Raw genomic sequence first — 92,849 nt, forward strand, 5'->3', positions numbered from 1 at the left:
GGTAAATGCTGCCGAAAGGCGCTCGATCAAGGCTTCATCTGCCGGTGCAAGTGGATCGAACCCATCCCCTAGCGCCAGCCAATCTTGAGCCAGCGTCAGGCGTTTTCCCTTCAGTAACTGCGCTTGCTGACGAGACCAGGTGAGGTAATCCAGGTTCAGTAAGGGTAAATCCAGTAACCACTCTCCCGGATAATCAACAATATCAAGATATAAGGTTGCCGTTTCCTGCAGTAACTTCATCGGCCCCTTTTGCGGTTTATACCTGAGAGCCAAACGGGTCTGACTGACATCTCGAGTAGGCTCCGGCCAGCTCGGGGGGGAAGACAGTAACGCATTCATTCCTTCATCATAAGCGAACTTCGGCACATGCATATCAAGCTGTGGAACACGCTTAGATCCCAACAAGTTACCATCACGAACCGCTGAGAAAAGAGGGAGACGGGGGTTAGTACTTACATGCAGAAGCTGATTAACAAGAGAAGTAATAAACGCCGTTTTACCGGCTCGGGATAACCCTGTTACCGCCAGACGGACATGACGGTCTAAACTCCGGTTCACTAATTTGTTCAGCTCACGACTAATTCGATTCATACTCTTTCCTGCGTTATTCAACGACTGCTCTTAACCACTTTATACCGCAACCAATATGAACGGGTAATGAATATCTGACTCAGTTCTTTCTACTAAACTGAAAACCCAATCAAAGACCAAAAAGCAGGCCGAGAGCCTGCTTCTGTTTTTCATTCTTGCTCGACCACGTTGCCCAACCGTACGCACTAAAGATTTTTAAATTCACGTGCCACTTTAAAAGCCGATGACGTCACATACGCTTCCATTTTGCGCAAGTTTATCTCCATACTATTCAACTCAGCTTCCACGCTCTCCAGTACTTGCTCTGGTGGTCTTCCTGCCTGCCACGGCTTTTGTTTCACATTATGTTCTTTGTAAATATTTTGCTGCTGGAGGCGCTCTTCAGGCATTTTATCTAAGATCAGACAAGCGGCAATATAAGCCAACGTTACAAAAAAACCGCCGCCGAACAAAAAGGCGGATACCGTTAATATCCGCACCAGCCAAATCTCAACACCGAAATATTCGGCAATACCTGCACACACCCCACCCAGTTTGCCGTTCTTCGGATCGCGGTATAGGATTTTACTCATGGTTTTTGCCTCCACTGCGGCGCTTCAGCATCAAGAATACGCTCGAGCGTCACGATACGCTCCTGCATCTGTTCTGCGCGAGAGACTAACGCCTGTAACTTTTCTTGATCTTCACCTGACAAACCCTGTCCCACATTCCGCTTACTGCGGTAGTGAAGAATAAGCCACAGCGGTGCAACAAATATTAAAAACACCATTATTGGACCAACAATAAAACCCATCGACATTGTTCTCTCCTTTTCTCCGCAGAATCAGTTTGTTATTCGCTGTGATTTTTCTTGTAGCCGTTTAACTCACCGCTATTATTCTTTATCTTTAATGTTCGCTTTCATACGAGCCAGTTCTTTTTCGATCTCATCCTGAGCTTGGAGATTGGCAAACTCATCTTCCAAGTTTTGACCACGGCCCAGGCTGTAACTGTCAGCTTCGGCTTCCACTTCATCAATACGACGTTCATATTGCTCAAATTTCGACAATGCTTCATCCACTTTGCCGGTATCAAGCTGACGACGTACATCACGACGGTTACCTGCCGCTTTATGACGCATCACCAACGCTTGTTGACGGGCACGTGTTTCTTGCAACTTAGTTTCAAGCTCGGCAACTTCACCGCTAAGCTTATCAATAGTTTCTTCAACTAACTTATATTCCTCATTCAGTGTTAGCGCCACATCACTGATTTTTTGCTTTTCAATCAAGGCAGCACGAGCCAGATCTTCACGGCCTTTCTGCAGTGCCAGGCTCGCTTTTTGCTGCCAGTCATCGGTTTGTGCTTCGATTGCATTGATACGGCGTTGCAGTTCCTTCTTATCAGCCAAAGCCCGGGCTGATGTGGTGCGAACTTCAACGAGTGTATCTTCCATTTCCTGAATGATCAGACGGATCATCTTCTGCGGATCTTCAGCTTTATCAAGCAATGAGTTTACATTTGCATTTACAATGTCTGCAAAGCGAGAAAAAATACCCATAATAAAACTCCTTAGTTAAACCCGCCGCTGCTTAAGCTTCTGGCTGATTTTTTGTTGACTAACTTAATAACACACCATAAATATATCAAGTACTGTGCCAGTTTATTGTTGAATATAAATCATGTACTTAGCTTTACATCTCCGTAAACAGGCTGTTATTGTGTGGATACACACGCCAATATTTAGCGAGATTGACCATGCGTAAGGCAGATAATTTAATCGGTGAATCAGAAGCGTTTCTTTCCGTACTTGATCAGACCTCCCGGCTTGCTCCTCTAGACCGTCCTATTCTTATTCTTGGCGAAAGAGGAACGGGGAAAGAGCTGATTGCACAGCGCATCCACTATTTATCACGCCGCTGGGATCAACCGTTGATCACCTTAAATTGCGCAGCACTGAGCGAAGGGCTCATCGACTCAGAGCTTTTCGGCCATGAAGCCGGCGCATTTACCGGCGCAAAAGGTCGTCATCAGGGACGTTTTGAACGGGCTGAAGACGGAACACTCTTTCTTGATGAATTAGCTACCGCTCCGCTTGGCGTGCAAGAAAAACTATTAAGAGTGATCGAATATGGTGAATATGAACGCGTGGGAGGCAGTAAAACCTGTCAGGCTAACGTCCGTTTAATTTGCGCAACCAACGCGGATTTACAGCAGTTGGCCCGAGACGGTACGTTTCGCGCCGACCTTCTCGATCGCTTGGCCTTTGATATTATTCATCTTCCGCCATTGCGTGAACGCCAGGAAGATATCTTTCCGCTGGCTGAATATTATGCCGTACGTATGTGCCGAGAATTAGGTTTTGGTTATTTCGCAGGCTTCTCACCGGAAGCCAAAAGTGAATTACTCCACTACCGCTGGCCCGGGAATATTCGGGAGCTGAAGAACGTGGTCGAACGTTCGGTGTTTCGCCACAGTAGTGAAGATGAACCAGTCAGCGAAATCATTGTTGACCCTTTTCATGCCCCCTGGCACACCAAGCCGGCGGAAAGTGAACAGAGCGATATCGAGGTAGCGGGTCGCTCAGCTACCGATATCAGCTTCCCGGTTGATCTGCGCCAGTGGCAACAAGATCAAGAGATCAAAATTATACATAACGCATTGGTTCACGCTAAATTTAATCAGCGAAAAGCCGCTGAACTGTTGGGATTAAGCTACCATCAACTAAGAGGTTTACTGCGTAAATACCAGTTAGTCGGTGGCAGTCTTGATAATTAATACTAATTATTAGCAACAAAACCTTAGAAATAAACAGTTATTAAGGATGATAGCTTGGTGACAGTGATGGAAAATGTTAAATTTACCCACTTGTTTTCAATAAATTCCTTTTCAATATGAGTGCCTATTCGCGTCTGCTCCTTACTTGTTTCAGCCTTCTCGGCCTACTGGGGTGCAGTGAACCTCAACAAGATAGCAATACTCGTAGCCGCGGCTTTGTCTATTGTGGGCAAGATACGCCGAAGACGTTCAATCCACAATTAACTGATGGCGGGCTTACTGTCGATACCCTAGCAGCACAAATCTTCGACCGACTGTTAATGCTAGATCCCGTCAGCCACCAGCCATTACCAAGTGTCGCTCGTAGCTGGTCCGTCAGTGATGACGGGCTTGAGTATACATTCTCTCTGCGTACAGGCATTGAATTTCAGTCTACAGACTGGTTTACGCCAAGCCGCCAGCTCAACGCCCAAGATGTCATATTCAGTTTCAAGCGGGTGATTGAGCCCAACCACCCTTTCCACAAAGTGTCCGGAGGCCGTTATCCCTGGTTTGAAAGCCTCGATTTTAGTCATCTGATTGAAGATATTCAGGCGCTGGATCCACACACCGTGAAGTTCACTCTGCTCCGGCCGGATAATTCCTTCCTGTCAAACCTTGCAACCAGTTATGCCGTCATATATTCGCAGGAATATGGTGAGCAGCTGTTTAAAGCAGGTCAGCTCAATCAACTTGATATGAAGCCGATTGGTACCGGACCTTTTTATCTTGATCAATACATCCCGAGTGACTTGATCCGCCTTAAGCGCCACTGGGGATACTGGCAAGGTGCCGCGCCGATGGAACAGGTGGTATTTGATATTTCCTCTCGCGGCACTGGGACGTTAGCCAAACTATTAAGCCACGAGTGCGATGTTCTGTCTTCCCCGCTTGCCAGCCAGCTACCGGTTATTACTGATAACCCGGATTTTGAATTAATGGCTCAGACAGGGATGAATGTGGCTTTCCTTGCTATCAATAACAACAAGCCTGTACTGCAAGACTTAAGAGTACGAAAAGCCATCAGCTTGGCGATAAACCGAGAAAACCTGCTGAACTCGGTATATTACGGTACCGGTACCAAAGCCAAAAGCCTGTTACCTCCGTTGTCGTGGGCCTATAACCACAATAGCCAGGCGCTGGATTTTTCACCGGAGCGCGCGGTCGCCCTATTAAAAGAAGCTGGCTATGATAAAAATCTGTACTTAACCATGATGGTGCCTCTTGAGGCTCGACCTTATAACCCCAGCCCGAATAAGACCGCCGAACTGATCCAGGCTGATCTCAATGCCGTCGGTATTGAGGTCAGCGTCTCGCATCAGGAAAAGCGGGATCGCATCAGTATCGATGACTCGACGGGTTTCGATCTAATTTTAACGGGCTGGATTGCCGATAACGGTGATCCCGATAACTTCCTTCGTCCGTTGCTCTCATGTAACGCCAAACAAGCAGGATTAAATGTCGCAAATTGGTGTAACCTGAGATTTGATAACCTGCTTGAACTTGCCTTACGTACCACTAAAATCGGTCAGCGTTTGAATTATTACCAACTTGCCCAGGATGTGCTGGATGAACAAGTACCAATCATTCCACTCGCACATGGTGTGCACTTTCAGGTTCACCACAAGTCATTAGGTGGATTGCAGATGAGTCCTTTTGGCACTCGCTCTTTCTCAAGCGTTTACCGAAGCGAGTAGAACATGTTTATTTATACCATTCGTCGCCTGAATCTCTTTATCATTACGCTCGCCATACTAACGATGATCGGGTTCAGTATCTTACGCCTAGACCAGAACTCATTATGGAGTAGCCAGCCATTATGGAGTGGCTGGCTACTCTATGTAGAGAATTTGGCGTCGGGTAACCTGGGCTTGAATCTCAATGGAGAACCGATCACTCAGGAAGTCTTAACCGTCTTCCCAGCAACCTTGGAGCTGTGCTTCTTTGCTTTCCTGCTGTCATTACTGATTGGTATTCCGGTTGGCACACTGGCAGGCGTACGCCGAGGTCGTATCGTTGATACCGTTATCTCCTCCATAACCTTGCTGGGATATTCTATTCCCCTGTTTTGGCTTGCAATGCTGCTGATTTTTTTGTTTTCTCTAAATTTAGGCTGGCTACCTGTCGCAGGCAGATACAGCTTACTGTATGAGATTGATCATGTTACCGGGGTTGCTATTATTGATGTGATGCTGTCAGACAAACCTTATCGTGCCGAAGCGCTTTTTGATGTTATTCAGCACCTGATTCTGCCAACGCTGGTATTGGCCATGGCCCCGACAACCGAAGTTATTCGTTTAGCCCGTTCATCATTCTCGGAAGTCATGACCCAAAACTTCATTAAAGTGGCACAAACTAAAGGTTTGTCGATGTTTGAAATTGTAATGCGCCACGGCATGAAAAACGCCATTCCCCCCATTATTCCAAAACTCGGGATGCAGTTTTCAACCATGATGACCTTCGCCATGCTGACTGAATCTATCTTCAACTGGCCGGGAATAGGCCGCTGGCTGCTGAATGCTATTTCTGAGCAAAACTACGTTGCCATTCAGGCTGGAGTCATTACCGTGGCGAGCTTTACACTGCTTGCCAATATCCTCTCGGATCTTGCGGGTGCAGTGGTTAACCCACTGGTAAGGAAGGAATGGTATGCTATCAAGTAACGTTTACCAGGAGCAGAAAATTCCGACCCAGTGGGAGCGCTCCTGGCTGAATTTCCGCGCTAATTCGCTTGCAATGTTCGGCCTGTGGCTCTTGCTGTTTCTGCTTTTAATCACCATCACGGCCCAATGGCTGGTACCGTATCAACCCCACCAGCAAGTTGGCGAACTGTTGATGCCGCCATCGTGGGATCCGGCCGGCTATGTGTCCTTCTTCTTTGGGACCGATGATTTAGGCCGCGATATGTTAACGCGCTTACTGCTAGGGTCTCAGCTTACTTTTGGCTACGCGCTGCTTATCGCTTTCGCATCCGCTGTAATCGGCTTTACTATCGGTGTCCTGGCCGGTATGACCCGAGGCCTCAAATCCAGTATCCTTAATCATGCATTGGACACGGTACTCTCTATTCCCTCGCTGCTTCTCGCCATTATTGTGGTGGCATATATGGGACCTGGGGAAAACAATATTCTGTTAGCGATCTGGCTGGCGTTGATCCCTCGCTTTATCCGCGCGATTTATACCGCCGTACATAACGAGGTCGAAAAAGACTACATAATCGCGGCGCGCTTAGACGGTGCCAATAATTATTATCTGCTGTATAACTCGATCTTGCCCAATATTTTAACGGTCGTCACCACCGAGTTAACCCGGGCAATTTCTATCGCTATCTTAGATATTGCCGCTTTAGGCTTTCTGGGATTAGGAGCACAAGCGCCTTCTTCAGAATGGGGAGCGATGCTCGGCGATTCAATTGAATTGATTTACCTGGCACCATGGACAGTCACATTGCCAGGATTGGCAATCACGTTCAGTGTATTAGTCGTAAACTTAGTAGGAGACGGACTCCGCCAAGCTTTAAATGCGGGAATAGATTAATGCCATTACTCGATATTCGAAACCTGACCATCGAAATAGATACTCCTCAAGGAATGGTAAAGGCCGTCGATCGCATGAGCCTGACCATTAACGAGAGCGAAATTCGCGGATTAGTGGGTGAATCTGGGTCCGGTAAAAGCTTGGTCGCCAAAGCAATCGCCGGTGTAACCAAAGATAACTGGCGAATCAGCGCTGACCGTATGCGGTTAGGTGATATCGATTTGCTCACACTTTCGCCACGCCAACGCCGGAAAATTGTCGGACGTGAAATTGCAATGATCTTTCAGGAAGCCTCATCGTGTCTTGACCCGTCAGAAAAGGCGGGTGAACAGCTTGAAGAAGCAATTCCGTCATCATCCTTTTCCGGTAAATGGTGGCACCGGTTACGCTGGCGTCAAAAACAAGCCATTGCCCTATTGCACAAAGTGGGGATCAAAGATCATAAGCGGGTCATGAATAGTTACTCGTATGAACTGACCGATGGTGAATGCCAGAAAGTAATGATTGCGATGGCTATCGCCAACCGTCCGCGCCTGCTCATTGCCGATGAGCCGACCAATGATCTGGATCCAATCACTCAGGCTCAGATCTTTCGCTTGCTAAGTCGCATGAATCAGCTGAGTAATACGACCATTCTCTTAGTCAGCCATGATTTAACCACGGTTACCCAATGGGCAGACCGGATAACGGTAATGTATTGCGGACAATCGGTCGAGTCTGGCAGCCGTAAGCAATTACTTGAATCGCCCCACCATCCGTACACTGAAGCATTATTGCGCGCAATGCCTGATTTTAGCTTGAATATCGCCCACAAAAGTAAGCTGGAAACCTTACCGGGATCAATTCCTCCACTGCAGCACTTACCCATTGGCTGTCGACTCGGCCCGCGCTGTCCGCATGCGCAGCGTAAATGTGTTGAGGTACCTAAACGACAGAAAATCAAAAGCCATAAGTTTAGCTGCCACTTCCCGCTAAATATGGAGGAAACAAAGAAATGAGTGCACTACTCGAAGTCGAAAATCTGAAAAAAGATTATCATTACCGATCCGGGCTGTTTCGCCGCCGTACGATTGAAGCCGTCAAACCCGTTTCGTTTTCTCTCGATGCGGGTGAAACTATCGCTTTCATGGGTGAAAACGGCTCAGGTAAGTCGACACTGGCCAAAATGCTCGCGGGTGTCATAGAGCCAACTGATGGCATTATCCGAGTCAACGGTGAGGTACTTGAACCAAAAGATTTTAAGACCCGCTGTAAACTCATCCGGATGATTTTTCAAGATCCGAATACTTCGCTAAATCCGCGAATTCAGATCGGCCGTATCCTGGAAGGCCCACTGAAGCGAAACACCAATATGACGCCGCAAGAGCGTGAGCGTCGTATTATGCAAACCCTCAAACGCGTCGGTCTATTACCCGAGCATGCCTACTTTTACCCGCAAATGCTCGCGACAGGCCAGAAACAGCGTGTCTCACTGGCTCGCGCATTAATTCTACAACCTTGTATCATTGTGGCCGATGAAGCCTTAAACGGCCTGGATATGTCAATGCGCTCGCAGATCCTCAACCTGTTGCTTGAGCTGCAAGAAGAGATGGGGCTGTCATATATTTATGTTTCCCAGCATATGGGCGTGATTAAACACTTCAGCGATAAAGTCATGGTGATGCAAGATGGCGAGGTGGTTGAGCGAGGGCTGACAAATGAAGTATTCAGTAATCCGCAACACCCGTTAACGCAGAAGTTGCTCGATAGCCACTTTGCAGCACCGACCCTCGACAGAACCACGCGTATCAGTCGTGCGACGCCGAAGATCAGCCACTAACACAATAGACCTATCAACGTAAATTGACGGATTCTGAGACAAGGAAAGCTTCAAAGCTTACACTCTGCATCTTGAGGTGGCTTTGGGGCATATACCATTCCATTCATTTCCGAGTCTCTGGCTACTACGATGCGAGAAAAACGGCACTGCCACCGAGAATAACCGAGCTGATCACCGGGATCACCACATACCTGCCCAACGCTTTAGACCCGATTGTTAATGCCATACCCATTTTGACCAGACTATTGACCGCTGCGGCAATAAAAATTCCCAAACCTGCCGTTGCAATTAAGAGCTCAGCTTTACTCTGTCGCCCTAATGCCAGAGTGATCGCATCGACATCGGTGATCCCTGACGCCGCCGATAACAACAAAACCCCGGTGCTACCAAACCACTGTTGCAGTGCCTGTGATAGCAGCATAATAAGCAGTAACACTAAACCAAAAAATAAGGCCGATGTCAGCGCCAGCGGGTTTTGGGTTACCTGAGGCTGCTCACAATCCATAACCTTATTGTGACGCCAAATCCACCACGCCGGCAAATAGAAGCCAACCATCATTAATACCATCGGCAGCCACAGTAATTCCACCAGCTGTCTGTTTACGACCGAGCAAACAAACAGAATTCGCGGAAACATGGTACCGCAACTGATCAGTATCCCGCTGGCTAAAAGCCCGCTTAAGTGCGACTGTTGTTTCGACAAATTAGAAAACTGTAACGTTAATGCGGTCGACGAGCTCAATCCGGCAAAAAGGCAGGTAAACAAGATACCTTTTTCAGGCCCGCCAATTTTGATTGCAAAATAACCGACAAATGAAATACCCGCAATCAACACCACCATCCACCAAATCTCATAGGGATTAATCGCCAGCCAGGGGCCGAACCCCTGATTTGGCAATAGCGGCAACATGACGACTGAAATCAGCAGAAAGCGCAAAGACGCGTCCAATTCATATGCCTGCAGCTTTTTCAGTGCGTCATGGAGTTCTTTTTTGTTATCCAGAATAAGTGCGGTGATCACCGCTGCCGAAGCGGCAATCACAGGCTCACCGACAACCGCCAATGAGCCCAGCATAAAGGTGATAAGCATACCAATCAGTCCGGTAATGCTCAGATCAGCTTTCACTTTCTGGCTATAGACATAGGCAACAGCAATAACAACCGCCAACGCGATCAGTGAAAAAGCAAAAATCAATTCAGAAAACGTCAGTGCTAACAGTCCTGAAATCCCCCCCATCAAACCAATCAATGAGTAGGTTCTGATCCCGGCGACCCGCGACCCCGCAGCTTCATTGCGATATACCCAGCCGCGCTGAGTACCAATAATGGCACCTAGCAGCAGCGAGATTATCAGCCCCAAGAAAGGCGAAGAAAGATCAAATGGCTGGTCCATGGCCTATCCCTGATGTCATATACACAAATATAAGTGTATGTGATACAAAAGAAATTACGGTGAAAATCACTAAAAAAACCCCGCTTGTGCGGGGTAAGTCAAACGTTTGCTTTTTTGGCTAAATCATTAGGCGAGTGACTTGTTGATCTCAGCCAGAACTGCCGCAGGATCTACTGCCTGGGTGATTGGACGCCCGATTACCAGATAATCTGACCCGGCCTGAACAGCTTCAACCGGGGTCATGACGCGGCGCTGGTCGCCAGCGGCGCTGCCTGCAGGGCGAATGCCCGGTGTAACCAATTTAAACTCTTTGCCCAGCTCAGTTTTAAGCATACTGGCTTCCTGCGCAGAGCACACAACACCATCAAGGCCACTATTTTTTGTCAGCCTGGCCAGGCTTAATACCTGATCTTGTGGCTGGCGTGAAATACCAATACCCGCCAAGTCTGATGCTTCCATGCTTGTCAGTACCGTCACTGCAATCAGCAATGGCCGGTCTTTGCCGTAAGGTTCGAGAATTTCACGTGAAGCTGTCATCATACGCTCACCGCCACTGGCGTGAACATTCACCATCCAGACACCAAGCTCAGCTGCGGCTGCCACGGCACGCGAACAGGTATTGGGAATATCGTGAAATTTCAAATCAAGAAATACGGAATGCCCCCGTTCATGCAGTTTACGCACAAAATCAGGGCCATATAAAGTAAACATTTCTTTGCCGACTTTAAGCCGACAACTTCCCGGCTCAATACGGTCGACAAAAGCCAACGCTTCATCTTGATTCGGGTAGTCGAGTGCAACAATCACTTTTGGGTCTAACATTCAATCTCCTGCTTAGACTTCGTCTTTCTAATTCATGATGGACAAGACAGCTTAAAGAAAAGGGCTCACCGTAAGCGAAGCCCTCCTTATTATCCAATCCAATAGTCAGTAAAATACCGAACGGCATTACTCACCATCCAAGCCTCGAATCGGCTTCACCGCCCCCCAGCCTTTACATGATGGACATTGCCAGTATAAAGAGTGAGTGGCAAAACCACATTTACGACAGCGGTAATGAGGCTTCATTTTAAGCTGCTCTCCCACCAAGCCTCGTAACGTGGTTAAACTTTCTTTGGCACGGCCTTCTTCGGCTTCATCAAGATGATAGTCCATCAACTGATAGAAACCTTTCATGGTCGGGTTTTTTGACAGCTGCCGAGTCATAAACGTTTGGGCCATAACGGCACCATCTCGTTTATATATTTCATCCGCAAGCATTAGCTCCGCGGTAGATCCTGCTTTCATTTCAACACAATGCTGTAAGTACTTCAGCCATCCTGATTCATTATTTGTTGCTTCATAACATTCAAGAAGAAGCGGCAGGGCCTCGCCGGCAAAATCGATTTCCTGCTCCGCCACGCGCTCCAGCTGTTTCGCGGCGGCTTTATATTCACCATCATTTATCAGGATACGTGCCATGGTTATAGAGGCCCGTACACAGCTTTTATCAGCAGACAAAGCCTTTTTCAAACATTGCTTTGCCTTATCTTGGTTCTGAGCGCCCATCTCAATCATTGCAATTTCACACCAATAATGAGCGATATCATGCTTAAGTTTTGGCTTACCCATTTTCACTAGCTGATTTGCCGTCTCGATGGCTTTTTCCCACTCACGTGTTTGCTGGTAGATAGACAACAATTGCTGCAGCGCAGCTTTACGGTGATCGGGCTCGTCAAGTAACTGTTCAAAAATTTTTTCTGCGCGATCAAGAAAACCAGCAGCCATATAGTCTTTTGCCAGCTGCTGCAACGCGAGGTTACGTTGGTCAATGGTCAGATTCGGACGGGCAATAAGGTTTTGGTGAATGCGAATTGCGCGATCGACTTCACCCCGGCTTCGGAAGAGATTACCCAAAGCAAGGTGAGTATCAATGGTTTCACTATCGACCTGAAGCAACTCAATAAAGAGATCGACTGCTTTATCCGACTGATCTGATAACAGCAGGTTTAAACCCGTTACGTATTGACGTGACAGGTGATGAGACTGCTCTTGACGTTGATTTTGAGCGCTCCTGTTACCCATATACCAGCCATAGGCGGCGGCAATAGGAAGTAACAGGAACAACAGCTCTAGCATTAAATCTTATTCCTTAACAGGCTCGGCACGAAGCTGATCCAATTCTTTTTGCTGTTTTACGACTTTCTTATTCAGGCGGTTACGAGAAAAGCGCGCCTTTAAATATAACATGCCACAAATGAGCCAGCCTATAGCAAAGCCCGAGCCAAATGCAATTCCCAATAAGGTCGACATCTGGAACTCACCTTGAGCAACCAGGTAATTAAAATTAACCAACTCCTGGTTCTGGGCCCCGAGTGCCAGCGTGATCAAAAAGCAAACAACTAGAATAAGAATGCTAATTATCTTCATCGTGGATCCTCTCACTAGATCAAAAATTTGATGGGTTGATTATGCAAGATTTTCACTCGTCAGACCATGATCAATAGACATAAAAAAACGGCATACTACACAGCATGCCGTTTTTTTGTTCTATTCGCTGTTAACCAGCAACCGCTGCGTTAACACGGTCGCGTAATTCCTTACCAGGTTTAAAGTGAGGAACGTACTTGCCGTCCAACTCAACTTTGTCACCTGTTTTAGGGTTACGACCTACACGAGGAGCACGGTAATGTAAAGAGAAGCTACCAAAGCCACGGATTTCAATACGATCACCTTCTGCGAGGGTGCCCGCCATGTGCTCAAGGATTTCCTTGATTGCATCTTCTACCTGTTTGGCAGAAAGATGTGTTTGTTGACTACATAGTCTTTCAATTAGCTCAGACTTTGTCATAAACACTCCGTTTTTTAGTATGTTTCTCAATAGTATAACCGTTAAGGAGGAAAATGCGTCCCCCTGAGCTCAATTATTCGCCTTTAGCCGCTTTGAAAGCGTCAGCCATAGCACTACCGAAAGAAGTATCTTCTTGCTTGTTTAGGCTAGCCATTGCTTCTTGCTCTTCAGCAACATCTTTAGCACGAACTGATAGGTTGATTACGCGGTTCTTACGGTCAACACCTGTGAACTTAGCTTCAACAGAATCGCCTACAGAAAGAACTAAAGTTGCGTCTTCAACACGGTCAACTGATGCTTCAGAAGCACGTAGGTAACCTTCAACACCTTCAGCTAGTTCTACTGTTGCGCCTTTAGCGTCAACTGCAGTAACAGTACCGTTTACAAGAGCGCCTTTCTTAGTCGCTGCAACGTAACCGTTGAATGGGTCTTCTTCGATCTGCTTAACGCCTAGAGAGATGCGCTCACGCTCTGCATCAACAGCTAGAACAACTGCAGAGATTTCGTCGCCTTTCTTGAAGTCACGAACTGCGTCTTCACCAGAAACATTCCAAGAAATGTCAGATAGGTGAACAAGACCGTCGATGCCGCCATCAAGACCGATGAAGATACCAAAGTCAGTGATTGACTTGATCTTACCAGTTACTTGGTCGCCCTTAGCTTGCATTTCTGCAAATGACTGCCATGGGTTAGCTTTACATTGCTTAAGACCTAGGCTGATACGACGACGTTCTTCGTCGATATCAAGAACCATAACTTCAACTTCGTCGCCAACGTTAACAACTTTCGATGGGTGGATGTTTTTGTTAGTCCAATCCATTTCAGAAACGTGTACTAGACCTTCAACGCCTTCTTCGATTTCAACGAAGCAACCGTAGTCAGTTAGGTTAGTTACACGGCCAGTAAGCTTAGTGCTTTCTGGGTAACGCTTAGCAATTGCAACCCATGGATCTTCGCCAAGTTGCTTAAGACCTAGTGATACGCGAGTACGCTCACGGTCGAACTTAAGAACTTTAACGTTGATTTCGTCGCCAACATTAACGATTTCGCTTGGGTGCTTAACGCGTTTCCAAGCCATATCAGTAATGTGTAGCAGACCGTCAACACCGCCAAGATCAACGAATGCACCGTAGTCAGTAAGGTTCTTAACGATACCTTTAACTTCCATGCCTTCTTGTAGAGATGCAAGTAGCTCGTCACGCTCAACGCTGTTTTCAGATTCGATAACTGCGCGGCGAGAAACAACAACGTTGTTGCGCTTCTGATCAAGCTTAATTACTTTGAACTCTAGCTCTTTGTTTTCCAGGTGAGCAGTGTCACGAACTGGACGTACATCAACTAGTGAACCAGGAAGGAACGCACGGATGCCGTTAAGTTCAACTGTGAAGCCGCCCTTAACTTTGCCGTTGATGATACCAACAACTGTTTCAGCTTCTTCGTAAGCTTTTTCAAGCTGGATCCAAGCTTCATGACGCTTAGCTTTCTCACGAGAAAGTTTAGTCTCACCGAAACCATCTTCGATTGCGTCAAGTGCTACGTCGATTTCTTGACCAATTTCGATTTCAAGTTCGCCAGCAGCGTTTTTGAATTCTTCAACTGGAATAGAAGACTCAGACTTAAGGCCCGCATCAACAAGAACATAGCCGTTCTCGATACCGATTACAGTACCTTTAACAATCGCACCCGGGCGAGTTTCGATTTCGTTTAGAGACTCTTCAAAGAGTAAAGCAAAAGATTCAGTCATTTAATTAATCTTCAATATGATAAACAACCATGGGTATCCTACCGCATGGGGTTGAAAGTAATGTCGGTTTTCTTCCATGAAACCGACGGCATCGCTGATCACTCAGCAAATAATGATTTTGTATCTATTTTCTGTTCAATATAAGCCAACGCTTGTGCCGTCACTTGCTCTATTGACATATCAGTAGAGTCTAGCACCAAAGCGTCGTCTGCGGGACGTAACGGAGACACCGAGCGATTACGATCGCGTTCGTCACGTTCCTGAATTTCACTTAAAAGGCTGTCAAAGTTAACATCTAAGCCCTTTTGTTGCAACTGATTCATACGGCGGTTAGCGCGTTCTTCTGCGCTCGCGTCGAGAAAGAATTTCACCTCAGCGCTCGGGAATACCACCGTACCCATGTCACGCCCGTCAGCCACCAGGCCGGGGGGATGACTAAAGGCACGCTGGCGACGAAGCAAGGCTTCTCGTACCCGCGGTAACGCAGCCACTTTTGAGGCGGTATTTCCCACTTCTTCAGTACGAAGCGTGTTAGATACGTCTTCACCTTCCAGGATAACCTTTACCAGTTCACCTTCAGCGATAAACTGGACATCTAAATGCGCCGCAAGCGGAACCAAGGCGTCTTCTGACGCAATATCAACACCGTGATGAATGGCCGCCAGTGCCAATACGCGGTAAATTGCACCAGAATCGAGTAAATTCCAGCCCAGCTTTTCTGCTAACAGCATACATAGCGTACCTTTACCGGCACCACTGGGACCGTCAACAGTGATAACTGGAGCGTAATTAGACATAGGTTTCTCCGAAATTGTTACAACAATCATTTCGTTAAGCAGAATAACTGCCTATCAAACGGGGGCATATTATACGTGAGAAATAACAAATTTACACCTAAAAACACAGATGCCCATTCTGTTGCTGTTTGAAATAAACCCTTGCAAACAAAAAAGCCCGTACTCATGGTGACGGGCTTTTTCTGCAAGCTAAAGGCTTTCAGCCATTATGCTGGCTGACTCAACATGGCTAACTTCTCGAAATAGTCTGGGAAGGTCTTTGAGGTACATTTAGGATCGTTGATAGTCACAGGCGTATCGCTCAGGGCCACTAATGAAAAACACATCGCCATGCGATGATCATCATAGGTATCAATGGCGGCATGTTTAAGCTGAGTCGGAGGCGTAATCGTAATGTAGTCATCGCCCTCTTCAACGTCAGCCCCCACTTTACGTAACTCTGTTGCCATTGCGGCTAATCGATCCGTCTCTTTCACACGCCAGTTATAAACGTTGCGAATAGAGGTGGTACCCTCAGCAAAAAGGGCCGCGGTGGCAATCGTCATTGCCGCATCAGGAATATGGTTAAAGTCCATATCAATGGCTTTCAATTCACCTCGACGGGCAATCACGAAGTCATCACCCCATTCAATCTCAGCGCCCATGGCGGCAAGCGCATCAGCGAACTGTACATCACCCTGAATGCTTTTCTTGCCTATGCCGGTTACTTTAATTTCGCCGCCTTTTATCGCCGCTGCGGCTAAGAAATATGATGCCGATGACGCATCCCCTTCGACCAGAAATTCGCCAGGAGCCTGATAAGTCTGACCGGCGGGAACAACAAACTCCTGATAATTCCGGTTTTCGACGGTGACACCGAACTGCGCCATAATATGCAACGTAATGTCAATATAAGGTTTTGAAACCAAATCACCTTTAATACGAATAACGGTCTCTGATTTAGCCAATGGTGCTGCCATCAAAAATGCGGTTAAAAACTGGCTAGAAATCGAGCCATCTATGTCAACCTCACCACCTTGCAATCCTGTCCCTTTAATTTTCAGCGGCGGGTAGTTTTCACTCTCCAGATAAGTCACATCTGCGCCCGCAGTACGTAATGCATCAACAAGATGTCCGATTGGCCGCTCTTTCATGCGGGGCTCACCCGTCAGTACAAACTCACCATCCGCTAAGCATAACGCCGCAGCTAGCGGACGCATGGCCGTTCCGGCATTGCCTAAATATAACTCGAGCGCTTTTTCCGCTTGAAATGCTGAGCCCAATCCTTCCACTTCACATACGGTCTTGTCAGCCGATAATTGATAATTCACACCCAGCTGTTTTAGTGCATTCAGCATATGGCGGATATCATCGCTGTCTAACAAGTTAGTGAGGCGAGTATTACCTTGCGCTAACGCTGCCAATAATAGTGCGCGATTAGAAACACTCTTCGAACCCGGTAAATTCACTTCCCCATTGACCATCTTTATCGGCTGTAACGTTAAACTTTCCATCTGTTATTTATTCAATCCTGTATTTTGGGCGTTCCTGCAGATTAGCGAATAATGATTCAGTTCGCTAGTACCTTTGCCGAAAAGGCCCGGATTCTCACTGAACACTGAATAATGAAGTGGCTTGGGTTATATCCCTATAGATTTTGGCCAAACCTGAAGGTAACCTAACCGGATCAATCTTATGAATTATTACAGGCAATACCTGTACTAAGTTTCAATCATAAAAAAAGGGATCAAACGTGAGTTTTGTGACACCCAAGGTCGGCATTGGCATCATCGTTGTCAATGACAGCGGTGAGATCCTTATCGGCAAACGAAAGAACAGCCATGCACCGTACTATTCAATACCGGGCGGCCACCTGGAAATTGGCGAAACCTTCTCTGAATGTGCCATTCGGGAGATGATGGAAGAAACAGGACTAACCATTTATAACCCAGAAGTTATTGCAGTGACCAATAACCTCGCGACTTACCGGGAATCAGGCAAGCATTACATCAGTGTCGCCCTGCTTGTGACCGACTTCAGCGGTGAGCCGGAATTAAAAGAGCCCGACAAATGTGAGGGCTGGCAGTGGGTCGAACCTAACCGTCTACCCTACCCGCATTTTGATGCCAGCGAACAATCGATTCGCTGTTATCTCACAAAAAAATTCTGCATAAATAAATAAAAAAAACCGCCAAATGGCGGTTTCCCATATTCAAGTAAGATCACGCATTTTCTTGCTCAAACTGCAACATGAAATCAACCAGGGCCTGTACGCCTTCAATCGGCATCGCATTGTAAATCGATGCCCGCATACCGCCAACAACACGGTGACCTTGCAGCGCTTTCAAGCCCGCAGCATCAGCTTGCTCCAAGAATTTTCCGTCAAGTTCCGGAGCCTTTAACTGGAACGGTGCATTCATTAATGAACGGTTATCCGGATGTACTTTATTCTCATAGAAGTCTGAGCTATCAATAAAGTCATAAAGCAAATTCGCTTTTGCTTCATTCCTTTTTTGCATCGCTTCCAAGCCACCGAGATCTTTCAGCCACTTAAACACTTCACCAGCCAGATACCAGGCAAATGTCGGCGGTGTATTGAACATCGACTCTTTATCGAACAGTACTTTATAGTCAAGGATACTAGGGATCTCTTGCTTCGCTTTACCCAGTAAATCATCGCGAACTATGACGATGGTTAACCCAGCAGGACCCACATTTTTCTGTGCTCCCGCATAAATGACACCATACTTTGACACATCGATAGGACGAGACAAAATCGTTGATGACATATCTGCAACGATGGGTTTGTCCGTCTCCGGTAAATCACGGATTTCAATGCCGTCAATCGTCTCATTAGGGCAGAAATGGACAAAAGGTGCATCATCAGAAAGTGACCATTCACTGGCTGGCAGAATCGCTTTTTTACCATCACGCACACAAGTGATATCCACCGCATTGGGCTCACAATATTTTTTCGCTTCAGCAATCGCACTGTGTGCCCAATAACCACCATCCATATAGTCGGCCGTTTGAGCCTCACCCAATAAATTCATTGGTACTGCAGCAAACTGACCACGTGCACCGCCATGACAAAAAAGAACATGATAGTTGGCAGGAATTGCTAATAGCTCACGCAGATCTTTTTCTGATTGCTGTGCAACCGCAAGAAACTCTTTACTGCGGTGGCTGATTTCCATCACCGATGTTCCTAAACCATTCCAGTTAACGAGCTCTTCCTGAACCTTTTTTAAAACTTCCGCTGGGATCATCGCTGGGCCAGCGCAAAAGTTATAGACTTTTTCCATGATGAAAAACGTGCTCCTGCAGTGCAATTGGGGGGATATTTATATTTCTTATCACAAGCCTTTAGGGCAACAGGCTGTGACAAGGATCAACTTATCATTTTTTACACCTTTATCGCGGATCTGAAAACCCCTGGAGGCAACTATTTGTCGAAAAAAGGTCGACTCGGCTGTGATCATTGCCATCATCGGCAGTTTCCGCTTTTTCAGGTATAAAAAAACGCAACCCGTAGGCTGCGTTTTTATCAGCATAGCAAACTAACGATTAGTCTTCGTCAGTTGATGCGTCTTGCTCTGAATCCGCTTCAGGTTGTTGCGTCGCTTCCGTATCAATCGCCTGCTCACCGTCGACTGCGATTTCACCATCTTCGATAGCGTCTTCATCCAGTTCAACTTCTTCTGGCTCATCAATACGCTGAAGACCAACAACAAGTTCTTCTTCAGCAGTACGAATCAGCGTTACACCTTGAGTGTTACGACCAACACGGCTTACTTCAGAAACACGAGTTCGTACTAATGTACCACCATTGGTGATCATCATGAACTCATCGCCATCTTCAGCCTGAATTGCACCAACAACTTTCCCGTTACGATCAGAAACCTTGATAGATACAACACCTTGTGTCGCACGGCTCTTCGCTGGGTATTCTTCTAGTGAAGTACGTTTACCGTAACCATTTTCAGTTACTGTCAATACGTCACCTTCGTTGTGTGGAACAATCAGTGAGACAACTTTGTCACCTTCAGCCAGCTTAATACCACGAACACCCGCTGCAGTACGGCCCATGCCACGAACACCGCCTTTTGCATTGCCGTCTTCGTCAATGACAGGGCTTTCGTAGAATCGGACCACTTTACCGTAAGAAGAGAACAACATGATATCGCGTGTGCCATCAGTGACATCGACACCAATCAGCGAATCTCCTTCACGCAGGTTCACTGCAATGATACCAGCGCTGCGAGGGCGGCTGAAATCAGTCAGAGGTGTCTTCTTCACAGTACCGTCAGCGGTTGCCATGAAGACAAACTTATCTTCTTCGTACTCACGTACAGGCAGTATCGCGGTAATGCGCTCACCTTCTTCCAACGGAAGAATGTTCACGATTGGCTTACCACGAGCAGTACGGCTCGCTAATGGTAACTGGTACACTTTCAGCCAGTACATACGACCACGGCTAGAGAAGCACAAAATAGTATCGTGAGTATTGGCTACCAGCAGACGCTCGATGAAGTCTTCTTCCTTCATGCGCGTAGCCGCTTTACCTTTACCGCCACGACGCTGAGCTTCGTAGTCACTCAGAATCTGGTACTTCACATAGCCTTCGTGAGAAAGCGTAACAACCACATCTTCTTGAGTAATTAGATCCTCAAGATCGATATCATGGCTCGCTGCCGTAATTTCAGTACGACGTTCATCGTTAAACTGCTCTTTAACGGCAAAGAGTTCTTCGCGAATGACTTCCATCAGGCGCTCAGGGCTACCAAGGATGAATAGTAATTCTTCGATGACATCAAGAAGACCTTTGTATTCTTCAAGGATCTTCTCGTGTTCCAGACCGGTTAAGCGGTGCAGACGCAGCTCAAGAATGGCTTGTGCTTGTGGCTCTGTCAGGAAGTACTGACCGCCATGAATACCAAACTCAGGCGCTAACCATTCAGGACGTGCAGCATCAACACCAGCACGCTCAAGCATGGCAGCAACATCACCTAACTGCCACGGACGAGCAAGAAGCCCTTCACGCGCAACTTGTGGTGTTGGAGCATTACGGATCAACTCGATAATTTGATCGATGTTAACCAGTGCAATGGCCAGACCTTCAAGGAGGTGTGCACGCTCACGCGCTTTACGTAATTCGAAGATTGTACGACGCGTTACCACTTCACGGCGGTGATTCACGAAGCACTTCAGCATCTCTTTTAAGTTAAAGAGCTTCGGCTGGCCATGGTCAAGTGCAACCATGTTAATACCGAATGTCGTTTGCAGCTGAGTCTGTGAATAAAGGTTATTGAGAATAACTTCACCAACCGCATCACGCTTACATTCAACAACAATACGCATACCGTCTTTATCAGACTCGTCACGTAATGCACTGATGCCTTCAACTTTCTTATCTTTAACCAGCTCGGCGATCTTTTCGATCAAACGGGCTTTATTCACCTGATATGGGATCTCAGTGACAATAATGGTTTCACGACCATTTTTCTCAACTTCAATATCAGCTTTGGCACGCATGTAAACTTTACCGCGACCAGTATGGTAGGCATCAATGATACCTTTACGGCCATTGATCTGTGCCGCCGTCGGGAAGTCAGGGCCAGGAATATAATCCATCAGCTGATCGATAGTGATCTCTTCATTATCGATATATGCCAGACAGCCATTGATGACTTCACCCAGGTTATGAGGCGGTATGTTCGTTGCCATACCAACCGCAATGCCCGATGAACCGTTAACCAAAAGGTTAGGAACCCTAGTTGGCATAACCGCCGGGATATATTCTGTGCCATCATAGTTAGGCACATAGTCGACCGTTTCTTTATCGAGGTCTGCCAAAAGTTCGTGGGCAATTTTTGCCATACGAATTTCGGTATAACGCATTGCTGCAGCTGAGTCGCCGTCAACGGAACCGAAGTTACCCTGACCATCGACAAGCATGTAGCGTAGCGAGAATGGTTGCGCCATACGTACGATAGTATCGTATACAGCACTATCACCATGGGGGTGATATTTACCGATTACGTCACCAACCACACGGGCAGATTTTTTGTAAGCTTTATTCCAGTCATTGCCTAGCACATTCATCGCGAATAATACGCGACGGTGCACTGGCTTAAGGCCATCACGCACATCCGGAAGAGCACGACCCACGATAACTGACATCGCGTAGTCGAGATAAGAGCTTTTCAGCTCATCTTCAATGTTGACGGGCGTGATCTCTTTTGCAAGATCGCTCATTGAGCCAATATCCCTCAGGTAATTTCTGTCGTATACGTATACCAAACGGCATAGTTATCTCGCCTATCAGCGCATCATTCGTTGATAACGGCCTCAAATGGCTTTGATGTAGCCCCCTACATCTTCAACCTTTTGGATTGCTCTCAAACTGCTGAGACCGCTCTGATTGGAGCAGATAACTATGACGTTAGGTATAATACGTTAAGGTGCGAGAATGTAGCATAATTCCGACTTAATAGGCACACCTTTCACTGCAGTTGTGAGTAATTTAGCGTATTTACGAAAAATCAGAAACCATACGATCGACATTTAGGTGAATTCCTAACCTTTACTGGTTAATTCTTGACCACCAAACTCTATTTAACCCCTGTGTTGGACACAAAATTGCAACCAATTGTAAATATTCGATCGATGCGACTTTTATGCACATTGAGCACATGATCTGAGTGAATTCAGACCGCTGTCACCTTTCTTGTCAGCGCCAGGCGTAAAATCGATCTTGCACACAGGGAAATTTATCGTAAATAAATAAGTGGGGTTGGCATGTTAAGTTCTGTAATAAATACCATCGGATTGTGCATCATCTGCGGGAAATATGTACTTATGCTAATTCTGGCAGCAATGACCATTTTTTCAGGTTCATTTAATCCTGAAGTGCTGGCTTTTCCTATCATTGAATCGTCAGAATAATTGTCGCTGAACTCTGCATCTTGAGATAGTTTGGGTATATAATGCGCCATCCAGTTAAGGAAAATGGCGATAACAATGACCAAGCAGTTAAATGTCGATCCGGCAGAAATCAGTAAATTTGAAGATATGGCGTCACGCTGGTGGGATTTCGAAGGCGAATTCAAACCCCTTCACCAAATCAACCCGCTTCGCCTGAATTATGTTATTGACCGTTGCGACGGGCTGTTTGGCAAGAAAGTACTGGATGTTGGCTGTGGAGGCGGCATTCTGGCAGAAAGCATGGCTGTGGAAGGTGCCGATGTTATCGGATTAGATATGGGCAAAGAACCCCTGACCGTTGCCCGCCTGCATGCATTAGAGACAGGTACAAAACTAGAGTATGTCCAATGCACAGCGGAAGAACACGCCGAGCTGCATCCGCAAACCTATGATGTGATCACCTGTATGGAAATGTTGGAGCACGTCCCCGATCCGGCGTCAGTGATTGCGGCTTGTGCCAAGATGGTTAAACCAGGCGGCCATGTGTTCTTTTCCACTTTGAACCGCAATACCAAATCTTTCCTCTTTGCCATTGTGGGTGCAGAGCACCTACTCAAGTTGGTACCTAAAGGGACACACGATCACAAAAAGTTTATTCGTCCCTCGGAATTGATTGGCATGATTGACCCGACCCCGCTTCAAGATCGCCACATTACTGGCCTTCACTATAATCCGTTAACGGATCACTACTGGTTAGGTAACAACGTTGATGTGAATTATATTGTCCACACTGTCAAAGCTTAATTTTTTCACTTCAGTATTGAGTTTCTCATAACAGGGCATGCTATTGCCCTTTTATGTATCCTACTGTTATTTCAGCTCAACATTCAGATCCCCCCATTCACGACCTTACTCCAAAAAGAACCATTATTCACTCAGATAGCGTCTTGACTAAAAGCTAATGAATCCTTGCTCGTCTCTACATCTTGAGATGTTTTGAGTATATGCTTTCTATTAGAGCTTTCTTTTTGTGATTGTTATATGGACATTTAAGCATGATAAAAATTATCCAAGCCGTTCTGTTTGATCTCGACGGCACTTTATTAGATACCGCGCCAGATATGGCAGAAGCGGCCAACCGAGTACTGGCCGATTATGGTCATGGCCCGCTCACCGCCCCCCAAATTAAAGCCAATACCAGCTATGGTGCAAAAGGATTACTCTCTGCAGGCTTCGGCGTTATACCTCCGCATCTTGATCTGCACAAGCTCAGGCAGGAGTTCCTCGATTACTATCAGCAAAATATCTGTGTCGGCACGTCTATTTACCAAGGTATTCGTCAATTACTCTCATACCTTGAACAACAAGGGATCCCCTGGGGCATTATGACCAATAAGCCTCGGTTCCTGACAGATATGCTGCTGCCGTTTTTTCCGGAACTGCTGAAAGCACAAGCCATCGTATGTGGTGATACGCTCGCCTTAGCGAAGCCTCACCCCGAGCCCCTGCTTTATGCCAGTAAGTTACTTGGTGTCGACCACGAGATATGTGCCTATATTGGCGATATCGAAAAAGACATGATTGCTGCTCGTGCAGCAAATATGCATCGTTATATTGCTGGCTGGGGCTATATTGGCGAATCGCATACACCGGAGCACTGGGAAGCGCATGGCATTCTGCAAACACCCGAAGCATTTATCACCACCCTGAAAAGTCAAAATGAACGCAAATAAGCTATATTTCAAGCAATTTTCAGGGGTTGACCGAGCTGCTTTAAAACCACTAAAAATCAAGAAAAATAAATTTTTATTTTAAAAAAAAGCAATCATATACGGGTTGCTTTTTTCATTAATATTGCTACATCTAACCAGAACGGGTTAGTAGGCACTAACTATTTATTTTGAATCCCCAAGTTATCCACAACCGGTCAAAAACTACCACCTTGCAAAGTAGTCTCTTCATCACTATCTTGTAACCCCATAAGCTCAACACCACCATATATAGTGTTTTCACACGCAACAAGAAATGTAACAAAGATCACAATCTTTGCTACCCTTATTATTAAAGTTGCAAAAAAACACCGGATGTATGAAATTTCGGGAAAACGACAAAAAATGAATCAACAACTCACTGTTACCAAGCGTGATGGCCGCAAAGAAACTATCGATTTAGATAAAATTCACCGCGTTATTGCCTGGGCTGCAGAAGACCTAGTCAACGTATCGGTATCTCAAGTTGAACTGAAATCTCACATCCAGTTCTACGATGGTATTAAGACTGCAGACATCCACGAAACCATCATCAAAGCAGCAGCAGATCTAATCTCGGAAGAGTCACCAGATTACCAGTACCTTGCAGCACGCCTCGCGATCTTTAACCTGCGTAAGAAAGCGTATGGTCAATTCGAGCCGCCAACACTTTATAAGCACGTTACTACGCTTGTTGAAAAAGGTAAGTACGACCAACATCTGCTTGAAGACTATAGCGAAGAAGAATTTGCCCTGATGGACAGCTTCATCGATCACTGGCGCGATATGAACTTCTCTTACGCCGCGGTCAAGCAGCTTGAAGGTAAATATCTGGTACAAAACCGTGTATCCGGTGAGATCTTTGAAAGTGCCCAGTTCCTTTACATCATGATTGCTGCCTGCCTGTTCGGTAAGTATCCAAAAGAAACGCGCCTTAGCTACATCAAACGTTTCTACGATGCGGCATCAACATTCAAGATTTCACTGCCTACGCCAATTATGTCTGGTGTACGTACGCCAACGCGCCAGTTCAGTTCTTGTGTCCTGATCGAATGTGACGATAGCCTCGATTCAATCAATGCAACCGCAAGTTCAATTGTTCGTTATGTTTCTCAGCGTGCTGGTATCGGTATCAATGCCGGCCGTATTCGCGCATTAGGGTCTGAAATCCGTGGTGGTGAAGCTTTCCACACCGGCTGTATTCCATTCTACAAGTACTTCCAGACGGCAGTTAAATGCTGTTCTCAGGGTGGTGTTCGCGGCGGCGCAGCAACCTTGTTTTACCCAATCTGGCACGGCGAAGTTGAATCGCTGCTGGTACTGAAAAATAACCGTGGTGTTGAAGAAAACCGTGTCCGTCATATGGACTACGGCGTACAAATCAACAAACTGATGTACACCCGCCTGATCAAAGGGGCAAACATCAGCTTGTTCTCGCCTTCTGATGTACCGGGTCTTTATGACGCATTCTTTGCCGATCAAGACGAATTTGAACGTCTGTACGTCAAATACGAACAAGATAGCAGCATCAAACGTAAAACCATTAAGGCCATCGACCTATTCTCGCTGCTTATGCAAGAGCGAGCCTCTACCGGCCGTATCTACATTCAACACGTCGATCACTGTAATACCCACAGCCCGTTTGACCCAAGTGTGGCGCCGATCCGTCAATCTAACTTATGTCTTGAAATTGCATTGCCAACCAAGCCATTAAGCAATGTCGAAGACGAAAATGGTGAAATTGCACTATGTACGCTGTCGGCATTCAACTTAGGCGCCATTGATACGTTAGACGATCTTGAAGAGCTTGCCGATCTGACGGTTCGTGCGTTAGATGCCCTGCTGGATTACCAAGATTACCCGCTACCGGCTGCACGACGTTCAACCATGAACCGTCGCACCCTTGGTGTGGGTGTTATCAACTTTGCCTATTATCTTGCCAAACACGGTGTTCGTTATTCTGACGGCAGTGCAAACAATATTACTCACCAGGCTTTTGAAGCGATTCAGTACTACCTGTTGAAAGCATCTGTCGGCTTGGCAAAAGAACAAGGTGCTTGTCCTGCGTTTAATGAAACAACGTATTCGCAAGGGATTTTACCTATCGATACCTACAAAAAAGAGATCGATAAAATCTGTAGTGGAGAGCTTCACTACGACTGGGAAACCTTGCGTGAGGAAATTAAGATTCACGGCCTGCGTAATTCAACCCTGTCTGCGCTTATGCCTTCTGAGACATCGTCTCAGATCTCTAACGCAACCAATGGTATTGAACCGCCACGTGGCTATGTGTCAGTGAAAGCTTCGAAAGACGGTATCTTGAAGCAAGTTGTTCCTGAGTACACCAAGTACAAAGATAACTACGAACTACTGTGGAATATCGGCAGCAACGATGGTTACCTGCAGCTTGTGGGCATTATGCAGAAGTTTATTGATCAGTCGATTTCTGCCAACACCAATTATGACCCAAGCAGTCAACCTGGTGGCAAAGTGCCGATGAAACTGTTGCTAAAAGACCTGCTAAACGCGTATAAGCTTGGCGTAAAAACGCTTTACTACCATAATACGCGTGATGGCGCTTCTGATAGCCAGAACGATACTACAGACGACTGCACCAGCTGTAAGATCTAAGCGCTATAGGTTAATACAGCGACAGATGCGCTTTTTTGATCCAGATCTTGTGTGAACTGCACAGCACTGAACAATGAGTATTTAAACATTAAATGGGAGCGTCAGCTCCCCTTTGATTTTGAGGAAATGATGGCATATAGCACTTTTTGTCAAACCAATAACGATCAGCTAAAAGAGCCCATGTTCTTTGGCCAGTCAGTCAACGTTGCTCGCTATGACCAGCAGAAATTTGAGATTTTTGAAAAGCTCATCGAAAAACAGCTTTCCTTTTTCTGGCGACCAGAAGAAGTAGACGTATCAGGCGATCGTATTGATTACAACAATCTGCCTGATCATGAGAAGCACATTTTCATCAGTAACCTCAAATATCAGACGTTACTGGATTCTATTCAGGGTCGTAGCCCGAATGTCGCCCTGCTGCCCATTGTGTCTATCCCAGAGTTAGAGACATGGATTGAGACATGGTCGTTCTCTGAAACGATCCACTCGCGTTCCTATACCCATATCATCCGTAACATTGTTAATGATCCTGCGGTAGTTTTTGATGATATCGTCGAAAACGAATACATCATCAAACGTGCAGGTGACATTTCCAAGTACTATGACGATCTGATCGCAGCAACCAACGATTATCACCGCTTAGGCGAAGGGTCGCACACCATTAATGGCAAAACCATTACGGTAAACCTTCGTGAGATCAAGAAAAAATTGTACCTCTGCATGATGTCGGTGAACGCGCTGGAAGCGATTCGCTTCTATGTCAGTTTTGCCTGCTCATTTGCTTTCGCTGAACGCGAGCTAATGGAAGGCAATGCGAAAATCATCAAGCTGATCGCCCGTGATGAAGCTCTGCACCTGACTGGAACCCAGCATATTCTTAACCTTCTTCGCTACGGTCATGACGATCCTGAAATGGAAGAGATTGCCGCGGAATGCAAGCAAGAATGCTTTGATATTTTCAAAGAAGCGGCAGAGCAGGAAAAAGAGTGGGCTGAATACCTGTTCAAAGATGGCTCGATGATTGGTCTGAACAAAGATATTCTTTGCCAGTACGTTGAGTACATCACTAACCTGCGCATGAACACGGTGGGTCTTGAACATGCCTACCCGGGCGCGACGCAAAACCCAATTCCGTGGATTAACTCCTGGTTGTCATCAGACAATGTTCAGGTTGCTCCGCAGGAAGCAGAGATAAGCTCATACCTTGTCGGCCAGATTGATAACGATGTCAGTGCCGACGATCTGGTTGATTTCGAGCTGTGAGTCGACTAACCATTACGGTTAACGGACAAGAGGTTCATGGCAATAGCCGTGAACCTCTGCTCGTACAGTTAGAAAATGCCGGAATACAGCCAGAGTACCAATGCCGCAATGGCATGTGTGGCGCTTGCCGCTGCCAACTCACAGCCGGCGCTGTCGATCAGCAAAATGCTATGGCTTTTGTTGGTCAAAATGAAATTCTGGCTTGCCGTTCAATCCCCAAGGCAGATGTCGAGATAGCGTTCAATTACCAACTTATCGCTTCCTTGAAGTCTCAAGCGGGCTGAGATGCCGCACATCAAACTCCCCTTTGAGAGTTGCTTAGGGAACCCACTCCCACGAAGGGATTGCGATTTCTGCACACATTCCGTTCGACGAGAATTCCCGGAGTAAGTCGTAAGTCCTGAACCTCGCATCTTTACGAGGCTTGGCAACAGAGCCTAATTACTCCTCTCGATAAATTTCCACTACTTTCTGCAACTCAATCACTTCCGGCTCCGGTATATTTTCCTCCGGGTAGGCATTGCGTACTTTTTCAGTCAACCCTTTGGCAAAAACATCTCGCTCTCACGCTGGATCGATTCATACTGACCGATCACCTCTCTGTCATCCAGCCAGCGGCGTAACATATCAAGCATCACTGTCGCGACCACATTCCTGTAGTCATTTGATCCATAGCGACGTTTGGTTTTAATTAGCTGCGCCCAATCACCTTGTGGCGTAGATAATGCCACAGCAACTTTATCGTCGTGAACAGGCCCTGATACCAATACAATATCGGATGCCGTATCACCCCTGGCTGCTGTCGCCATGGCGAACGCAGACGCCAGCAGATCCTTTGTCGCCATCTCAGGCTCGGCATTCGCCGCCAGCATCCAGCCCTGGCGGAGTTTAGCCTTGGCGTTCGGGAAGTCCTGCAGCCAACTGGTTAACCAGCCACCGGTAGACTGCTCTGCAATGGTTAAGCTAAGATCTTGCTTAACCAGTAACTCTCCAACCTGCTCAGGCAGCGTTTTTCCAACACCGACGACATTATCACCCAGCTGTAACACCATTGTTTGCTGCAAAGAAAGGGCGTGCTCATTTCCTCTCGGTGCAAACAGTTTTACCTCAATAAACGGCAATGCCGAGCGGTAGCCAATTTCATACCCTTTGGGCAAAGATAGCGGAGATAATGTCTCGCTAATGCCCGATTCGGATAAACCAAACGTATAAAAACGGAGGCAATCACGCGCTGCTACCGTAGGAAAGGCACAGGTTAAGCGAGGAATAATTTCAACTTGCACCATCTGTTTAAATTCACTGGGAACTCCCGGGGTGAAGAACAACCAGGCGCGATTCAGTTTGATCGCAAAACCACAAGCTGTACCTACCGGGTTTTCTAACAACTCTGCCCCTTCAGGCAACATGGCTTGCTTCAGGTTAGTCTTTGGCATTTCCCGGCCCAATTTCTGATACTTAGCCTGCATCTGCTCTACCCAGTAATCAGACTGCTCAAGGCCGACATCGCTGGCTATCGCCGCTGCCTGGGCCGTTAAATCATCACTGGTTGGGCCTAAACCGCCATTAATAACAACAATATCAGAGGTAAGACTGCAGTGTTCTATTTCAGTCGCTAGCGCTTCTAGCTGATCACCCACCGTCGTACGACGGGATAACGCAAAGCCTTGCTGAAAAAAAAGACGTGATAACCATGCCGCATTCGTATCCAAAATATCTCCGTGCAGCACTTCTTCACCAGTACTGATCATCGCAATCTGCAACATGACTTCCCTCTTCTGTAATTGATCAGCTAACAATATATACCCAAATTACTTCACTATGCGACATTCAGTGGTTACAGAACCACTCCACAGGATCGAAACACAATAGACACACAAGAAAACACCCTTAACTGTAAATATAAATTTACACCCGTGATCGTTAAAGTTGACAGCCAAGCTAACTGGCTTTAAGGTATCGACCAGCAGATAAAAGTACCTTTTCATCTTCATACTACCCGTTACCACTAATTAAAGAGCAAGAATTGTGAATATCACCTATTACTACATCTCTTATCGCCAGCCACAACGGCACGATCAGGTGTAAACTTAAATTAACAGTTTGAACTCGATTACGCCGCTGTGGCTTTATTTTCCGACAGGGAGATTAACCACGGGTGTACACGCCTCTCCCTAACCACAAAAACGATTATAAATCTGGGAACTACAACTTTAATGACCATGAACAAAACTTTCGGCAGCATGCTGATCATTGCCGGAACCACGATCGGCGCAGGCATGCTGGCATTACCACTGGCTTCTGCCGGGCTTGGGTTTACCGCTGCAACTCTCACTATGTTCGCCATTTGGGCTTTAATGATTTATACCGCGTTGCTCATGCTCGAAGTCCACCAGCATGCGGACCAAAATGCGACCTTACATAGCCTGGCCCATCAGCTACTCGGCCGCAAAGGTCAAATTATCGCCAGCTTTGCTATGATGTTCTTATTTTATGCATTATGTGCAGCTTACATTGCCGGTGGCGGCGAGCAGTTAAACAACAAACTCAATAACTGGATGGGATTGAACGTGGCTCCTCAGGTTGGCGTAATTAGCTTTACCCTGATTATTGCGACAGCTGTCTCTATTGGTACACACTCGGTCGATATCGTGAATCGTATTCTGTTCACCCTGAAAGTCATTGCACTGGCTGTAATGCTTGGTTTACTCGTTCCGCATGTTCAAGGCCAGCACCTCGTTGATATGCCCGTACAGAACGGACTCATTATTTCTGCTCTGCCAGTGATCTTCACCTCTTTTGGCTTCCACGGTAGCATCCCTTCAATTGTTCGTTATGTCGGGTTAGATATTAAAGTGCTGCGCAAAATAATGGTGATAGGCTCAGCTGTTCCGCTGACCGTTTATATTCTGTGGCAAATTGCCAGTCAGGGAGTATTGAGTCAGCCTGATTTAATGGCCAGCACCACACTAGGCTCATTCATTAGCACGTTAAGTGAAATGCTTCATAACCCGTTGGTCAGTAAATCGGTCTCTGTTTTTGCGGATCTGGCACTGGCGACCTCTTTTCTTGGTGTAAGCCTGGGCCTGTTTGATTTCCTATCTGATATTTTAAGCCGCGACAATCAAGTAAAAGGGCGCCTGCAAACTGCGCTGGTCACTTTCATTCCTCCATTGGGTTTTGCACTTTTCTATCCACAAGGCTTTATTACGGCACTGGGCTATGCGGCAGTTGCTTTGGTAATTCTGGCTATTTTCTTACCGGTAGCCATGGTGAACGTGCAGCGGAAACAGACGGGCTTGGGCTATCGTGTTCGTGGTGGTACGCCAGCTCTGATTGCCGTTACTGGCGCAGGTATTCTTATTATCAGCGCACAGTTCCTGCAGATGGCCGGCCTTATTCCTGCGGTTGGCTAGGGTCTGTTCATCTTTCAACGCAACTATTTATCCTGCTAATTAAATCCCCATTCCTCCCCTTGTTAAGGCTCGGCAGCACGAGCCTTAACATAGCCAATCAAACGCATATTAATGCTAGGAATATTACTGATTGTACGGGATACTTATTGTGCATATATTGCTTTAAGTTTTATCAATAATTATCAGTACACCCATTAAGTCACGGCTATTTGCACTCATCAATATTGGAACCAGCCTTCGTTTTTACTTTCTGGAGCATAAGTTGCGCAATAAATTTTACGCATCATTTTTACTTAGTTGCACGCTAACCGCTCCGGCTTATGCACGGAGTGAGCCCCCCGTCAGCAACAACCGTTATGATGGCCAGAGTCTTTTTCTCGAGTATAATTTTCACTCCGGTTACCAGGCTTTATCTGATGATGGCAATACAAATCACAGCAATATAAAAGTCGACCCTTTATTCTCTGCGAATTCCGTCAATACGATTCCAATGCATCTTTCTGCGGCACCAGAACAGAACTGGGATTACCTTATGGAACAGTCTTACACCATTTTAGGCCTGAGTGTGGCAATGGTCGGTATGATGACCTTACTGCCTGAAAGTGTGACCAATTGGGATGAAGAAGATCGCAACTTAAGCAATCTCGGCAGCAAGTGGTGGGATAACGTCAGCCAGGGTCCGGTATGGGATAATGACGATCATTATCTGAACTACATCATGCACCCTTATTTTGGTGGTGTTTACTATACGGCGGCTCGTCATTCAGGTTTTGATGAATGGGAATCATTTTTATATTCAGCCACTATGTCAACATTCTTCTATGAATATGGCGTCGAAGCCTTCGCGGAAGTCCCCTCGATACAGGATATTATCGTCACACCTTTATTCGGTGCTGCGGTGGGTGAGGCCATGTTCCAGACTGAATTAGATATCACAGCAAATGGTGGTGAAGTACTCGGCTCTGAAACTCTGGGCAGAGTCAGCCTGTTTTTCCTCAACCCCGTCGGTCATATCCATTATTGGGTTTCAGATTGGTGGAAAGGTGATACCAACGTCAGCTTTATCTATACCCCTTGGTTTGGGAATGCTAATGCGGCAAATTTTGCATTAGAGGCTGGCGCACCGTATGACAAACAGTTTATTGGCTTAGAGTTAAAAATCGAATTTAAGTAACAAATACAGCAGTACATAGTAAAACTATATTAACTATATTAACTATATTAACTATATTAACTATATTAACTATATTAACTATATTAACTATATTAACTATATTTACTATATTAACAATCTTATATATACAACTTTTACCTTTAATTTTCAAGAATTTATACGCAAACTTTTGCAGTTGATGAAGTAATATCACGCTTTTCTATTAATTCAATATTTATACCATTATTTTTACGTTACTCTCCTGTTACTTTCAAGCCAATCAATGCCTAAACCCTGGTGATGAACGATACCTTTTCTCTTTTTGATCATATTCAATCGCCAATATGGGTGTTTGATCTCGACTACAAAAAAATAATCTGGGCCAACAAAACCTCTTTATCTTTATGGGAAGCCAGGTCTTTAGAAGAGTTAACTGCCCGAGATTTCGCCCAGGACATGTCACAGGCCGTTGAAGCCACCTTGAAGGGTTATCGCCAGCGATTTGAGAACGGAGAAGCGATTAAAACGTGGTGGAACTTTACCCCTAAGCAAATATTGAAAAATGCTCTCTGCATATTCTCGGGGATTAGCTTACCTGATGGACGTGTTGTGATGCTGGTTGAAGTGATTGCCGAAGAATCCAGCATGCGTCGCGATCTTGCCTTTTCAGATTGTTCCAATCTTGCTCTGCTATTTTCCGACCAAGGCGATCTGATCAGTGCCAATAATACCTTTAGTCACTCTTTTGGTCAGTCTTTGCATGATCTTGGGAGCTTCCTTGGTGATACTGAGCTCGCGAGTGCATGGATAGAAGATGCCAAGCAGCAAGGTTCAATTAACCATGAAAAATTGTGCTGGACCGGACAAAACCACCTTTGGTTTGACATCAGAGGAAAATGGCTGCAAGACAACCAGCAGCTTTTACTTCATCTGATCAATATTAGCCCTGAAAAAGAAAGGCTTAAACAAGCTATACACCATGCAAAACATGACTTTTTGACTGGATTGTTGAGCCGTCATGGGATCTCCAGTGCGATAAATGAGTCGCATCATAGTCAGCAACCTTACGATTTGCTATTTCTCGACATTGATGGATTTAAATTGGTGAATGATGCCTATGGCCATGCCATCGGCGATAAGCTGCTACGCGCCATTGCACTACGGTTAACAGAAATGCTGCAACACAAAGGCTTGTTAGCCCGTTTTGGTGGCGATGAGTTTATTATTCAGGTTGAACATCGTAATGTCCCAAACATCCCATCGTTTGCAAAGACAATCATCAAAGAACTGAATAAACCTTTTCATATCAAAGAAGTCGGTGAACTTTCTATTGGGTGTAGTATCGGTACGACTAGCTACCCCGTTGATGCCCAAGAGATTGAAACGCTGATCACCCAGTCCGATATGGCAATGCACCGGGCTAAATTACGAGGCCGTAATCGCAGTCACCATTTTTCGCAAGATATGGCTGATGCCTTATATCGAAAGATGACGTTACGTCATCACCTGACATTGGCACTTGAAGCTGACGCTTTTGAACTCTACTACCAGCCAATTGTTGATTTAAAAGCCAGGAAACTAAAAGGCTTTGAAGCATTGATTCGCTGGTACGACGAAGAGCTGGGACAGGTTTCGCCGGCTGAATTTATTCCACTGGCGGAAGAAACAGGTCAAATAGTCCCGTTGGGGACCTGGATTCTGAAAACGGCCTGCCAGCAACTTGCCTCATGGCAGAGCCGGTATGATGATAAATTTATAATGAGCATTAACTTGTCACGTGCCCAGCTTCAATCCACTCTGGCGCCGACAATTAAATCGATAATAGAGCAGTTTGATATCGATCCTGCCCAGTTAGCGCTGGAGCTAACTGAATCAACCATGCTGCAGGAATATGACGACGCTAAACAGTGTCTGGAAGATTTGGCAGCGTTGGGATTAGAGCTCTATCTTGATGATTTCGGAACCGGATACTCTTCTCTTTCACAACTTCAGGATCTGCCAATCAGTACGGTCAAACTGGACCAAAGTTTTGTTCAGGGCGAGCACAAAGGCAGCCAGGCTATCGTTGAAGCAACTCGGGCCATCTGTGAAAAATTCGATTTGAAAATCATAGCAGAAGGCGTCGAAACCGCCAGCCAGCTGGAATACCTGCAAACATGTAATTTCGATTATTGCCAGGGCTACTTTCTCGGCAAGCCAATGCCGCCGGGGGAACTGGAAGCAACTAAGTTTGCCTTGCTCAATGAGATCCCCGTAACAAAATACATCCACTAACAAATAAGGCCGCTAACGGGCCTTATTTCACCGATAGCCTTTATTAAAAACAACGCCCAGCTTTAGTACAGAGCCAGTAATACGGCTACCCAATCGGTCACACATCACAAAACTGACAATATCATAAACTTTCAACACACAAATGCATGTAGTTTTGTATGCAACAGGATTGTTTATATTTTCACTCACCATCTGATTTTAGCTTATGTAAGCCGCTAAATTATTCGCTAATTTATTGTATAGAAAGATAAAACATCGCGTCACCACCAAAAGTATCCTTTATCATAATATTCTACTGGTATTTCAATCTGATAGAGTCTTAGTCATTTCATCCCTCTACAGTGCATCAATTTAAGATTAGAATCTTTATCTGTTTGATAATTTATATATTTTTTATTGCAGTCACTAAGAAGGCAGATATGAAAGACCTCTCATTTCGACGTATTGGTTTTAAGCAACGTATTATTTTTACCGTTGCTCTACTGGTATCCGCGGCACTGTTGGTCACCAACTGGCTGTCTTATAACAATTTCAAAAACGACAAAATTGCCTCGATTGAAGAACAATCGCAATTAATTGTAAAAAGTGCAAAGCGTGAAATCGAATTATCGATGCAGACCAAAATTGATGCACTGGGCTCAAGCAAAGCCTTTTTCCGATCCAGCCACTCAAATAGCGAATATGTCGAGATAGCAAGGTTGCTCACCGAATCGGTTGGATATTCCAGCTTTACCGTGGGCTACAGTGATGGCCGTGCCTTCGGTGACTCCGGTGGTAACAATGGTGTCTTTGATGTCCGGGATTATGATCCGCGTACCCGTGATTGGTACCAGCGAGCATTAGCGAGAAAAGAAACCATACTGACCGATATCTATACCGATGATACGACCGGCGATTTGATGGTGAGCATCGCGACCCCAATGGGCAGCGAGGGTGTAGTGGTCGGTGATATCTCATTGAAAAGTCTTAATTACGCTATTAACAATGTTTATTTTCCCGGAGCAGTGATCTTAATTCTTAGTGAACAGTTTTCTCAGCTGGCATCCTCAGATCCCAGTGATGAGCTGGGGATCTATTTTGATATTCCGACATTGGAACAGCAGATGGCAAGCTTAGGCTCCGGTGCTGCCGATTACCAGTGGGCAGGAGCTGATAAACGCGCCTATTTTTCTGAAATTCCACTTGTTGACGGCCATAAATGGTATCTCTACGTCGGCGTTGATAAATCGGTGGTCTATGCCGATGTTGAAGCGGCACTCGTCAATGCATTATCAACATCCGCTGTCATTCTGATCATTGCACTCCTGATTGTCATTGTGGTGTTAAACCAGCTATACCGTCCAATCCTTACACTTAAAGACGTGGTACTTGATTTATCAAAAGGAAACGGCGACCTCACCCGACGATTACCTGTTACTAGCAATGACGATCTTGGCCAAATATCACAGGGGATTAATATTTTTATCGAGAACCTGCAATCATTGATGCTTGAGGTCTCGCAGTCTTCTGAACATATTTCCCGCAGTGTCGACCAGCTTAAAAACCAAACCGACGCAAACAACGAGGTGTTAACAGCTCATGCGACTGAGACGGTGCAAATTGTTACTGCGATTGAGGAGATGAGCGCTACTGCGAATGATGTCGCAAGTAATGCGTCAGAAGCTTCCCAATTTACCCATAAAACCAATTCACGCGTGGCAGACTCTAAAAATGTTGTCGCCCTTGCTACAAATACAGTCTCTCAACTTGTTGATAATGTTGAAAACACCTCTGTCAGTATTGCCGAAATAGAAAAAGACACCTTAGAGATCACCAATGTACTGAATGTTATCGGTGAAATAGCCGATCAAACGAATCTGCTGGCGTTAAATGCCGCCATTGAAGCGGCCCGAGCCGGAGAGCAAGGCCGGGGCTTTGCCGTTGTTGCTGATGAAGTAAGGGCACTGGCAGCCAGAACACAGACAAGTACAGCAGAAATTGAACAAACGCTAAGTAAACTACGTAACGGTTCATGCTCCGCAATGGCTGCTATGGCTGCGACCAAGTCAACATGTGAAAAAACCGCAGAGAGTACGTCTCAGGTGGAGAGCGACCTTGATACTATCGCCCATTCAGTCACCCACATTAATGACCTCAATACCCATATTGCTACCGCAGCCGAACAGCAAAGCTCTGTTGCAGACGAAATCACCCGCAATATGGCTGCTATTCGTGAAATCGTAGAGAGTCTGTCTTCTAATGGAGAAGCGACAACAAATGAAACCATCAATCTGGCTGCAGCAAACAGTCAATTAAAATCGATTGTTGGGAAATTCAGGTTGCAGTAACCGGTTTTCGACCAACAAGGGGAGCAGCCAGTAGCTTGCTGATTATGCGAGAAGCGTACATACGCTATCAAGGTGCTCCCTTGCAAGCCCTTCTCTCTTGCCAGACTGGGAGCCCACCGTGGTTCCCTTGTTTGCATTGAAGTGACATTGATGCCTGCCGCGGTATGGGAAAATCGTCAATAGTGCTCTCGGTAGGCGAAGCCAACAAACCTGGCAACTTGTGTGGGCGGATGAGTTAGACCATAATAAATTTTTAAGACCGTAATAATTGCTTAAATAATCAGTAATTAAAAGACCCTCTTACTTTATGAAGTTACATCACCTAGAAGGTTATATTCAATCGATTTATTTAGCTGAATATCAAGATAAGCTTTTATTACTCGATGGCTGTAGCCGTGCTGATATACCCCTGTTAACACAATTTATTACAGGCTCACTGCAAAGGTCTATAAATGATCTCAGCCTCGTGGTTGTTACCCACATGCACCCAGATCATGCAGGAGCCGCCCACAGGCTACGCCGTTTAACCGGTTGTAAAATTGCAGCCGCCGATGTGTCTGGGCAGTGGTATGCAGGGCTTGACGGCCTGTTAATGCATTTCACCGATATGCTGCTGGCGAAATGGGTAGCAAAACGCATGAACAAGCCACGGCGCAATGTATGGTATTCAAGTAGGCTTCACGCTGACTATAAACTTGGCGACGGTGATCCTTTACCCGACTTTCCTGAATGGGTCGCCCTTGCGACGCAAGGCCACACCGACCGAGATTTGTCTTTGCTCCACCTCCCTAGCAATCGTATTTATGTCGCAGATTTAATGGTCAAGGTAAAAGGCCGCTATATTCCCCCATTCCCTGTTTTTTATCCCAACCGATATCGTACTTCATTAAACAAAGTCATAGCACTACAGCCAGATTCAATTTTTCTCGCCCATGGTGGTGAGGTTCATCCCTCGGAACAGGAGCTCCAATACTTACTCAACCGTGCACCAAAAATTCCAACAACCCATTGGCGCTCGGTAAAGACAAAACTGAAAAAAGCATTAATATAGCGCGCTTTAACACGTCGCTCCTGATTAGAGGTTAAATGCCTAAATTACCGTGAGTTATACCGCTGACTGCTACATAATGTCGCGTCTGGGTAGCGCATGAGAAGATAAAATGGATTTAGGGATTTTACTCGCGATGATGCTGATTTTTATCGGCTCTTTCGTTCAAAGCTCTATCGGGTTTGGCTTGGCCATTGTCACCGCCCCGATACTTTTTCAAATCTCACCGGATTATGTCCCGGCACCCATCACCACTGTGGCTTTATTCCTGTCATTGATAAATGCAAATCGTCACAAGGCAACGATTTCGCTGAACGGTTTATGGATGGCATTTCTTGGCCGTGTACCCGGCTCTATCGCTGGTGGTTTTCTTTTATATTGGGTCGATGCGAATCAGCTATCACTCTGGCTCGGGGTGATGGTTCTTTTAGCGGTCGGCATCAGCTTGCTCCCTATTCGTATCCAGCCAAATCCCAACAGAATGATGATTGCAGGCTTTTTCTCTGGTTTCTTTGGTACCAGCTCAGGGATCGGAGGCCCACCGATAGCACTGCTTTTGCAACATCAGGAAGCCAACTTGATCCGGGCAAACCTATCTGCATTTTTTGTGGTCAGCAGTTTGCTCTCGTTAGCGGTACAAGTACCGATTGGTTATATGAGCCTTCACCACTTTTATCTGTCACTACCTCTATTACCGGCTTCATTTCTGGGTTACAGAGCAGCAATGCATTATATCGACCGGATTCCCAGGAAGACGGTTCGTCTTGCATCCCTGGCTATTTGCTTTGTTTCTGGAATGACGGCGATTATTTCAGCTCTGCATGAATAAGTATATTTCGCGGCGTGACCGGTTTATCGCAAAATGTACCGAGTGAAACCTGATAGTCGGATTGTTCTAAGAAACAGACCCGATCATAGACCAGCCACATTTCCAGCGGTCGCCGAAATAGCTGGCGAACTAACTCCATGCGCTCAGTGATCCGGTATCTTGCTTCACCTTCTTGCTGCCAATAAGCGAAGTCGGTATCGCCAGGCAACGACAGTTCCTTTTTCTCAGCCGCCCAGAAACAGAAGGCGGCAAACCCCTCATTGAGCAACGCTTTCTGTACATTAGGTACTGGTAAATAATCATCGCAACCGCGTAATTCACGCTGCAGCAAGTCAAAGCCAAGACGGTAGCTGACTTCCACAAAACGCTGACGGCGAACACGCTGGCCAGCCGTAACCGTTTCTTGCAGAGGCAAACGCAGATCATGCTTAGACAAGGTGATCCCACTCTGCTTCGCAATATCTGACAGGGGCTGATAGTGTTTTGCGCGGATCAGGTGGTAGCAGCAAGGTGAAATACTGACCGCGGCGCCTTGTTCAGCAACGACACGCTGCAGCAGTGATACATGCAAATCACCGCAGGCATGCAAAGCAACCGCATGCTGCTGGGGCTGAATATATTGCTCGCTACTCTTATCAAAGGCATCGGCAGTAATAAAGGTGATCGGTAAACCTAATCGCTTAGCCGTTGCCTCACCCTCAATACATAACTGATGTTGCCATTCAAGACTGGTTACCGGCATGTGATGGTTCGCAGCAAGTACCCGACCCAGATGACCTTTACCCGCACACCATTCTAACCACGGTAATTGTAGCTGCGGTAGCACCGCGCTAAATGCACAGATTTGGGTCCACTTCCGGCCCGGAATACCAACATCAAGCCCTTTGGGGATAGCGGCATTTTTAACTGGCAGTGATGGGCATTGCGATAATTGATACAGCTCAGGAGCATCGGGGATCCACGTTGATAAGGCCTCGGCTAACGCTGCATTATCTTCATTAAAATACGCGGTCTGCTCTTCAGTTAAGCTGATTAGCCACTGACACAACGCCGGATGGGTCTGCCCCCAGACAAAACTCCGTTCGGCAAAGGGCATAAACTGCCAAAACTCACGATTTTTCGTCAATAACTTATCTAGCTGGCGAAACTGGTGGATATGCCCTGGCATGAGGTGGCTCTTAGGTTGCGGTAGTTACTAAATCGACCGGCTATAGTAGTGGTTCTGATTTGAAATTCCAACCAATTACAGTGATGAAAAAAGTCATAACTGTCATGCAATAAAAAAGCCGCAGGATCCTGCGGCTTCATAAATATGTATCTCTCAGCGACTTTAAGGTACTTAGGTATCTTTAATTTATCACCGGACCGGTAAGTCCATACTGGCGAACATCGCCTCAATCTCGCCACTGGTTTTTAGCGCAACAGCCTGCTCGACCACATTCCGTACCAGATGAGGTGCAAAATGCTCTATAAAGTCATACATATAGCTACGCAGGAAGGTGCCTCTCTTAAAGCCGATCTGAGTTGTACTCGCTGCAAAAAGGTGGCTGGCATCGATAGCAACCAGATCACTATCCTTTTCAGGATCCATTGCCATACTGGCCATAACGCCCACCCCAATTCCGAGCCGGACATAGGTCTTAATGACATCAGCATCGGTGGCGGTAAAGACCACCCGAGGCGTTAAACCTGAACGGTGAAACGCACTATCCAGCTCTGAGCGACCCGTTAAACCAGATACATATATCATCAGGGAATAAGCAGCCAAATCATAGATCGTGATTTCAGCTTTGTTTGCCAGCGGATGATCGGAGCGAACGACAATAGAGCGATTCCAGTGATAGCAAGGCAACATAATCATATTTTGACACAGATGCCCCGTTTCTGTCGTAATCGCAAAATCCGTGGTGCCCTTAGCCACCGCATCTGCTATCTGGGATGGCGTTCCCTGGTGCATATGTAACGACACTTTCGGATAGCGGGTCATAAAATATTCAATCACGGGGGGTAAAGCATAACGAGCCTGGGTATGAGTCGTGGCAATATTCAGCGTTCCCATCTCAGGATGAGTATGCTCCCCCGCCACCGTTTTAATGCTTTCAACCCGCGATAAAATATCCCGAGCAATTTGCACAATATCCGTTCCCGCCGCCGTCACTTTGGTCAGGTGCTTGCCACTGCGTTCAAAAATCTGAATACCCAGCTCATCTTCAAGCAAACGTACCTGTTTACTGATCCCCGGCTGTGAGGTGTATAAGCTCTCCGCCGTTGAGGATACATTCAGGTTATGATTAACAACCTCAACGATATATTTTAATTGTTGTAGTTTCATGGCACCGCCCAGCCTATAGTCCGTTACATCTTAGTACCAATTGAATTAGAAAAATGCGCTTTCAGCAGAAATTATTCAATGTAGCCAGTCTTATCTGTGCAAGTATACCCACGTTAGCTCAAGATGCTCGTTTCATATAATTTGCTCACATCAAAAATCAGCGACTCAGCATGCGTTCCGGAGGAAATTCACTCATCGGGGGGGCCTACTCTGCCCACTTCTGGGTTAAATACACTCGACATGACCCGTCTCATTCCTTTGCCCATGATCCTTGAATTGAACCGGCAGGCATCACTCTCTGCGGGAGGAAAAAACAACCTATTCATAGATACTGGTAGCAATTTTAAGGTTCTCGCTATCCCCAAATTGTCAGATAGTGTATCTTATAACCCCTGTATAAAAATGCATGGAAGATAAACATATCTTATGAGTATACCTTTAGCTATAGGCCTTTTCGTCTTGTTGCTGGTGCTAATTGTTGGCTACAACATATTAATCCAGTATCGCCATCGTTTAGAAAGTGCGAAAAACCAAGAAATGGCAAAGCATATTTCGATCATCGATGCCACTGAAGAGCTTATTGGTAATGCTCACCACTTGCCGTACAGTAAAGAACTGCTGGTCTGTCTGAACCAGCGTATCTTATTTGCACTGCAAAGCATGAAGGAAGCCGATCCTTCAGATAAGAGCTTATCGGTTCGGATAAAAAATGTCGCCGAACAAATCAGCCACCTGCAGGCAAACTATTCAAATAGTGATGTGGCCGGCTTTAAAGTACCGACGACAGACAAGCAAGCCATTGGCATGCTACAACTGGTTAAACGGCTGAAAAACATTATCAAAAATGAACACAGTAAAGGCCGCTTCTCAACTCAGCTCTTTGTCACGGAAAACGCCCGCCTTGAGGGGCTCCAGCTTCGCATCAACATAGAAAACGTGATTAAGCGGGCTAATGATTCCATCCTAAAGCGTCAGGTTGGTACCGCGAAACAGCTATTAAAGAAAGGTATTGATGTACTTTCGACGAGAAATGATAACTACGCGAATACAACGCGCGAGAAGCTGCAACTCATGCTTAGTGAGATAGATAGCAATCAATCGCTCAGCCATGAGCAAGAACGAAAGCTGATGAATGACAAAGAGCATGACGAACTCGATGTCTTGTTCCAGCCAAAGCAGAAGTGGTAATTTCCACCACGTTATCCAAAGGTCGCTGATGCGGCCTTTTTTAATCGCTACTTTTTATACCTAAAAGACATAACTCGGCAAAAATAGCCCATGAACAACACTCAACCTATGATTGATCGACTGCTCGCCCCGATTAATCAATTTCTCCAGTGTGAAACACCCGACGCTTGGATTGATGAGGCCCGAAAACCTGAAATCCTCACCGCTTTACTGGTTGATCATTGTAACTGTGAACTCAAAGCCAGCCAGACCGCAATCTGGCTGATCCGTAAATATGCAGTAGATACAGAAAGCGGCAACGCGTTACTGGAATGGGCAAGGCCTTATGAAGATTTTGTTTACGGCAGAGCGCACAGCACGACAGCCTTTCACGGTAAAAAAAATGGTTTATCTGGCGAGTTAGTGCCAAAAGCGGATACCGCTTATGGACAAGAGCTGATTGAAAGAATGGTTCGCCTGATCAAAGAAGAATTCCATCACTTTGAGCAGGTATTGGAGATCATGGAAAACCGCCAGATCCCCTACTCAAATTTGAATGCGGGCCGCTATGCCAAAAGCTTAATGAAAACGTTACGTACGCATGAACCGGCAACCCTGATCGACAAGCTCATTATCGGAGCTTATATCGAAGCCCGCTCCTGTGAGCGCTTTGCTAAATTAGCCCCCTATCTGGATGACGAACTAAAGAAGTTCTACATCTCATTACTACGTTCAGAAGCTCGCCATTATCAGGACTACCTGGCATTAGCCGAACAAATTGCCGGCAATGACATATCAGATCGGATACAGGCGATTGGCGCGAAGGAAGCAGAACTCATTGTAACGCCGGATAACACCTTCCGTTTTCATAGTGGCGTACCGGCGTAGCCGTATCGAGATTCCAGATACGAGGATTAGGCTCTTAAAAACAAAAAACCGCCTTCCGGCGGTTTTTTATTATTTCTCTTCTTTCTCTTTCTTCGGTTTTTTCCGTTTATCGGTAATTACCCACTTACCATCGATAAACAAACCCGTCCAGCCAGAAGGCTTCGCGTCGATTTCCGAACGGATATAGTTCTCTTTGCTCTTACGGCTAAAGCGAACAACCGTCTTACGACCATCCGGATCTTCGGTTGGTGCATCGGCGAGGTATTTAAACTTCTCTGGTAAACGATCTTTAAAGCGAACCAGCTCTTCGACGTAAGGAGCACGCGTCTCGCGTGATTTAGGGAACGTACTCGCAGCCATAAACAGACCTGACGCACCATCACGTAAAACGAAATAGGCATCCGGATCCTGGGTGCAAGGGATCTCAGGCAAGTGAACCGGATCTTCTTTCGGCGGTGCAATTTCACCACTCTTCAGGATCTTACGGGTGTTCTTACAGCTTTCGCTGGTGCAACCCATATATTTCCCGAAGCGACCCGTTTTCAGCTCCATGTCTGAGCCGCACTTGTCACATTCGATCACAGGGCCATCATAGCCTTTCAGCTTGAATTCGCCTTTTTCGACAATGTAACCGTCACAACTCGGGTTGTTACCACAAACGTGCAACTTGCGATCCTGATCAATCAGGTAAGCATCCATTGCCGTGTCACATTTAGGACAACGCTTTTTGGCACGAAGAGCCGCGGTTTCTACGTCTTCTTCAAGAACGTTAACAATGCCTTCTTCATCACCTAAGTTAATGGTGGTTTTGCAGCGCTCTTTAGGCGGCAATGCGTAACCTGAACAACCGAGGAAGACCCCTGTCGACGCAGTACGTATACCCATCGGGCGGGAACAAGTCGGACACTTAATATCGGTTAATACGATATTGTTCGGCTGCATCCCACCCTGATCTTCATCCAACTCGGCTTTTTCAAGCTCGGCGCTGAAGTCACGGAAGAAGTCATCCAGAACCGCTTTCCAATTCTTCTCACCTTCAGCGATTTTATCCAGGTTACCTTCCATGCGAGCGGTAAAGTCGAAGTCCATCAGATCGGGGAAACTCCCGTCAAGACGGTCCGAAACGATCTCACCCATTTTTTCAGCATAAAAACGGCGCTGATCAACACGGACATAGCCACGATCCTGAATCGTTGAAATGATCGATGCATAGGTAGAAGGACGACCAATCCCGCGCTTCTCTAACTCTTTAACCAATGCCGCTTCTGTGAAGCGCGCTGGCGGCTTAGTGAAGTGTTGTTTAGGCTCAACGTCTTCTAGCTTCAACGTATCGCCTACGTGAACTATAGGCAACGTCGTATCTTCATTCTTGCCAGAAGGTCGTTGCACATGTGTCCAACCTGCAAAGCGCAAAGTACGCCCTTTCGCTTTCAGCGTAAACTCATCGGCCTGAACAGTGATTGTGCTGGAGTCGTATTTAGCCGGAACCATCTGACAAGCGACAAACTGACGCCAGATTAAGTCATACAACTTAACCGCATCCTTATCCATGCCTTCCAGGTTTTCAGCTAGTACGTCGACACTTGAAGGACGAATCGCTTCGTGCGCTTCCTGTGCATTCTTTTTGCTGCCGTAAGTAATCGGCGCTTTAGGGAGATAATTCTCACCATACTCACTACCGATAAATTCACGAGCAGACTCAACGGCTTCTTTTGACAGGTTCGTCGAGTCAGTACGCATATAGGTAATGTAACCCGCTTCATACAGACGCTGAGCCAGACCCATTGTACGTTTTACACCATAACCAAGACGGGTACTTGCCGCTTGCTGCAGGGTCGATGTGATATACGGTGCTGAAGGCTTGCTGCTGGTCGGGCGATCTTCTCGATCGACCACCTTGTAAGTCGCACTATCAAGTACCGACTTAGCCGCCATGGTTTGTGCTTCATTAACCGGACGGAAAGCTTTACCCGCCTGTTGAGCCACCATCAGGCGCAGTGCATCTTCACCGACCGTTAAGGTATTGGCGTGAATGTCCCAGAACTCTTCCGGCGTAAACGCTTTGATTTCGCGTTCACGTTCAACAATCAGCTTTACCGCCACTGACTGTACCCGACCGGCGGAAAGGCCTCGTGCAACCTTCTTCCAGAGAAGCGGCGACACCATGAAACCCACTACGCGATCAAGAAAACGTCGAGCCTGCTGAGCATTAACACCATCAATATTCAATTCACCCGGCTGTTCAAACGCCTGCTGAATTGCATTTTTAGTGATTTCGTTAAAAACCACTCGCTTATAACGTGCATCATCCCCACCGATGATCTCACGAAGGTGCCACGCAATAGCTTCTCCTTCGCGGTCCAAATCGGTAGCTAGGTAAACATAGTCAGCGTCGGCAGCTAGCTTTTGCAATTCGTTTACGACTTTTTCTTTGCCCGGAAGCACTTCGTAATGCGCATCCCAATCGTTGTATGGGTCAACACCCATTTTACCGATCAGCGACTTACGGTCTTTTTGTTTTTTGAGACGTGCTTTTTCCTCTGCGCTTAACCCTTTGGTTGAAGTCGCAGCTGCTTTCTTTCCGGTACTACGCGCACCCGTTGGCAAATCACGTACGTGACCAACGCTTGACTTTACAATGAAGTCCTTCCCCAAGTACTTGTTAATTGTTTTAGCCTTGGCAGGGGACTCCACGATAACGAGAGATTTACCCATAATGACTCTATTACGTCCTCGTGCTCGCAAAATTTTCAATTAAAAACATAATGTTGCACGTTAAAAAACATCATTTAGGCACGGCAACGCTATTACAATAGTGATCTACTCTACAAGAAGGTCAACTGGTTTTTGACGAAATTGAACTGTTTGGTTGTCCCTTCCCCAGTTGTTAATCATAAGTTAAAAACAAGATTTCATCTTTTTTCAGCAAAACTCACCCTTAATTCATCTAATATAGGCTGAGTGATAACATTGAAGGCGCTAATCATTACCACCTCACATAGTCTTTGACTATTCAAACTGACGATTATTTGTCTTCGCTCACAGAATCAACTTTTTTCTGCCTTTAGTTTAACCACCCATTCATCATTTTTGCCACACCCCGTCTTTAATTAAGGATTTGTTTTCTACCGGCAAGATCAATACACTGCTCGGTGTTTTTCATACCAGAGAAGTCACTATGAGCGGAAAAAAAACTATTTCTTCAGACGATCTCCTACTGATTGCAAATCAACTTATTCAAGAACACGATGCTTATATTGAAGGCATGCGAGCGACTGCTGTTGAAGAAAAAGCAGATGTACTTGTCTTTAAGGGTGAATATTTCCTCGACGATAAAGGCCTTCCAACGGGAAATACAACGGCAGTATTTAATATGTTTAAATATCTGGCGCATCAACTATCACCTGAGTTCACTCTAGATCAATAATACCGGTTACTGTCTAGAAAAAAACAAGCTGAAATAAAATTAACCCGCATAATCAGCGGGTTAATTTTAATAATCGATGCGACAAATCCTATATTTCAATCGTCATCGTTTCATCTTTTTTATTGGGTTGAGACGGCGGCTCAGTCGGCCCTTTCGGATCCTGACCATACATATTCGCTCCTCTGGTACCGCTAAGAATACCTAGCTCCACAAGAGCAAAAACCGGCCCGATCAAAGGCATAAATGTCAATAATACCCACAAAGCACTTTTATTTCGGTCATGCAGTCGCTTTACATTTAAGGCGATGGATGACCAAAACACAAACCCCATAATCAGCATTGATAAAATATTCAGTACTGAATTATTACTCAAATTATCGGGATGGGTATACCAGAACACCGGAATAGTCATCAGTAATACCGGCAGGCTATACAGCCAATAATCCCTGCGACGTAACCGACCTTTAAGAGAAAATAACGCCCATTTCTGATCCATAATACAACCTTCTGCCTGACGCATTACATGAACGGGCGCTGGCCACGACTAATCCACTTTAATAGCAAGTTATCAGCCGCATCCCCCGTAACGCCAGCCAGCTTTTCGGCTAGTTTTTTATGCTTGGCAAAGTGAATACCTAGTACTTCACGTTCTTTACATGCCCGAACAATAAAATCGTCGCTGGTACCAATTTCATCCACCAGCCCTAATTCTTTGGCTTTCTGACCAAACCAGTGCTCACCCGTTGCGACTTTTTCCAGATCAAGTTCCGGGCGGTGTACCGCAATAAAATCTTTAAACAGACCGTGGGTTTCTTCAATCTCAGACTGAAACTTTTCCCGGGCCTTATCGGTATTCTCACCGAACATGGTCAGCGTGCGTTTAAACTCCCCCGCGGTCACTTGTTCAAACTCAATATCATTCTTTTTCAATACCTTATTGAAATTTGGCAACTGCGCAATCACCCCGATAGAACCGACAACCGCAAAAGGTGCAGAGATGATTTTATCGGCCACACAAGCCATCATGTAACCGCCGCTGGCTGCCACTTTATCAACCGCAACGGTTAGCTTAACACCCGCCGCTTTCAGACGATCTAACTGAGAGGACGCTAGTCCGTAACCGTGAACCATGCCACCGCCGGTTTCAAGGCGCAGCAATACTTCGTCACCTTCAACCGCGACAGCAAGAACGGCACTGATTTCTTCACGTAACGAGGCCACTTCACGGGCATCAAGACTGCCGTGAAAATCGAGGACAAACAGACGCGACTCACGTGCATGATCTAAATCGCCTTCTTTCGCCGCCTTTTTAATTTCATTCTGACGGGCTTTATCTTTTTCTTTTTCCGCTTTTTTCTCTGCTTTTTCACGCGCTTTTAAAAGCGGTTTATCAAATAAATGAGACTCCATCTGATGGACCGTATGCTTATACTGCTCAGTCAAATCAGTGACTTCAAGCTCACCCTTTGGTGCACCATGACGTCCGCTCAGCCCTTTCGCTAAAACGAGAATACCGGCAATCGCAATGACAACCGTCGCAATCTTGGCCAGGAACAGCCCATAATCAAACAAAAATTCCAATGTTGAGTCCTCATTTTGGAAGTAAATCCCTCTCGTATTTAATCGTTGCCCACGGCACTTATTTCATACGATTGGTATTTCCCATTGTAACCAAGTTGTCACCGGTACCGCTATGGCAATACAATAGGAAAAACTAAAAACTGATAAGGAAGTTATACGTGGAATATCAAATTGCTGCAGATTCGCTCAAAGATCGTGTCATTTTGGTCACAGGGGCTGGTGAAGGCATTGGTCGTGAGGCAGCCATTAGCTATGCCGCGCATGGCGCAACGGTTATTTTGCTGGGTCGCACTGTTGCAAAACTGGAAGCCGTTTACGATGAAATAGAGGCGCAAGGATATGCCCGGCCAGCTATCATCCCGCTCGACCTGCAAGGCGCGACCAAACAGCACTATATTGATATGGTTGAAACCATTGAAGAACAATTCGGCCGTTTAGACGGTGTGTTGCACAATGCCGGTTTACTCGGGGTATTAAGCCCGTTTGATCAGCTGGGCGAAGATACCTTTGACGAGGTTATGCAGGTGAATGTCAAAGCACAGTTCCTACTGAGCCAAGCAGTTATGCCTTTAATCAAAAAAGCGGAAGACGGCCGTATTGTGTTCACTTCATCAACCGTTGGTCATGAAGGCCGTGCATTCTGGGGGGCGTATTCTATTTCTAAGTTTGCGACCGAAGGAATGATGCAGGTACTGGCTGACGAGCTCAGCAACAGTAACGTTCGTGTCAATGCGATCAATCCGGGGGGGACTCGCACTGGTATGAGAGCCAAGGCCTTCCCTGCAGAAGATGCCAGCCAGTTAAAAACACCTAAAGATATTATGCCGCTATATCTGTATCTGATTGGGCCGGAAAGCAAAGATGTGAATGGCCAGTGTATTGATGCGCAGCCTAAAGATTAGGAATGAGATACAAGGTTCGAGATGCGAGAAACTAGATGACTGAGATCTGATCCCGAGCAAACCCGATCCAGTTTTTACCCCAAACAAAAAGCCGACGCAATTGCGTCGGCTTTATTATTCTCACGTGGTAAGACGGATCTTACTTACGAGTACGTGGTTTAGCCGGCTTATTGGCTAACGGGTTGCGGCGGTTAGCAGCATTACCTGAAGGTTTGCGCTTGCCCGGTGTACCAGATGCCGATTGGCTATCTGAAGGCTTACGTTTACCTTGCGGGGCCGAACCGGTAGATGGTTTGCTACTGGTAGGTTTACCGCTAGCCATAGGTTTACCGCTCGGTTTGCCATTTGACGGCTTACGCTTGCCCTGAGCCTTCTGATCTTCAGCGGCATTACGGCTTGAAGAACGACGTTCCTCATTGTTACGACCACGACGACCACGAGGCGCTTCGCTCGCACGCTCTTCATGACGGCGTACCGCACGACGGATCTGACGAACACCTTTCTTGCGTTTCAGGCCTTCGACCGTCAACAACGTTGTTTCTTCAGGTGCAAGCTCAACAGCTTCGCGCAGGTAGTTGACTTCTTTAAGCTCAAGCTCCATCCAGCCACCGCGCGGCATATCTTTCGTTAGGTAGATGTCACCATAACGTACACGTTTCAGACGACTAACCGTTACCCCTTGTGAGTCCCACAAGCGACGTACTTCTCGGTTACGTCCCTCGGTGATCATCACGTAGAAAGTATGGTTCATCCCTTCGCCACCGGCATACACAACGTCTTCGAAACGTGCCATACCGTCTTCCAGCTTCACGCCCTGAACCAGGTTTTTAACCATCTGCTCAGTCACTTCACCGAAAACGCGTACCATATATTCACGTTCAACTCTGTGACTTGGATGCATCAGGCGATTAGCCAATTCACCATCAGTGGTAAATAACAGCAGACCTGATGTGTTCGCATCGAGTCGGCCAACAGAAACCCAACGACCGCTCTCTAAACGCGGTAAGCGGTCGAAAACAGTACGACGACCTTCAGGATCACTGCGAGTACATAACTCACCTTCCGGCTTGTTATACACCAGTACACGACATACTTCATCAGAAGTTGCGACCATTTCAATCTTGTGACCATCGATACGAACAGTGACATTGAGATCATCAAGACGATCACCCAATTTTGCCACCTTACCGTCAATACTCACTCGACCATTCTGGATCATTAATTCGATCTCACGACGAGACCCCTGGCCAGAACGAGCCAGCACCTTCTGTAATTTTTCACTCATCAGACAAACCTTTGTCACCTTCACAGGCGTCGAAACATCATCGAAAAAACACTTTAAGCCATCTTAAAGCGGTCGCGCATTATGCCAAAAACTTGGCATAGATGCTATCGGTAAACATAAAAACCACCATAAGTCCGGATGACCTTTACTGTGCATACCGCGGAGTATTACCGTCATTCAAATGGGCTTGGATCCCCGGTTCCGACTCGCAACACTTTCATTTCGTCATCGCTGAAATCAATTACCGTGGTTGGTTGCTCGCCTAAATAACCGCCGCTCATGATCAAATCTACCGCATGTTCTAATTTATCGCGGATATCTTCCGGATCAGACTCGGCAACATCGCTGTCCGGCAAAATGAGACTGGTCGACATCAGTGGCTCACCCAGCGCTTCTAGCAAAGCAAGGGCAATCGCATTATCCGGAATACGGATACCGATGGTTTTACGTTTTGGATTCATCAAGCGACGCGGGACTTCCTTGGTGCCTTTAAAAATAAAGGTGTAAGCGCCCGGCGTATTATTACGCAATAAACGGAACGCAACGTTATCAACCCGGGCATAGGTCGCTATCTCAGACAGATCGCGGCATAACAAGGTAAAATTATGCTTATCATTAAGGCGGCGGATCTGGCAAATACGCTCTAGTGCTTGTTTGTTTTCAAGCTGGCAACCAAGGGCATAACCGGAATCGGTTGGATAAATAACCACTCCGCCATTGCGCACAATTGCCACCGCTTGATTAATCAAACGGGTTTGCGGGGTTTCTGGGTGAACATAAAAAAATTGACTCATTCTTCCTCCGGTGACGATTCCGATTCAATCAGAACCGGCTCATCGACTCGCTTCTTTTCAACACTCCACTCTTGCCAAACTTCTGTTACGCCTTTCGGTAACCATAAGTTACGGCCGAGTTCCGTCCACGGCGACGGATAATGGAAATCAGAGCCTTGCGAAGCCAGTAAATTATAAGTGATCGCATAATCCCCTAGGGTGCGACGTTCTTGTTGTCCTTGTTGCGGCTGTGCCACTTCCATGGCGTCGCCTTTGGCCGCGACAAATGCTGCTAACAAACGCTTCAGCCATTTTGCTGTCATTTTATAGCGACCCGGGTGTGCCAGTACGGCCTGTCCGCCGGATGCATGAATAACGGCCACGGCTTCAGCAATGGAACACCAACTTGGCGGAACATAACCAGGGTGACCGCGGGTTAGGAATTTCTTGAATACTGCCTGCATGTTTTTGGCATAACCTTGCTCAACGATCCAACGAGCAAAGTGTGCACGCGTAATTGTTGCGCCAGCAGCAAGTGCCATCGCGCCTTCATAGGCACCCGGCATATTGTTTTTTTCCAGGCGGGCGGCAATCTCTTGGGCTCTCACCGAGCGACGTTCTGCTTGCTCTCGGATCAGCGTCACCATTTCTGGATGATCCGGATCAATGTTCAAACCCACGATATGAATATCAAAATTACACCAAAGCGTCGATATTTCAATACCTTTGATCAGAGTTAGAGGCAATTTATCGTCATCAATTGCCTGTTGTGCCAATAGTAGCGCCGCCACCGTATCGTGATCGGTAATTGCAAGCGCATCAACCCGACGTTCAACCGCTCTTTTCACCAGCTCTTGGGGGGAGAGGCTCCCATCAGACGCAGTGGTATGACTATGTAAATCAAACAACATAATTTTATTTCTGACTTTATCTCTTGACTTTACATTGACGAACTAGTTTACTAGTACGCAATTACTCGTTGTAAGAATTCACTCACAGGACTTTTACATGTTACAGCAAATTCATCATCCTCTCTGCGCTTTCTTGATCACTTGGTGGTGGCACTTCCCTCTGCGGGTAGTGTGATTAGCTGTACTTTACGGACAGAATAGACACAAACCCGCCTGGTGCGGGTTTTTTTATATAAAAAATTCAAGTTAAACAAAAATTTTATCAGCACGATGCCCAGAACTTAAACAGGACCAATGAAGGTCAAACAGCGTCCAATCAGGGGTCGCACTCAACAGGATTACATGATGATTATCGTACTAAAGCCACATGCAACAGAAGAACAAGCAAAAGAAATTCTGAACCGAATCCAAACATCTGGCCTGAAACCCCTTTATATGCCGGGTGTAGAACGCATTGTTCTGGGCGCTTTAGGCGATGAACGGATACTGCAAAAGCTTCAGCTTGATGCTTATCCTTGTGTTGAAACCGTTAAACCTATTTTAACTAAATACAAAATGGTCAGCCGCGAAGTACAAGCGCACGATACGGTGGTGCGCTTCGGCGACGCCGCAGTCGGCGGCAATAAGTTTGCGGTGATTGCGGGCCCATGCTCTGTCGAATCTGAAGAGCAGCTGATGGCTGTCGCTGAAGTTGTAAAGAAACACGGTGCGGTTGCTCTGCGTGGCGGGGCTTATAAGCCACGGACCAGCCCTTATGATTTTCAGGGGCTTGGCATCGAGGGTTTGAAATTACTGCAAAAAGCCAATCATCAGTTAGGCATGCCTACGGTATCAGAGGTTATGGAAGTGAGTCAGGTTGATTCGATGTGTGAATATGTCGACTGCTTACAGATTGGTGCCCGCAATATGCAAAACTACGCACTATTAAAAGCAGTAGGCGAAAGTAAAAAACCGGTCTTGCTCAAACGCGGACTTTCAGCCACTATCGAAGAGTTGCTGCTGGCCGCAGAATACATTTACGACGCAGGAAATCCGAATATTATTCTGTGCGAGCGCGGTATTCGCACCTATGAAACAGCAACACGCAATACGCTGGATCTGAACGCCGTCGCTTATCTGAAGCAACATACCCACCTTCCGGTTGTGGTTGATCCCAGCCATGGAACGGGGGTGCGTGAACTGGTTATTCCACTATCGCGCGCGGCGGCGGCTGTAGGTGCTGATGGTATTATTGTCGAATCACACCTTAACCCGTGTGAAGCGTTATCCGATGGCCACCAGGCACTGACAGGTCCAATGTTCGAACAGTTAATGCAAGAACTAAAACCGTTTGTAGAAGCGGCAGGGAGAACGCTGTGAATACGACCCCAGTAGGTGTCGGCGAGCTAGAAGTGCTCAGCCTTGATGTACCCTATGTAGCGGACCCGACGGAACTTTATTACTCCGTTTGTGGCAACCGCTCGCATAACCTGTTATTGGAATCAGCAGAAGTCGATTCCAAACAAGATTTAAAAAGCCTGATGCTGATTGATGCGGCGGTACGCATTGTGTGCCGCGGTACTGAAGTCCGGTTAGAGGCATTAACCGACAATGGTCTGAGCGTACTGCAAACCATAGAAACCGCTATTTCTGACGGCATTAGCACAGAGCGTGAAAGCCGCTGCTTAGTCATGAATTTCGCAACGGCTGAACGTGCCGTCGACGAAGACAGCCGCCTGCGCCAGACATCATCATTTGATGCATTGCGTATGATCCAGCATGCATTCAATACCTCAGGGCATCCGCAAGAAGCGCTGTTCCTCGGTGGTTTATTTGCCTACGATTTAGTCGCCGGTTTCGAACCGCTACCGGACGTTGAGCAGGATAACAACTGCCCTGATTACCTGTTCTATATTGCTGAAACACTGCTGGTTATCGACCACCAGCGTCGTAAAGGTAAATTGCAGGCAACCTTGTTTGGTGGTGATGACTATGCCGCCAGCTATTTCGAGCTAAGCCGTCGTCTGCAGCACATCAAAGAAGCCTGTCTGGAGCCTAAACCGCTTCCGGCGGCTGAGCTACTGGAAAGTTGCGAACCGGAAGTCAGCATCAGTGACAACGAGTTTTGCCAGACGGTCAAAAAGTTAAAGCAATATGTCATCGCCGGCGATGTATTTCAGGTCGTACCTTCACGTCAGTTTCGCCTGCCTTGCCCTTCACCTCTGATCGCTTATAAAGAGCTGAAAATCGGCAACCCGAGTCCATACATGTTCTTCCTGCAAGATGCTGAATTTACCCTGTTTGGCGCATCGCCGGAAAGTGCACTTAAATACTGCACCCAGAGCAATCAGGTCGAAATTTACCCGATTGCAGGTACCCGCCATCGCGGCACAAATCCAGACGGCTCAATCAACCTCGACTTAGATGGCCGTATCGAGCTTGAACTGCGCAGCGATACAAAAGAAAACGCCGAACACATGATGCTGGTCGATCTGGCCCGTAATGATGTGGCACGTATCAGTACGCCGGGTAGTCGTTACGTCGCTGATTTATTGAAAGTTGACCGCTACAGTCATGTCATGCACCTGGTATCGCGTGTGGTTGGCCAGTTGCGCGACGATTTAGATGCCCTGCACGCCTATCAGGCATGCATGAACATGGGAACCCTGACCGGCGCGCCCAAAATCCGCGCAATGCAACTAATCCGCAATGTCGAGCAGCGTCGCCGCGGCAGTTATGGCGGCGCGGTGGGCTATTTGACCGGTCACGGTGACATGGATACCTGTATCGTTATCCGCTCTGCTTATGTTGAAAAGGGGATCGCCAGTGTTCAGGCAGGAGCCGGTGTGGTGTACGACTCTATACCGCAAGCCGAAGCCGATGAAACCCGTAGCAAGGCGCAAGCGGTAATCACCGCCATTCGCAAGGCGCACAGTGCACCGCTTCAGGCTCAGTACTGCCAATCCCACCATAAATCGAATAAATAAGGAGCCGGAAATGACACAAGCACATATCGTCCTGCTGGATAACTTTGACTCCTTTACCTATAACCTGGTCGATCAATTCCGCTCGCTGGGTTATCCGGTCACTATTTACCGTAACAGCCTGAGTGTTATCCAGATGGAACGTGCGCTGGGTGAAAAAGACAATCCGGTATTGGTACTGTCGCCAGGTCCGGGCGCACCGGCCGATGCCGGTTGTATGCCAGCGCTGATACAGCGCGTTAAAGGAAAAGTGCCAATCATTGGTATCTGCCTCGGCCATCAGGCCATTGTTGAAGCATACGGCGGTAAGGTCGAAGGGGCCGGTGATATCGTTCACGGCAAAGCGGCGATGATGACCCATAACCATCACCCGGTATTCGGTGATTTACCCAATCCGCTCTCCATTGCCCGTTACCATTCCTTAGTCGCTACCCGTGTACCGGAAAGCCTGGAAAATATTGCCGATGTGAATGGCCTGGTGATGGCGGTTACCAATGATGCCGATCGCGTTTGTGGCTTCCAGTTCCACCCCGAATCAATTCTCACCACTCAAGGCGCACAACTACTCACCAACACACTGGACTGGGTGACGTCAACAGCAGAGACAAGCGCGGGCACCAGCAACAAATAAGATAAAGGAAAACAGATCATGGATGCAGCAATCTACACCATTGCAAATAAATTATACCAGCAACAAGCACTGACTCAGGATCAAAGTCAGACGCTGTTTGATGCGATTATTAAAGGTGACGTTGACCCTATATTACTTTCCGCGGTATTGACGGCGCTGAAAATTAAAGGGGAAACACCGGCAGAGATAGCAGGCGCAGCACGTGCATTGCTGGCAAACGCCAATCCGTTCCCAAGCCCTGACTATGATTTTGCCGACATTGTTGGTACCGGCGGCGATGGTGCTAACACCATCAATATTTCGACCACCGCGGCTTTCGTTGCGGCAGCCTGCGGCGTTAAAGTCGCTAAACACGGTAACCGTGGAGTATCAAGTAAATCCGGCTCCTCGGATCTGCTGGATAAATTCGGTATCAACCTGGCGATGAGCCCTGAGAATGCCCGCAGCGCGTTGGATGAGCTGGGCGTATGCTTTCTGTTTGCGCCGCAATATCACGGCGGCGTCCGCCATGCGATGCCCGTTCGCCAGACACTGAAAACCCGGACTATCTTTAACGTGCTTGGCCCGTTGATCAACCCGGCACGCCCTAAGATTGAACTGATGGGTGTCTATGACGAGGCATTGGTTCGTCCTATCGCCGAAACCATGGCAGCCATGGGCATGAAACGTGCGGCAGTGGTTCACGGTTCGGGGCTGGACGAGGTGGCTATTCACGGTGAAACCCATGTTGCCGAAATCATTAATGGCGAAATCAAAGAATACACCTTAACACCCGCTGATTTTGGCCTTGAAACGTACCCTCTGGAAGCCATTAAAGGTGGCGATCCGGAAGAAAACTGCGCCATTATCACCAATATCCTGACCGGTAAAGGGACTGACGCCCAGCAAGGTGCCGTCGCCGTGAATGTTGCACTGTTGCTGCGTCTGTTTGGCCAGGAGGATTTAAAAGCCAACACCCAAAAAGCGATTGATGCCATGCAATCTGGCAAAGCATATGAACTGGTTGAAAAACTGGCAGCACGAGGTTAATCATGGAAACAGTACTAGCGAAAATTGTTGCTGATAAACGTATTTGGGTTAACGAACGCCAAAAGCAACAACCATTAGACAGCTTTATCGAACAATTGAAGCCGAGCGATCGCAGCTTTTATGACGCACTGTCAACGGATACGGCAGTCTTCATTCTTGAGTGTAAAAAGGCGTCGCCATCAAAAGGGCTGATCCGTGATGACTTCGACCTCGATTACATTGCGCAGGTTTATAACGGCCATGCCAATGCGATCTCAGTATTGACTGACGAGAAATACTTCCAGGGCAATTTTGATTTCCTGCCACTGGTTCGGCGTCAGGTAAAACAACCGGTGCTGTGCAAAGACTTTATGATCGATACCTATCAGGTGTATCTGGCGCGCCATTATCAGGCCGATGCCATCCTGCTGATGCTGTCGGTTCTGGATGATGATAAATACCGTGAACTGGCCGCCGTAGCTGAAAAACTCAACCTGGGTATTTTGACCGAGGTCAGCAACGAGCAAGAGCTGGAACGCGCCATCGCACTGCAGGCCAGGGTTGTGGGTATCAACAACCGCAACCTGCGCGACTTAAGTATTGATCTCAACCGCACCAAAGTGCTGGCTCCTCGCCTGCCGCAAGAGACGATTGTCATTTCTGAGTCGGGTATTTATAACAACCAGCAGGTACGCGAACTGTCCGCCTATGCCAACGGCTTCCTGATCGGCAGCTCACTGATGGCAGAGAAAAACCTTGAATTAGCAATTCACCGGGTGTTGTTTGGCGAAAACAAAGTCTGCGGCCTGACCCATGCCGATGACGCCTCTGCAGCCTATCAAAGTGGCGCCGTATATGGCGGCCTGATTTTTGTATCATCCTCGCCACGTCAGGTCGATATCGAGCAGGCGCGTATGATCATGAGTGGCGCGCCATTGAAATATGTCGGTGTGTTCCGTAACGCCGATCCGGATGCGGTGAAAAAAGCGGCTGAATACCTGTCATTGTCTGCTGTGCAGCTACACGGCGATGAAACCCCGGAGTATGTACAAGGGTTGAAAGCCCAGCTACCTGCCGACTGCGAGATCTGGAAAGCCCATGGCGTGACTGATGTCATACCTGAATTTTCGCAGTGGCAAGTTGATAGACACCTGCTTGACAGTAAAATCGGACAGCAATCTGGGGGGACGGGGAAGACTTTCGACTGGAACCTGCTCAGTGATACCGATAAAGAGAACATCATGCTGGCTGGTGGTTTGACTCCGGAAAATGTCAGTGACGCAGCGAAGCTGGGTTGCAAAGGACTTGATTTAAACTCTGGCGTTGAAAGTGCACCAGGTAAAAAAGATCGGAAAAAATTGAACGCGGCATTTGCAGCAATCAGAAAGTATTAAGGATAACAGACAATTATGAGCAAATTAGATGCCTATTTCGGCGAGTTTGGCGGCCAGTACGTACCACAGATCCTGGTTCCGGCGTTAGATCAACTCGAAGCCGCTTTTATAGAAGCGCAACAAGATCCGGCTTTTCAGGAAGAGTTTATGGGCTTACTGAAAGATTATGCCGGCCGTCCCACCGCATTAACCCTGTGCCAGAACCTGACCAAAGGTACCAAAACCAAGCTGTACCTGAAACGTGAAGATCTGTTGCACGGCGGCGCGCACAAAACCAATCAGGTGCTGGGTCAGGCCCTGCTGGCAAAGCGGATGGGTAAAACAGAAATTATCGCCGAAACCGGGGCCGGTCAGCATGGAGTGGCGACGGCACTGGCTTGTGCTCTGCTTAACCTGAAATGCCGTGTTTACATGGGTGCCAAAGACATGGAACGTCAGAGCCCGAACGTATTTCGAATGAAACTGATGGGCGCTGAAGTGATCCCGGTCCACTCTGGCTCTGCAACACTTAAAGATGCCTGCAATGAAGCCATGCGTGACTGGTCTGGCAGTTATGAGAAAGCCCACTACCTGTTAGGCACTGCAGCAGGTCCCCATCCGTTTCCGACGATTGTCCGTGAATTCCAGCGCATTATTGGCGAAGAAACCAAAGCGCAAATCTTAGCAAAAGAAGGACGCCTGCCTGATGCCGTGATTGCTTGTGTCGGTGGCGGCTCAAATGCTATCGGTATGTTTGCTGATTTCATTGATGACACCGAGGTTGGCCTGATTGGTGTTGAGCCAGCAGGTAAAGGTCTGGACACCAATATGCACGGTGCGCCGCTTAAGCACGGTAAGCTGGGGATCTTCTTTGGCATGAAAGCACCACTGATGCAGGATGAGCACGGTCAGGTAGAAGAATCTTACTCGGTCTCTGCTGGGCTTGATTTCCCATCGGTCGGTCCTCAGCATGCTCACCTGAATGCGACAGGCCGTGCTGAATATGGCGCTGTAACTGATGATGAAGCGCTTGAGGCCTTCCAGTCACTGGCTCGTAATGAAGGTATTATTCCGGCACTGGAATCTGCTCACGCCTTGGCCTATGCGTTAAAAATGATTAAAGAAGCGCCTGAGAAAGAACAACTACTGGTTGTTAACCTTTCTGGCCGAGGCGACAAAGACATTTTCACTGTACACGATATTCTGGATGCTAAGGGAGCGCTGTAATGGATCGTTATCAATTATTATTTAACCGCCTGGCGGAAAAAAATGAAGGCGCATTTGTTCCTTTTGTCACCATCGGCGATCCGACACCAGAACAATCAATGAACATCATTGATACACTTGTCGAATCAGGCGCTGACGCCCTGGAGCTGGGGATCCCATTCTCTGATCCGCTGGCTGATGGCCCGACAATTCAAGGAGCCACCATTCGCGCTCTGGAATCTGGCACAACACCTACAGTTTGCTTTGATCTGCTTGCTCAGATCCGTGCTAAGTATCCTGAATTGCCGATTGGCCTGCTAATGTACGCTAACCTGGTTTTTACCGATGGTATTGATACGTTCTACAAGAAATGTGCCGTTGCAGGAGTCGATTCCGTCCTCATTGCTGATGTCCCGGTGAAAGAATCTGCCGAGTTTCGTCAAGCCGCCGAAAAGCACGGTATTCACCCGATTTTTATCGCGCCACCTAATGCCGATGAAGCCACACTAAAAACGGTATCAGAATTTGGCAGTGGCTATACTTACCTGCTTTCGCGCGCGGGAGTAACGGGGGCTGAAACGAAGGCCGGCATGCCGATCAATCATCTGCTCGAAAGCTTACAGGCATTTAACGCGCCACCAGCACTGCTCGGTTTCGGTATTTCAGAACCCGCACAAGTTAAAGAAGCGCTGGAAGCAGGTGCGGCAGGGGCAATCTCAGGTTCAGCAGTCGTTAAAATTATCGAGCATAATCTGCAGAACCACCCCGCAATGCTGGATCAGCTCAGCCAGTTTATCAGTAGCATGAAGGCCGCTTGCCGACTTAACTAATAATTAAGAAAGGCCAAAAAAGCCGCACGATACGTGCGGCTTTTTTATTTGGAATAACAATTCAGAAATTCCTCCATTACCAGACAAGGAGAAGGCAAAAGCCAGTAATATCGATATTTACAGCTAACATATCAAGAATGAATGAAACAATCACACCCCACACATATCCCAAAGAAATACCACCAAAACAATACATCGGAAATAATTATTGATAATGCCTAAAATTGCGTGTAAAAACACATCTGCAATATATTGAGTTAACATTTATAACAACAACAGTACTTAACTCGGCACAGACTTAACAAACACGACAGAGGTATCGAAAGTGTTAAAAGAAAAAGGATTATTAGGCAACATCGGCGTACAAGTCGTAATTGCAATGGTTGTAGGTACTATTGCAGGCGCGATGATGGGGCCTTCGGCCAGCATCTTTGCCCCTTTAGGTAATATCTTCATTCACTTGATTAAAATGCTGGTTATCCCACTTGTTGCGGTGGCTATCATTTCTGGAGCGGCAGGCCTTGGTAACAGCCATGCTGCAGGTAAAATTGGCCTGACAACCTTAGGGTTCTTTGGTTTCACTTCGGCAGTCGCCGTGGCACTGGCGCTGTTTATGGGTGAAGTCTTCGAGCCAGGCATCGGTGTTGATCTGTCTGGTGTTGAAGGCATCTTCTCTAATGCTTATGCGGAAAAAGGTGACCTACCTTCATTCTGGGCAACCATTCTGGGTATGATCCCAACTAACGTTTTCCAGTCCCTGAATGAAGCTAACATTCTGCAAATTTTGGTGTTCTGTCTGTTCTTCGGTATCGCTGTATCCAAGCTGGAGAAAGAGCGTCGTGACCCGCTGATCAATGGCGTCAATGCGATTGTCGATGCCATGGTGTGGATGATCAACGTTGTCATGAAGATCGCCCCATTAGGTGTATTCGGTCTGATGGCCGATGCTGTGGGTACCTTCGGTTTCAGCGCCCTGATGGTGGTATTCAAACTATTCGTGGTATATGTTGCGGCAATTCTGATCTACGGCTTCGTTTTCTACCCGTTAATGATTAAGGTGTTTAGCAAAACATCACCAATCAAATTCCTCGCGGCGATGAAAAAACCACAGGCAGTTGCACTTTCTACCGCATCATCAATGGCGACTCTGCCGGTAACCATGGAAACCTGTGAAGAAGAGCTGGGGGTTAAAAACTCAACAGCCTCGTTTGTACTGCCGCTGGGCGCGACCATCAATATGAGTGGCAACGCAATCTACTACGGATTAGTGGCTATCTTCTTTGCGCAAATGTTCAATATTGATCTGGGCATGAGTGCATACATTGCGATTATCGTTACCTCAACTCTGGGTGCGGTTGGTCAGGCCGGTGTTCCGGGACCATCATTCTTGGTTGTGGCAGTATTGCTATCGGCCGGTATTCCAATCGAAGGTTTACCGTTGCTGTTCGCTCTTGACCGTATTTTCGACATGATCCGTACTGCACTAAACATCACTGGTGATGCTGCATGTGCCGTTATCGTTGATAATCTGGTTAAAGATGAAACCAGTGAAATGAGTCCGGAAGCACAGCAGGCATAAGACAGATCCATCCGTTCTTATCCCTGAAAATAGAAAGGCTGCAGGCTTAGATCTGCAGCCTTTTTTGGTTATGTCAATCGTATAACGGTATACTTATAAGACATTAAACACAGAGGCTGCCATTTAATGAAACAACTGCTCGATTTTATCCCTTTGATCATCTTTTTTATCTTATATAAAACCCACGATATTTTTGTCGCGACAGGTGCATTAATGCTTGCGACGGCAATTCAGGTTGCACTGACCTGGTTCTTATACAAAAAAGTTGAAAAAATGCAGCTGATCACTTTGGTAATGGTCACCCTGTTTGGTGGGCTAACTCTGTTTCTGCATGATGCGGATTTCATTAAGTGGAAGGTCACCATTATCTATGGCATTTTTGCTGTCGGTTTAGCCTTCAGCCAGCTGGTACGCAAACCTCTGATAAAGACCATGCTCGGTAAAGAGATCAGCTTAGCCGAGGCGATATGGATGCGCATCAATCTCGCCTGGACCGTTTTCTTTGTCGTCTGTGCGATCATTAACATCTATATCGCGTTCAATTACCCTCTTGCTGTCTGGGTTAATTTTAAGGTCTTTGGCTTATTAGCCTTAACTTTGATTTTTACCCTTGCCACGGGCGGTTATATTTACCACCATATGCCCAAAGAAACCGATTCAGAATAGTAGTAGAGTCCTAAAACAATAATGAACACAGAAAATAGCATCCCACGCGGACAACTGCTGCTCCGCACCCTGGCAATGCCAGCAGATACTAACGCCAATGGCGACATTTTTGGTGGCTGGATCATGTCCCAGCTTGACCTTGCAGGTGCAATCCTGGCCAAAGAAATATCAAGCGGTCGCGTCGTTACTGTTTCTGTTGACAGTATTGCGTTTAAAGCCCCTGTAAGTGTGGGCGATGTCGTATGTTGCTACGGTGAATGTAAGCGTATTGGCAATACCTCTATGAGTGTCGCGCTGGAAGTCTGGGTGAAGCCTGTCGCCCATGAAGGGATTGGCGAACGTTACAGGGTCTGTGAAGCAACCTTTAACTACGTTGCCATTAACAGCGAAGGAAGACCCCGTCCAATTAAAAAAGCCTAAGTAATTCAATAAAATGTAGTCTCAGCCAGCAAAAAATCCTGAACCTGGATCTGTTTATTGGGTACTATAGGGCAGTCAAATCGCCGAATATGAAGGGAGTAACAAGCGAATGTGGTATGTGATTTTTTCTCAAGATATTGAAAACAGTTTAGAGCGCCGTTTGAGTGTGCGTGAAAAACACCTTGCCCGCCTGCAGGATCTGCAAGCCGAAGGACGCCTTCTTGTTGCTGGCCCGATGCCTGCAATCGATAGTGAAACCCCGGGAGAAGCCGGCTTCACAGGCTCAACGGTCATTGCCGAGTTTAATTCTTTGGAAGAAGCACAGTGCTGGGCTGATGCCGACCCCTATATCGACGCTGGCGTTTATCAGAACGTGATTGTTAAACCATTCAAAAAAGTATTGCCATAGCATGTTGAAAAAAATTATAGCACTTGGCGCTCTTCTGATATTAGGTGGCTGCGCCTCAAGCCAGGATGACACTGCTCGTGCGCTTGCAGAAAGCCGAGCCGCCTCAATCAACAATAAAGCCCCTTATAACAAGGTCGACCAATATCAGGTTATGAAGGCTCAAGCGCGCGATAACACGGTAGAGATCACCATTCTTTATGGTGGCGGCAGTAAAATCACACCATCACAGGCTGCGAAAACAGCCGCCAGCAATTACTGTAACAGCGAAGAAATTACTCCGCTGTTCAATGAAGGCGTCAGATATAATATCGTGATAATGGATATGCGCGGGCGTAAGATGGTTGAGCAACTGGTATATACCGACTACTGTAATCAGCTTGCGCGGTAATCACTAGGTTTATCAAACAATTGCTTTTATACAGAACAAGCTTTCTCGCTCCCTTCAGCATTACGTCAATACCCTGAAGGGAGCTATTTTAGTCTCGTGTGAAAATCAATGCTTTTAAGCCGCCTTCAGGATCAATATCGTTAAATTCAGGCGGGTTCTCTAAACGCTGCTGAAAAACCAAGTCTGGCGCTTCAGTTGCCATTCCGTCGATCAGAAACTGTGAGGAGACAGAAGGATCATTCACGCAGGCTAAAACCGTGCCATTTTCAGTCAGCAATTCAGGCAAACGACGTAAGATTTTTTGATAGTCCTTGGTTAAAGCAAAGCTACCTTTCTGGAAGGATGGCGGATCAATCACAATCAGATCATAAGGGCCGAACTTTCTGACTTTACCCCAAGACTTAAATAACTCATGGCCTAAAAAGCTCACTTTTTTCAAGTCATGGCGATTAAGATGGTGGTTATCTCGACCACGCCCCAGTGCCGACTTTGACATATCCAGATTAACAACATGCTCTGCCCCACCCTCAATCGCGGCGACAGAAAAACCACAGGTATAAGCAAACAGGTTAAGGATGCGCTTACCTGCTGCATTATCTTGTACCCACTGCCGGCCATAGCGCATATCAAGGAACAAACCGTTATTCTGGTTGCGGCCAAGATCCAGCTTGAAAGTCAGGCCATTCTCAACAACATTCTGGTATTCAGAGCTTTCACCCCATAAGACTTCGGTCGGTACACCCGGGCGATCACGGTGCTGTAAGAGCAATGAGGTTGCATTGCTTTGCTGCCACGCATCCGTTTCCGTCAGTGACATTAACAGCGAGTGCAATTCGCTCAAAAAGGCTTCGGAAGGCTCCTTAAACAAGGAAACCAGGATTTGTCCTTGCAACCAGTCAACAGTGACTTGCTCTAAGCCAGACCAGCAACGGCCACGACCATGAAATAGGCGGCGAACTTCTACAGGTGGTGTAGCCAGTTCCGCAATCAGATGTTGTTCTAAAGTAAGTAACGCGCTGGTTTCCATAACTCTACTGGGTTTATTGAAATAAGAGCGACATTCTATACATTAAATTTGCGATCAGGCTACTAATTTCAACTCTTCCTCAGGAAGGCGATTATTCGCGAGGACGACATATTCAGCGCTAATGCGCACTTGTCTTTGACGTTTAATGCGGTTTTTGATTTTTTGACTATTGCGGCGGATTGATGCTTGGTCCCAAAAACGAGATTGGTTTTTTTTCTTTTTAAGACGCATGCGAAGCGATACTGAGCGGGTAAGGCGCATTTTTTTCCTCAGACCAGGTAAATCCTTGGCAGCATTATATGTGATCTGTATCAAAAATATAATTGCGATTGCTCAATTTCGCTCAAGTTAGTGATAAAAAGCTTTTTATCATCGACGGCTTTACTTCTTAACCGACAGATTAGGCCAAGTCAGCTCCCATGGGCTCTGCCATTCAGTGAGCGCTTGTTTCACCTCCTCAGTTTGCCATAGCATGCCAGCTTCAGGCGGACAGAGAAATTGCTGTTTCTGACCTTGATAAGGAAACGATAAGGCAAAAGCATGTAAATATCCGCGGTCTGCAGCTTCACAACCATAAATCTCATCACCGGTGATGCCAGAGCCTACACTTCTCAATGCCACTCGGATCTGATGGGTTTTACCTGTATGCGGTTTGCATAAGAACAAACGGCGACCGTTTCCTGCGGCGGTGGAAAAGAACTGGGTAATCGCTGGGTTCTCCTTACTCGATTCGAGTTTCCAACTGCTTCTGCGAGAGCGAGTCATATCACCGACCACGACGCCTTGCTTTTTCTTCGGTTTTTTTGTTCCGATTGCCACATAAAACTTTTCGACATCTCGGTTAGCAAAGTTAGCTGACAGCTCTGCAGCGGCTTTACGGTTGCGACCTAGTAGCAGCAAGCCTGATGTCATCTTATCTAACCGGTGGATCAGATATAGTTTTTCATCGCCTGTCTGTTTCGCCACTTCTGCAAGCAGGGGCTGATCATTATCGTCTTTATGTACACTCACTCCGTGATGTTTATTGATAACCAGAAAGTCAGAATGTTGATAAACCAGAGTAAACATAGCCAGATACCAGTAAATAAGACAGAACGTCAAGATGCGGAGTATATACCGTTTGCGATTAAACACAAAAGCCGCTCAATGGAGCGGCTTTATTTATCCTTTGTTATAACTCGCGATTAGGCAAAGAACACCATCAGCATCATGACCGGGCAAACAACACGTACATACCACGGCCAGATTTTCCAGAACAGACCTTGCTCCAGCTCCGGGTAACCTTCTTTGATTTCTTTCAGTACATTGTCACGCTTCCACACCCAACCAACAAGCAAAGCGAACAACATACCCAAAATTGGCTGGGCATATTCAGTGGTTAAAGAAATAACCAAACCAAATAAATCGCCGAAGTTGAATACGATAAGCGCAGAGAACAAGGTGATCAGACCGCCGATCCACCAAACTGCCACTTTGCGGTCTTGATTTAGCTCTTCTGTTGCACATGCGACAGGCACTTCAAGCATAGAAATCGATGAGGTTAACGCCGCAATCACCATCAGCACGAAGAACATCACACCAACAAACAGACCCCCAGCGCCCATGGTATTGAACATAGCAGGAAGTACACTAAAGACCAGAGTATCAGAATCCAGCAAGGCACCCGCTTCGTTGTAGATTTCTACGCCGTTGTGCTGCGCGACAAACATCGCGGGTAAAATAAGCATGCCGGCAATAAAGGCGACAGAGGTATCAAGCAACGCAACCTGCGCGGCCGTTTTCGGCAAATTTGCATCTTTTTTCAGGTAAGAGCCATATACCATCATGGAACAGACACCCAATGACAGTGAGAAGAAGGCCTGGCCCATTGCACTCACAACCAAATCAGGGCTGAGATGTGAAAAGTCTGGAACCAGATACATTTTAAGCCCCTCAATTGCCCCCTCCTGGGTCAGGATATAAGCCACCATAACAACAAACAAAATCATCAGGACAGGCATTAATCGGGTTGACCAGCGTTCAATCCCGTTAGCTACACCATTACGAACGACCATAATAGTCAGCACCATAAAGGCAACCATCAGAACCAGGTTACGAGTGGTGCTGAATGATTCCAGCCAAACGGCCGCATTCACTAACCCCAGAGCTTCGAGTATAGGCCCTACCAGGAAGCCAAATAACCAGCCTGCAACAATGGCATAGAAACTGAGGATCATTGATACCGCAATCATACCCGCGATGCCCAGAACGGTTGCAGCGCCACGTTGCTGAGGCCAAATCGAACGAATTGATTTAATTGGGTTTGCACTGCCATAACGACCAATCGTCAACTCTGCCACCAACAATGGGTAGGCCAACGCAAAAACCATTAATAGATATACTAAAAGAAAAACAGCACCACCGTTACTTGCTGCCTGGGTCGGAAACCCCCAAATATTGCCAAGACCAACCGCTGAACCGGCTGCTGCCAAGATGAATCCTATCCGTGAGCTAAATTGCGCTCTTGAGCTACTTGCCATACTACGTCTCTTATGATTTATGTTTAATTATGTCACTGATAGTGATTCTCACCGGCCTGTAAGTGTAAAGCATTATATACACTCGGTAGCTACCAATTCCCGTTCCACTACTGGCAAGTAGAACAGTTTAAGAATATAATTTGAAGCCTGCGTTTCTATTTTTTGATCTGTGACTCTTATTTGGCAATAATTCAACCTCTTTTGGTTATATTTTAGCCGCTACTCAAACAATTCTTTTGTCTTTATCCTTCTTTGTTAGAACTTTTAACTTCTCTCTGTTACGTCCAACCTATCTATACCCCCTCAGGTAAAGATTTCAGCATCAATTCATGGTCTGTAAGACAAGACGGTATAATTCAGACATTGATCATAATTGGTATTAAGGCTATGTTTTTTTAAAGAATGGATGCAGAATAGAAACAACATAATCGGTCTATAAGTCATTCACATGGAACAGTTTTATCAAGTCTTAGCCTGGGTAGCTGTATTTGCTTACTGGCTGATTATTGCCGGTGTGACCATTCGGGTGGTATCAAAGCGCCGTGTCGTTGGCGTCTCTCTCGCCTGGCTGATGATTATCTATATCATCCCTATCGGCGGCATCATCTTTTACTTCTTATTTGGTGAGCTTACGCTTGGTAAAAAGCGGGCTGAACGCGCTAAAGAAATGCTTGCTCCGTTTGCCGACTGGTTCCGGAAACTCAGCGATTGTCCGGGCCACCAACCCCAGTCAATGCGCAAAAATGCACGGCCTATCAGCGAGTTGTGTGAAAAGCGATTAGGTATTCCAGGGCTAGCCGGCAACTCACTTTCGCTGCAGGATTCACCCCATAAGATCTTATGTTCACTGATCGATGACATTGAACAGGCAACAGAGTCGGTGCATTTTGAGTTTTATATCTGGCATCCGGGTGGGCTGGCCGACGAAGTGGCCATCACGCTTATTCATGCTGCAAAGCGTGGCGTATCAGTCAAAATCCTACTCGATTCTGCCGGGAGTATGCGTTTCTTCCGCTCTCACTGGCCGAAGTTAATGCGTCATGCGGGGATCGAGATCACAGAAGCCCTTGCCGTTACTCCTTTGCGTGTGTTCCTGCGACGCCTGGATTTACGCCAGCATCGAAAAATCGTGGTGATCGATAGCAAGATAGCTTATACCGGCTCAATGAACTTGGTCGATCCTGAGCATTTCAAAGTAGATGCCGGTGTCGGCCAATGGGTTGATGTTATGGTTCGTCTGACAGGCCCGGCAGTTTCTGTTCTGAATGGCATCCAAGCGTGGGATTGGGAGGTGGAAACCGGTGAACGCTTCTTACCCCCCCTACCTACTGACGAAATCAAACCATCAGCAGAAAATACCGATACGGTACAAGTGATCCCTTCCGGCCCTGGCATGCCAGATGAAATTATTCACCAGGTATTATTACTCAGTATTTATCAGGCGCAAGAAAGTGTGGTTATCACTACGCCTTATTTTGTCCCCAGTGAACATTTACACCACGCCCTTAAAGGTGCATCGCAACGTGGGATCAGCGTCCATGTCATTGTGCCGGATAAAAACGACTCCGTGATGGTTGAATGGGCCAGCCGCTCATTTTTCAGTGAATTGCTCAGCGCAGGCGTGAAGATCCATCGTTTCCAAGGGGGGTTATTACATACCAAATCCGTTATTATCGATGACAGTCACTGCTTAATTGGAACCGTTAATCTGGATATGCGCAGCTTATGGCTGAACTTTGAAGTCACCATGGTTGTCGATGACCCGGAATTCACCCACCAGTTGAGCTGGCTGCAACAAGAGTATATAAAGAATTCAACTTGCCTGGATGAGAAAGAATGGGCCCAACGTCCGGTACTCAATAAACTCATCGAGCAGGTGTTTTATATGTTTAGCCCATTGCTGTGATACAAGATAACCATCTTTATACTAACCTGGGAACCTGGGTATAAGCATTCAGATAATTAATGGACTGCTGTATTAAAGGCACAAAAAAACGGGCAACACTTTTGTGCTGCCCGTTTTTACTTTTATCTGGCTTTATGCCAGACAGTTAACACCGTATTACATCGCTGCCGCGTAAATTGCTGAGATTTCTTCGTGCGTTGCTTGTTTCGGGTTAGTAAAACCACAAGCATCTTTCAGTGCGTTATCTGCAAGAATCGAAATATCTTTATCCTTCGCACCAAGCTCTTTCAGACCAGCCGGGATACCGACATCGTTCGACAATACCTGAATGGCTTCCAATGCTGCATCAGCACCTTGTTCTGCTGTCATACCTTCTACATTGATGCCCATTGCTTTGGCAACATCACGAAGACGCTCAGGACACACCTGTGCGTTGTAACGCTGAACATGAGGTAGCAGTACCGCATTACACACACCGTGTGGCAGATCGTAGAAACCACCTAACTGGTGCGCCATTGCGTGTACATAACCCAGAGATGCATTGTTAAATGCCATACCCGCCATGAACTGTGCGTATGCCATTTGCTCACGCGCTTCAAGGTTCTGGCCATCTTTCACTGCTGTACGCAGGTGTGCCTGAATCAGTTCAATTGATTTGATTGCTACAGCATCAGTAATTGGTGTTGCCGCAATTGAAACGTACGCTTCGATTGCGTGAGTCAGTGCGTCCATACCCGTTGCAGCAGTTAGCGAAGCTGGTTTTGCAAGCATTAACTTAGGGTCATTGACAGACATCAGCGGTGTTGTGTTCTTGTCAACGATAGCCATCTTGATATGTCGCGCTTCATCCGTGATGATGCAGAAACGCGTCATTTCAGAAGCGGTACCCGCTGTTGTGTTAATTGCAATCAGTGGCAACTGAGGCTTCGCAGACTGGTCAACACCTTCATAGTCAGCAATCTTGCCGCCGTTAGCGGCAACAAGCGCAATGCCTTTCGCGGCGTCATGTGGAGAGCCGCCACCAAGAGAGATCACACAGTCACATTCGTTTGCTTTCAGCAGTCCAAGACCCGCTTCAACGTTGCCAATTGTTGGGTTTGGTTGTGTCCCGTCAAAAACAACGGCTTCAACGTCGCGCTCAGCTAACAGATCCACAACCTGCTTTACTACACCAATCTGGTTCAGTACTTTATCCGTCACAATTAACGCTTTGTTAAAGCCGTGAGCTTTAATTGCATCTGCCGCGTCAGTCAGGCAGCCAGCACCCATCAGATTAACAGCAGGAATGAAAAATGCGCTACTCATAAAAACTCTCCATAATTATCAAATACTAATTACGATAGCACTCTGCAAAATCTAAAATTACCCGTTCCATATGCCAGATATTTTTATACTGAGCAAATACTCTATTTGTAATGAGTATCATCGAATTCACGACTTTTCGCTTGAGTTGTTTTATACCACCTGGGGATCATATCGAAACTTGATCTCGGACAATTTCTGCAACGCGACTGTAAGTACTTATTTATAAGTATGATAATGATCACTTTATAGTTGATAGATAACAGAAGGACTGTTTACAGTTGTAAACAGTCAGTTTCTTTTAATCAACAAAAAAGTATAAAAAGCACTACTTGGCATAGCAAATATGTCCAAGCCGCTGTGGCCGAATACAATGAGGGGACGTCGTTGTATATGGTAATTTCCAGCACTGATAAGTGTGGCAGATACTCGATGAGCAAGAGATATCGATTTTATAAATAAGCGATGGCCACTTATCACCCGCCTCCCTTAGAGCCTCTATGGATTTATATAAGTAACAAATCAACTTCAGCTTAAGTCGTGCAATATGGTCGTTAATACTAATAGTGATCATTATCCCGGTTGGTATTAGCGACCATATATAAATGACAATAAATACCTACAGGCGGAAACTTGGGACTATATTATTAAACAAGGGATTGCTGGAGATAGCGAGCCTGTATAAAGCAGCCTTCTTTTGAAACAGACAAGGAGCTGAGCATGTTTCAGCAATACGTTCATCAAAGCACTCAAAAAGTCCATGAAATACTGCAAATAGCAGTAAACGAACTGATTAGCCTGCATTTGTTTACGCTGACATCCGACTTTATTCTATTGGGTTTATTGCTACAGGATAAATCGGAAGCACTTGATATTCTGACCTCTTTACTACCTGATCATGCCATCAAACGCAAAGCGATGATGGATCTCATCTATCAGCAGCACCCCCCGCAACAAAACTTTAATATTGAGAAGATCACGACAGCCCCAGATGCCGATAAAGCCCTTGAAATTGCCAGCCAGGAAGCCAACCGTATCGGTGATACATATATTGGTACCGACATTTTACTGATTGCGTTGTTTGACGAGAAGTCCGGGCCTGCCGCCCAGATCCTGAAAACAACAGGCTTAACCCAGAGCCAGGTTCGGGCTGAGTTACTGAAAAAACGGGAAGGCAATATTCTTACCACCGCGGATGCTGAAAGCCGGGTAAATGTACTGAAGGAATTTACGGTAGATCTGACTGAACAAGCCTTAAAGGGAGAGCTTGATCCGGTGATCGGGCGCGAAGAAGAAATGGATCGGGTGATCCAGACTCTCTCTCGCCGCAAGAAAAATAATCCGGTACTGATCGGTGAGGCGGGTGTCGGTAAAACCGTGATCGTAGAAGGAATAGCCCAGCGCATGGCCGAGGCCGATGTACCGGAAACGTTAATCAATAAGCGCATATTATCGCTGGATATGGCACAAATTGTTGCGGGTTCGAATATGCGCGGTGAATTTGAACAACGATTAATCGGTGTGCGTGATGCCATTATAGAGGCCGAAGGGCGTATTATTCTATTTATCGACGAATTGCACACAGTAGTAGGAGCCGGAGCGACGCCCGGTGGGCTGGATGCCCCCTCGCTGCTCAAAACCGCATTGGCTAAAGGCAGTCTTCAAGTCATCGGGGCCGATACCACCGATGAATATCGCAAGTACATCGAGTCGGACAAAGCACTGGAGCGTCGCTTTCAGCCAGTTTGGGTCAAAGAACCGACGGTCGAGGAAACTGTTCAAATCCTCGAAGGCATTTGCTCCAAGTACGAAAAACACCATCAAATCAGCTATGATAGCGAAGCCCTGCAGGCTGCTGCCCGTTTATCCGAACGTTATATCGCCGATCGCAATCTGCCGGACAAAGCTGTCGATCTGCTCGATGAAGCCGGCGCCCACAAACGTCTCCAGTTTATCGCCATGCCGACCAAATTGCGTAAAATGGAAAAAAAACGCCAGCAGTTATTAACTAAAAAACAAGCAGCCTTTGATCGGCAAGATTATGAAACTGCAGCCTCTCATCAAATGGAACTGAGTAAAACACTGGAAGAGCTGGATACTGAGCGGCAGATGTGGCAGAAGACCATAGCCAACACCGCAAAGGTCGTCACCGCCGAAGATATTGCCGCCGTTGTGGCGAAGTGGACAAGCATTCCCGTCGCGAGAATGGTTGAATCGGAAGCCGAGAAACTTGGCCACATGGAAACCAATTTGCATAAACGCATTGCCGGTCAGGATGACGCCATTAAATCGGTATCGCATGCAATCCGCCGAAATCGCGCCGGGATTTCGCAATCCAAACGTCCAATCGGTTCCTTTCTCTTTTTGGGTCCGACAGGTTCAGGCAAAACGGCCTTGGCAAAAGCCCTCACCGAATTTTTACTCGATGATGAGTCACGTATTATCCAGCTGGACATGTCGGAATATATGGAGCGGCATGAAGTGTCAAAAATGATCGGCGCACCTCCGGGTTATATTGGCTACGGCGAGGGCGGACAGCTTACTGAGAAAGTACGCCGCAACCCCTATTCGGTTGTCTTGCTGGATGAAATTGAGAAGGCCCACCCGGATGTGTTTAATATGCTGCTTCAGATCCTCGAAGATGGTCACCTGACCGATGCCCAGGGGAGACAAGTCTCGTTTCGCAACACAGTGATCATCGGCACCTCAAACCTGGGGGTCGAAACCCTGGGGCCCGATCACAAGCAAATTGGTTTCATGTCTTCGGTCACCCCCAGTTATGAGGATGCCAAGCGCAATGTCCTGCAGGAAGTGAAGCGATTCTTTAAGCCGGAATTTTTAAACCGCCTTGACGATATTATCGTCTTTCATTTTCTGGAGAGAAATCATGTTCTGCTGATTGCCCACATGATGGTTGCCGAGCTGCAGTCACGCCTGCTGGAAAATGAGATCACCTTGAATGTTGATGAAGCCGTGATCGACAAACTGGCAACCGACGGGTTTGACATCAATTTTGGTGCCAGACCACTACGCCGTGAGATAGAAAAACAACTGGAAAACCCGCTGGCTTCTTACTTGATCAATCAGGGAGGAAAAAAGCAATGCATCGTCGATGTGACCTTGGAAGACAAAGATATCTGTTTCAAGGTTGATGGCAAAACAGTTATTAAGGGTCCGATTAATCATTCGCCACTTAAATAAAACGGCGCAAAGACCAACTATACGTCTGTCTATTTATCTCAATATTCAGACGTTATTTATCAATAGGTTGATATAACCAAAAAATCCAGTACCTAGGTTAGATACTGGATTTTGACATTCTCAGAGGATCATTTTATTGCTCAACAGAACGTTTTAATCCGCGAAGATAACTTAATAATGCCAAGGGAAGCGGCTGAAGTCCTGATCGCGTTTTTCCAAAAAGGCATCACGCCCTTCTTGGGCTTCTTCGGTGCCGTAAGCCAGACGAGTCGCTTCACCGGCAAACAACTGCTGTCCAACAAGGCCGTCATCCGGTAGGTTGAAGCCATATTTCAGCATTCGCATCGCTGTTGGCGACTTGCTGTTGATCTCTTTCGCCCAGAGTAGAGCTTCATTTTCCAGTTCAAAGTGATCCACAACCTTGTTGACCATCCCCATATCATAGGCTTCCTGGGCACTGTAGTTAAAACCACAGAAGAAGATTTCACGGGCACGTTTCTGGCCAATCATCTTTGCCAGATAAGCCGAACCGTAGCCGGAATCGAATGATGCAACATCAGGATCTGTTTGCTTGAAAATAGCATGCTCTTTCGACGCCAGGGTCAAGTCGCACACCACATGCAGGCTATGGCCGCCGCCAACTGCCCAGCCAGGTACAACAGCAATCACGACTTTCGGCATGAAACGAATCATGCGCTGCACTTCAAGGATATGCAAACGGCCCATGCGAGCAACATCTGCTTTACCCGCTTCTTCACCTTCGTATTTATAACCGTCTTTACCTCGGATACGCTGGTCTCCACCTGAAGAGAACGACCACTGGCCTTTCTTCGACGGACCATTACCCGTTAGCAATACACAGCCAACATCAGACCATTGACGAGCATGGTCAAGAGCCGTGAAAAGCTCATCGACAGTTTTCGGACGAAATGCATTCAAGCAATCAGGGCGGCTGATTGCAATACGAACCGTACCGTGCGCTTTGGCGCGATGGTAGGTGATATCTTCAAAATCAAAGCCAGGGACTTCATTCCATAGCTCGGGATTAAAAATTTCTTTGCAGGTCATGATGACGATTGCCTCATTGGTTAGATGCTGTAAGGCTATGGTATTGGAGCAAAATGTCAATGAATTATAAAGGACAGAGATAAGACAAACGCCTACCCTGGTTGATATGGCAAATACCCGTTAGTTAAGCTGACCGGCATTAGCTGCTAGTGCAGCGGTTTTCTTGAATGTGGCGGAGCGCTTTGGGTATTAGAGGATTTGAACCCTTGGTTCTCTCAAGCATCAGATATAAAAAAACCGCTGACAATTCAGCGGTTTTTTTGAATGTGGCGGAGAGATAGGGATTTGAACCCTAGATACGCTATAAACGTATGCCGGTTTTCAAGACCGGTGCTTTCAACCACTCAGCCATCTCTCCAATTTTTTCATCTTAAAAGATGATGGCGGTGAGGGAGGGATTCGAACCCTCGATACGTTGCCGTATACACACTTTCCAGGCGTGCTCCTTCAGCCACTCGGACACCTCACCACATTATTGTTGAACGCTGTGCGTCTCAACGGCGGCTAATGTAATGGCTTAATGACTTAGGGTCAAGGGCTTTTCTTCAATTGCCGTCCGATTGCCGACTATTAGATCAAATCGTTTTATTCTTGGGCCAATCACTTGTTTTTACTCACTGAGACAGGTTGATTCACCATTTTTATTAGAACAACCCATCATCATAAGCACCTTCTTCCTGATAGTAGCCTGGCACTTTAAACATGCGACGGCAAACATCAAGAAACTGACCGTAGACGATACCAAGCGCACCGGACACAAGAGCGCTACTGGTAACGGCTGTCATAATTTGGTCTGCATCCGCACCCACTACCCACAAAATGCCTGCGTATACCGGAGACTGAAATAATACATAAGCCACCATATCTGACAGACCTTTCATCCAACGGCTGGGTGACAGGCAGTAGCCGGAACGTAAAACATAATCACGGAAAACACCGTAAGGCCATGCAATGGCAATATTGACGGGAATCGACAAGGTTCGCGACGCTAAAGACTGTTCGAATGTCATACCAGAGACAAAAACTTCAATCATCATGCCGGTAACAAAGCTAAAAAGAACCATGGCAAATGTATCTGCCGCAGCATTGCGCATGTTGAACTGACCTTTAACAGACATATCGAACCACCAATAGACAGCAAATAAAGCTATCAATAAATAAGATAATAGAGAGTTAAACTGGATGATCAATTAACACCAGTTGATTTGCGTATTAAAACAGGTTTTTAGTAAAATAAAATACCAAAGATTTAATACCTTGGTAAATTTACAACTGATTTTTATCTCATTTTCAATATGATTAGCTACCCAGGCACCACTCCCGTGCTGCAACTGCCAATCATTCGGGCAATCCCAATTTTTTATTGACTTAACTTTGTTATCTTTGCCCTGTTTCTTATAGTTAAGTCATAAAGTTGACCATCCTGGCACGAAAATCACTCCTTAATCGATTTTACTGATAATTAAAGATGATAAAAAATTCAATTTTTACAGCTGTATTTTTCACAACTTAACCACCTGAAATAAAAGAGTTTTAACATATATTTATGCGGTTATTTTTTGAGGCTTCTGTAAAGCGATGCGAGCTTAACCTTGAACTGTGCATATCCGAGCTAAATTAGTGAGGATTTATTTCAAATAAAGCGCTTCTCTTTAGAATATTCATTCAAAATGTAGAAAATAGTTATTTCGCCAACGCATAGCGATATATCACCGTATTTCAACCAGCGCTGATCGGGATCTACATACATTCAATGCTTCGGCAGATATCGATAAAGGACAGAAATATTACCTGAAATACCTTCGTCCGCATTTTGAATACAATGGCCAGGATTTTTCCTGCCAACATCTACAAGTGGAATGGACGCGATTATTTAAAAAGGATAGCGCTAGATTTATTAAGGAATATTCAAAAAAACCGGAATCAAAAGAGTGTCTAGCAAATGATACATTCCCCAAATAGCCACCGATGTGAAAGATTTTGCGATGAAACTCCCCAATAAGCTCAATGAGCGGTGACTTACCAGAACCATTAAGACCTATAAGAGCTATCACTTGTCCTTGTGACTCTGAAAAATCAAATGCTTGATCCTTCAACCCCTTATACTGTTCTTGCAGGCTCAAAGATAACAGACGCATTAGATTTTATTCCTTGAACTCAGTTTTTTAGCTGGCTTCTTTTTACCAGCAAGCGCTTTACGCTCAGCTTTAATGCGCTCAAGCAGGGCTTCGGCGCTGTTTTCACCACTAATCAAATCAGGATTCGCGGCGCGCCACTCGGCGGTCAGCTCGCCTCTGAAGGCTTTGGCAAGTATCGACTGGGTGAGGTTATTAACACTCACTTGCGCGGCATTCACCTGCGCTTCGACTTTATCGGCGAAGGAGAACAGCTCTTCAACACGGCGGATGATTTCGGCTTGCTCTGATTCTGTCGCTTTTGGTAACCCGATATCTAGCAATGCCTTTTGACCAATATTCCTCATTGACATTTGATTGCCAGTTGAACGTGATTCAATTTCTTTTCTACCGGCTTTCGACCGCAAAAATATACTAACCCACGGTTTATTAGCCTCTTCCATAACTAAGCGTAAGACTTTATCACTTAACATTAAGTTTTTAGTGACACTGTGGACGATTACAGGATTACCAAGTAACTCCATCGTATTAGCCCTAGAAATTAGCAAGTCTCCGACTTTTACTCGTCGATTTTCAATGAATAAATCATTACTGGGTAATGTCTTACTTTCATTTTCATCATAAACCCCCCAAGTAACAGCACTAATTTTGATGATGCCAAATTCATTCTGATTCGGTGGCGTCTCTATACACTTTAGGCTTTTCCCTGCCTCAATAGCTTGCACAAAGTCACCGACTTTCACTGTCTTCCATGAAGATAAAGCAACGTCATTATCCCCACGCCACTCTTCTGTCAATTTGCCATTCACGGCGGCGGCGAGGACGGATTGGCGGAATGATTTTAAGATGGCAGGGATAGCATCGAGGCGGGCTTTGGTGCTTTCTACCTGCGCCAGCAGCTCATCCAGTTTGTCGGCAATGACTTTTTGTTCGGCTAGTGGGGGGAGGCTAATTTTAAAATCTTCGACAAACTTCTTAGGAACCCTTCGCAGACCTACTGCACCAGTCATGTTTTCAGCACCAGTTTGCAAAAACTCATAACTCTTGATTACAGCAAAAATGTAATTAACAGAGATATATTTGATTGCAGGGCGCAAAACATAAAATTCGGTACTGCCTGCACCGATATCATTAGGCAGTTCTTTAACTATTGCTGCTTTTCCGTTTTCGAAGCAAGGGGTAACCTTGGCAAAAATCACATCACCTGTTGCGAAGTGAGTGTAGCCTTTTTTAATTTTATCCCACTGACGTTCTTCGTAATTCAAAGTGCCATTGAAGTCCGTAGGCGCAAGTGCCATGGGCACAAAACCTGCCACTTGGTCCTCTAAATCTTTATGTTTTGGGTTGACGGTAACAACTTCAGATAAAGAAGTTTTCACCCAGCCCTCAGGAATCACTTGACTCATCCTTTCACCCCACCAGCTAGTGACGCAACCAAGTCCTCAAGATCTGCCAATGCACCTTTCAGTTCAGTCATGGCTTGACCTGCGAGTTCCTCAGGGGTGCCTAATGTTGCGGCATCGACGCTGTTGGCATCTTTCAGCCAGCTAATATCTAGCGAATCACCTTTGGTGTCGCGGATAAATTCACGACTGAACATACGCCAACGACTGTGCGCGAGACGCGGGTCTACTCCCTTATTAACCTCTGTGCTTTCCGCTTCAACCTCTTCGGCATTAAACGACCACTCCCCTTCCTTACGGTCGGCTAACGCCACATTGCAAACGGCTTCAAATGGTTTAAGGTGTTGCTCACCAAACGGGGTGCGCTTGCCAAAGTTGGGCATGTTGGTACGTAGGTCATACACCCAAGTGTTAGTGGTGCAGTTTTCTTCTTGGCGGATATCCTTTTCTGAGCCTTTGGTGAAGAACAGCACATTAGTCTTCACGCCTGCGGCATAGAAGATACCGGTTGGTAAACGCAAAATGGTGTGCAGGTTGCACTTGTTCATCAAATCGGTGCGGATACTGGTGCCGACGCCGGCTTCAAACAAAACGTTATCTGGCAGTACCACGGCTGCACGACCACCGGCTTTTAAGTTGCGGTAGATATGCTGCAAAAAGGCCAGCTGCTTGTTGCTGGTGGGGTACGTTAAATCATCGCGGGTAATGGAGGCATCACCGCCTTTGCTGGTGCCAAAGGGCGGGTTAGCGAGGATGATATCGGCTTTTGGTAATGCCGCACCCACTTGACCGAGAGAATTGCCTAGGTGCACGACGCCTTCGTCGTCCCCTTCCATGCCATGCAGTAAGCAGTTCATTAGTGCTAAGCGGCGGGTAGATGGCACCAGCTCAACACCGACAAAGGCGTTGTTCTTTTGGAAGGCTTGTTGTTTTCCTGTTAAATCAAACAGCTCATCGGTTTGCTCTTTAATATAACGATCGGCCGCTATCAAAAAGCCTGCGGTGCCCGCAGCCGGATCTTGAATAACTTCGCCGGCCTGTGGGTTGATCACTCGCACCATCGAGTCGATCAGCGCGCGCGGAGTGAAGTACTGGCCTGCGCCTGATTTGGTCTCGTTGGCGTTCTTCTCTAACAAGCCTTCATACAAGTCACCTAAGCCATCTTTTTGCGCACTGAACCAGTCAATCGAATCGAGTGATTTTATCAGCTGCTTTAGGTGGCGCGGCTCACGCAGGCGGGTTTGCGCATCGGCATAAATCGCTAGAATTAGTGGATCCGCGTGTAAGGTATTACCCTCGCTGTCTTTACCTGTCGATAGGGTTAACAGCATGCGTTTGTAATCATCAAGCAAGTTTAAGCCGTCTTTATCGCTTAAATCGCTCCAGCGGCAGCCTTCAGGCAAAGTATGTTTGTTCAGCAGCCCAGCTTCAGTGTTCTCATGCACCATTTTAATGAACAGTAGCAAGACGAGCTCGGTAACGTAATCAGAATAGTTAATGCCATCGTCACGCAGTACGTCACAGAGGTTCCATAGTTTTTGGACGATGTCGCTATTGTTTGATTTGCTTGAAGTGCTCATTTTATTTTCTCAATTTCTTAACTATGTTTCGATAACCGCTCGTTGTTTTGACTCTTATCTGTATTCATTCACAACGAAGCGGGTAAACGTTCATTTACTGCAAATAATGCCAGCCGTGACTGGTTAATGTCGTCAATATACTGTCTATTTTTACTTTCGTGAGAAAGCCATATGTAACCCATTGCTCTAGCTTCTAGCTTGGCTACTTAGTTGCTTGATGGATTACCGTAATGCGGCTGATACCGAGATCGTGCACAACCAGATTAATATTTGCCGTATAGGTAACTAAAGATGCCGCTTAACAACTCGAGTCTCAAGTCGTTCAGGCTCAGGTAGATGCGAGTATTATACGCATTGGGCGATATGTTGTAATTTGGTTTTCTAAACGTATTGCGGTTCTTTTGCATAGAAAACCATCAACCACTCTGCATGACAACAAAACCGCGATAGAAAGCCCTTTAATTACTCACTAACCCGCTTGCCAAAGGTACTCATTCAGTTCATCGAGTATGGTATCAAGTTGGTCATCAAGCACACTGTTAAAGCGTTTAGCCCCACCATGATCGGCGAAGCGTTGGTTAACGAAAGACTTGTCGATCACCGCCTCATGGACCAACTGCTTAGCCAGACGTGCTAACCACTTACGTTGATTAGGATTCCAATTATGCTCACTGTAAATGCGCTGCATTGCGTTGGCGACACGCTGCTCAAACGGCACTAATGCCTCATTGATGGCGGCTTGTCTGATATAACCGATAATACTGGCGGCGATATCTTGGTTGGTATTCTTGCGCCATGCGCTTTTAAGATGGGCTTCGTTGTAACCGGCTTCATCGAGCAATAGTTTCACTTCTTTGAGTTGTTCGCGAGTGAGATCTTTCGGGCGATTCACGACAACCGACAATGCTGCCGATTGGTTGATATTCTGTCTGATAAACTGATTGAAGCTATCCAAGTAATCCGCTGGTTTTTCATGTACACCATAAGTTTGCTCACGGCCGAGAAACTCATCTTGACCTTCATAGATAACCGGCATCTTGTCGCTTCCCGCGAGAAAACGGACCTCCGCGAGTTGATTGATTAAGCCTTGATGCTGCTTGAAAAATTGCGCAGCTTGTTTCGGCCCGATTTGATGAAGGTGCTGGTGGAGTTTGTCTGGTGCAACGCCCCATATTCCCTCCAGTTGATCTAACTTGGTTCTTAGCGCTGGCTTGTTCTCTGCTTTTTTTACGGCTTTACGCATCACTCGCATGACTTTTTGAGTCAGCTGATTCAGCACGTCATTTGCGTGGGTTGTACCTGCCTGCTCACCAGGAGTCTCTAAAGCTTGCTCTAAGTAGGTATCATCGCTGATCTCATCCACCAGCTGCTCTAAGGTGATATTAGGATCTTTGACAATCGGCTTCATGGTGTTGACGGCTTCAAGTGCACTGTAGAGATCAACCGGATCGTAGATTTTAAAGACTGTCTTACCTATTTCGTCACAGCGACGTGTTGCTCGGCCCATCATCTGCTCGTACAAAATGCGCGACTTAACGCGACGCAAGAACACTAGGTGGCAGATTTTAGGAACATCGATACCAGTAGTAAGTAAATCGACCGTCACGGCAATATTGGGGTAGCGCTCGTTTTTATATTGACGAATGAGTTGATCGACCTTATCGCTTTTCCCGGTAATTTTTGCAACGGCAGCCTGATTGTAATCGTCACCGTAGATCTTGTTAAAGGCACTATCTAGCGCGGTTTTAACCATATCGGCATGCAGATCTGTGGTGCAGAATATTAGCGTTTTTTCATCACCAAACGGGTCAAGCTCATTAACAAGCTGGTCGCAGATAACATCATTAAACCCTTTGGTTATAACGCGGCGATTAAAAGATTCGACATCGAATTTAAGCTCATCTTCTAAGTCGGCTGATTCAACCTCTCCGGTTTGAGTATTAATCGCGGATACGGTTTCGCCTTTCTCAAACTTAATGCCATTTTTGCTGAGTAGCGTTTCATAGCGAATAGGCGGTTCATGATCGATGAGCCAATCTTCCGCTACCGCTTCGCGATAAGTATAGGTATAGACCGGTTTACCGAAAATCTCACTGGTGTGCTTGGCAGGAGTGGCCGTAAGGCCTATGCGAACGGCATCGAAGTACTCGAGTACACGGCGATAGCTTGAGAGGTACTGGCTCGCGTCACGGTGAGCAAGTTCTCCTTCTGTCATCTGCTGATCGAGTGCATAGCCCCTATGCGCCTCATCGACAATAATGCAGTCAAACTCATCAAGTGCTGGGGGCGTATCAGACATATAGATCCGCTTCACCATCGCTTGTACGGTAGCAACTTGAATACGGGTTTCCGCTTCACTGCTCATATCACCTAATTCGGCAATATTGTAGATAGAGGATAACGTTTTGTTCTGTTCAAGTTTTGCTTCATCGAAAGAATCGCAGGCTTGATTGCCTAGCGCGGTTCTGTCGACTAAGAACAAGATACGTTTAAAGCGTTCCGCCTTAAGAAATCGGTACATCAAGCCGATAATGGTTCGGGTTTTACCGGTACCTGTTGCCATCGCCAGCAGGCATTGGGTTTTATCTTCCTCTAGGGCAGATTCTACCGCCACAATCGCTTTTTGCTGATAATCACGCAGGCCTAAGTAATCGAAGCCCTCTTGCTGAAGCAACTTTTCTGCTTCGTATCTACTGCGCTTTAATTTGTCGATGAGACCATCAGGGGAATGGAATTGTTGCAAGGGCCTTTTGGCATTGCTTGCTTTACGGGTATCACGGAACCACGTACCTGAAAGCTCAGCTAGCTGTTTATTAAACGGTCGCCCATTGCAAGAGTAGACAAATGGAATGTGGTAATGCCCCTCTTCCTCATCAGCCCAAGCTATGGTTCTGCTTTCCAACTCCCATGCACCTTTTTGAGATGAAATGAGCTTGTAACCTTTGGAGTAACGCTCTGCTTGAGAGACTTTGCCTGCAACATTGGTGTTTTCTTGCTTAGCTTCAACCACGGCGATAGGAGTTAAACCACAAAACAGCACATAATCAGCGCGCCCACTTTTTTCTTGATGCTTAGTTGGCCATTCAGCAATTGCGAGGTTTTTACCTTTTTCCGGTCTTACCCCTTTTCGATAATCTAAAACGTCTGAATCAGCATCCCAGCCAGCATCGATAAGCTGTTGATCGATGAGGATGCGAGTAAGTTCTTCATTAAGAGTAATGCGACTACTGGCGGTATTGGTGCGCTTATTTACATCTTTGCGCTGCGCTTTAATCGCTTTGAGTGTTTCCTCTGTTTGCTCGGCTAACTGCTTTTGAAGCTTTGTAAGCTTGTTATCAAATTCATCTTTTTGTTTCGCAAGTGCCTGCTCATGCGATTTTGCCTGAACAGCCAGTTCTCTCGCCTCGGCATCCATCTGCTCTGCAAGTACCGCGAACTCTTCTTTTTCTTGTTCAAGCAGAGAAGTTAGCTGCTGATTAGATTCTAGTTGTTCGTTATTTTCGAGCAATTGGCTTTTAAGCTGTTGTATTTGAGTTTGTAGCTCAGTTAATTGCTTACTAGGGTCTTGAGGGATAACAAACTCACCCACTTTGAAATCGACGCCTTGCTTGCCAAAAGCTCTGTGGTACCAGATAGCAATATCACGAGCGACACGAAGGCCAGCTAATGCTGGTTTATGTTCGGTTTTGAATTGATGTACCGCTTGGTTACCCGCTTTACGCAGACCATGGAACAGGCTGATGATTTGAGACTCGAGGCGTAGTTCACGGTTAATTCGAAATAGGAGATCTGCTTGATTAGTTTTATCGTCAAATTCAATGCTACAGCGCATCGCTAGATCTTGTGCGATTGCTTCGGCAAACTGGCGCAGCTTAACTAATGTGGTATTAGGATCACTAGAGAAAGCGCGTTCAGCACTTTGCGCTAGTTGCAGGAAGATGGGATCATGTGACGCTAAAAAATAAAAATTACTTTGAATTCCATTTTCACCAACTTCAGATTTAGCCATCACTGCTCCACGTGCATTTATTGATAAATATCAATCAACTAAAAATAAAATTGTTGATGATACATACTAATTTGAAACTGACATCAAGTCAGTAATTATTTGATTGATTTATTCAAAACCCAGAGCTAGAACATACGAATCTGCAGATTTCCTATTATAAATTCACGCACATAAAAGTCTGTTCTGACTATTCTCAATTTGATTAAAAATAGTAATCACCACCAGCTTTTGCTGGTGGTGATTGATTAGATGGCATTCAGAGGAGCAAGGTCGATAATTAAAGAGTCTTTAACTCGATTAAAATCTTCGCTTTCTATATCGCAGGCCGTAAAACTTTCTAAAAGTTCTTGCTGTCTCGGCTGTCCAAATGCTAAGCGATAGAGCACAAGTATTTTTTTTACTTCTGCATATTTTGCAACTTCTTTACTCATTGGGTAAGTCGGTACAATTCGCTCAATTTGTGCTTTCCCGTTAGGAGTAAACCAGTACGGCTCTAAGTCACTAGTTTTGTTCGTATCAACATTAGCTGCTTGCTCAAATAGCTGTTGCCAAACATCCGTTTTGTTTCCTAAGCCTGGGGTGTAGTTTTCCGCAATACGTTGGCGGACCACAATCTTTGTTAATCCATGATATATGGATGGATTTCATATAGCGATAGCTGAGCAAGAAAGTAGAACTTACTGTGATTGAAATCTAGCTGGTTATGACTGTTGTTAGCTATCGTAAGGCAGCCAGATCAATCACGTAACTCAATTTGATGTAATCTTACGGCTATTTTGTTTGCCATTATCGATTCTTGGGTTATCCCTTTTTCTACTTTAGACATTAATAACTCTAACTTAGGAGGGATAAGTTCTGAGACTCGACCCCAGTTTTGGTATTGGTCCGCAAATAGAATCGATCGTCCATGTTCTTTAAGAGTCTCTATTGATAAATTGGGAAGCAGCATATAAGTGGCTCCCGATGATAAAGCTAAAGAAATACCTTTAGGATCTGTGTCAAACCAAGCTATAAGTTCAATATATGGAAAAGCCAATGCAATTTCTTTTGATATTACCCCGCAGTCCTTATCTCCTCGGTAGACGATAAGAGGGTTAGGTCCAATGTCATTTTGTACCAATCTAAACTTAGAAAACGCTTCATAGTTTTCAACAATCACAACTTGGCTGTGTTCAATGCTCTTCAGATGATTTAGATCTATCTCAATGTTCATACCCTCTTCTAAGTCATATGTTTTATTATTTATGTTCGTGGATAAAAGCCCATAAATTTTAATGACCTTGCCTTTGACAGGTCTTGAACTTAGCTTCTCATTTGGAAAGTACTGAGCCATCTCCATTCGAGAATTCGGGATAGAATCAGTTAAAAGATCAAAACCTGATTGTTCTTTAATTACTTTCCTAATTTGACGTATATCTCTAGGCGTCAGCTGTAGCTTCTCACCGCTGGCGATTCCAATACTAAAGTCGCGGTGGAAAATCTCAAAAACGCCACTTAGCACTACATTCGCACCTTCTTTAACCTTCGCTGGAGAAAAGAGCTGTTTGAGCCGATTTAAATCACTACCCGTCATATCATCAATAATTCTACTCACAGTTTCCTCGCTATAGACACATCTTCTAAGTGAAGGTTGCCGTAACCGATATTGCTACCTTTTGCTAAATAGGTATAAGACCCGATAGGTTCGACGATAAAGCCTTTGCTATCTTCGGGAAGCATTGAACTATGGAAGTTAAGCACACTAAATAGCCACACATCTTTAGCACAAGTGAGCTGATCAAGATCTTCCGGTAAGTCACCATTGATTTGCTCATAATATTCCAAGGCGGAAATGTTGGTTTTCCCCTTCCCCATAAAGGCTTCAGCAAAAAAGGTATCGCAATGTGAATCAATGTCCGCTTCAATCAGCTCTTGTATTTCAACATCAAGTGTCAATTCTCGGCGCTCAGCTTCTTCAACAGCCGGAAGCTCTTCTGGTTCGACAGGTTGTACCGTAATTTTCTCAACAATATCGGCCAATTCCGGCTCTTGGTCCATATCATCAGGATTTGGATGATGCGCAAATTCAATCGGTTCTGAAAGCCAAAATGTAGGTATGCCATCATGCTTTACTACCTCATCTGGCAAAATCAAATCTTCACCTGGTGTCCAGTGTGGCTCTTGATCAATGAACCGATCAAAGGCGTTGATCAGGTCCTTATCACGCTCTCGGTTACGATACTTCAGCATCAAAGCTCGAAGTTGAATTAGGATAGAACCGAGCTCTTGTTGGCAACTACGAACAGCATTGTGCATTTCAGTGCACAACAAGGTGTTGAGCTCTGAGTTATCTCCAGCCGTTTCACTCAACAACTTAAAAGAGAAAGCTTTCATGCCACTAACAAGCTTTTCAGCTTGCTCTATAGCGACTTGGTTCTCTTTTTGTTTCTGGACTAGCGTATGACCATAACCAAAGTCATAACTGATACGGTTTCTTAGGCGACGACAAGATTCTTGCAAATCCATTGTGATTTCATAAACGACACCTTCAAGGCTATTAAACCTATCAGCCTCTTGTTCTCTTTTGCCATTTAATTTAGCTTCCAGGTATTCTTGTGCAAGGATCTGAATTTCTGGAATGCGCTCAGCGTGTTGAGTCCCTAGAAATGAACTAGCTTCCGTCTCAAGGAAATAGTTCATCAGTGCTTCCATCTTAGGGTGCACACGGTAGCCCCGGCTTGTCACGATAACAACACGGGCTTCTTTTAATTTACGTAGGTCGTTGGCGTTCTCATGAGTTTCACGTATCGTGCCATTTTCAAAAACATGAGTTAATGTGTCCTTTGCTTGGCTGATTAAGCGAAGCATGTGGTTAACACCACCATGTTTCCCATTGCTTTGAGAACTCATCAAAAGCCAAACTCCCCTTGGTTCTCGTTTGCTTTGTTAACTGTCTCAACAATCTTTTCATGCGTATCGATGAAATCAAGCACCTCGTAAACAAAGTCTAATTTTCCTGTCATCACATAGAGTTGGCGCTCTTTATTTACTAAATGAGCCACCCCTTCTTTAACCAAGAATTCGACGACTACATTGAGTTTTTCAGTTGCACTGTCACGAACTTTTTTTCGACTAACTTTCGGGAGTCGATAAATACTATCGAGTTTATCCATCAAGCTAGGAGACGATTGGATTTGTGCACTCAGTACAGGCACACTTAACTCATCACCACCAACCATCACCGCTTCCACTTGAGCAGCCTCACTGACTGTCGCCACGAACTTAACTACAGGTCGAATGATACCGTGTACATTACTCATCAACGCGGTCACCTGACGACGATTGTGGTCGTCGATACTCTTATAGGTGACATAATAGGCACTGGTTCGGCTCGTGCACTGGAGCTCACGGCTCATAAGAGTCAACGCTTGATTAATTTCTCGGCGTGTACGGTCCTCTTTAAGCGTCTTGTAGGCTTCACGATCGGTTGCTGGGCAGATAAAGCTACCACTAAGTAGAGACTCTAGGACTTGTGATACAGGCTTCATGCTTCTACTCCTGAGCTAGTTTCAGCGGCTTTGGCTAACGCGAGTTTACTTACTTTAGGTCTGTTGAAAATATTCTTGTAAGGCGTTAGGTGGTACAGGTACTTAAATAAATTGGCTGTACGGTTATTGCCATCTGGTTGAGCCGCAATAACATTGAAGTTGTGTGCCCCCATCATTTTAAGCAGTTTGGCTTGGTTCTCCGCCGTCAGCTTACCAATCTCATCGGTTGGGTAAGTTATTGATAGTCGACTTCCTCCGCGTTGTTGCGTAAGTAGTGCTAAATACAACATGGATTGAATAAGCAAGTTCGTGCCATTACTGGCCAAATCACGCATATCTTTATCTGTTTTGGCGGTTTTACGCTGGTTGTTCTCGATGACTTCGAACTTGATGTCAAACAGCTCAGTTGGCTTCTTAACTTTCTCGGCACTGATATGGTAAGTCAGTGTATCTAAAGCATTGTAGAACTCTTTGGTTGGTAGCTCCGCTGATCCAGTTTTATCCCACTCTTCGTAAATCTCAGAGAAGTTAATAATGTCTTGCCAACCTTGTAGTTTGGAAAGTGAACTCTCCACGTTAATGTCAATAGAACCAACCACCGAGAACGTGTTATTGGCCTTTACTTGTTCAGATATATTACGACCAAGTTTCTTAATATCGCGATCGAAGCCCAGAAGTCGATGCTTGAAGTCGACGAGCATACGACCCATGTTGACCGCACTTTCAATTGTTATACTGGTCACTTGAGGAATAATGTCATTCATGATTATTTCAAGAATATCTATTCGCTTAGAGTCACTAGCAACAATATCCTCTGTAATGGTGTTTCGGCTGCTTTCATTCCAGAAACGATACAGCTCCCCGTCCCCAAGACCAAGAGTGATAGACTCCATCTGTTGTATATCTTTTTTACGTTGCTTAGTAAGCCTCTCTAACTCTGGGAGTTTGCTCTCCACATCACTCAATAGTGAGTTTAAGTCGCCGTTATAATCGAGCGCCTCTTGGTTCCCTTCTTCGTCCTCATACATCACGTAGCTAGCTAGGCGAGAAATAGCGCTGTCAGCACGCTGCTTGTGGTTTCTCAAGATAGAGAGCTTTTCATCAAACTCTTTTTTGGTTCGATTAGCTTCGGCTCTCAGCTCTTTCAGTTTAGTTTCAAAAGATCGAACTTCTTGGTGCACCGTTTCAAGCTCTTTTGCCTTAGTATTACGATCGTGACGTCTCTTAGGGTCATCCACTTCATAAACAGCAATCCATGTCTCGTATTCTTTGATCTTATGAGAATTTGCTTTTAAGCTTTTGATCTCATTATCAAGAAATTCAATTTCTTCTTTGTAGCTCTGATAGATTTCACCGCTAATACCTTGCTCACTCAAGCGCTGATCGTACTCCATTTCGATGCGCTGTTTGTTCTCGCCTAACATAAGAGTATTTTTTTTAAGTAGTTCGTCGATAGCGTCGAGCGTGAAAGCGAGTGATGACTCAATATTGCCAATTTGAGTAAGCCTGTCGTTGTTCAGCTCTAATTTTGCGTCTTCAAAACGTTGGGCCGTTACTGAAATTTCCTGCTCAATCAAGACTATAGTTTTCTCGATTGATTTGATGCTTATATTAATTTTTTCAATTAAGCTTTCTTTTGCACGAACAATCTCGATTTTCTTATTTTTAAGGTTAACCTTAGTTTGTGTTAGGTCACTCTCAGTGTTTCGAAGCTCATTGCGAAGTCGTGACAACTCAATAGCTGACTGTTTAATAGCAGAATCATTTTTCAAAATTTGCTTATTAAAATCGATCTCTGCGTCGTCAAGCTCACCAATAAGGTCCATCAAACTAGCTTGCTCTTCGACATCAGCTTTGTTAGTTACAGTACTATCAGCTAGGTTGCTCGTATCGATGTACAAGTCAAACATAGAACCTGAATCTTCAGTCATTGATGGTGTAAGTGTCGTATCCATCAAAAGGTCATCAGTAAGCACACGGCCAAGTGGAGAGCTTTGCCATCCCTCTCGATTAGCTTCAAGGAACGAGAACAATGTTCCTGAGTCAGGGTCTAATCGGTTACTGACTACTTTGAACCTGGCTTCGGCATCGCGCTTGTTACGACGAGTTTCCTCTAATCCTTCAAGTAGCTTTTCACGTTTAGTTTGTAAGTTGGCACCTTCCTTCTCGGTCGCAAGTGTCGTGTGTTTCAACGTGTCTATTTGCTCTTGCAATCTGTCTTTCTCAGACTCCAACTGTTCTCTCTGTTCAATAAGAAGCTCATCAATATCTGGGTTTTTTAGTCGCTGTTTTTGAGTGGCGAGATTAGCCTTACGTTCCATTAGAGTCGCAGATTTATCAGTAGTGAAACTTGTATGAGATTGGCTCAGTTCCTTTAACTGTGGTTGATACACAGCGTCTATCTTGTCTAGCTTTACCTTGAACTCTTTTTCGGCATCAAGTTTTTGCTCTGTTAGATCAGACTTTTCTTTATTGAACTTACTATCAAGGCTTTGTTTGTCTTTCTCATACTTTGCTTTAGCATCATTTACCTTGGTTTCAAGATCGGCATAACTCTGTCTTTGATGTGCCACCTTGTCTTCCATTTCTGGAAGTTGCTTAAGCTTAATCGACAGCTCTGGGTAACCATTATTTTCGTATGTTATAAGCTTCCGGTGGTGTACGTCGATTTCAGAATCAAGACTTCCAATAGAGCGTTGAAGGGAATTCTGTCGAACCTCTTTATCGAGCTTTTCTTCATTAATTTCGCCAATCTGCCTGTCACTATTCTCAAGAAAGCCTGCGCGCATCAGGTCGTTTTTTTTAAGGGACTCATCAAGGATTTTAGACGCTTTACGAATGATTATTAAGGCATTTTCGAGCTGAGTGGTTAGATAGGCGATCTGCTTATTGTTCGCAATAGCTTCAATGAATGCGTCTTTTTTTTCTAGGAAAGCTGTTAGACCGTTGTAGTCATCACACCATTGTTCAATTCTGTTCGAATCCACACCAAATTCTAGTGTGCTATTACCTTGCTCAAGAATATCAAGGAAAAGCGCCTTGGTGTCGGCCATATTGAATTCACCCTGAATCAATGCTGCAGTGATTTTTTCAATGTGACGGACATCATGACGACCAGAGCACAAAGAGTAGCTTAGGAACTGATTATTCAAAGTTCCTGCATTAATGTTTTGGATAATTTCGCGGTACTCTTTGACACTAGTAATACGAGACTCATAATCCAAACCGTTAGCAGTCAGCTCCGCGGCCAACTTTGTACAGCCGATAGCGTAAGGCTTTTCTTCGCTGTCTTGTTTAATGAGCACTGATTGTTCAAACTGACCTTTAACGAAAAGGTAAACAATGCCACCTTTAGTACTGAGGTTTCGATAACAAATGACATGAGCAACTTGACCACGAGCGGTAATGTACTCGAAAACAATATAACTATTACTGTGTGGTAAGTACCATTCTGCGAAGGGCTTATTTACATTCGATTTCCTGACGATCTGCGTGCCAGTCGCTCCATAAAAGAACGGAATGAGCCTTAATAATGATGTTTTGCCTTCTCCGTTACCGCCAGTTATCTGAGTGGGAGCGTCAAAAGAATACTCTGAAAACATCTTGTTTTTCTGATAGGAATTTATTGCGATAACTTTGGTCAATCCGGCATACATCATCGTATTTATCTCGAGTTTTGTTGTTTCCTTGATTGAAAATCAACCAGGTTGAATTTGTGGCAACTAAATCAGGTTACAACCTGCAATACCATCGACTATCTCACAGTAATGATTCCTGACTCTGATTCGCCCTTCTCAATATCCACAATAAATATATGTACTTATTTAGTACATGTATATACTGTATACATAAACATGTAACATTTATGAGCACGAACATGAGTCAAGCAGATATCAAATGGGACCAACAAGTACGATTTCGACTAATTGAAATCATCGCTCTGTGGGAGGGACGACTGACGACAAATCATCTATGTGATGCTTTTCACATAGGGCGACAACAAGCTTCTAGAGATATCAACAAGTACATTAGCTTGACTGACCAAGGTCAATTGATACTGGATCGGACAATTAAAGGCTACAGGCCAGCAGACAACTTTAAACCTCTGTTTACTCAAGGGACTGCTCATGAGTACCTGCTCATGCTTCATCAGCAATATAACCAAGAAGAGACCTTTGAGTTCTTTAATTGGGGGGAAGCTCAGTCGACCGTATTGAACGTCCCTGAAAGGGCTATATCACCAAAAATCGTTCGAGGATTAATCGCAGCAGCAAGGGCTAACCTTCGCGTAGATATTGACTACGTATCGCTCTCTACACCTGAGGTTCGAGGTAGAGTAATTGCCCCCCACAGCTTGGTTTATGATGGCATCAGATGGCATGTAAGAGCATTTTGTGAAGATAAAAATGAGTTTCGAGATTTTGTATTAAGCCGCTTTAGAAACGAGCCTGATTTAATGGATAGGTCATCTAAGACGCGAGAACATGATGATGATTGGAATCATCACGTTAAGTTAACTATTACACCTAACCCTTACTTATCTGAACAACAGCAAGTTGTGGTTGCCGACGACTACGCTATGAAAAACAAGGAGTTGGAAATAACAACTCGAGGAGCTTTAGTAAGTTATTACTTACGACGTATGGGGGTTACACAAGACCAAAAACTGCTAAAAGAACAACCAGAAGCGCATCAATTGACAGCTTACTTTGACTAAAATATTCCCCTGTGATGGATAGGATGGTAGTAATTCAATCAGTAAACATAAGTACAAACCAATCAACGATTAATTACTAACCCTTCCATCCGCTCATCTACCTCACTCTCCACCCAGGCGACAGCCCTATCTCCTAAACTTATCGATTGAGGAAAATTATTTTCGTTCATCTTGCGGTAAATCGCCGAACAAGATAAAGCCAGCCCTCACTTGTCATCAAGTAGGTGATATCGCCAGCCCATTTCTGATTCGGTGCATCAGCAGTAAAATCTTGTTCCAGAAGGTTAGGCGCAACGGGTAAGGAATGTTTACTATCTGTTGTAACCTTAAATTTACGCGCAGCTTTTGCAACCAGACTCTGCCTTTTCATGATGTCTGATATCGTCTTAAGGTTGTGCTTGTTCCCTTGCTCTACCAGTTCTACCTGGATACGTCTTGCACCGTCACTACCTTTGCTAGCTTCGAACGCCTTTTTGACCGTTATGTCACGCAGCGTAGGTGCTCTATCCCTTTGACTAATTTCATGACGATGCTTTAGCCAGTAGTAAAACCCACTACGCGATACAGCAAGAACCTTGGCCATTCTCATTACGGAGAACTGCTCAAGGTGCACTTGC

78 protein-coding genes, 2 tRNA genes, 1 pseudogene and 1 other annotated feature (1 of these 82 cut by a window edge) are annotated in these 92,849 nt (G+C 46.0%); of the genes and pseudogenes, 38 read left to right on the top strand and 43 right to left on the bottom strand.

Annotated elements, in window-relative coordinates:
• From AC2204_RS06605 to pspA, 4 genes are all read right to left on the bottom strand, one after another.
• Positions 1 to 591, bottom strand: the beginning of a protein-coding gene (locus AC2204_RS06605; protein ID WP_318924700.1) for a YcjX family GTP-binding protein. It extends 807 nt beyond the left edge of the window; 591 of the gene's 1,398 nt are visible here — the first part of the coding sequence; it begins with the start codon at positions 589 to 591; its stop codon lies beyond the left edge, outside the window.
• A gap of 185 nt (positions 592 to 776) precedes the next feature.
• Positions 777 to 1,163 (bottom strand): envelope stress response membrane protein PspC, encoded by a 387-nt coding sequence (pspC, locus tag AC2204_RS06610; RefSeq protein ID WP_318924701.1) that lies wholly within the window; start codon positions 1,161 to 1,163, stop codon positions 777 to 779.
• Positions 1,160 to 1,390 (bottom strand): envelope stress response membrane protein PspB, encoded by a 231-nt coding sequence (gene pspB, locus AC2204_RS06615; RefSeq protein WP_318924702.1) that lies wholly within the window; start codon positions 1,388 to 1,390, stop codon positions 1,160 to 1,162. The genes pspC and pspB overlap by 4 nt, the downstream gene beginning before the upstream one ends.
• Before the next feature lie 75 nt (positions 1,391 to 1,465).
• On the bottom strand, positions 1,466 to 2,131 hold the full coding sequence (gene pspA / locus AC2204_RS06620) for a phage shock protein PspA (RefSeq protein WP_318924703.1): 666 nt from the start codon (positions 2,129 to 2,131) through the stop codon (positions 1,466 to 1,468).
• Positions 2,132 to 2,328: 197 nt separating this feature from the next.
• Between pspA and pspF the strand changes: the two genes are divergently transcribed.
• The 6 genes from pspF to AC2204_RS06650 all read left to right on the top strand — a co-directional run bounded on the left by pspF (position 2,329) and on the right by AC2204_RS06650 (position 8,743).
• Positions 2,329 to 3,348, top strand: coding sequence for a phage shock protein operon transcriptional activator (gene pspF / locus AC2204_RS06625; protein ID WP_318924704.1), 1,020 nt, complete (start codon positions 2,329 to 2,331; stop codon positions 3,346 to 3,348).
• A gap of 116 nt (positions 3,349 to 3,464) precedes the next feature.
• Positions 3,465 to 5,084, top strand: coding sequence for an ABC transporter substrate-binding protein SapA (gene sapA, locus AC2204_RS06630; RefSeq protein ID WP_318924705.1), 1,620 nt, complete (start codon positions 3,465 to 3,467; stop codon positions 5,082 to 5,084).
• Positions 5,085 to 5,087: 3 nt separating this feature from the next.
• On the top strand, positions 5,088 to 6,050 hold the full coding sequence (locus AC2204_RS06635; RefSeq protein WP_318924706.1) for an ABC transporter permease: 963 nt from the start codon (positions 5,088 to 5,090) through the stop codon (positions 6,048 to 6,050).
• On the top strand, positions 6,037 to 6,924 hold the full coding sequence (gene sapC, locus AC2204_RS06640; RefSeq protein WP_318924707.1) for a putrescine export ABC transporter permease SapC: 888 nt from the start codon (positions 6,037 to 6,039) through the stop codon (positions 6,922 to 6,924). Before AC2204_RS06635 ends, sapC begins: the two co-directional genes overlap by 14 nt.
• Positions 6,924 to 7,922 (top strand): peptide ABC transporter ATP-binding protein, encoded by a 999-nt coding sequence (locus AC2204_RS06645; RefSeq protein ID WP_318924708.1) that lies wholly within the window; start codon positions 6,924 to 6,926, stop codon positions 7,920 to 7,922. The genes sapC and AC2204_RS06645 overlap by 1 nt, the downstream gene beginning before the upstream one ends.
• Complete coding sequence (locus tag AC2204_RS06650; protein WP_318924709.1) at positions 7,919 to 8,743, top strand: peptide ABC transporter ATP-binding protein; 825 nt, start codon at positions 7,919 to 7,921, stop codon at positions 8,741 to 8,743. The genes AC2204_RS06645 and AC2204_RS06650 overlap by 4 nt, the downstream gene beginning before the upstream one ends.
• Before the next feature lie 124 nt (positions 8,744 to 8,867).
• Here the strand turns inward: AC2204_RS06650 and AC2204_RS06655 are convergent, their stop codons facing one another.
• The 8 genes from AC2204_RS06655 to aroA all read right to left on the bottom strand — a co-directional run bounded on the left by AC2204_RS06655 (position 8,868) and on the right by aroA (position 17,000).
• Entirely contained in the window at positions 8,868 to 10,136 is a 1,269-nt protein-coding gene (locus tag AC2204_RS06655; protein ID WP_318924710.1) for an MgtC/SapB family protein, read from the bottom strand.
• Between the two features lie 126 nt (positions 10,137 to 10,262).
• Positions 10,263 to 10,958 (bottom strand): orotidine-5'-phosphate decarboxylase, encoded by a 696-nt coding sequence (pyrF, locus tag AC2204_RS06660; protein ID WP_318924711.1) that lies wholly within the window; start codon positions 10,956 to 10,958, stop codon positions 10,263 to 10,265.
• A 126-nt stretch (positions 10,959 to 11,084) separates the two neighbouring features.
• Complete coding sequence (gene lapB, locus AC2204_RS06665; protein ID WP_318924712.1) at positions 11,085 to 12,254, bottom strand: lipopolysaccharide assembly protein LapB; 1,170 nt, start codon at positions 12,252 to 12,254, stop codon at positions 11,085 to 11,087.
• Positions 12,255 to 12,260: 6 nt separating this feature from the next.
• Positions 12,261 to 12,545 (bottom strand): LapA family protein, encoded by a 285-nt coding sequence (locus AC2204_RS06670; RefSeq protein ID WP_318924713.1) that lies wholly within the window; start codon positions 12,543 to 12,545, stop codon positions 12,261 to 12,263.
• 130 nt (positions 12,546 to 12,675) lie between these two features.
• The gene (ihfB, locus tag AC2204_RS06675) at positions 12,676 to 12,966 is read right to left on the bottom strand and encodes an integration host factor subunit beta (protein WP_107281492.1); all 291 of its coding nucleotides are present in this window, start codon (positions 12,964 to 12,966) and stop codon (positions 12,676 to 12,678) included.
• 73 nt (positions 12,967 to 13,039) lie between these two features.
• Positions 13,040 to 14,710, bottom strand: a complete 1,671-nt coding sequence (gene rpsA / locus AC2204_RS06680; RefSeq protein WP_318924715.1) for a 30S ribosomal protein S1 — start codon at positions 14,708 to 14,710, stop codon at positions 13,040 to 13,042.
• Positions 14,711 to 14,808: 98 nt separating this feature from the next.
• Positions 14,809 to 15,507, bottom strand: a complete 699-nt coding sequence (cmk, locus tag AC2204_RS06685) for a (d)CMP kinase (RefSeq protein WP_318924716.1) — start codon at positions 15,505 to 15,507, stop codon at positions 14,809 to 14,811.
• A gap of 206 nt (positions 15,508 to 15,713) precedes the next feature.
• Positions 15,714 to 17,000, bottom strand: a complete 1,287-nt coding sequence (aroA, locus tag AC2204_RS06690; protein ID WP_318924717.1) for a 3-phosphoshikimate 1-carboxyvinyltransferase — start codon at positions 16,998 to 17,000, stop codon at positions 15,714 to 15,716.
• A 239-nt stretch (positions 17,001 to 17,239) separates the two neighbouring features.
• Here aroA and AC2204_RS06695 point away from each other — a divergent pair, with 239 nt between their 5' ends.
• On the top strand, positions 17,240 to 17,668 hold the full coding sequence (locus tag AC2204_RS06695; RefSeq protein ID WP_318924718.1) for a nucleotide triphosphate diphosphatase NUDT15: 429 nt from the start codon (positions 17,240 to 17,242) through the stop codon (positions 17,666 to 17,668).
• Positions 17,669 to 17,708: 40 nt separating this feature from the next.
• Here the strand turns inward: AC2204_RS06695 and serC are convergent, their stop codons facing one another.
• Together serC and gyrA are read right to left on the bottom strand one after the other, a co-directional pair.
• Positions 17,709 to 18,791 carry a 3-phosphoserine/phosphohydroxythreonine transaminase gene (gene serC, locus AC2204_RS06700; RefSeq protein WP_318924720.1) on the bottom strand — a complete coding sequence of 361 codons (1,083 nt, stop codon included), beginning with the start codon at positions 18,789 to 18,791 and terminating at the stop codon, positions 17,709 to 17,711.
• Between the two features lie 262 nt (positions 18,792 to 19,053).
• Positions 19,054 to 21,744 (bottom strand): DNA topoisomerase (ATP-hydrolyzing) subunit A, encoded by a 2,691-nt coding sequence (gene gyrA / locus AC2204_RS06705; protein ID WP_318924722.1) that lies wholly within the window; start codon positions 21,742 to 21,744, stop codon positions 19,054 to 19,056.
• Between the two features lie 543 nt (positions 21,745 to 22,287).
• Here gyrA and AC2204_RS06710 point away from each other — a divergent pair.
• From AC2204_RS06710 to AC2204_RS06735, 6 genes are all read left to right on the top strand, one after another.
• Positions 22,288 to 22,434: a hypothetical protein gene (locus tag AC2204_RS06710; protein WP_318924723.1), complete on the top strand. Its 147-nt coding sequence runs from the start codon at positions 22,288 to 22,290 to the stop codon at positions 22,432 to 22,434.
• A 75-nt stretch (positions 22,435 to 22,509) separates the two neighbouring features.
• A complete protein-coding gene (gene ubiG, locus AC2204_RS06715) occupies positions 22,510 to 23,217 on the top strand; it encodes a bifunctional 2-polyprenyl-6-hydroxyphenol methylase/3-demethylubiquinol 3-O-methyltransferase UbiG (protein WP_318924724.1) in 708 nt (235 codons plus the stop codon).
• A 251-nt stretch (positions 23,218 to 23,468) separates the two neighbouring features.
• Positions 23,469 to 24,146, top strand: coding sequence for an HAD family hydrolase (locus AC2204_RS06720; RefSeq protein ID WP_318924725.1), 678 nt, complete (start codon positions 23,469 to 23,471; stop codon positions 24,144 to 24,146).
• A gap of 381 nt (positions 24,147 to 24,527) precedes the next feature.
• A complete protein-coding gene (gene nrdA, locus AC2204_RS06725; RefSeq protein WP_318924726.1) occupies positions 24,528 to 26,792 on the top strand; it encodes a class 1a ribonucleoside-diphosphate reductase subunit alpha in 2,265 nt (754 codons plus the stop codon).
• A gap of 129 nt (positions 26,793 to 26,921) precedes the next feature.
• A complete protein-coding gene (gene nrdB, locus AC2204_RS06730) occupies positions 26,922 to 28,055 on the top strand; it encodes a class Ia ribonucleoside-diphosphate reductase subunit beta (RefSeq protein ID WP_318924784.1) in 1,134 nt (377 codons plus the stop codon).
• Positions 28,052 to 28,339, top strand: a complete 288-nt coding sequence (locus AC2204_RS06735) for a 2Fe-2S iron-sulfur cluster-binding protein (RefSeq protein WP_318924727.1) — start codon at positions 28,052 to 28,054, stop codon at positions 28,337 to 28,339. Before nrdB ends, AC2204_RS06735 begins: the two co-directional genes overlap by 4 nt.
• 252 nt (positions 28,340 to 28,591) lie before the next feature.
• Here the strand turns inward: AC2204_RS06735 and AC2204_RS06740 are convergent, their stop codons facing one another.
• Positions 28,592 to 29,818: a CinA family nicotinamide mononucleotide deamidase-related protein gene (locus AC2204_RS06740; protein ID WP_318924728.1), complete on the bottom strand. Its 1,227-nt coding sequence runs from the start codon at positions 29,816 to 29,818 to the stop codon at positions 28,592 to 28,594.
• A 450-nt stretch (positions 29,819 to 30,268) separates the two neighbouring features.
• Here AC2204_RS06740 and tyrP point away from each other — a divergent pair, with 450 nt between their 5' ends.
• The 6 genes from tyrP (at position 30,269) to AC2204_RS06770 (ending at position 39,099) form a co-directional block, all read left to right on the top strand.
• On the top strand, positions 30,269 to 31,468 hold the full coding sequence (gene tyrP / locus AC2204_RS06745; RefSeq protein ID WP_318924729.1) for a tyrosine transporter TyrP: 1,200 nt from the start codon (positions 30,269 to 30,271) through the stop codon (positions 31,466 to 31,468).
• A gap of 262 nt (positions 31,469 to 31,730) precedes the next feature.
• Positions 31,731 to 32,642 (top strand): DUF3943 domain-containing protein, encoded by a 912-nt coding sequence (locus tag AC2204_RS06750; RefSeq protein WP_318924730.1) that lies wholly within the window; start codon positions 31,731 to 31,733, stop codon positions 32,640 to 32,642.
• 279 nt (positions 32,643 to 32,921) lie between these two features.
• On the top strand, positions 32,922 to 34,895 hold the full coding sequence (locus AC2204_RS06755) for an EAL domain-containing protein (protein ID WP_318924731.1): 1,974 nt from the start codon (positions 32,922 to 32,924) through the stop codon (positions 34,893 to 34,895).
• Positions 34,896 to 35,314: 419 nt separating this feature from the next.
• Positions 35,315 to 37,222, top strand: a complete 1,908-nt coding sequence (locus tag AC2204_RS06760) for a methyl-accepting chemotaxis protein (RefSeq protein ID WP_318924732.1) — start codon at positions 35,315 to 35,317, stop codon at positions 37,220 to 37,222.
• Between the two features lie 307 nt (positions 37,223 to 37,529).
• Positions 37,530 to 38,273: an MBL fold metallo-hydrolase gene (locus AC2204_RS06765; protein WP_318924733.1), complete on the top strand. Its 744-nt coding sequence runs from the start codon at positions 37,530 to 37,532 to the stop codon at positions 38,271 to 38,273.
• A 109-nt stretch (positions 38,274 to 38,382) separates the two neighbouring features.
• The gene (locus AC2204_RS06770) at positions 38,383 to 39,099 is read left to right on the top strand and encodes a sulfite exporter TauE/SafE family protein (protein WP_318924734.1); all 717 of its coding nucleotides are present in this window, start codon (positions 38,383 to 38,385) and stop codon (positions 39,097 to 39,099) included.
• On the opposite strand, the gene AC2204_RS06775 is transcribed toward AC2204_RS06770, so the two are convergent.
• Together AC2204_RS06775 and cysB are read right to left on the bottom strand one after the other, a co-directional pair.
• Entirely contained in the window at positions 39,077 to 40,267 is a 1,191-nt protein-coding gene (locus AC2204_RS06775; protein ID WP_318924735.1) for a methyltransferase, read from the bottom strand. The two genes, AC2204_RS06770 and AC2204_RS06775, sit on opposite strands and share 23 nt — an antisense overlap.
• 189 nt (positions 40,268 to 40,456) lie before the next feature.
• Positions 40,457 to 41,431, bottom strand: a complete 975-nt coding sequence (cysB, locus tag AC2204_RS06780; RefSeq protein WP_318924736.1) for an HTH-type transcriptional regulator CysB — start codon at positions 41,429 to 41,431, stop codon at positions 40,457 to 40,459.
• 426 nt (positions 41,432 to 41,857) lie between these two features.
• On the opposite strand from cysB, the gene AC2204_RS06785 reads away from it, so the two are divergent.
• Together AC2204_RS06785 and miaE are read left to right on the top strand one after the other, a co-directional pair.
• A complete protein-coding gene (locus AC2204_RS06785; protein ID WP_318924737.1) occupies positions 41,858 to 42,619 on the top strand; it encodes a DNA repair protein in 762 nt (253 codons plus the stop codon).
• A 90-nt stretch (positions 42,620 to 42,709) separates the two neighbouring features.
• Positions 42,710 to 43,486 (top strand): tRNA isopentenyl-2-thiomethyl-A-37 hydroxylase MiaE, encoded by a 777-nt coding sequence (gene miaE / locus AC2204_RS06790; RefSeq protein WP_318924738.1) that lies wholly within the window; start codon positions 42,710 to 42,712, stop codon positions 43,484 to 43,486.
• A 69-nt stretch (positions 43,487 to 43,555) separates the two neighbouring features.
• Here the strand turns inward: miaE and topA are convergent, their stop codons facing one another.
• The gene (topA, locus tag AC2204_RS06795; RefSeq protein WP_318924739.1) at positions 43,556 to 46,201 is read right to left on the bottom strand and encodes a type I DNA topoisomerase; all 2,646 of its coding nucleotides are present in this window, start codon (positions 46,199 to 46,201) and stop codon (positions 43,556 to 43,558) included.
• Positions 46,202 to 46,664: 463 nt separating this feature from the next.
• Here topA and AC2204_RS06800 point away from each other — a divergent pair, with 463 nt between their 5' ends.
• The gene (locus AC2204_RS06800) at positions 46,665 to 46,913 is read left to right on the top strand and encodes a YciN family protein (RefSeq protein WP_318924740.1); all 249 of its coding nucleotides are present in this window, start codon (positions 46,665 to 46,667) and stop codon (positions 46,911 to 46,913) included.
• An 88-nt stretch (positions 46,914 to 47,001) separates the two neighbouring features.
• Here AC2204_RS06800 and AC2204_RS06805 read toward each other — a convergent pair whose 3' ends face one another.
• Both AC2204_RS06805 and sohB read right to left on the bottom strand, forming a co-directional pair.
• Positions 47,002 to 47,409 carry a DUF805 domain-containing protein gene (locus tag AC2204_RS06805; protein ID WP_318924741.1) on the bottom strand — a complete coding sequence of 136 codons (408 nt, stop codon included), beginning with the start codon at positions 47,407 to 47,409 and terminating at the stop codon, positions 47,002 to 47,004.
• A 23-nt stretch (positions 47,410 to 47,432) separates the two neighbouring features.
• Positions 47,433 to 48,494, bottom strand: a complete 1,062-nt coding sequence (sohB, locus tag AC2204_RS06810; protein WP_318924742.1) for a protease SohB — start codon at positions 48,492 to 48,494, stop codon at positions 47,433 to 47,435.
• 158 nt (positions 48,495 to 48,652) lie between these two features.
• Between sohB and AC2204_RS06815 the strand changes: the two genes are divergently transcribed.
• Positions 48,653 to 49,396 (top strand): YciK family oxidoreductase, encoded by a 744-nt coding sequence (locus AC2204_RS06815; RefSeq protein WP_318924744.1) that lies wholly within the window; start codon positions 48,653 to 48,655, stop codon positions 49,394 to 49,396.
• A 139-nt stretch (positions 49,397 to 49,535) separates the two neighbouring features.
• Here the strand turns inward: AC2204_RS06815 and rluB are convergent, their stop codons facing one another.
• From rluB to rnm, 3 genes are all read right to left on the bottom strand, one after another.
• The gene (rluB, locus tag AC2204_RS06820; RefSeq protein ID WP_318924745.1) at positions 49,536 to 50,681 is read right to left on the bottom strand and encodes a 23S rRNA pseudouridine(2605) synthase RluB; all 1,146 of its coding nucleotides are present in this window, start codon (positions 50,679 to 50,681) and stop codon (positions 49,536 to 49,538) included.
• Positions 50,682 to 50,854: 173 nt separating this feature from the next.
• A complete protein-coding gene (locus AC2204_RS06825) occupies positions 50,855 to 51,475 on the bottom strand; it encodes an L-threonylcarbamoyladenylate synthase (RefSeq protein WP_107281518.1) in 621 nt (206 codons plus the stop codon).
• Entirely contained in the window at positions 51,472 to 52,365 is an 894-nt protein-coding gene (gene rnm / locus AC2204_RS06830) for an RNase RNM (RefSeq protein ID WP_318924746.1), read from the bottom strand. The genes AC2204_RS06825 and rnm overlap by 4 nt, the downstream gene beginning before the upstream one ends.
• Before the next feature lie 136 nt (positions 52,366 to 52,501).
• Positions 52,502 to 52,597, top strand: a sequence feature (Trp leader region).
• A 113-nt stretch (positions 52,598 to 52,710) separates the two neighbouring features.
• Between rnm and AC2204_RS06835 the strand changes: the two genes are divergently transcribed.
• The 12 genes from AC2204_RS06835 (at position 52,711) to gspS2 (ending at position 63,838) form a co-directional block, all read left to right on the top strand.
• A complete protein-coding gene (locus AC2204_RS06835) occupies positions 52,711 to 53,724 on the top strand; it encodes a bifunctional 3-deoxy-7-phosphoheptulonate synthase/chorismate mutase (protein WP_318924747.1) in 1,014 nt (337 codons plus the stop codon).
• Complete coding sequence (locus AC2204_RS06840) at positions 53,721 to 55,331, top strand: anthranilate synthase component 1 (protein WP_318924748.1); 1,611 nt, start codon at positions 53,721 to 53,723, stop codon at positions 55,329 to 55,331. The genes AC2204_RS06835 and AC2204_RS06840 overlap by 4 nt, the downstream gene beginning before the upstream one ends.
• Before the next feature lie 10 nt (positions 55,332 to 55,341).
• Positions 55,342 to 55,959 (top strand): aminodeoxychorismate/anthranilate synthase component II, encoded by a 618-nt coding sequence (locus AC2204_RS06845; RefSeq protein WP_318924749.1) that lies wholly within the window; start codon positions 55,342 to 55,344, stop codon positions 55,957 to 55,959.
• A gap of 18 nt (positions 55,960 to 55,977) precedes the next feature.
• Entirely contained in the window at positions 55,978 to 56,988 is a 1,011-nt protein-coding gene (gene trpD, locus AC2204_RS06850; RefSeq protein WP_318924750.1) for an anthranilate phosphoribosyltransferase, read from the top strand.
• A gap of 2 nt (positions 56,989 to 56,990) precedes the next feature.
• Complete coding sequence (gene trpCF / locus AC2204_RS06855) at positions 56,991 to 58,361, top strand: bifunctional indole-3-glycerol-phosphate synthase TrpC/phosphoribosylanthranilate isomerase TrpF (protein ID WP_318924751.1); 1,371 nt, start codon at positions 56,991 to 56,993, stop codon at positions 58,359 to 58,361.
• A 15-nt stretch (positions 58,362 to 58,376) separates the two neighbouring features.
• Positions 58,377 to 59,567: a tryptophan synthase subunit beta gene (gene trpB / locus AC2204_RS06860; protein ID WP_318924752.1), complete on the top strand. Its 1,191-nt coding sequence runs from the start codon at positions 58,377 to 58,379 to the stop codon at positions 59,565 to 59,567.
• On the top strand, positions 59,567 to 60,376 hold the full coding sequence (gene trpA / locus AC2204_RS06865) for a tryptophan synthase subunit alpha (RefSeq protein WP_318924754.1): 810 nt from the start codon (positions 59,567 to 59,569) through the stop codon (positions 60,374 to 60,376). Before trpB ends, trpA begins: the two co-directional genes overlap by 1 nt.
• Positions 60,377 to 60,701: 325 nt before the next feature.
• The gene (locus AC2204_RS06870) at positions 60,702 to 61,955 is read left to right on the top strand and encodes a dicarboxylate/amino acid:cation symporter (RefSeq protein ID WP_318924755.1); all 1,254 of its coding nucleotides are present in this window, start codon (positions 60,702 to 60,704) and stop codon (positions 61,953 to 61,955) included.
• Positions 61,956 to 62,081: 126 nt separating this feature from the next.
• Complete coding sequence (locus tag AC2204_RS06875; protein ID WP_318924756.1) at positions 62,082 to 62,621, top strand: septation protein A; 540 nt, start codon at positions 62,082 to 62,084, stop codon at positions 62,619 to 62,621.
• Between the two features lie 21 nt (positions 62,622 to 62,642).
• Positions 62,643 to 63,041 carry an acyl-CoA thioester hydrolase YciA gene (gene yciA / locus AC2204_RS06880; protein WP_318924757.1) on the top strand — a complete coding sequence of 133 codons (399 nt, stop codon included), beginning with the start codon at positions 62,643 to 62,645 and terminating at the stop codon, positions 63,039 to 63,041.
• A 109-nt stretch (positions 63,042 to 63,150) separates the two neighbouring features.
• Entirely contained in the window at positions 63,151 to 63,450 is a 300-nt protein-coding gene (locus AC2204_RS06885; protein ID WP_318924759.1) for a YciI family protein, read from the top strand.
• A 1-nt stretch (position 63,451) separates the two neighbouring features.
• Positions 63,452 to 63,838, top strand: coding sequence for a type II secretion system pilot lipoprotein GspS-beta (gene gspS2, locus AC2204_RS06890; RefSeq protein ID WP_318924760.1), 387 nt, complete (start codon positions 63,452 to 63,454; stop codon positions 63,836 to 63,838).
• 88 nt (positions 63,839 to 63,926) lie between these two features.
• Here the strand turns inward: gspS2 and AC2204_RS06895 are convergent, their stop codons facing one another.
• From AC2204_RS06895 to AC2204_RS06910, 4 genes are all read right to left on the bottom strand, one after another.
• Entirely contained in the window at positions 63,927 to 64,865 is a 939-nt protein-coding gene (locus AC2204_RS06895; protein WP_318924761.1) for a class I SAM-dependent methyltransferase, read from the bottom strand.
• 54 nt (positions 64,866 to 64,919) lie between these two features.
• Positions 64,920 to 65,126, bottom strand: coding sequence for a hypothetical protein (locus tag AC2204_RS06900; RefSeq protein WP_318924762.1), 207 nt, complete (start codon positions 65,124 to 65,126; stop codon positions 64,920 to 64,922).
• 120 nt (positions 65,127 to 65,246) lie between these two features.
• Positions 65,247 to 65,933 (bottom strand): TIGR01621 family pseudouridine synthase, encoded by a 687-nt coding sequence (locus AC2204_RS06905; RefSeq protein ID WP_318924763.1) that lies wholly within the window; start codon positions 65,931 to 65,933, stop codon positions 65,247 to 65,249.
• 116 nt (positions 65,934 to 66,049) lie between these two features.
• Positions 66,050 to 67,384: a sodium-dependent transporter gene (locus AC2204_RS06910; RefSeq protein WP_318924764.1), complete on the bottom strand. Its 1,335-nt coding sequence runs from the start codon at positions 67,382 to 67,384 to the stop codon at positions 66,050 to 66,052.
• Between the two features lie 448 nt (positions 67,385 to 67,832).
• Here AC2204_RS06910 and cls point away from each other — a divergent pair, with 448 nt between their 5' ends.
• Positions 67,833 to 69,290: a cardiolipin synthase gene (gene cls / locus AC2204_RS06915; RefSeq protein ID WP_318924765.1), complete on the top strand. Its 1,458-nt coding sequence runs from the start codon at positions 67,833 to 67,835 to the stop codon at positions 69,288 to 69,290.
• A gap of 156 nt (positions 69,291 to 69,446) precedes the next feature.
• Here cls and yiaY read toward each other — a convergent pair whose 3' ends face one another.
• Positions 69,447 to 70,595, bottom strand: a complete 1,149-nt coding sequence (gene yiaY / locus AC2204_RS06920; RefSeq protein WP_318924766.1) for an L-threonine dehydrogenase — start codon at positions 70,593 to 70,595, stop codon at positions 69,447 to 69,449.
• A 717-nt stretch (positions 70,596 to 71,312) separates the two neighbouring features.
• Between yiaY and AC2204_RS06925 the strand changes: the two genes are divergently transcribed.
• A complete protein-coding gene (locus tag AC2204_RS06925; protein WP_318924768.1) occupies positions 71,313 to 73,793 on the top strand; it encodes an ATP-dependent Clp protease ATP-binding subunit in 2,481 nt (826 codons plus the stop codon).
• A gap of 171 nt (positions 73,794 to 73,964) precedes the next feature.
• On the opposite strand, the gene AC2204_RS06930 is transcribed toward AC2204_RS06925, so the two are convergent.
• From AC2204_RS06930 to AC2204_RS06990, 13 genes are all read right to left on the bottom strand, one after another.
• Entirely contained in the window at positions 73,965 to 74,861 is an 897-nt protein-coding gene (locus tag AC2204_RS06930; protein WP_318924769.1) for a 1,4-dihydroxy-2-naphthoyl-CoA synthase, read from the bottom strand.
• Between the two features lie 267 nt (positions 74,862 to 75,128).
• Positions 75,129 to 75,219 (bottom strand) — tRNA-Ser (locus AC2204_RS06935).
• A gap of 23 nt (positions 75,220 to 75,242) precedes the next feature.
• Positions 75,243 to 75,330 (bottom strand) — tRNA-Ser (locus AC2204_RS06940).
• A 175-nt stretch (positions 75,331 to 75,505) separates the two neighbouring features.
• Positions 75,506 to 75,979 (bottom strand): L-alanine exporter AlaE, encoded by a 474-nt coding sequence (locus tag AC2204_RS06945; RefSeq protein WP_318924770.1) that lies wholly within the window; start codon positions 75,977 to 75,979, stop codon positions 75,506 to 75,508.
• 669 nt (positions 75,980 to 76,648) lie between these two features.
• The gene (locus tag AC2204_RS06950; RefSeq protein WP_318924771.1) at positions 76,649 to 76,999 is read right to left on the bottom strand and encodes an ATP-binding cassette domain-containing protein; all 351 of its coding nucleotides are present in this window, start codon (positions 76,997 to 76,999) and stop codon (positions 76,649 to 76,651) included.
• Positions 76,999 to 78,402, bottom strand: coding sequence for a restriction endonuclease subunit S (locus AC2204_RS06955; protein WP_318924772.1), 1,404 nt, complete (start codon positions 78,400 to 78,402; stop codon positions 76,999 to 77,001). Before AC2204_RS06955 ends, AC2204_RS06950 begins: the two co-directional genes overlap by 1 nt.
• A complete protein-coding gene (locus AC2204_RS06960) occupies positions 78,399 to 79,979 on the bottom strand; it encodes a class I SAM-dependent DNA methyltransferase (protein ID WP_318924773.1) in 1,581 nt (526 codons plus the stop codon). Before AC2204_RS06960 ends, AC2204_RS06955 begins: the two co-directional genes overlap by 4 nt.
• 469 nt (positions 79,980 to 80,448) lie before the next feature.
• Positions 80,449 to 83,988 (bottom strand): type I restriction-modification system endonuclease, encoded by a 3,540-nt coding sequence (gene hsdR, locus AC2204_RS06965; RefSeq protein WP_318924774.1) that lies wholly within the window; start codon positions 83,986 to 83,988, stop codon positions 80,449 to 80,451.
• 245 nt (positions 83,989 to 84,233) lie between these two features.
• Positions 84,234 to 84,599 carry a hypothetical protein gene (locus tag AC2204_RS06970; protein WP_318924775.1) on the bottom strand — a complete coding sequence of 122 codons (366 nt, stop codon included), beginning with the start codon at positions 84,597 to 84,599 and terminating at the stop codon, positions 84,234 to 84,236.
• A gap of 125 nt (positions 84,600 to 84,724) precedes the next feature.
• Complete coding sequence (locus AC2204_RS06975; protein ID WP_318924776.1) at positions 84,725 to 85,582, bottom strand: DUF7281 domain-containing protein; 858 nt, start codon at positions 85,580 to 85,582, stop codon at positions 84,725 to 84,727.
• Positions 85,579 to 86,877, bottom strand: a complete 1,299-nt coding sequence (locus tag AC2204_RS06980; RefSeq protein WP_318924785.1) for a hypothetical protein — start codon at positions 86,875 to 86,877, stop codon at positions 85,579 to 85,581. The genes AC2204_RS06975 and AC2204_RS06980 overlap by 4 nt, the downstream gene beginning before the upstream one ends.
• Positions 86,877 to 87,515: a hypothetical protein gene (locus AC2204_RS06985; protein WP_318924777.1), complete on the bottom strand. Its 639-nt coding sequence runs from the start codon at positions 87,513 to 87,515 to the stop codon at positions 86,877 to 86,879. Before AC2204_RS06985 ends, AC2204_RS06980 begins: the two co-directional genes overlap by 1 nt.
• The gene (locus AC2204_RS06990) at positions 87,512 to 91,174 is read right to left on the bottom strand and encodes an ATP-binding protein (RefSeq protein WP_318924778.1); all 3,663 of its coding nucleotides are present in this window, start codon (positions 91,172 to 91,174) and stop codon (positions 87,512 to 87,514) included. The genes AC2204_RS06985 and AC2204_RS06990 overlap by 4 nt, the downstream gene beginning before the upstream one ends.
• Before the next feature lie 218 nt (positions 91,175 to 91,392).
• Between AC2204_RS06990 and AC2204_RS06995 the strand changes: the two genes are divergently transcribed.
• Entirely contained in the window at positions 91,393 to 92,232 is an 840-nt protein-coding gene (locus tag AC2204_RS06995; RefSeq protein ID WP_318924779.1) for a BrxR family helix-turn-helix transcriptional regulator, read from the top strand.
• Positions 92,233 to 92,294: 62 nt separating this feature from the next.
• Here the strand turns inward: AC2204_RS06995 and AC2204_RS07000 are convergent, their stop codons facing one another.
• Both AC2204_RS07000 and AC2204_RS07005 read right to left on the bottom strand, forming a co-directional pair.
• Positions 92,295 to 92,435 (bottom strand): AlpA family phage regulatory protein, encoded by a 141-nt coding sequence (locus AC2204_RS07000; RefSeq protein ID WP_318924786.1) that lies wholly within the window; start codon positions 92,433 to 92,435, stop codon positions 92,295 to 92,297.
• Positions 92,423 to 92,849: pseudogene (locus tag AC2204_RS07005) on the bottom strand (IS3 family transposase); the annotation flags it as partial. The gene AC2204_RS07000 and the pseudogene AC2204_RS07005, both read right to left, overlap by 13 nt.

The sequence above is a fragment of the Photobacterium sp. genome, from assembly GCF_057456235.1.

What these genes read in the sequence shown, in the direction of transcription:
- pspC (WP_318924701.1), bottom strand. Translation starts at nt 1,163, where the DNA reads ATGAGTAAAATCCTATACCGCGATCCGAAGAACGGCAAACTGGGTGGG.
- pspB (WP_318924702.1), bottom strand. Translation starts at nt 1,390, where the DNA reads ATGTCGATGGGTTTTATTGTTGGTCCAATAATGGTGTTTTTAATATTT.
- pspA (WP_318924703.1), bottom strand. Translation starts at nt 2,131, where the DNA reads ATGGGTATTTTTTCTCGCTTTGCAGACATTGTAAATGCAAATGTAAAC.
- pspF (WP_318924704.1), top strand. Translation starts at nt 2,329, where the DNA reads ATGCGTAAGGCAGATAATTTAATCGGTGAATCAGAAGCGTTTCTTTCC.
- sapA (WP_318924705.1), top strand. Translation starts at nt 3,465, where the DNA reads ATGAGTGCCTATTCGCGTCTGCTCCTTACTTGTTTCAGCCTTCTCGGC.
- AC2204_RS06635 (WP_318924706.1), top strand. Translation starts at nt 5,088, where the DNA reads ATGTTTATTTATACCATTCGTCGCCTGAATCTCTTTATCATTACGCTC.
- sapC (WP_318924707.1), top strand. Translation starts at nt 6,037, where the DNA reads ATGCTATCAAGTAACGTTTACCAGGAGCAGAAAATTCCGACCCAGTGG.
- AC2204_RS06645 (WP_318924708.1), top strand. Translation starts at nt 6,924, where the DNA reads ATGCCATTACTCGATATTCGAAACCTGACCATCGAAATAGATACTCCT.
- AC2204_RS06650 (WP_318924709.1), top strand. Translation starts at nt 7,919, where the DNA reads ATGAGTGCACTACTCGAAGTCGAAAATCTGAAAAAAGATTATCATTAC.
- AC2204_RS06655 (WP_318924710.1), bottom strand. Translation starts at nt 10,136, where the DNA reads ATGGACCAGCCATTTGATCTTTCTTCGCCTTTCTTGGGGCTGATAATC.
- pyrF (WP_318924711.1), bottom strand. Translation starts at nt 10,958, where the DNA reads ATGTTAGACCCAAAAGTGATTGTTGCACTCGACTACCCGAATCAAGAT.
- lapB (WP_318924712.1), bottom strand. Translation starts at nt 12,254, where the DNA reads ATGCTAGAGCTGTTGTTCCTGTTACTTCCTATTGCCGCCGCCTATGGC.
- AC2204_RS06670 (WP_318924713.1), bottom strand. Translation starts at nt 12,545, where the DNA reads ATGAAGATAATTAGCATTCTTATTCTAGTTGTTTGCTTTTTGATCACG.
- ihfB (WP_107281492.1), bottom strand. Translation starts at nt 12,966, where the DNA reads ATGACAAAGTCTGAGCTAATTGAAAGACTATGTAGTCAACAAACACAT.
- rpsA (WP_318924715.1), bottom strand. Translation starts at nt 14,710, where the DNA reads ATGACTGAATCTTTTGCTTTACTCTTTGAAGAGTCTCTAAACGAAATC.
- cmk (WP_318924716.1), bottom strand. Translation starts at nt 15,507, where the DNA reads ATGTCTAATTACGCTCCAGTTATCACTGTTGACGGTCCCAGTGGTGCC.
- aroA (WP_318924717.1), bottom strand. Translation starts at nt 17,000, where the DNA reads ATGGAAAGTTTAACGTTACAGCCGATAAAGATGGTCAATGGGGAAGTG.
- serC (WP_318924720.1), bottom strand. Translation starts at nt 18,791, where the DNA reads ATGGAAAAAGTCTATAACTTTTGCGCTGGCCCAGCGATGATCCCAGCG.
- gyrA (WP_318924722.1), bottom strand. Translation starts at nt 21,744, where the DNA reads ATGAGCGATCTTGCAAAAGAGATCACGCCCGTCAACATTGAAGATGAG.
- AC2204_RS06710 (WP_318924723.1), top strand. Translation starts at nt 22,288, where the DNA reads ATGTTAAGTTCTGTAATAAATACCATCGGATTGTGCATCATCTGCGGG.
- ubiG (WP_318924724.1), top strand. Translation starts at nt 22,510, where the DNA reads ATGACCAAGCAGTTAAATGTCGATCCGGCAGAAATCAGTAAATTTGAA.
- AC2204_RS06720 (WP_318924725.1), top strand. Translation starts at nt 23,469, where the DNA reads ATGATAAAAATTATCCAAGCCGTTCTGTTTGATCTCGACGGCACTTTA.
- nrdA (WP_318924726.1), top strand. Translation starts at nt 24,528, where the DNA reads ATGAATCAACAACTCACTGTTACCAAGCGTGATGGCCGCAAAGAAACT.
- nrdB (WP_318924784.1), top strand. Translation starts at nt 26,922, where the DNA reads ATGGCATATAGCACTTTTTGTCAAACCAATAACGATCAGCTAAAAGAG.
- AC2204_RS06740 (WP_318924728.1), bottom strand. Translation starts at nt 29,818, where the DNA reads ATGTTGCAGATTGCGATGATCAGTACTGGTGAAGAAGTGCTGCACGGA.
- tyrP (WP_318924729.1), top strand. Translation starts at nt 30,269, where the DNA reads ATGACCATGAACAAAACTTTCGGCAGCATGCTGATCATTGCCGGAACC.
- AC2204_RS06755 (WP_318924731.1), top strand. Translation starts at nt 32,922, where the DNA reads ATGAACGATACCTTTTCTCTTTTTGATCATATTCAATCGCCAATATGG.
- AC2204_RS06760 (WP_318924732.1), top strand. Translation starts at nt 35,315, where the DNA reads ATGAAAGACCTCTCATTTCGACGTATTGGTTTTAAGCAACGTATTATT.
- AC2204_RS06765 (WP_318924733.1), top strand. Translation starts at nt 37,530, where the DNA reads ATGAAGTTACATCACCTAGAAGGTTATATTCAATCGATTTATTTAGCT.
- AC2204_RS06770 (WP_318924734.1), top strand. Translation starts at nt 38,383, where the DNA reads ATGGATTTAGGGATTTTACTCGCGATGATGCTGATTTTTATCGGCTCT.
- AC2204_RS06775 (WP_318924735.1), bottom strand. Translation starts at nt 40,267, where the DNA reads ATGCCAGGGCATATCCACCAGTTTCGCCAGCTAGATAAGTTATTGACG.
- cysB (WP_318924736.1), bottom strand. Translation starts at nt 41,431, where the DNA reads ATGAAACTACAACAATTAAAATATATCGTTGAGGTTGTTAATCATAAC.
- AC2204_RS06785 (WP_318924737.1), top strand. Translation starts at nt 41,858, where the DNA reads ATGAGTATACCTTTAGCTATAGGCCTTTTCGTCTTGTTGCTGGTGCTA.
- miaE (WP_318924738.1), top strand. Translation starts at nt 42,710, where the DNA reads ATGAACAACACTCAACCTATGATTGATCGACTGCTCGCCCCGATTAAT.
- topA (WP_318924739.1), bottom strand. Translation starts at nt 46,201, where the DNA reads ATGGGTAAATCTCTCGTTATCGTGGAGTCCCCTGCCAAGGCTAAAACA.
- AC2204_RS06800 (WP_318924740.1), top strand. Translation starts at nt 46,665, where the DNA reads ATGAGCGGAAAAAAAACTATTTCTTCAGACGATCTCCTACTGATTGCA.
- AC2204_RS06805 (WP_318924741.1), bottom strand. Translation starts at nt 47,409, where the DNA reads ATGGATCAGAAATGGGCGTTATTTTCTCTTAAAGGTCGGTTACGTCGC.
- rluB (WP_318924745.1), bottom strand. Translation starts at nt 50,681, where the DNA reads ATGAGTGAAAAATTACAGAAGGTGCTGGCTCGTTCTGGCCAGGGGTCT.
- AC2204_RS06825 (WP_107281518.1), bottom strand. Translation starts at nt 51,475, where the DNA reads ATGAGTCAATTTTTTTATGTTCACCCAGAAACCCCGCAAACCCGTTTG.
- rnm (WP_318924746.1), bottom strand. Translation starts at nt 52,365, where the DNA reads ATGTTGTTTGATTTACATAGTCATACCACTGCGTCTGATGGGAGCCTC.
- AC2204_RS06835 (WP_318924747.1), top strand. Translation starts at nt 52,711, where the DNA reads ATGATTATCGTACTAAAGCCACATGCAACAGAAGAACAAGCAAAAGAA.
- AC2204_RS06845 (WP_318924749.1), top strand. Translation starts at nt 55,342, where the DNA reads ATGACACAAGCACATATCGTCCTGCTGGATAACTTTGACTCCTTTACC.
- trpD (WP_318924750.1), top strand. Translation starts at nt 55,978, where the DNA reads ATGGATGCAGCAATCTACACCATTGCAAATAAATTATACCAGCAACAA.
- trpCF (WP_318924751.1), top strand. Translation starts at nt 56,991, where the DNA reads ATGGAAACAGTACTAGCGAAAATTGTTGCTGATAAACGTATTTGGGTT.
- trpB (WP_318924752.1), top strand. Translation starts at nt 58,377, where the DNA reads ATGAGCAAATTAGATGCCTATTTCGGCGAGTTTGGCGGCCAGTACGTA.
- trpA (WP_318924754.1), top strand. Translation starts at nt 59,567, where the DNA reads ATGGATCGTTATCAATTATTATTTAACCGCCTGGCGGAAAAAAATGAA.
- AC2204_RS06875 (WP_318924756.1), top strand. Translation starts at nt 62,082, where the DNA reads ATGAAACAACTGCTCGATTTTATCCCTTTGATCATCTTTTTTATCTTA.
- yciA (WP_318924757.1), top strand. Translation starts at nt 62,643, where the DNA reads ATGAACACAGAAAATAGCATCCCACGCGGACAACTGCTGCTCCGCACC.
- AC2204_RS06885 (WP_318924759.1), top strand. Translation starts at nt 63,151, where the DNA reads ATGTGGTATGTGATTTTTTCTCAAGATATTGAAAACAGTTTAGAGCGC.
- gspS2 (WP_318924760.1), top strand. Translation starts at nt 63,452, where the DNA reads ATGTTGAAAAAAATTATAGCACTTGGCGCTCTTCTGATATTAGGTGGC.
- AC2204_RS06895 (WP_318924761.1), bottom strand. Translation starts at nt 64,865, where the DNA reads ATGGAAACCAGCGCGTTACTTACTTTAGAACAACATCTGATTGCGGAA.
- AC2204_RS06900 (WP_318924762.1), bottom strand. Translation starts at nt 65,126, where the DNA reads ATGCGCCTTACCCGCTCAGTATCGCTTCGCATGCGTCTTAAAAAGAAA.
- AC2204_RS06905 (WP_318924763.1), bottom strand. Translation starts at nt 65,933, where the DNA reads ATGTTTACTCTGGTTTATCAACATTCTGACTTTCTGGTTATCAATAAA.
- AC2204_RS06910 (WP_318924764.1), bottom strand. Translation starts at nt 67,384, where the DNA reads ATGGCAAGTAGCTCAAGAGCGCAATTTAGCTCACGGATAGGATTCATC.
- cls (WP_318924765.1), top strand. Translation starts at nt 67,833, where the DNA reads ATGGAACAGTTTTATCAAGTCTTAGCCTGGGTAGCTGTATTTGCTTAC.
- yiaY (WP_318924766.1), bottom strand. Translation starts at nt 70,595, where the DNA reads ATGAGTAGCGCATTTTTCATTCCTGCTGTTAATCTGATGGGTGCTGGC.
- AC2204_RS06925 (WP_318924768.1), top strand. Translation starts at nt 71,313, where the DNA reads ATGTTTCAGCAATACGTTCATCAAAGCACTCAAAAAGTCCATGAAATA.
- AC2204_RS06930 (WP_318924769.1), bottom strand. Translation starts at nt 74,861, where the DNA reads ATGACCTGCAAAGAAATTTTTAATCCCGAGCTATGGAATGAAGTCCCT.
- AC2204_RS06945 (WP_318924770.1), bottom strand. Translation starts at nt 75,979, where the DNA reads ATGTCTGTTAAAGGTCAGTTCAACATGCGCAATGCTGCGGCAGATACA.
- AC2204_RS06950 (WP_318924771.1), bottom strand. Translation starts at nt 76,999, where the DNA reads ATGCGTCTGTTATCTTTGAGCCTGCAAGAACAGTATAAGGGGTTGAAG.
- AC2204_RS06955 (WP_318924772.1), bottom strand. Translation starts at nt 78,402, where the DNA reads ATGAGTCAAGTGATTCCTGAGGGCTGGGTGAAAACTTCTTTATCTGAA.
- AC2204_RS06960 (WP_318924773.1), bottom strand. Translation starts at nt 79,979, where the DNA reads ATGAGCACTTCAAGCAAATCAAACAATAGCGACATCGTCCAAAAACTA.
- hsdR (WP_318924774.1), bottom strand. Translation starts at nt 83,988, where the DNA reads ATGGCTAAATCTGAAGTTGGTGAAAATGGAATTCAAAGTAATTTTTAT.
- AC2204_RS06980 (WP_318924785.1), bottom strand. Translation starts at nt 86,877, where the DNA reads ATGAGTTCTCAAAGCAATGGGAAACATGGTGGTGTTAACCACATGCTT.
- AC2204_RS06985 (WP_318924777.1), bottom strand. Translation starts at nt 87,515, where the DNA reads ATGAAGCCTGTATCACAAGTCCTAGAGTCTCTACTTAGTGGTAGCTTT.
- AC2204_RS06990 (WP_318924778.1), bottom strand. Translation starts at nt 91,174, where the DNA reads ATGATGTATGCCGGATTGACCAAAGTTATCGCAATAAATTCCTATCAG.
- AC2204_RS06995 (WP_318924779.1), top strand. Translation starts at nt 91,393, where the DNA reads ATGAGTCAAGCAGATATCAAATGGGACCAACAAGTACGATTTCGACTA.